Source organism: Arthrobacter sp. Y3221114, from assembly GCF_059092625.1.
This window is the reverse complement of sequence record NZ_JBNHHW010000006.1, coordinates 173,014-259,216: the sequence shown is the minus strand read 5'-3', so window position 1 is coordinate 259,216 and position 86,203 is coordinate 173,014. Positions and strand designations below refer to the sequence as shown.

The following is an 86,203-nucleotide window of genomic DNA, read 5'->3' as shown; positions in this document are numbered from 1 at the left end:
TTTTTTGTTAGAGAGGGGGGGTTGGGCCGGGGTGTTTTTTTTACCGAAAACACCATTGTATTTTACCCTGTGTGCCGCCGGCCGCAACCGGCCGGGGAATGGGGGGGGGGGGGGGGGGGGGGGCGGTCGGCACCCGGGCGGTCGGCCCGGGCGCCGAGGTCCGCCAGCAGAGCGTCCAGCTGGTCGTCGGTGGCCCAGCCGTTCAGGCCGATGGTGCCGTCGGCCGCGACCCGGATTTCGATCCGGTCCGGTTGGGCCGCGATGTCCTCCAGCAGGTCGCGGTAGCGGCCGGTCAGCGCGGTCAGGCCCTGGTTGGTGGAACCGATCCATGGCCGGTGCAGTTCCGGCTGGTCCCGCAGGTACGGTCCGTCGGCCAGCAGGTCGGTGGCAGCCAGCAGGCCGGCGATGTCTTCGCGGTCCGTGGCCCAACGCCGCAGGTCACGGTGCAGGTAGCCCGTGAATGTCATCACGGACAGGCCGGCCGCTTGGAAGGCGCGCGCGACGACGGCGCTGGCCGCCGCCTGTTCGAAGGGTTCGCCTCCCAGCAGGGTCAGGCCCTCGGCCCCCGCAGCCACCGCCTGGTCGACGAGGCCGGCGGCGAATTGCCCGGTCGGGACGAGCTCGGCGCCGCGGGCGGCCCAGAGGTGGGGATTGAAGCACCCGGGGCACCGGATGGAACAGCCTTGCAGCCAGAGCGCGGCGCGCCGGCCCGGTCCCTCGGCCTCGGTCGCCGGGAGGAACCGCGCGTGCCTTATGAGTCCGGCATCGGCCGGCGCCGGAGCGGAGCCGTTGTTGATGCGCGGCTCCAGGACCGGGCCGCCCGGCTGCCGGGGCGCTCCGGGGCTACCGCTCTGCTGACTCATTGTGGACGTAGTCGCTGGTGGTGACGGCGGTGCGGTTAAAGTCCTCGGTGTAGGAACTGGAGACGCTCTCGGCCTCCAGGAGATCCTCCAAAACCGTGATGTAGTCCAGGCACTCGGCGCCGAAGATGTTGCGCGTCTCGGCCGATACCGCGCCGTCGGGCCTGACCGTGACTATCAGTTGTTGCTGGTCCATAGCTTCTCCTTCGAGGAGTCGGGTGTTGTCTAGAAGTCCACGGTGCGGCCGCCGCGTGCCGGGTGCCCGGAGGCTGCGGCGGGCACGGCACCGGCGGTTTGCGCCGGACCGACCGGCTGTTCGGAGGCGGCGTCCAGATCCTCGCTGTCGGTGGCACCGACGGCCCGCAAGGCAGCCCACTGCCGGATGGCGCCGACTTCCTCGGCCTGCGTGATGGCCAACGGAATCATGTTGGAGACGGCCCGCTGCAGGTCGTCCAGGCGGATTGGGCGGTCTTCGGCGTAGGCGTCGAACAGTGCGGCGACGACAGCCTGTTCGATTTCTGCGCCGGAATAGTTTTCCGAGGCAGCGGTGAGGAGCTCGACGGCGGCCGGATCGTTGGCGACGGCGCCCAGCTGGTTGGCGGCAGTGCACTTGCCGGCCATCTGGATCTGCCAAATTGCCCGGCGTTCGGCGTCGCTGGGCAGATCGACGAAAAAGATCTCGTCGAAACGGCCCTTGCGCATGAACTCCGGGGGCAGCCGCTCGATGTTGTTGGCGGTGGCGACCACAAAGATCGGATGGCGCTTCTCCTGCATCCAGGTGAGGAACGAGGCGAAGACGCGTGCGGAGGTTCCCGAATCCCCCTCGCCGCTGGTGCCGGAAAAACCCTTCTCGATTTCGTCGATCCACAGGATCGCCGGCGAGATGGCCTCGGCGGTGGCGATGGCGTTGCGCATGTTCTGTTCGCTGGATCCGACCAGGCCGGAGAAGACGCGGCCGATGTCCATCCGCAGCAACGGCAGCCCCCAGGCCGACGCCATCGCCTTGGCCGTCAGGGACTTGCCGCAGCCGGGCACGCCGGTGATCAGCACGCCCTTGGGTGCGGGCAGGCCAAAGTCGGCAGCGGCGTCCAGCCAGGACCCCTGGCGCTTGGCCAGCCACCGCTTAAGGTTGTTCAGCCCGCCCACTTCGTCCAGGCTGATATTCACGTCCACATAGTCCAGCAGTCCGGATTTGCGGATGGTCTGGCGCTTCTCGTCCAGCACCACATGGACGTCGTGCGCGGTCAGTTCGCCGTCGTCGACCATGGCGCGCGCGAAGGCGTTCTCGGCTTCGGCCATGGTCAGGCCGAGTGCCGCCTGGACCATGTTCTCCTGGTCGGCTTCGCTCAGCGTGACCTTGATCCGTCCGCCGTCGGAATTCTGGCTGATCATGTGCGCCAGCATGGCCTTGATCTCGTCATGGCTGGGCAGCGGAAAGTCGACCAGCGTGACGGCCTTGTCCAGCTCGGGCGGAATGCGCAGCACCGGGGCGACGATGATCAGCACCCGTCCGGTGCTGCCTTGCCGGAAGGCGGCAGAGACCTCGCGGACTTTCCGGACCACCTCGGGGTCCGCCGGGCGCTGGTCGGTGCCGAAGTAGGCGTGCAGGTCGAAGAAGATGAAGACGCCGGGATCGTGCGCGCCGAGCACCCGGTCCAGGGCGCGTGCCGGGGCCGTGGTGTTGGACTGCTGGCCGTCGCTGGGGGAGAGGAGCCCGCTGCTGGCGTTCCACGTCCAGACGGGGCGCGGCGTGCGCAGGGCGGCGGCGCACTTGAGCACCTCGGCGTGCACGCGTGCTTCTTCATGGCTTTCGACGTACAGGACGGGGATGCGGGCCTTGAACGCTTGGTCAAGCGTTTCAGCAAAAGACATGGGTCTCTCCCCTTAAGGAACAGAATCGGGATCTGGCTCTACTTTAGGCATAGTTGGAGGCCCCTGAGCGCTTTGGCCGCAGGTTCGTTGCGGTCCTCAGCGGCCGACGTCCAAACTCCAGCGGCCCCCGCTGGTGTCCACCAGGAAATACGTCACCGGGTACGGCTGCCAGGAGAACCTCGTGGTGCTGCTGCCGATCTTGTTGACCACCAGGTTCCGACGTGACTCCTGCCAGGTGTAGACGGCGATGTTGGCCTCACCGGTGTAGGTGAATTCGGCCAGTACCTCGTCGCCTTCATAGCGCACCAGGGCAGGGCCGGAGCCGGCGACCGTACCGTCTTCCGGTTCGGCGTAGGCGACCGGGCGGACCTCGAGCTGCCAGTCGCCGTCCGCCTCGACATGCAGCTTGAATTCTTCCCGCGCGGTGGCCAGGAGCCCTGCTGAGGGTTCGTTCCGGTCGCCGGAGTTGAAGAGGAAGTGGACCGGCCAGTCGGGGTTCTCCGGGTCGTCCACCGCCACGCTGGCGTCGGTGCCGCTGTCGATGACGATTTCGAACGGACCGTCGTAGCCCGCCGGCCGCTGGTAGCCGATGACCGCGTTGCGGGAACCTGCATAGCTGCCGGGACCGCCGGCTTCCGTCACGGTTCCCTCCTCGGCCGCCGTCGGAGCCGTGCCGGTCGCTGCCCCGACGCCGGGTGCCGGATCCGCACCGGTCCCTGCCGCGGGTTCGGCCGCCGGACCGGGGTCGGCACCCGTGGCCGCCGCGGCGGTGAAAAGGTGCGGCAGCAGCCGGGGGACGGCGAAGCCGAGGGCACCGCACAGAACCAGGAGACCCAGCAGCCAGACCGCGAGCGAAAAACGGCCGATCCGCAGTGCCGCGTCCTCACTCATCGGTGCCGACATGTTGTGCTGTTCTCCTTTGCGTGTCCCCATGAGGTTACCCACACCGCGGATCCGCTTCACACTCGGTGGCGGGCAAAAGCCCGACGCTAGACTTGGACCATCCCCGAATCCATTCTTCCTTGGAGATTTGTGTGAGCCTGAAGCAGCTTGACCGTGTTCCCATCCGCCGCGCGTTGATCTCGGTGTACGACAAGACCGGGCTGGAGGAGTTGGCGCAGGGCCTGCACGCCGCCGGGGTCGGCATCGTGTCCACCGGCTCGACGGCGAAGAAGATTGCCGCAGCGGGCGTTCCGGTCACCGAGGTCTCCGAGGTCACCGGCTTCCCCGAATGCCTGGACGGCCGGGTCAAGACCCTGCACCCGCGCGTGCACGCCGGCATCCTGGCCGACCGCCGGCTGGACGACCACGTCCGGCAGCTCCAGGAGCTCGACGTCGAGCCGTTCGACCTGGTGGTGGTCAACCTCTACCCGTTCGTGCAGACCGTGAAGTCCGGTGCCAGCCAGGACGACGTCGTCGAACAGATCGACATTGGCGGACCCTCGATGGCGCGGGCCGCCGCGAAGAACCACCCGTCCGTGGCGGTCGTGGTGGATCCCGCCAAGTACGGGGACGTGGTGGAGGCGGCTAACTCCGGCGGATTCGACCTGAAGACCCGCCGCCGGCTGGCGTCCTTGGCCTTCGCCCACACCGCCGCTTATGACACCGCCGTGGCCAAATGGACCGCCGAGCAGTTCGGCGACGACGCCGAGGCCGTCGAGGCCGCGCCGGCGTTCCCGCCGTACGCCGGCCTGGCACTGGAGCGCTCCGAGTCGCTGCGCTACGGCGAGAACCCGCACCAGGCCGCCGCGCTGTATGCGGAAACCGGCGCCGAGCCGGGCATCGCGCAGGCCGAGCAGTTGCACGGCAAGGCCATGAGCTTCAACAACTACGTCGACGCCGACGCCGCCGTGCGCGCGGCCTTCGACTTCGCCGAGCCAGCCGTCGCGGTGGTCAAGCACGCGAATCCCTGCGGCATCGCCGTCGCGTCCCCGGGCGCTGCGGATCCGATCGCGGATGCGCATGCGAAGGCCCATGCAACCGACCCCGTGTCCGCGTTCGGCGGCGTCATCGCCGCGAACCGAACGGTGACCGCCGGCATGGCCGACACCGTCAAGGACATCTTCACCGAGGTAGTCGTCGCGCCGGGCTTCGAGCCGGAGGCCGTCGAGATCCTGTCGAAGAAGAAGAACATCCGGCTGCTGGTCCTGCCCGACGGCTTTGCCCGGGACACGGTCGAGTACAAGCAGGTCTCCGGCGGCATGCTGCTGCAGGCCTCGGACCGGATTGACGCCGACGGCGACGACCCTGCCAACTGGACGCTGGCCGCCGGCGAGGCCGCCGACGAGGCGACACTGGCGGATCTGGCCTTCGCTTGGCGTGCTGTGCGGGCGGCGAAGTCCAACGCCATCCTGGTCGCGGCCAACCGCGCTGCGGTGGGCATCGGCATGGGCCAGGTCAACCGGCTGGATTCCTGCCGCCTGGCCGTCGAGCGGGCCAATACGCTCGGCGTGGCGGTCGACGGCGGGGCCGACGCGGCCGGGGGAGCGGCCAATGTGCAGGGCGCCGGGGCGCCCGAGCGCGCCCGCGGCGCCGTGGCGGCATCGGACGCGTTCTTCCCGTTCGCCGACGGCCTGCAGATCCTTATCGAAGCCGGCGTGCGCGCGGTAGTACAGCCCGGCGGTTCGGTCCGGGACGAAGAAGTAGTGGCAGCGGCCGACGCCGCCGGCATCACCATGTACTTCACCGGGGCGCGCCACTTCTTCCACTGACAGCTCCTCACGCTGGGCGCGGAGGCGCCTCAACGGCGAAATCCTTGCCGGCCGGGTGCCGGGCACGCAGGTTCAAGGGGACCGGTGTGCCCGGCACCGTCGGTTAAAGGGGACAGCGATGCTGGCGATGCAGGTTACCCCGGCTGCGGAAACGGCCGATATCTGGCTGGGCGTGGTGATCGTTGCGGTCATCGTGGCCGGTGCAGTGGCGTACTTTGTAGCGTCCCGGCTCCGCAAGACCCGGTCCTATGAAGCCGCCGAACGGCATGCTGCGGCCCGCGAAGCCGAGGCGGCCCGGCCCGGCGGAGGCCTGAAGGACACGCACCTGGAACAGGGCAACGCGGCCCATCGCTCGCAGGTTTTCGGCCCGGGTACCGGCCTCTAGGTCGCGCCAACCAATGCAGCGCGGGCGTCTTCAACCGGCGCCCTGCGGCCCTCCTCGGGTAAATTGGAGGAGTTGAGTAACCAAAGAGACCCACTTTTGCAGGGAGACGCCTCACCCATGGCCAAGATTATCTATACCCACACCGACGAAGCGCCGATGCTGGCCACCTATTCGTTCTTGCCGATCGTTGAGGCCTACGCCTCCACGGCCGGTGTGGAAGTGGAGACCCGCGACATCTCGCTCGCTGGCCGTATTATCGCCGTCTTCGGCGACTACCTCACCCCTGAGCAGCGCATCGGCGACGCCTTGGCCGAGCTGGGCGAACTGGCCAAGCAGCCGGAAGCCAACATCATCAAGCTGCCGAACATCAGCGCCTCCGTACCGCAGCTGAAGGCTGCCATCAAGGAGCTGCAGGGCCACGGCTACGCACTGCCGGACTACCCGGACGATCCGTCCTCCGACGAGGAGAAGGACATCCGCGCCCGCTATGACAAGATCAAGGGCTCCGCGGTCAACCCGGTGCTGCGCGAGGGCAACTCGGACCGCCGCGCGCCCCTGTCGGTGAAGAACTACGCGCGCCAGAACCCGCACAGCATGGGCGCCTGGACCGCCGACTCCAAGACGAACGTGGCCACCATGAGCGCCGACGACTTCCGCTCCAACGAGAAGTCGGTGGTCATGCCGGCCGACGACAAGATCAAGCTCCAGCTGGTGGCCGAGGACGGTACCGTCACGGTCCTGAAGGACGCCTTCCCGGTGCAGGCCGGCGAGGTCATCGACGGCACCGTCATGCGCGCCGCCGCCCTGGACGAATTCCTGGCCGCCCAGGTGGCACGCGCCAAGGAAGAAGGCGTGCTCTTCTCCGCGCACCTGAAGGCCACCATGATGAAGGTCTCCGACCCGATCATCTTCGGCCACGTGGTCAAGGCCTACTTCTCCGAGCTGTTCGCTGCCTACGGCGACAAGCTGGCCGCTGCCGGCCTGAGCCCGAACAACGGACTGGCCGCCATCCTGAACGGACTGGCGGCGCTGGACGCCGAAGACCGCAAGGGAGTCCAGGAGCTGATCGACAAGGGCCTGGACGAGGGCCCGGCCATCGCCATGGTGGACTCCGACAAGGGCATCACCAACCTCCACGTCCCCTCCGACGTGATCGTGGACGCCTCGATGCCGGCCATGATCCGCACCTCCGGCCACATGTGGGGACCGGACGGCCAGGAAGCGGACACGCTGGCAGTGCTGCCGGACAGCTCCTATGCCGGGATCTACCAGGTGGTCATCGACGACTGCCGCGCCAACGGCGCCTACGACCCGACCACCATGGGCACCGTCCCCAACGTCGGCCTGATGGCCCAGGCGGCGGAAGAATACGGCAGCCACGACAAGACGTTCGAGATCCAGACCGCCGGCACCGTGCAGGTGGTGGACGGGGCCGGCAGCGTGCTGATCGAGCACCAGGTGTTCCCGAACGATATCTGGCGCGCCTGCCAGACCAAGGACCTGCCGATCCGCGACTGGGTGAAACTGGCCGTGACCCGCGCCCGCGCCAGCCAGACCCCGGCCGTGTTCTGGCTGGACGGAACCCGCGCCCACGACGCCAACCTGATCGCCAAGGTGAACGAGTACCTCAAGGACCACGACACCGAAGGCCTGCAGATCGAGATCATGGCCCCGGAGAAGGCCACCGCCTTCACACTGGAGCGCCTCCGCAAGGGCGAGGACACCATCTCGGTGACCGGCAACGTGCTCCGCGACTACCTGACGGACCTGTTCCCGATCCTGGAGCTCGGCACCAGCGCCAAGATGCTCTCGATCGTCCCGCTGATCAACGGCGGCGGCCTGTTCGAGACCGGTGCCGGCGGCTCCGCTCCGAAGCACGTCCAGCAGCTGCTGGCCGAGAACCACCTGCGCTGGGATTCCCTCGGCGAGTTCCTGGCCCTGGCCGTGTCCTTCGAGCACCTGGCCACCAGCACGGGCAACGCCCGCGCGCAGATCCTGGCCGACACGCTGGACGCCGCCACGGGCACGTTCCTGCTGGAAAACAAGTCGCCCAAGCGCAAGGCAGGCGAGTTGGACAACCGCGGCAGCCACTTCTATCTGGCCCTGTACTGGGCGCAGGAACTGGCCAACCAGCGCGAGGACGCCCAGCTTGCTGCGGCCTTCTCCGGCGTCGCCTCCGAGCTGGCCAAGAACGAAGACGCCATCGTGGGCGAGCTCAACGCCGTGCAGGGGTCCCCGGTCGACCTGGGTGGTTACTACCGGCCGGACGCAGCCAAGGCCGCCGAGGTCATGCGCCCCTCGGCCACGCTGAACCGCGTGGTGGCCACCCTGACCGAAGAGAAGTAGGCAGCGCCGGGCACCCGTCCGGCAGCAGCCACGCCCGGTTATGACGGCGACGGCGGCCGGCGCACCTCCTGCGGGAAGGTGCGCCGGCCGCCGTCGTGCTGTCCGGGCCAGTCCGCTGCTGTCCCGGTCAGTCCGTCACGGGCACTGCCCGGTCGGCGGCATAGCTGACGCCCAGCTGGGCGCGGACCCCGTCGAACAGCCGCATGGTGTCCACGGTGTCCGCCCACGGCATGGTGGGACTCTGCTGCAGGCCGGACTGGACGCAGCGGGTGACTTCGCGCAGCTCGAAGACGTAGCCGTGGCCGATTTTGGGATACGTTTCCACCCGGAGCTCGCCCAGATGCGGTGCGACCGCCAACTCGGTGGGATGGTGCAGCGGCGCGTTGCTCCTCAGCCAGCCGCCGGTGCAGGCCACGGTGGCCGTGCGCGGTGACGCGGCCTGCAGGGAACACGCCAGCTGCGCCTGGGCGCCCGAGCCATAGCTGAGCGTCATGGCGTTCTGGGCGTCCACGCCATCGTCGTTGACGAAGCCAGTGGCCGAGACCGTCTGCGGGAAGCCCAGCGCCCCGAGCGCCCAGGTCAGGGGATAGACGGCCAGATCCAACAGGGCACCACCGCCGGCTGCCGGATTCCAAAGCCGGGCGGCCGGATCGTAGAGGGCCGGGAATCCCACGTCAGCCTGCACCCAGCGGACCTCGCCGAGCTCGCCGGACGCGAGAATCTCCCACGCACGGTTGATGATTGGCAAAAAGCGCGTCCAGACCGCCTCCATCAGGAACAGCCCCCGCGCGGCCGCCAGTTCCGTCAGCTCCAGGGCTTCCCGGGCGTTGATGGTCAGGGATTTTTCGCACAGCACATGCTTGCCGGCCCGCAGCGCCCGTCCCGCGATCTCGTAGTGCTGGCCGTGCGGGGTGGCCACGTAGACCACGTCCACGTCCGGATCGGCGAAAAGCTGGTCGTAGCCCTTGCCGGCATCGCCGTCGAAATAGGCGGTGGCGAAGCCGAAACGCCGCTGGAAGGCCACCGCATTGGCCTGGTTGCGGGAACTGACCGCCTGCAGCACGGCATCCTCCAGCCGGGCGATGTCCTCGGTCACGCGGGTGGCGACGGCCCCGGTGGAAACCACGCCCCAGCGCAGCGTCCGCCCGGTGGCTTCGAGCGGATCCGGCGCGCCGGGCCGGGCGCAGGGCGGGGTCACGATCCACGGTAGTTGAGCCATGGCTCCATCTTGGCCGCCGGCGGCTGGAACGTCCATGGGAACCGATTGTCCTTTGTCTCATCCCTCCCGCATGGGTCCGGCGGCCCTACCGGTGCGGACCTATCAATGGTACAAAGTAAGCAGGCTCAGTAATTTCGCCACAACGAGGAGGAGCCCGCACCATGGATACAGGCATGATCGTCGGAATCATCATCGCAATAGTTGTACTCCTGATCATCATCGGAGTCATCGTCTTCTTTGCGCAGAAGCGGAACACCAAGCGGAAGTTCGAGAAGCAGGAAGAGAACCGCAGGGAGGCAGCGGAGTTGCGGCAAGGAGCGCAGGTGTCCTCGGTGGAGGCGCGGGAGCGCCAGGCGGACGCCACCCAGGCTCAGGCCGAGGCCCAGCGGGCGGACGTCGAAGCCGAGCGGGCCAAGATCGAAGCCGACCGCCTTCGCCAGGCTGCCGACCGGCGGCAGGCCGACGCGCAGGGAATCCAGCAGGAGAGCGAAGAGCAGCTGCGCCGCGCCGATGACCTGGACCCGGACGTCAACACCAAGGACCGGGACTCCCGGAAGGACCGCAAGCACGACGGCGGTGCCCACCGCGGCGACTCCGTCCCCGACCGCGGTTCGGACACTGCTTCGTACGGCGACGAGGGCGGCCGGCATGCCGATGACGCCCGGAATGACGGCGCACGGACTGCCGACGAAACCCGCCGCGGCGAGGGCGGCAGCCACAACATCTAAACGGACTACAACAGCGGCGGCGCCTGCTTCCCACTGGGAAGCAGGCGCCGCTGTTGTAGGGGAGCCGGGTCAGCCCTTAACCGAACCGCTCATGAGGCCGCCGACGAAGTACTTGCCCAGGATGATGTAGACCAGCAGCGTGGGCAGCGAGGCGATCAGTGCGCCGGCCATCGACGCGGCGTAATCGGTCAGCTGTCCGCCGGCAAGGAAGCTCAGCGCGATGGTGACCGGGCCGTTGGAGCCGGAGGAGAAGAACGCCGCGAAGAGGTAGTCGTTCCATGCCGACGTGAACTGCCAGATGAGCACCACCACGAAGCCCGGGGCGGAGACCGGCAGGATCACCGAGGCGTAGGTGCGCAGCAGGCCGGCTCCGTCCATGCGTGCCGCTTCGATCAGCTCGGCCGGCACGGATTCGTAGTAGTTGCGGAAGATCAGCGTGCAGATGGGCAGGCCGTAGACGATGTGCAGGACCAGCAGCGAGGGGATGCCGTTGGGCACCTCGAGACCCTGCATCAGCTGGGTCAGCGGGATCATCACGGCCTGGTACGGGATGAACATCCCGAACAGGATGAGGGTGAAGACCACGTTGGCGTAGGGGAAGCGCCAGCGGGAGAGCACGAACCCGTTCATCGATCCGAGCAGGGCGGAGATGATCGAGGCCGGGATCACCATAGCGAAGGTGCGGCCCAGCGCCGGGCCCAGGGTGTCCCACGCCTTGGCCCAACCGGCGGTTTCCCACGTCGTCGGGAAGAGCCACGCGGTGGAGGGATCGGCGTCGGTGGGGCCCTTGAAGCTGGTAATGAACAGCACGTAGGCCGGAATCAGCACCACGATCAGGAACACCAACAGGATGGCGTACTTGAGCGTGCGGTTCATCTTCTGCCGGCCGGTGCGGGGAGCAGCGGGCCGAGGTCGGGCAACCTCGACGGGCGGCGGCACGGTTGCAGTGGCCATCAGCGCTTCTCCTGCCGTGAGGTGTAGACGAGGTACGGGACGACCACCAGCGCGACCAGCACCAGCATGATGGTGCCGATGGCCGCCGAGTCGGCGTAGTCACTGCCGATGTACTTGACCCACATCATGGTCGCCGGGACCTGGATGTCGTAGGTATTGGCGTCGGGAACGATCGCCCGGATCAGGTCGAACAGCTTCAAGGACATGTGGCCGATGATGATGACCGCCGAGAGCATCACCGGGCTCAGCTGCGGAAAGATCACGTGACGGTAGAGCTTCCATTCGCTGCAGCCGTCGATCCGCGCGGCTTCACGCAGTTCTTCCGGGATGCCGCGGAATCCGGCCAGGAACAGGGCCATCACGTAGCCGGAGAGCTGCCAGATGGCCGGCACGGCGATGGCGGCAATGCCCCAGTTGGGATCGGACCACCAGCTGTTCTGCAGGAAGCCGAGCCCCACGCTGTCCAGCAGCCGGTTCAGGCCGGTGGCACGATCGCCGCCGGGCTCGTTGGTCTGCAGGCTCGAGAGCAGCCAGCGCCAGACCACGCCCGAGGCGATGAAGGACACCGCCATCGGGAAGAGGTAGACCGAGCGGAACAGCCCCTCGCCGGCGCCGGGCCGCTCCAGTATCCAGGCCCAGAGGAAGCCGAAGATCAGCGTGCCGGCCAGGAACACCACCGTCAGCAGGAGCAGGTTGCGCAGTGCGTGCTGGAAATCTGCGTCCCCGAACAACCGGAGGTAGTTCTCCACGCCGACGAATTCGGACGACGGTCGGGCCGTGTGCTGGTTGGTCATCGAGATGCGGACGTTTTCCGCGATCAACGCATAGACGAAGACTGCCAGCAGGATGAGGGTAGGGGCGATCAGGGCCAGCCCCGGTCCCCAGGTCTTCACTTTCTTGAACATGGACTTCTCCTAGTGCCGCCGTGCACGCCGGTATGACATGGAAAGGCGGGCGCGGTGGTGGTGCCGCGCCCGCCCTTCCGGGGCGTCCTGGCTTACTGCATGAACTTCTCGGCGATGGACGCCAAGGATTCCTGCAGGGCAGCCACGTCCTGCGGGCCGCCGAACTTGCTGACGGCGGTGCTCAGTTCGTTCAGCCAGGCCACCGGGACGGCGGCACCGTGGGCCAGCGAGGACACGATGGTGTCGGACGAGAAGTCCTCGATGGCGCTCTGCTGGTATTCGCCGAACTCGTCGGACGGCACGTCGGTGCGGGCCGGGATGGAACCCTTCGCCGCGTTGAATGCCTGCTGGCCCTCAACGCTGGAGATGGTGGTCAGCCAGGCCTCGGAACCGGCCGGGTTGGGAGCACCCTTGGGCAGCGTGAACGAATCGGCCAGGAAGTCGAAGATGCCGTCGGTGCCCGGGGTGGGGAAGTAGACGTAGTCCTCACCGGGCTTCTTGCCGTCCTGCGCGAACTTGGCTTCCGCCCAGTCGCCCATCACGTTGTAGGCTGCGGCGCCGTCCTCCACCAGCTGGGTGGCCGGACCCCAGTCGCTGAGGGTGTCCCGGTCGGAGTTGGTGTAGCTGAGGGTCTTCTTGTAGTTCTCGATGGCTTCGGTCACGTCGGGGCCGGACCAGTCGGTGGTGCCGTCCCAGAGCCCGTTGTAGCCCTCGGCGCCGAGGGTAGCGAGCAGGATGTTCTCGAACAGCTGTACCTGTGTCCAGGTGCCGGCCACGGCCAGCGGGGTCTTCCCCGTCTCCTTGATCTTGTCCATGTCCGCAAACCAGGCGTCGAGATCGGCCGGCGGACTGTTCGGATCCAGGCCGGCTTCCTCCAGCACGTCCACGTTGGCCCACACCACGTTGGCCCGATGGATATTCGACGGGACGGAGTAGATCTTGCCCTCGACGGTCAGCCGGTCCAGCAGGTCCTGGGGGAACGCCTCGTTGAGCTGCGCGTCCTCGTAGAAGGAGGTGAGGTCCTCGAGCTGGTCGGCGGCGATGTAGTCCTGCAGCTCGGCTCCGGCATGCGCCTGGAACGAGTCCGGCGGATTGCCCGACTTCAGGTTGGCCGCCAGCACGCTCTTGGCCTGGCTGCCGGCGCCGCCGGCGACGGCTAGGTTGTCGAACTTCAGCTCCGGATACTGCTCCGTGAAGATCTCCACCAGCGCATCCAGCCCGACCTTCTCGGAACCGTCCGCCCACCAGGTGAAGACTCCTACCGACCCCGACGCTTCCTCAGGGTTGGCTTCGTCCACCGCGCTTCCGCCGCCGCACGCGGACAGGAGCAATCCCGCGGCCGCAACGCCGGCGAGCAAAGATTTGCGTCGCATAAACGCCTCCATCAATCAGCAGTCATGGCCACGGGGTCGGCAAGACCCGCACACGGATGTGTGGCTTAGTACGGAAGTTAACTCCGTCACACCGCTTGTCGTCAAGAGTTGAACACAAAGACGCTCCCCGGAGCAGCCCCGGCGGTGCTCAGGCGACGGGAAGCTCGGCCTGTTGAAGCACCAGCGTCGCGGCGCCCAAGGCCTCCGCTCGACTGCCCAAGGTGGACATCGCCAGGTCCGTGGATTCGCCCACGACCGGCACCGCATGGCGCAGCAGCCCGCGACGTACCGGGTCCAGAAGGATGCCGCCGAGGCCCGTCAGCGGGCCGCCCACCACGATGACTTCGGGATTGAGCAGGTTGCAGACGTTGGCGAGGGCGCGACCCACCGCAAGGCCGGCATCATCGATCACGCGCAAGACGGCCGGGTCACCCTCCAGGGCGATCCGGACGATGTCCTCGGTTCCGATCGGCTCGCCACGGCCGCGGCTGAGCAGGTCGATTATGGTGAAGGTGGAGGCGACCGTCTCCAGGCACCCCCGGTTGCCGCAGCGGCAGATGATGCCATGCTCGGCGACCGTGGCATGGCCGACCTCGCCCGTGACGCCTACATGGCCGTAATGGAGTTTGCCGTTGAGGACCAGGCCGGCCCCGATGCCGGATCCGATCTTCAGGAAGACCAGGTTCTGCGCGTGCTGGTAGGGGCCCCAGCTCACTTGCGCCAGCGCGCCCAAATTCGCGTCGTTGTCCACGAAGACGTCGGTGCCGAACCTTTCCTGCAGCCGGGCCAGCAGATTGATGCCCACCCATTCGGGCAGGATGGCACCGTGGATCACGGTGCCGGTCCGCCGGTCGATCGGGCCGGGTATGCCGGCGCCCACGCCGATTACGGCCCGGGGGAGGACCGAGTTTTCATCCAACAACCGCTGCGCCAGCCGGGCGGCGGTGTCGATGCCCTGCTCGGCCCCGTGGCCGAGCGGCAATTCGACGGCACCTTCGGCGAGCACCTGGTGGTCGAGGCTGACGAGTACCACGTGCACGTGCCGGCGGCCGAAATCCACTCCGACGGCAACGGCGCCTCGGCCGTTGATCATGACCGACAGGGCGCGGCGGCCGGAACTCGTGGTCGGCGCGGTGGTGACCAGTCTGTCGTCGGCCATGGCCTTGACGATGTTGGAGACCGTGGCGGTGGACAGCCCCGTCTGCCGGGACAGCTCGGCCTGCGTGAGCGGGCCGCGGGACATCAGCGCCTGCAGGACCCTCTGGCTGTTCCGCCGCCGCAAGGCGCTCTGGGACCCCGGCCGGTTCTGGGCACCGCGCGGCACAGGGCGCTGCGGGGCCTCGAGGGTGGACGGCGGATCGGCAGGCATATACAAAAGCGTGCGGCAGCGCCGAGTTGTAGTCAAGAAGTTAACGCAAACTCTCGCAAATGCGACACCCGGGGTGGGCGAGAGTGCACGGAACCGTGCCGGCGTCGCGAGCGTAGACAGGGCGCAACGCGGCCGGGATCGGCTGCGCCGCGGCCGCGGCACCCGCTGCGGCCGGCTACGCCTCGGCTGCGTCGTCGATCGCGTCGCGGTGCAAGGCGGCGAGTTCCACGTAGCGGGCGGCGTTGTCCAGCACCGACTGGTACTCGTCCTCGCTCAGCTCGCGGCGGACCTTGGCGGGGACACCGGCGACGAGCGAACGCGGGGGAATGCGCGTGCCCTCGAGGACGACGGCGCCGGCTGCCACCAGCGAACCTTCACCGACCACCGCACCGTTCATGATCGTGGCGCTCATGCCGATCAGGCAGTTGTCCTCGACCGTGCACCCGTGAATCACGGCGGCGTGGCCGACGCTGACGCCGGCACCGACGGTGCAGGGGAAGCCCGGGTCTGCGTGCAGGACCACGTTGTCCTGCAGGTTGCTGCGCTCACCGACGCGGATGGGAGCGGTGTCGCCGCGGACGCTGACGCCGTAGAAGGCACTGGAGTCGGCCGCCAGCGCGACGTCCCCGCTGAGCGTCGCCGTGGGGGCGACGAAGGCGGACGGATCGACGGCCGGCAGCATGCCGGAGATGGTGATGATGTGGGCCATCCCATCAGCCTAGCCACACCGGACGTGCTGCAGGAGTTTCGTGACGGACGTGCAGCAGTGGATCCTGCCGGTCACGGTTTGGTCAGGATGAAGAACTGGTAGTGCCGGCCGAACTCGGGCCGCTCCCACGTGGTGAAACCGGAAATCAGGCCGTGCTCGGCGAAGAGCCTGTGGACGGTTGCGTCGCTGCGGCGGCTGTAGAAGCGGTGCGGTTCGAAGTCGTCGTCGGCAACGATGCCCTCCTCGTCGTCGCCGGACCAGAGCCCGACCGCCAGCGGAGCGCCTGAGACGAGCACACGCATGGTCTCGGCGAGAACATCCGGCAGGTCCTGGTCTGGTATGTGCAGCAGCGTGCTCATGGTCCAGCCGGCCGAAAACGTTCCCCCGGCAAACGGCAACTCCCGGGCCGAACCGACCACCGCCTCCAGGTGTTTCGCCCGGGCCAGCCGGACGTTTTCCTCGGAGAGATCGACGCCGGTGTAATGGATGCCCGCGGCCTTGAAGGCGAGCCCGTCCGTGCCGGTGCCGCAGCCGATCTCCAACACGCTGTGCCGCCGGGCGGCGACCAAGGAGGCAATAAATTCCTGCCGGGCTGCGTCCCTGTGGGGATCCGTCCGGCGACGGTCGCGGTCGGGCGCCTGCCGGTCGTAAAACGACTTCAGCTCAGGCTCATGGTTGCCCATCCGACGAGAGTACGCCTTGAGCCGGGCGGGGCACAGGGGGGCACTCCGCCGTCGCGACGGACGACGGGCCGGGCGTGCGGCGCAGCCGAGCGGCGCCGGCGAGGGGAAGGCGGGCCGGGACTGGTTGAAGGCGACGTCCGACGAGCCGACGACGGCGGCCGACGAGTTGAAGACGACGGTCGACGATTGGACGACGGGCGTCCGACTAGTTGAAGACGACGGTGCGGGTGCCGTCGAGCAGCACGCGGTGTTCGGCGTGCCACTGCACAGCGCGGGCCAGAGTGCGCGCCTCCCCATCACGACCCAGCGCCACGAACTGCTCGGCGGTGTGGGCGTGGCGGACCGGAATGACTTCCTGGTCGATGATCGGGCCCTCATCCAGGTCCCCGGTGACGTAGTGCGCCGTGGCGCCGATCAGCTTCACGCCGCGGGCATGCGCCTGGTGGTACGGCCTGGCGCCCTTGAAGCTGGGCAGGAACGAGTGGTGGATGTTGATGGCCTTGCCGGCCAGTTCGGTGCAGAGTTCGTTGCTGAGCACCTGCATGTAGCGGGCCAGTACCACCAGTTCCACGTCGTGCTGCGCGGCCAGGTCCAGCAGGGCTCGTTCGGCCTGCGGTTTGGTGTCCGGGGTGACGGGGATGTGGTGGAAGGGGATGCCGTAGAACGCCGCAAGGTCGGCCAGGTCCTGGTGGTTGGAGACGATGGCGGGGATCTCGACCGGCAGCGTGCCCGAGCGCTGCAGGAACAGCAGGTGGTTCAGGCAGTGCGCCGACTTGGAGGCCATCAGCAGGGTGCGCATCTTCACGCCGTCGCGGCGCAGTTTCCAGTCCATGCCGAACTCCTCCGCGACCGGCTGCAACCGGTCGTGGAGTTCGGTGTAGGACTGGTCGGTGGCCACGGCCACCCGCATGAAGAACCGGCCCGACTGCGGGCTCCCGTACTGCTGCGAGTCGGTGATGTTTCCGCCGGCCCCGGCCAGCGCGCCGGCGACGGCATGCACGATGCCGGGGCGGTCCGGGCAGGAGAGAATCAGGGTGTAGGCGGTGGCGGCGGGAGCTTCAGTCACGAGTCCTAGGGTACCGGCTGGGGTTCGGCTTCTGCGGCAAGGTACTTGACCGCGGCCACGGCGGCCGCCCGGCCGGCGCGGGTGGCCCCGACCGTGGACGCGGATGCGCCGTAGCCGACCAGGAACAGGCGCGGCTCCTTCACGACCGAGACGCCGTCCTCACCCATCATGATCCCGCCGCCCGGTTCACGCAGCCGCAACGGCACCAGGTGGTCCAGCGATGGCCGGAATCCGGTGGCCCAGAGGATGACATCCACGTCTTCGGCCGAGCCGTCAACGAATTCGACGCCGTGCTCCGTGATGCCGGCCAGCTTTCCGCGCGAGACGAGCACGCCGTCGTCGATGCCCTTCCGGTACGTCTCGGTCAGCGGCAGCCCGGTGGCGGCGACCACGCTGAGGGTCGGCAGGCCCGCGCGGGTGCGCTCGCTGACCCGGCGCTCCACGTCGACGCCCCATTCCATGTCGAACGGGGCCGAGGTGAAGTCGGGGTCGCGGCGTGTGGACCAGACCGTGTCCGCGCCGGCCGCATCCAACTGGAGCAGGAACTGCAGCGCTGACGTCCCGCCGCCGACCACCAGGACCCTCTGCCCGCGGAATTCGTCGGCGGACCAGAAGTCCCGGGTGTGCAACTGGCGGCCGCGGAAGGTCTCCCGGCCGGGGTAGTGCGGCCAGTGCGGCTTGTCCCAGGTGCCGGTGCCGCTGATGACGGTCCGGGCCAGCCACTCGCCGCCGGTGTCGCTGCGCACCCGCAGGAAGGCACCGTCGTCGTCCACCGAAATTACGCGCACGGGGCGGTGCACCGGGAGGTGGAACCGCTGCTCGTAGGCACCGTAATAACGGCGGACGACGGCGGAGGACGGCTCCCGCGGGTCCGGAACCCCGAGCGGCAGGCCGGGAAGGTCGTGCAGGCCGTGCGCGGCGTCGAAGGTCAGCGAGGGCCAGCGGTGGCGCCAGGCGCCGCCCGGGCCGTCGTTGGCGTCGAGGACCACGAAGTCCCGGTCGGGGACCAGTCCGCGGCGGGCCAGCTGGTAGGCGGCGCTCAGCCCGGCCTGGCCTGCGCCGATCACCACCGCCTGCAGCGGCCGTTGCCCGGTGCCTATTGCCTGGTCCGTCACGATGAGCTCCTCCGATTGTTGACGCTTCAACATCTATCCGGTGCAACGATGGCCGGGAGCCGGGTATTCCGCTGCCTGCCGCGGGGAGAGGGTTGCGGGCCGGCAGGAGCGTGGGGCGGGGCCGGCGAGAAGGTGTGGCCTGCCGGTGAGAGCATGGGGCGGGCGGAAGTCGTGGCAACCGGCGGGAGCGCGGCGGGACGGCGGAGAGTCTGACGGACCGGCGAAAGCGTGTGGCGGGCCGGCGGGAGAGTATCGCGTGCCGGATCCACCCGAATGCCGCGGAGGCGTTTTCTGCGGATCACGATGGGTCTAGGGTGGCAGCAGCGACGACGGAAGGTCCGGGCCATGACGCATCTGGAACGGGAGAAAACCCTGCGTGGTGCCGGGCGCGTGCTGCTCGCAGCCGCCCTCTTGGCGGGCCTGGCCGGCTGCACCGGCGAGAGCGGCGGGGAGCCAGCCGGGACCGGCGACGCGGAGCCGGCCGCGACCGGCGGTGAGACCACGCCGGCGCAGGGCGGCGAGGTAGGACAGCCCGGGGGAGCGCAGCCTACAGGCGGCATTCCTCAGATCGTGGAGAACGTGCAGCTGTCCGTGGTGACGGTTTTTACCGACAACGGCCTGGGCAGCGGCGTGGTCTATTCCGAAGACGGGCTGATTTTGACCAATGAACATGTGGTCGGCGAGAGCACCAACGTGGAGGTTGGCTTCGCCGACGGGCAACGCAGCCCCGGGGAGGTTCTGGCGACGGATCCTGTGTCCGACCTGGCGTTGGTGCGGACCGAGCGCGACGGGCTCCCGGCCGCCGAATTCAACACCTCGCTGCCGACGATCGGCGAACTTGCCGTGGTGATAGGTTCGCCGCTGGGCTTCGAGAATACTGCCACCGCGGGCATCATCTCCGGCCTGCACCGTTCCATCCCGGGCTCCGCCTCGTCGAGCCTGGCGCTGGTGGACCTGATCCAGACCGACGCGCCGATCAGCCCCGGCAACTCGGGCGGCGCCGTCGTCAATGCGCGGAGCCAGGTGGTGGGCATAAGCGAGGCCTACATCCCGCCGGAGGCTGGCGGGGTGTCGCTCGGTTTCGCCATCCCCGCCGCCACTGCCCGGGAAGTTGCCGAGGAACTGCTGGAAGACGGAACCGCCGACCACGCTTTTATGGGTCTGACTCCCGCCAGCATCACGGCGGCGATCGCCGAGCAGCTTGGAGTGCCCCAGGCGGAGGGTGTCCTGGCGCTGTCCGTGGGCGACGGCGGCCCGGCCGACGAGGCGGGAATCCGCGCCGGCGATGTGCTGCTGAGCGTGGACGGCGAGGCGCTGGCGGCGGCCGAGGACCTGCTGGCCGCCGTCCGCCAGCATAATCCGGGCGATACGGTCAGCGTGGAAGTGCGGCGCGACGGCGAAACCCGGACCGTGCAGGTCGCGCTCTCGGACCGGCCGGTGGGGTGACCGGCTGCTAGTATTGGCTCGCCGCGACTGGCGTTAGGTGGGACACCACCAGGAAGTGGCAGCAGGACCGGGGACCGTTGGTTACCGCTCCTGCATGTACCGACCACGGTTCGCACGCCTGGGACGTGAGGTCACCTTCGGGCCGGAGTGTGTCCGGGGCAGGTCATGCGCCATGCGTGCGGGTGCCTGCAGCCGGTAATCTGGCCTGTAGCAGTGAGATAAGCCCCACCACCCAGGAGATTCTCCCTTGACTTCTACGCCCTCCGTGACCGATCTGCCGTTGTCCCAGGTGGATCCTGAAATCGCCGCCGTGATCGACGCCGAACTCGGCCGCCAGCGCGACACCCTCGAAATGATCGCCTCAGAGAACTTCGCGCCGCGTTCGGTGCTTGAAGTCCAGGGCTCGGTCCTGACCAACAAATACGCCGAGGGGTACCCGGGACGCCGCTACTACGGCGGCTGCGAGCACGTAGACGTCGCCGAAAACCTGGCCATCGAGCGGGCCAAGTCGCTTTTCGGCGCGGAATTCGCCAACGTGCAGCCGCACGCCGGCGCCCAGGCCAACGCGGCCGCCCTCTCCGCACTGATCCAGCCGGGCGACAAGATGATGGGCCTGTCCCTGGCGCACGGCGGCCACCTCACGCACGGGATGAAGCTGAACTTCTCCGGCAAGCTCTATCAGGTCGCCGCCTACGAGGTCGACCCGAAGACCTTCCGGGTGGACATGGACAAGGTCCGCGAGCAGGCGCTGGCCGAGCGCCCGAACGTGCTGGTGGCCGGCTGGTCCGCGTACCCCCGCCAGCTGGACTTCGAAGCGTTCCGTTCCATCGCCGACGAGGTCGGGGCCTACCTCTGGACCGACATGGCACACTTCGCCGGGCTGGTTGCCGCCGGCCTGCATCCGAACCCGGTGCCGCACTCGGACATTGTCACCTCCACGGTCCACAAGACCCTCTCCGGCCCTCGCTCCGGCGTGATCCTGGGCAAGGAAGCCTTCGCCAAGAAGGTCAACTCGGCCGTGTTCCCGGGCCAGCAGGGCGGGCCGCTGATGCATGTGGTTGCTGCCAAGGCCGTGGCCTTCAAGATTGCCGCCGGCGAGGAATTCAAGCAGCGCCAGGAGCGCGTGCTCGAAGGTGCCCGGATCCTGGCCGAGCGTTTGGCCGCCGCCGATGTGGCCGAGGCCGGCGTGTCCGTGCTGACCGGCGGCACCGATGTCCACCTGGTCTTGGTGGACCTGCGCAATTCCGAGCTGGACGGCAAGCAGGCCGAAGACCTGCTCCACGAGGCGGGTATCACAGTCAACCGCAACGCCGTGCCGTTCGACCCGCGCCCGCCGATGGTCACGTCAGGGCTGCGCATCGGCACTCCGGCGCTGGCCACCCGCGGTTTCGGGGCTGCCGAATTCACCGAGGTCGCAGACATCATCGCCACCGCGCTCAAGGGCGGCGCCGATACTGCCGCCTTGCGGGCCCGCGTGAAGAAGCTCGCCGACGACTTCCCGCTCTACCCCGGCCACGAGGAGTGGTGACATGACCCTCAACTCGACCCCGCCGGCCGCCCGCGTTTTGGACGGCACGGCCACCGCGGCGCAGATCAAGACCGAGCTCACGGAACGGGTATCGGCGCTCAAGGCCAGGGGCATCGTGCCCGGCCTGGGTACCGTGCTGGTCGGTGAGGACCCGGGCAGTAAATGGTATGTCGGCGGCAAGCACAAAGACTGCGCCGAAGTGGGCATCGAGTCGATCCGGCGTGACCTGCCTGATTCCGTCTCGCAGGAGGAACTCGAAGCGGTCCTCGACGAGCTCAACTCCGACCCAACCTGCACCGGTTACATTGTGCAGCTGCCGCTGCCCAAGCACATCGACACCAACCGCATCCTGGAGAAGATCGACCCGGCCAAGGACGCCGACGGCCTGCATCCGATGAACCTGGGCCGGCTGGTGCTCAACGTGGGCGAGCCGCTGGACTCGCCGCTGCCCTGCACCCCGCACGGCTGTGTGGAGCTGCTGCTGCGCCACGACATCGAGCTAGCGGGCAAACGCGTGCTCGTCGTCGGCCGTGGCGTCACCGTAGGGCGGCCCCTGGGCCTGCTGCTGACCCGCAAGGAGATCAACGCCACCGTGACCCTCGCCCACACCGGGACGTTGGACCTCGCAGCGGAACTGCGCGAGGCCGACGTCGTGATTGCCGCCGCGGGGATGCCGCACATGATTAAGGCCTCCGACCTCAAGCCGGGCGCCGTCGTGCTGGACGTTGGCGTCAGCCGCGTCGAGGACGAGGACGGCAAGGCCCGGGTGACCGGCGACGTGGAGCCCGAGGCCCGCAACGTGGCCAGCTGGCTCTCGCCCAATCCCGGCGGCGTCGGTCCGATGACGCGTGCCATGCTGCTGGCCAACGTCGTGGGAGCCGCCGAGCGCCAAGCCGGCTGAACCATGTGCTGAGCGTCAAGAGGGCGGTGTCCGGATCCCGGAGGCCGCCCTCTTGTCGTTTCCGGCCTCCTTGCTTGGTTCTGGCTGGCCTCGTCCTGAGGCCAACATGGCCGGCCACCGAAACCGAACCGGCGGCAACTTTGGCGACAATCGACCGGCGGAAAGTTGCAGCGACACGCCGACGTTCGCTGCAGCTTTTCTCCACTCGATACACCTGTGAATAACTTCCGCCCGGAAATGGGCCGGCTGTAGATAATGTCCGGATGGACCCAGCGCCTCGATCCGGACCCGAACAGCGCCTGCCACGGCTGAGGCCGCTCCCGCCACACCTGCAGGCCTCCGCCCTCACGATCGAGGACGGCGTGAGATCGGGGCTGAGCAAGAGCCAGTTGCGTCATCACCGCTTCATCCGGATAAGCCGAGGCATCTGCGCCGTCCAACCGGCAGGCCTCGACCTCGCAGCCCGAGTGCGGCCGTTCACGCGGGTCAGCGATTCCAGCGCTGCCTCACATGACACCGCGGCACGCCTGTGGGGATTTCCCGACCCTGCAGCCCCCGGCTTCGATCGGCGGTTTCATATCTCGCGCCCGAGCGCCGGCGCACGGATGCAACGCCCCGGCGTGGTGGGTCACCGATCCCGACTCGTTCCGGATGAAGTGGTCTACGTGGATGGGCTATGCGTCACGACGCGCACGCGGACATGGCTGGACTTGGCGGAGGCCCTCGATCTGGATGACTTGGTGGTGATAGCCGACTACCTCCTCCGCATTCCGCGGCCGGAGTTCGAAGGGCGCTTGGCCCCATTCACCACCCGGGAGGAACTTCAGGCCATGCTGAGCCGCCATCCGGGAAAGCGGGGGCTGCGCAAGGCTCGTGCTGCCTTGACCTTGGCCAGGGTCGGAGCGGACTCTCCGCCCGAAACCAGGCTGCGGCTCGCCATGCTGAGCGCGGGATTGCCGGAACCCGAGGTGAACAAGCCGATCAGGGACGACGACGGCGCCATGCTGCACAGCCCCGACCTGTCCCTGCCTGAATACCGGATCGCCATTGAATACGAGGGCGAAGGCCACGGTGAGGCACAGCAAATCGCGCGAGACATTGAGCGGGCGGAACGGGCCCGGTCAGCAGACTGGGACGAAGTCCGGATCTCCAGACGGCACATGGCCAACGGCGCAGAGCGTGCGATCGAAAAAATCACCGCGGCACTGCAGCAACGTGGATGGTCCGGGGAGCAGGCTGCCTGAGCTCACAACAAAGACGAACACGACCGAGGCGGGTGTCCTGCCGGAATTGCTCCGGCAGGACACCCGCCTCGGTATTGAGTCAGCTGGCGTTACTCCAGCACAGCATGGCTGGCTTAGACGCCGACCTTGACCGCGTCATCGGTGGAGACACCGCGGCGCTTATCGAAGATGGTGGCGCCGACTTCCTGCTCGGCCTGGTTGTTGATCGACAGATCGATCCCCGGGCGGTCGCGCAGGATCAGCACGGCGACGATGGAGATGATCGTCATGCCGAACAGGTACGCCGAGACGGAGCTGCTGGTGCCGGTGGAATTGATCAGTGCCTGGGCGATGGTCGGAGCGAACGCGCCGCCCAGAATCGCGCCCAGTGCGTAGGCAATCGAGACACCCGAGTAGCGCACCGAGGCCGGGAAGATCTCGCTGTACCAGGCCGCCTGCGGACCATAGCTCAGGCCCAGGCCGACGCTGAAGATTGCCAACGCGAAGTACAGCATCCCCAGCGAGCCGGTGTCGATCAGCCAGAACAGCGGGAAGACCGTCAGCAGCTGGGCGCCGAAACCAATCAGGTAGGTGCGCTTGCGGCCGATCTTGTCGGCAAGGATGCCGGCCAGGGCGGTGAAGATGAACCACATGGCCGAGGCGAACGTGATGGCCAGCAGCACGTCGGTGCGCTCCATGCCCACGGCGTCGCTGGTGGCGTAGCTGGGGATGAACCCGCCGGTCGCCATGTAGCCGGCGGCGTTGTTGCCGGCGAAGACCAGTGCGGCCAGGATGACCAGCAGCCAGTGCTTGCGGAACAGCTCGACGATGGGGACCTTCTGCTGCTGTTTCTTGTCGGCGATTTCCTTGAACACCGGGGACTCGTCCACCGAGCGGCGAACCATGTAGCCGACGGCGATCAACACGACGCTGAGCAGGAACGGAACGCGCCAGCCCCATTCAAGGAAGGCCTCGCCGGGGGAGATCACGCCGGTCATCAGAGTCATGACGCCCGAAGCGAGCAGCATGCCCAGCGGAACACCCAGCTGGGGGAAGGAACCTGCGCGGCCGCGGCGGTCACGCGGGGCGTGCTCCACGGCCATCAGGACGGCTCCGCCCCATTCACCGCCGGCGGAGATGCCCTGCAGGATGCGCAGCGAGAGCAGCAGCACCGGGGCCAGGATTCCGGCCGTCTCATAGGTGGGCAGGACGCCGATCAGGGTCGTCGCTGCGCCCATCATCATCAGCGTGATGACCAGCATGGCGCGGCGGCCGAGCTTGTCGCCGTAGTGGCCGGCCAGGAAGGCGCCCAGCGGCCGGAACAGGAAGCTGATGCCAACGGAGGCGAAGGCAAGGAGCAGCCCGATGGATTCGCCGGCCGGCTCGAAGAACAGGTGCGCGAAGACCAGGCCCGCGGCCGTGGCGTAGATGAAGAAGTCGTACCACTCGATGGTGGTGCCGATGATGGTGGCAAACGCGACGCGACGCTGGTTCGCGGCGGACGATTGCCCGGAAACTGTAGTGCTCATAGTTGTCCTCTTGGGTCGGTCACGTCGAGGAGGCCGGCGTGACCAGATGGGTGGAGCTAAGGCGGGCGGGAACGACGAGGCCGGGTTGTGCGGTCCGGGTCGTATGGTTCCGCCACCGGGTCTGCTCAGCAGGCCCGGCGATGCCCGCCGGTTGGGATCAGCCACCGTTCGGGGCAGAACGTTGAACGTGAAAACCATTGTGACACGGCTCGCAATCGTCGGTAAACTTCAGATAACCAACGAACTTCTTTGATTGGACTGAAGTATTGTGGTCGACTACACCCTGCGCCAGCTGCAACTCTTCGCGGCCCTCCCGGACCATCCGACGTTAAGCTCGGCAGCCGCCAGCCTGAACATTTCGGAATCCGCGCTCTCGCAGGCCATCACGGCCCTGGAGCGGGCCGCCGGGGAACAGCTCTGCGTCCGGCGAAAGGCGCGCGGCCTCCAACTGACACCGTCGGGTCAGTTCTTCGCGCAACGGGCGCGACTGCTGCTGCGCGATGCGGAAGCGCTGATCAACGACCTGTCAGGCGCAGCCGGCGAGCTCAAGGGACCCGTGCGCTTGGGGTGCTTCGCGAGCTTCGCCAGCACCGTCCTGCCCTCCGTGCTCGACCGGCTGCCGGAACAGTACCCCGGCATCAGCGTGGACGTCACGGTCGGGTCCCATAACGAACTGTTGCCTGCACTGGACGCCGGGTTGCTGGATTTGGCCATGGTCTACGACATGGAACTGCCGGCCGGGTACAGCCAGCGCGCCATCTACAAGACCGAGCTGCAGGCGGTGCTGCCGCCGGAGCATCCCCTGGCCGCCCAGCCGACAGTGGACCTGGCCGATCTCGCCAGCGAACCCCTCATCATGTATGAGTCGAGTCCGAGCACGGCCAACACGTATCGCGTCTTCGCCGACCGCGGCCTGCGCCCGCACATCGTCGCGTCCATGCCGCAGGTTGTGCTGGTGCAGGCACTGGTCGGCCGGGGAATCGGCTACGCGCTGCTGATGTCGCGGCCCGACGCCCCGGCCGTGACCGTCGAAGGCCGGCCGGTCGCCGTGCGGCCGCTGTCACCGCCCGCTTCGCAGACCACGATGTGTGCGATCTGGCCGGACACCATGGTGCTCAGTCCCAGGGCCGAGGCGGTGCTGGGCCACGCGGTGCAGGCGCTGGGCAGCGGCGGAGCCACCTGACCCGCCGCTGCCTGCCGGACCGGCCGTACAGCTAGAGTGCGGCCGGCTGCAGCTTGGAGTAGGCCTTGAGGTCGAAGCCGGGGTCGGCGGCTTGTTCGGGGGTGAGGGTGGCGCCGGCGGCGAGGAGGCGGCGGGCGGCCATGTGGTCGGCGGGCTGGTTGACGGATTCGACGGCGGCGAGGGTGCCGTTGCGGAAGCAGAAGACGGAGAACTTTTCGTCGGCGGGGTCGCCGCGGAGCACGACGTCGTCGCCGGGAGCAACCAGGCCGGCGATCTGCAGGCGCAGCGGCCCCTGGTTAGACCAGAACCAGGGTAGATCCGCGTAGCCGCCGGGCCCGGCGCCGAGGATGGCGCGGGCGGCGTGCCGGGCCTGGTCGGTGGCGTTCTGCACGGATTCGAGCCGGGTGCGGGCGCCGGCGTGGGCGTTGGGGAAGGACGCGCAATCGCCGATGGCGTAGATGTCCGGGTCGGAGGTGCACAGGGTGGCGTCCACGCTGATGCCGTTGTCCACCTCGAGTCCGGCGGACGAAGCTAGTTCGGTGCGCGGAACGACGCCGACACCAACCAGGACCAGGTCGGCCGGGTAGCGCCCGCCCGTGGTGCTGGCCGCCGCGGTGACGTGCCCGTCGTCGTCGCCGTCGAAGGAGGCGATGCCTTCGCCCAGGCGCAGGTCCACGCCGAGGCGCCGGTGGGCGGCGGCAAAGAACGCGCTCATCGTGGGGGTCAGGGCACGGCCCATGGGACGGTCGGCGTACTCGAGGACGGTGACGTCCAACCCGCGGGCGCGCGCGGCGGCGGCGAACTCCAGGCCGATGAATCCGGCACCGATGACGACGACGGAGCCCGCCGCATCGAGGCGGGCCTGCAGTGCCTCGGCTTCGGCGAGGGTGCGCAGGCCGTGGATGCCTGCCAGGCCGGCCCCGGGCACGCTCAGTTCCCTGTTGGCGGCCCCGGTGGCCAGCACCAGCTTCGTATATGACAGGGTGGCGCCGTCATCGAGGGTGACGGTCTTGGCCGCCCGGTCGATCGAGGTGGCGCGTACGCCCAGGCGGGAGTCGACGTCGTGCGTGGTGAAGAATTTCTCCGGGCGCAGCGGGAGCGAGACCGGGGTCTTCCCGGCGGCCAGGTAGTCCTTGGACAGCGGGGGCCGCTGGTAGGGGTGGTGCCGCTCGTCGCCGAGCAGGGTGATGGCACCGGTGTAGCCTTCCTTACGCAGCGAATCCACCAGCTGGATGCCGGCCTGGCCGTTGCCAACAATGACGATGTTTTCCGGGCTGTTCATGGAGTGCCTTTCGGTACGGGACGTGCAGCCGGGCGCAAACGGCTCGGTTAAACCTGCTCGTCGGGGAGGTCGACTTCGAGTTCGTCGAAGTGGTCGCCGGCGGTGAGTTGGCAGCCCAGGCGGCTGCGGCCTGCGTCGCGGGGAGACGCGGTGGATTCGAGCATTTCTTCTTCGGCGGAGCCGAGCCCGGCGGCCGGAATTCGCCGTGGCGGCTTCGGTCAGCATTGCTTGCGGTTCGCTCAGACCGGCCGCCGGCCGCACCCCACTGACGTGGCTGGGGCGGCCGCCGCCTGCGGGACGCTCAGATTTGGTCGTCGGGGACGTCGACTTCGATCTGCTCGAGGCCGTCGCCGACCGTGATCTGGCAGCCGAGCCGGCTGCGCGTGTCGTCGCGGGGGCCTGCGGTGCAGTCGAGCATTTCGTCTTCGTCGTCGCCGATCTCTGGCAGGCCGTCGAGGTATTCGGGGCGGACGTAGACGTGGCAGGTGGCGCACATGGCCTGGCCGCCGCATTCGCCGACGATGCCGGCGACGCCGTTGGTGACGGCGGCGCGCATCAGGGAGGTGCCGGGGTCGACGTCGAGCACGTCCACGTTGCCGTCGGAGTGGTGGAAGCTGATCTTTGCCATGGGGAATCGTCCTTGCTGTAGGCGTTGGTTTGGGGGAGTCGCGGGAGGGGCGCCGGGCGGGCCTTTATCCCCAGAGCACCGGGAATTTGGTCATGCCGCGGAAGACCCAGCCGGCGTCGACCGGAGGGTTGTCCGGATCCAGGCGGAGGTTGGGCAGTTCGCGGAAAACCTGAGGCATGGCGATCTGCGCCACCGAAGCGCGTGCTACCCAGGCGCCGGCGCAGAAGTGGTTGCCGCCGCCGAAAGCCAGGTGCGGTTTCTTCTCCCGGTTGATGTTGAAGGATTCGGGGTCCTCGAACACCGCCGGGTCACGGTTGGCTGCGCCGACGACGATGCCCAGCCGGGCGCCGGCCGGCAGCTGCATGCCCTCCACGACGGTGTCACGGGTGACTTCCCGCGGGTACATGCCGATGGGTGCCACCCAGCGCACGGATTCCTCGAAGGCGCGCGCGTACAGGGAATCGTCCGCCAGCACCTGGGCCAACTGGTCCGGATTGGCCAGCAGCGCCCACACGGTGGTGCCCAGGACGTCGCGCGGTTCGTTCAGGCCGCCGCCGATGGTCATCTTCATGTTCGCCCGGATGGCCTCGAGCGGGATCGGCATGGAGGTGAGGCCGGACAGCAGGCTGGAATCCGGATTCTTGCGCAGGTAGGGCAAAATCTCATCGATCGCGTCGTCGACCTCGTTGTACGACTTTTCCGACTTGCTCCAGACATCCGGGTCGTCGGCGTAGTTGCCGGTGCCGTCGATCATCGTCTGCGACCAACGCTGCAGGTCTTCCTGCGTGGCATTGTGGAAACCCATGATCAGCCGCAGGTTTTCCGCAGCGTAGGGAGCGGCGTACTCCCAGACGAAGTCGGCGCCCGGGCCCGCCGCCTTCAGGTGCGCCAGGTACTTGTCGCTGTTGGCCTTGAAAATGGCGTTCCAGTGCTCCTTGATGGCTTTGGGCCGCAGCACATTGCCGTAGGATTTCCGGTCCACGTCGTGCTCCGGGTCGTCCTTGCGCAGCATCGAGTGGCCCATGGCCCGCTTCATGAGCGAATTGGTCTCATCGGCGGAAAAACGCTCCTGGTCCTGCTCGATCACGTGGCAGGCCTGGTAGCTGGTGACCATGTACCGGTTGACCGCGGGAACCCAGTGCACCGGTGCTTCGGCACGCAGCTGTTGATAGATCGGATACGGGTTCCGATAGAGATCCGGGATGGTGACCCAATCCGCGGTGGGAACCGGGCGGGCTTCGGTAGCGGCGGTCATACTCGCTCTCCTCGTCGTGGGTGGTCCGGGGACGGTGTCCCGGATCCTTGCCGGCGGCTTCGCACCCTTACCGGGCGTGAGGTTTGTCTCCTCAAAGTGTGACAGCAGACATATCCGCCGGTAAAGTTCATAATTAGTGGAAATATCCCCCGAAAAACTTTGATTCAGTGTCACACGGCAGGAGGGGCTAATGGTCCGGTACACGCTGCGGCAATTGGGCTACTTCGTAGCAGTGGCCGACGCCGGCACCATCGCGGCCGCCGCCGACGAGCTCCATGTCTCGCAGACTGCAGTGGCTGCGGCCGTGAAGGAACTGGAACGGATCTTTGGCACTCAGCTGACGGTCCGCCGCAAGGCCCACGGCGTCAGCCTCACGCCGGCAGGCCGGCAACTGCATGCCCGTGCGGCGGCCTTCCTGCGCGAAGCCGAGGAGCTGGAGCTAAGCACCAGCAGCGGCGGGGGAGAGCTGGCCGGTCCGCTGGTGGTGGGCTGCTACCTGACCCTGGCGCCGACCGTCCTGCCCGAGCTGTTGGAGCGCTTTGCCGCCGAGCACCCGAAGGTGCAGCTGGACTTCGTCGAAGGAACCCAGGATGCCGTGCAGGACAAGCTGTTCGCCGGCGAGCTGGACCTGGCCATCGTCTACGACATGGATCTGCGGCCCGGGCTGGAGTCGGTGCAGCTCGACGCCATGCATGCCTACGCGCTGTTGCCGGCCGGCCATCGGTTGGCCGGCCGGGAAGCCGTAAGCCTGGCCGAGTTAGCCGAGGAGCCGATGATCCTGCTTGATGCCCCGCCGAGCAGCCATCACACGATGTCGGTGTTCCGCGATGCTTCCGTGGTGCCGAGAATCCGGTACCGCACCACCGACTTCGAACTGACCCGCTCGCTCGTCGGGCGCGGCATCGGCTACTCGGTTCTGGTGCAGCGCCCGTCCGGCGATGCCACGTATGAGGGCCGGAGCTTCACCGCGTTGCCGATCGAACCGGCAGTCCGCCCCGTCGGCGTGAAGATCGTCTGGCCCGAAGGGATCAGGCTGACCGACCGGGCTGCCGAGATGGTCCGGTATGCGGTCGAGGCTCATGCGCCCCGCAATGGTGAGTCCGGCCGCTGAATGCACCCCGCACCGCCGCCGCTCAACGGGCGGCGGCTCATGCGGCTCCGCCGGCCAGCGGCTCCCTCGACGGCGGCCACCCCGGCACCCGTCGACAGCGGCCCGACCGGCCGTAATTTCCGCAGCTATGGACACCAAGTGCTGCTTCCAGCCGGGACACGGAATAGGAGACCCCGATTGGCTTTCCTCAATCGCTGATGTGATCTAGGCTATAGCAGTGCCTCAAACATCCCTTTCACACCGGTTGCCTCAGCAAACGTCCGCAGCCGTCATCTCCGCCCGGAACGTCGTGAAGACCTACGGCGATTTCAACGCCGTTGACGGCATCTCCTTCGAAGTCCCGGCGGGGGAGTCGTTCGGGCTGCTCGGCCCCAACGGTGCGGGCAAGTCCACGACCATGCGGATGATCGGCGGCGTCTCGCAGCGGACGTCCGGCGATCTGAGCATCATGGGCCTGGACCCAGACCGACACGGGCCGGAGGTGCGGGCCCATCTGGGCGTCGTGCCGCAGCAGGACAACCTCGACGAGGAACTGAAGGTCCGCGACAACCTGATCGTCTACGGCCGCTACTTCGGCCTGCCGTACTCCTACCTGCGGCCCAAGGCGGACGAGCTGCTGGAGTTCGCGCAGCTGACGGACAAGGCCAAGGCGAAGGTCGACGCCCTTTCGGGCGGTATGAAACGGCGGCTCACCATCGCCCGTTCGCTGATGAACGACCCGAAGGTGCTGCTGCTCGACGAGCCCACCACCGGGCTCGATCCGCAAGCGCGCCACATCCTGTGGGACCGCCTCTTCCGGCTCAAGGAAGCGGGGGTGACCCTGATCCTGACCACCCACTACATGGACGAGGCCGAGCAGCTGTGCGACCGCCTGATCGTGGTGGACAAGGGCAAGATCATGGCGGAAGGGTCACCGGCCGCCCTGATCCGCGAACATTCCACCCGCGAGGTCCTGGAGCTTCGGTTCGGTTCCGAGCGGAATACCACCGTGGCGCCGGAGCTGGCCGGCATCGGGGAGCGGCTTGAAACGCTGCCGGACCGTGTCCTGGTCTATGCCGACGACGGCGAGGCGGCGCTCGAGCAGGTGTCCAACCGCGGCCTGCGCCCGATCACGTCCCTGGTACGGCGCTCCAGCCTGGAGGACGTCTTCCTCCGGTTGACCGGCAGGAGCCTCATTGACTGAGCAACAGCCCACGCAGGTGCCGGGCGGGCAGGACAAGGAGATCGCCGCGCGCCCGGCCGAAGTACCACCGGCGCGCGCGGCCAAAGAGTCCGGGGGAGCCGGAGCCGCTCCAGCCCCCGCGCCGGACGCAGCGGCCCCCGCGGGCGCGGTCGATACGCGCGCCCCGGAGCAGTTGTCGCTGCGCGAAGTCGATGCCCTGACACGGCCCGTCACCGGCCTGCGCTCGCCGCTGACCCCGCTGCAGTCGGCCGAACGCGCCCGGAGCTTCGGCTCGGTCTATTTTCTGGAGCATTGGCTGCGGCAGTTGCGCGGCTACGGCTGGACGGTGCTGATGACGGCGGTAGGCACGCCGCTGGTTTACCTGTTTGCCATGGGTGTCGGGCTCGCCACGTTGGTGGACGCCAACACCAACGCCTCGCTCGACGCCGGAAACGGCCAGTCCGTGCCGTACCTGGTCTTCGTGGCGCCTGCCCTCCTGGCGACCGCCGCGATCATGGTGGCCAGCGAAGAGAACACGTACTCGGTGATGTCGGGGTTCCGATGGCGCAAGACGTACTACGGCCCCAACGCCTCGCCGCTGCAGAGCCACCAGCTGGTTAACGGGCACTCGATGGGCGTGCTGGCCAGACTGCTGCTGACCACCGGGTTGTATTTCCTCTGCCTGGTCATCTTCGGCGCGGTGACCGAGGCCACCGCCGGGCTGATGGTCATCACGGCGGCCCTGGGCGGGATGGCCTTCGGACTGCCGCTGATGGCGTACTCGGCCAGCATCGAAGAAGACCGCGGTCAATTCGCGCTGGTGCAGCGGTTCATCGTGATGCCGCTGTTCCTCTTCTCCGGCACGTTCTTCCCGCTGGAGGCCATGCCGCTGCTGGTCCGCTGGATCGGCTGGATCTCGCCCCTGTGGCATTCGACGGAACTGGGCAGGGTGCTCAGCTACGGCTATGTTGAACCGGCCTGGCTGACCGTGCTGCATGTCGCCTACCTGGCCGCCCTCTGCGCGGCCGGCTGGCTCCTCGCGCGCCGAATCTATATCAGGAGGCTGGGCAAATGAGCCAGCACGTTCTCCCGCATGCGCCGCGGCTCGAGCCGACGCGCCGCCCGTTAGGCTCCCTCTATGCCGGCAACGTCCGCGCGGTCTTCGCACGCGGCGTCAAAGCCATTTGGGGAACCAACTGGGCGATCATGGTCAGTGGCTTCGTCGAGCCGGTCCTCTACCTGGTGGCGATGGGCATCGGCTTGGGCTCGCTGATCGGCACCATCAGCGGCCCCGGCGGAACCGAAATCGGTTATGCGAACTACATTGCGCCGGCGCTGCTGGCCGTCTCGGCGATGAACGGCGCGGTGTATGACTCCACTTGGAACGTCTTTTTCAAACTGAACTTCGCCAAGCTCTACGAAGGCATGTTGTACACGTCCCTGGGACCGCTGGACGTGGCGCTCGGCGAAATCCTGCTGGCGCTGATGCGGGGAGCGCTCTACGCCACCGGCTTCACCGCGGTGATGGGCGCCATGGGGCTGATCACCTCGCCCTGGGCGCTGCTGATGATCCCCGCAGCCGTGGTGGTCGCCTTCGGCTTCGCAGCGTTCGGCATGGCGATCACCAGCTACATGAAAACGTTCCAGCAGATGGACTGGATCAACTTCATCATGCTGCCGATGTTCCTGTTCTCCGCGACTTTCTACCCGCTCAGCGTCTACCCGGAGCCGATCCAGTGGCTGATCCAGGCCTTTCCGCTCTGGCACGGCGTGGAACTGCTGCGCCAGCTCAGCGTCGGCGCCTTCACCGCCGCCACGTGGATCCACGTCCTGTACTTCCTGGTCATGATCGTGCTCGGGCTGATCTTGACCACCGGCAGGCTGCGCAAGCTCTTCCTGAACTGATCGCGGACCGACGTGTGCCGGGCCGGGGGCGCGCCTGCCGGGGTTGCCACGCGCTGATGTGGCGTCAATGATGGAACGACCGTCCAAGGCCTTGAACCTACGAAGGAGCTGGCACATGATCGGCAAGTGGCAGGCACTGGTGATCGATTGTCCGGACAGCGACGCCCTGGCCACTTTCTACGAGGAGCTGCTGGGCATGATCCGGGTCCAACAGGACGACGACGGCTGGATCAGCATCGGGGACGCCCCGGACCGGCCGGCCATCGCCTTCCAACAGGTCCACGATTACGAACCACCCCAGTGGCCGGGCCAGGAACATCCCCAGCAGATGCATGTGGACGTCAGGGTCAGGGATTTGGACATCGCCGAGGGGCTGGTGCTCCAGCTTGGAGCCACCAGCATGGACTCGGGCAGCGAGACCTTCAGGGTGTACCTGGACCCGGCCGGCCACCCCTTCTGCCTGGTGCAGTGGTAGCGCGCTGAGCCGTGGGCGGACACGGCGCGCGGGAGCGCATGGATTTGAGAGAATAGGCCCATGCGATCAATTGGTCCCGAGTCTACTTCCGTTTCGTCCGCCGCCCGCCAGCTGCCCTTCAAGGCCGGCAACATCAGCCTGGCCGTGCTGGTGCTTGTCTTCCTGGTCGCGGTGATCTTTGCCGCCAATGAGAACGACGTCATCGGCTGGATCGTCGTCGCCGTATCGCTGGCATGGCTGGCCCTGGCCGCCTTCGTGGTGTTCAGCGTCCGCGGTGCCACGCGCAAGGCGAAGGAGAAGCTGGCCAATGTGCAGGCCGACTACGCCGGGCGGGTCAACCCCGCGCCGGGCGGCGGAACCGCCGTCGTCGAGGAAGAAATTTCCAGGGCGAATGCCGTGCGGGACGAAAAGCTGGACCACAGCTTCAAGATCATCCAGGTGCAGGCCAAAGTGATCCGCGACTACCGCGGCAAAGACGAGGGCATGGTCGACCGGGCGCTGGAGACGGTAGAGATCACCGCCCACAACGGCCGCGGCATGATCCGCAAGGAAGACGGCGGCGAAACCGTCAGCGGCACAGTTGTTGGCTGAACTGAAGGGTTGGGTAAGGTAGTCGGGTGACTTTGGCAACCGTTTCCACCGCACCGACCACCTCCCGCGACGCAGCAGGCGGACTGATCCAGGCAGGCAAGACCCTGCGCATCGCCAGCGTCAACGTCAACGGCATCCGCGCCGCCTACAAGCGCGGCATGGCCGAGTGGCTGGCGGTCCGGGACGTGGACATCCTGTGCCTGCAGGAGGTGCGGGCGCCGGACGCCGTCGTACGCGAGCTGCTGGGCAGCGACTGGCACATCCTCCATGCCGAAGCGGAGGCCAAGGGGCGCGCCGGTGTTGCCATCGCTTCCCGTGTTGAGCCGACGGCCACCCGCAGCCACATAGGCGATGAATACTTTCTCTCCGCCGGCCGCTGGGTGGAGGCCGACTTTGCGGTGGACGGCGCCGACGGCGAAAAGACCCTGACCGTGGTGAGCGCCTACGTCCATTCAGGCGAGGTGGATACCCCCAAGCAAGTGGACAAGTACCGTTTCCTGGATGCCATGTGCCGCCGGCTGCCGCAGTTGAGGGCCGAGCGGGACTACGCGCTGGTCGTCGGCGACCTGAACGTGGGCCATACCGAGCTGGACATCAAGAACTGGAAGGGCAACGTCAAGCGCGCCGGCTTCCTGCCCGAGGAACGGGCCTACTTCGACCGCTTCTTTGGCGAGGAGATCGGTTGGCGCGATGTGCACCGGTCACTGGCCGGGGACGTCAGCGGGCCCTACACGTGGTGGTCCTGGCGCGGCCAGGCCTTCGACAACGACTCCGGCTGGCGAATCGATTATCAGGTGGCCACCCCGTCGCTGGCCGATTTGGCGACGGCCGCCGCGGTCGATCGTGCCGCCACCTACGACGCCCGATTCTCCGACCACGCACCGCTGGTCGTCGACTACCAGTTCTAGGAAGCATCCCGATGAGCACAGGAACCACAGAACCCACCGACACCGCCGTGCGGGCCGCCGGGCAGGCGGGCCGGCCGCAGGCCGAGCGTCCCAGGCTTCTCTCCGGCATGCAGCCGTCCGCCGACTCGCTGCACCTGGGCAACTATCTGGGTGCACTCGTCAATTGGGTCAAGCTGCAGGACGAATACGAAGCGTTCTACTTCATTCCCGACCTGCACGCCATCACGGTGGACTACGATCCGAAGGATCTGGCCCAGCGCACCAGGGTCACCTGCGCGCAGTACATCGCCGGCGGCATCGACGTGGACCGGACCGCACTCTTCGTCCAGTCCCATGTGCCGGAGCACGCCGAGCTGGCCTGGGTCCTGAACTGCGTGACCGGTTTCGGCGAGGCATCCCGGATGACCCAGTTCAAGGACAAGACGCAGAAGAATGGTACCGACGCCGCGACCGTGGGGCTGTTCGCCTATCCGGTGCTGATGGCCGCGGACATTCTGCTGTACCGCCCCTACGGCGTGCCCGTGGGCGAGGACCAGCGCCAGCACCTGGAGTTGGCGCGGAACCTGGCCCAGCGGTTCAACCACCGGTTCGGCGAAACCTTCGTGGTTCCCGAAGCCGTGATCCCCAAGGAGGGGGCCAAGATCTACGATCTTCAGCACCCCACCGCGAAAATGTCCAAGTCGGCCGAGTCGACCGCGGGCCTGATCAACATTCTCGACAACCCGAAGCAGGCTGCCAAGAAGATCAAGTCGGCGGTCACCGACGACGGTATGGAGATCCGCTTCGACCGGGAGGCCAAGCCGGGCATTTCCAATCTGCTCACCATCTACTCCACGCTCACGGGCAAGACCGTCGCGCAGCTGGAGCAGGAGTACCAGGGCAAGATGTACGGGCATCTGAAGGTCGATCTGGCCGAGGTGGTCGTCGAGACGCTCGCCCCGGTCCAGGCGCGCGCCCAGGAGTTGCTGGACGATCCGGCCGAACTGGACCGGCTGCTGGCCCGCGGAGCCCACAGGGCCCGTTCAATCGCATCGGCTACACTCGCTGATGTGTACTCCAAGGTAGGTTTTTTGTCCGCCGGAGGCGGACGCTAGCCATGCGCCAGCAGCACCAGGACAGCATCGCCCGTGTGCACCACGACGGCGATGCCGTCCAGGCTGCCCTGACGGCGGTCGGTTGCGTCGGCGTGGTCATCGGGGTGCCGGAGCCCATGGCCAGTGAGCTGGAGAGCTGGCGGGCGTCGTTCGGTGACCCGTTGGCCTCGGTGATACCGCCGCACATCACCCTGGTCACCACTACTCCGGTGATTGACTGGGACGAAGCCGTGAATCACGTCCGGGCCGTGGCCCGTTCGCAGTCCCCGTTCACCCTCTCCCTGCGCGGCACGGGCAGTTTCCGCCCGGTTTCGCCCGTGGTCTACCTGAGCATCGACGAGGGGTTTGACGAGTGCGTCGAGCTGCACCGGAAACTCCAGGCCGGGCCGCTGGAACGCGAACTCAAGTTCGGCTTCCACCCGCACGTGACCGTGGCCCACGACGTCAGCGAAGCCAGCATGGACTCGGCCGAAAGCAAGCTCGCGGATTATGACGCCGCATTCCGGGTCAGTAGCATGGGGCTCTACGAGCACGACGAGACCGGCGTGTGGATACTACGGGAAGAGTTGACCTTTGGCGCCGGACGCGCGGGAGCAGACTGAGGCAGCGCCGGATCCGCTGGAACGGCAGCAACTGTTACTAGCCGCGCTGAGACAGCGCCGGGAGGCAGGGCGTGCCAAGCGCGAAGAAGGCACCCTGAAAAGCCTGATGGCCGCGGCCCAGTACAGGCTCGCGAAGATCAACTCCTGGCGCCTGATGCGGGTCATAAATCTCTACGCCCTGAGGCATGGGCCGTTGCTGGCGGCCGGTTGTGCCTACAAAATGTTCTTCTCCGTAGCTGCGATGCTGGTGGCAGGTTTTTCCATCCTCGGCTTGGTGGCCGCCGGCAGCCGCGACCTGCAGATGGCCATAGTTCGGGTGGTAAACGATTTCATCCCGGGACTGATTGACACTGGCACCGGGTCCGAGGGCCTGGCCTCACCCCAAGAGCTCTTCTCCCAGGGCCAGGCTTTCGGCGTCAGCCTCATCATCTCCACCGCCGTCATGATCTGGACCTCGTTGGGCTGGATAGCCGGCCTGCGCACGGGGATGCGGGGCATCTTTGACCTGCCGCCGCTGGACACGAACATCGTCTTGGTCAAGCTCAAGGACAGCGGCACGCTGCTGATCGTGGCCGTGGCCTTGATCGTGACAACGCTCGTCGCGGCCATAGCCAATACCGCGCTGGACCTGATCGTGGAATTGCTCCGTATCGAAGGCGATCTCGTGGTTCCGCTGACCCGGATCGCCGGCATCGTGGTCATGCTGTTGCTGGATACGGCGGTTGCCGTGGTCCTTTTCCGCGTGGCGTCAGGGATCCGGATGCCACGCTTGGTGATGCTCCAGTCCGCCTTGCTCGCCGGTGTCGGCAGTACCGTGCTCAGGTACTTCTCTTCGACACTCGTGGGCAACGTGGGCAGCAACCCGCTGCTGGCTCCCTTCGCCGTCATCCTGGGCCTGTTCGTGTGGTTCTACCTGCTCAGCCAGGTCTACCTGGTCGCCACCGCCTGGGGAGCGGTCGGTAAGGCCGACGCGCTGGCCAGGCAGGCGGCAGGAGGAGGCCGATCGCTGCGGCAGCGGGCATGGAGCCTGCGCCGGCGGAGGAACCTGCAGGAACCTTAAACGCCAAGTGGCGCCGACTCCCGGAGGGGAATCGGCGCCACCTGGCCGGCAGTCCCGAAAGGACCGCCCGGGTTGGCTAGACGGAGCGCTGCAGGATGGCCTGGCGGACCTCGGTGATCGCCTTGGTCACCTGGATGCCGCGGGGGCAGGCCTCGGTGCAGTTGAAGGTAGTGCGGCAGCGCCACACGCCTTCCTTGTCATTGAGGACCTCCAGGCGCATGTCGCCGGCATCATCGCGCGAGTCGAAGATGAAGCGGTGCGCGTTCACGATCGCTGCCGGTCCGAAGTACTGGCCGTCGGTCCAGAACACCGGGCAGGAGGAGGTGCAGGCGGCGCAGAGGATGCACTTGGTGGTGTCGTCGAACCGTTCCCGGTCCTCCTGCGACTGCAGCCGCTCGCGGGTCGGCGCGTGGCCGTTGTTGATCAGGAACGGCATGATCTCGCGGTAGGACTGGAAGAACGGCTCCATGTCCACGATCAGGTCCTTCTCCACCGGCAGGCCCTTGATCGGCTCCACCGTGATGGGCTTGGCCGTGTCCAGGTCCTTCAGCAGGGTCTTGCAGGCCAGGCGGTTGCGGCCGTTGATGCGCATCGCATCGGAGCCACAGACGCCGTGGGCGCAGGACCGGCGGAAGGATACGGAACCGTCATGCTCCCACTTGACCTTGTGCAGGGCATCCAGCACACGGTCCGTGCCGTACATGGTGAGCTTGAACTCGTCCCAGCGGGCCTCCTCGGAGACTTCCGGATCGTAGCGGCGAACCTTCAGCGTGATGTCGAAGCTGGGGATTTCGCCGCCGCCGCCGACCCCGGGAGCCAGCTCGACCTTGGACGGTCCTTCGGGAATTTCGGTCGCGGTGCTCATTAGTACTTCCTCACCATCGGTTCGTAGCGCGTGAATACTACGGGTTTGGTATCCATGCGGATGCCGGCCGTCTGATCGGTCACGGCGTCGACGTCCAGGTAGCACATCGAGTGCTTCATGAAGTTCTCGTCGTCGCGGTCCGGGTAGTCCTCGCGGAAGTGTCCGCCGCGGGACTCCGTGCGGTGCAGGGCCGCCACGGTCATCACCTGGGCCATGTCCAGCAGGAAGCCGAGTTCCACGGCCTCCAGCAGGTCCAGGTTGAAGCGCTTGCCCTTGTCTTGGACGCTGATGTTCTTGTAGCGCTCGCGCAGCGAAGCGATCACGTTCAGTGCCTCGGTCAGGGACTTCTCGTCGCGGAACACCTGCACGTTGGCGTCCATGATGTCCTGCAGTTCCTTGCGGATCTGGGCGACCCGCTCGGTACCGGTGCCTCCGCGCACCGTCTCGAGCAGCTCCATCGTGTACAGCTCCGGGTTCTCCGGCAGCTCGACGAAGTCCGCAGTCTTGGCGTACTCGGCGGCGTTGATGCCGGAGCGCTTGCCGAAGACGTTGATGTCCAGCAGGGAGTTGGTCCCCAGCCGGTTGGAGCCGTGGACGGAGACGCAGGCTACCTCGCCCGCGGCGTACAGGCCCGGCACAACGGTGTCGTTGTCCTGCAGCACCTCGGCCTTGATGTTGGTGGGGATGCCACCCATGGCGTAGTGGGCGGTGGGGAACACGGGCACCGGCTCGGTGTAGGGCTCGACGCCGAGGTAGGTGCGCGCAAACTCCGTGATGTCCGGCAGCTTCGCGTCAATGTGCGCCGGCTCCAGGTGGGTCAGGTCCAGCAGCACGTAGTCCTTGTTCGGACCGCAGCCGCGGCCTTCACGGACCTCAAGGGCCATGGAGCGGGCCACAATGTCGCGGGGCGCCAGGTCCTTGATGGTGGGGGCGTAGCGTTCCATGAAGCGCTCACCGTCGGCGTTGCGGAGGATTCCGCCTTCGCCGCGGGCGGCCTCGGAGAGCAGGATGCCCAGCCCGGCCAGGCCGGTCGGGTGGAACTGGACGAACTCCATGTCTTCCAGCGGGAGGCCGCGGCGGAACGCGATGCCCATGCCGTCGCCGGTGAGCGTGTGCGCGTTGGAGGTGGTCTTGAAGACCTTGCCCACGCCGCCCGAGGCGAAGATGACGGACTTCGCCTGGAAGACGTGGAGCTCACCGGAGGCCAGGTCATAGCTGACGACGCCGGCGACGCGCTTCTGCTTGTAGGGGGTGCCGTCGGCGCGGGTGGCGTCTTCCTCGACCAGCAGCAGGTCCAGCACGTAGTACTCGTTGTAGAACTCGACGTTGTGCTTGACGCAGTTTTGGTAGAGGGTCTGCAGGATCATGTGTCCGGTGCGGTCCGCGGCGTAGCAGGCGCGGCGAACCGGGGCCTTGCCGTGGTCGCGGGTGTGCCCGCCGAAGCGGCGCTGGTCGATCTTGCCCTCGGGCGTCCGGTTGAACGGCAGGCCCATCTTTTCCAGGTCCAGCACCGCGTCGATGGCTTCCTTGGCCATCACCTCGGCGGCATCCTGGTCAACCAGGTAGTCGCCGCCCTTGATCGTGTCAAAGGTGTGCCATTCCCAGTTGTCCTCTTCGACGTTCGCCAACGCGGCGCACATGCCGCCCTGGGCCGCGCCGGTGTGGGAACGGGTGGGGTACAGCTTGGTCAGTACTGCGGTGTGCGCGCGCTGGCCTGATTCGATCGCGGCGCGCATACCGGCGCCACCGGCACCGACAATGACGACGTCGTACTTATGGACCTGCATACTGGATGCTCTTTCTGTTGAAACTGGGATTTCTTCGCCGCGTGGGGTTCACGACGGGGCAACGGCGCCGCGGTCTGTCGCGGGGACGGTTAGGGTGCCGGGCAGAACGACGGCAGCAGCTCGGCGGTGGCGTTGGCCGGGCACGGATCGAAGGTGAAGATCACCAAGGTGCCGAGCACGATGATGACGGCAGAGGCTACGTACAGGACCATCTTGAACCAGAAGCGGGTGCTGTCCTTTTCCGCGTAGTCCTCGATGATGGTGCGCACGCCGTTGGTGCCGTGCAGCATGGCCAGCCACAGCATGGCCAGGTCCCAGATCTGCCAGAACGGATCGGCCCACTTGCCGGCCACGAAGCCGAAGTTGATGGCGTGGACGCCTTCGCCCACCATCAGGTTGACGAAGAGGTGGCCAAAGACAAGCACGACCAGAATGAGGCCGGAGAGCCGCATGAACAGCCATGCGTACAGTTCGAAGTTGCCCTTGCGGCCCTTGTTGCGCAGGTATTCGGGAGCGATGCGGGCGCTGCGGGGAGCCTGGATTTCAGAGTTGACCGACATGAGTTAGTGACCCCCGGTGAAAGCGAGCGTGAGGTGGCGGATGAGGAACGGAACCATGACGACGACCCACAGGCCGACGACGCCCCACAGAAGCTTGGCCTGGTACTTGGGGCCCTTCTTCCAGAAGTCGATGAGGATGACGCGAAGGCCGTTAAAGGCGTGGTAGACGATGGCCGCTACCAGGCCGGCTTCCAAGATGGCCATGATCGGGTTCTTGTACGTTGCCATGACGGCGTCATAGGCGCCGGGCGATACCCGGACCAGTGCGGTATCCAGCACGTGTACCAAGAGAAAGAAAAAGATTGCGACGCCCGTGATGCGGTGTCCTACCCAAGACCACATGCCTTCACGGCCGCGGTATAAGGTCCCAGCTGGTGTCTTCGACACTGAATTACCCTCCCTGCATCGCAGAGGCGCAGCGTGGCTTCCACGCAAGAGTTGACGCCGGTGCGAGAGCGCTCTATAGCTCAAGACTAATCTAGGCTTCGCTGAGGGCTTATTCAATTTAGCTACAGCGGGGTGTGACCTTTTTAACAGCCCGGGCACATCGGTCGCCGCGGGGCTGATTGCGCGGGCCCGCGGCCACACAGGTTGCTGGACCGCGACCCGGCGGCGGATTTCGGTGTTTCGGCACCGGCAAACGACGCCCGGCGGCAAAAATCGACCCGCGGGATGAAGGCGGCACCCACGTTGCTGGATTACCGTGGAGAGGGTGAACACTCAAGCAGCAGGCCGGGGCGCGGCCGACGATGATGCAGTGCTGGATCGTTTTTATGCGGTGATTCCGGCGGGCGGGACCGGGACGCGGTTGTGGCCGTTGTCCCGGGCGGCGGCGCCGAAGTTTTTGCACGACCTGACCGGTTCCGGGTCCACACTGATTCGCGCCACCTACGCCCGCCTGGAGCCGTTGTGCCAGGGGCGGACCCTGGTAGTGACCGGCAAGTTGCACCGGCATGCGGTGTGCGCACAGTTGCCCGAGCTGCAGGATGCGAACCTGGTGCTGGAACCGGAGCCGAAGGACTCGGCGGCGGCGATCGGGCTGGCCGCGGCGATCCTGTACCGGCGGGATCCGCGGATCATCATGGGTTCCTTCGCCGCGGACCAGGTGATCACCCCGGTGGAGGACTTCCAGCAGGTGGTTCGCGAGGCGGTGCACACCGCTGCCGAGGGCTACATCGTCACGATCGGGATCACGCCGACCCATCCGGCCACCGGCTTCGGGTACATCCGCTCTGCCGGGGCGCTGCAAATCCCGGGCGCGCCGACCGCGCAGGCGGTGGCCGAGTTCGTGGAGAAACCCGACGAGCAGGTGGCCCGCGGCTACCTGGAGACGGGGGAGTATTCCTGGAACGCCGGCATGTTCGTGGCCCCGGTGGACCTGCTGCTGAAGCACCTTGAGACCAACGAACCCGAACTCTTTGCCGGACTGACCGAGATCGCCGAGGCCTGGGACACCCCGGCCCGCGGCGCGGTGATGCGCAGGATCTGGCCGGACCTGCCCAAGACGGCGATCGACTACGCGGTCGCCGAACCCGCGGCGGCCGCCGGGGACGTGGCGATGATCCCCGGTTCCTTCGCCTGGGACGACGTGGGCGACTTCGCCGCCATCGGACGGCTGAACACCGCCAGCGAAACCTCCGGGCTCACGGTGCTCGGCGAAGGGGCGAGGGTCTTCGCGGAGTCGGCCACCGGCGTCGTGGTCTCCGACACCAAACGGGTGATCGCGCTGATCGGCATCGACGACGTCGTCGTGGTCGACACCCCGGACGCGCTGCTGGTGACCACCAAGGAACACGCGCAGAAGGTGAAGTCCACCGTGGAACAGCTCAGGGCCAGCGGCGACACCGACGTCCTCTGAGGCGCGCCGCACCCGGCGGGCCGCCGGCGGAAGCGCGACACCGACGTCCTCTGAGGCGCGCCGCACCCGGCGGGCCGCCGGCGGAAGCCCTGTGCAGCGCCACCGGCGTCGACCGTCCTCGATGGGCCGGCGCTCAAGTCGATAGAGTGCAGGTGTGCAGAAGATTTCAGAAACACCGCTGGCCAACCTCAATATCGGCGTCTGGGCATCGCCACTGCTGGACGAACTACGGCGGTTCCGGCAGGACCTGCACCAGCATCCCGAGCTGTCGCACAAGGAATTCCTCACCACCCGGAAGCTGGCGGAGCGTCTGACGGCCGCAGGACTGGAACCCCAGCTGCTGGACGGCACCGGGCTGTTCGTCGACATCGGGGAGGGTCCGCTGGCCATCGGCCTGCGCGCCGACATCGACGCCTTGCCGATCATGGAAGAAACCGGCCTCGACTACGCTTCGGTCAATACCGGCATCAGCCACGCCTGCGGACACGACATCCACACCACGGTGATGCTCGGCGTCGCGCTGGTCCTGCGCAAACTGGATCTGGAAGGCGAACTGTCCGCCCGCGTGCGGGTCATCTTCCAGCCGGCCGAGGAAACCATGCCCGGCGGCGCGCTGGCCGTCATCGAGCAGGGCGTGCTGGAAGGGCTGCCGCGGATCCTGGCCCTGCACTGCGATCCGCGGATCGACGTCGGACTGGTCGGCACCCGGATCGGAGCCATCACCTCCGCCTCGGACACCATACGTATTGAACTGCGCGGGCGCGGCGGGCACACTTCGCGCCCACACCTGACGGAGGACCTGGTGTTCGCGCTGGCCGAGATCGCCGTCAGCGTCCCGGCGGTCATCAACCGGCGGATCGATGTCCGCAGCGCCGTCTCACTCGTGTGGGGGCAAATCCAGGCGGGCGCCGCCCCCAATGCCATCCCGGCTGTCGGTTACATGGCCGGAACCATGCGCTGCCTGGACGGGGAAGCCTGGCAGGCCGCCGGTGAGCTGGTGGACGAGGTGGTCAACCAGGTGGCCGCACCGTTCGGCGTGGACGTCAAGCTCGAGCACATCCGCGGCGTGCCTCCTGTCATTAACACCGAACGGGAAACCACGCTGCTCGAAGCGGCGGCCCGGAGCGAGTTGGGGGAGGACGCGGTGACCCTGACACCGCAGTCGATGGGCGGGGAAGACTTCGCCTGGATGACCCAGGAAGTGCCCGGCGCCATGATGCGGCTGGGCACCCGGACCCCGGGCGGGGAAACCTTCGACCTGCACCGCGGCGACTACGTTCCGGACGAGCACGCCATCGGCGTGGGCGTGCGCGTCATGGCCAAGGCGGCCCTGCTGGCCGCCCGGCGTCACCGGGACACGGCAGCGGTTGCTACCGAAAAGTAACAACTTTTCAACAATCTCCGCGCGCGTGTCGCGGATGCTTCGCCGGTGGGGCGCGCGGGAACTACTGTAGGGTCATCAACTGTGCACCTGCAGGACAGGTGCTGTGCCACGCGGAGTACAAGTCAACGCCGCACTTCCTGTGAAGCGACCATTGAACTGTGGCGGGGCAGACATTCTTTTATGGAGGAACATTGAAGACTTCACTGCGCAAGATTAAGCGCGGCACCGGCCTCTCCGCCGCGGTGCTGGGCGCGTCCGCACTCGTTCTGGCCGGTTGCGGCGCTCCGCCGGCCCAAGAGGGCGGCGCCAGCGGCAGCCCGGCAGCGGAAGGCACCGACTACCTGGGCTGCATCGTCTCCGACTCCGGTGGATTCGACGACCGTTCGTTCAACCAGTCGAGCTACGAAGGCCTGAAGATGGCCGAAGAAGAGCTGGGCATCAAGATCCGCGAGGCCGAGTCCCAGGCCGAGACCGATTTCGGTCCCAACGTGGATGCCATGGTGCAGGCCAACTGCGACATGGTCCTCACAGTCGGCTTCCTGCTGGGCGACGTGACCAAGGAAGCAGCGGCGGCCAATCCCGAGACCAATTTCGCGATCGTCGACTACAACGACCCGGAATTCAGCGACAACGTCAAGCCGATCATCTACGACACGGCGCAGGCGGCGTTCCTGGCCGGCTACGTTGCGGCCGCAACCAGCGAGACCGGCAAGGTGGCCACCTACGGCGGCATGAACATCCCCACCGTCACCATCTTCATGGACGGCTTCGCCGACGGCGTGGACTACTACAACGAGCAGAAGGACGCCAACGTCGAACTGCTGGGCTGGAACAAGGAAGCCCAGAACGGCACGTTCGTCGGCAACTTCGAGGATCAGGGCAAGGGCAAGACCAACACCCTGAACTTCATCAACGAGGGCGCCGACATCATCATGCCGGTGGCGGGCCCGGTGGGCCTGGGCACGTTGGACGCCGTGCTCGAAGCCAACGCCGACGGCAAGGACGCCAAGGTTGTTTGGGTCGACTCCGACGGCTACGAGACCGCCGGCAAGGCTGAGGAATTCATCCTCACCTCGGTGATGAAGCTGATGGGCAACGCGGTCGAGGAAGTCGTCAGGACCGACGCCGAGGGCAACTTCGACAGCACCCCCTACGTCGGAACCTTGGAGAACGGCGGCGTCGCACTGGCCCCGTTCCACGACCTCGACGCAGCGGTTTCCGATGAGACCAAGGCGGAACTGGAAACCATCAAGGAGTCGATCATCTCGGGCGAGATCAAGGTCGAATCCAAGGCCAGCCCGCAGCAGTAAGCACGCAGCGGACCGCCGCTCTCCGTACCGCACGCCGGTGCCGAGGGTGGCGGTTCGCGCTGTAAGCGGCCGAACCGGTTTAGGCTAGGCACAGCGTCCGGGCAGCAACACCGCCCGTCACCGCGCCGCTGGATGAGGACCGTCGTACCTACGGACAAAGAACAGGTGGGTTGGGGTTTGAAACTCGAGCTCAAGGGAATCACCAAGCGATTCGGCTCCCTGATCGCCAACGACCACATTGACCTGGCGGTGCAGCCGGGACAGGTGCACAGCCTGCTGGGTGAAAACGGCGCCGGGAAATCGACGCTCATGAACGTCCTCTACGGGCTCTATGAGCCGACCGAAGGACAGATCCTGGTCGACGACAAGCCCGTCACGTTCGACGGCCCCGGGGACGCCATGGCGGCCGGCATCGGCATGGTGCACCAGCACTTCATGCTCGTTCCGGTGTTCACCGTGGCAGAGAACGTGGCGCTGGGCAATGAAGCGACCAGGGCCGGCGGCCAACTCAACCTGGATGAGACCCGGGCCCGGATCAGGGAGATCTCCGACCAGTACGGCTTCGAAGTGGATCCCGATGCGGTGGTCGAGGACCTGCCGGTGGGGGTGCAGCAGCGCGTCGAGATCATCAAGGCCTTGGTCCGTGACGCCGAAGTGCTGATCCTGGACGAGCCGACCGCCGTCCTGACGCCCAAGGAAACGGATGAGCTGCTGGGCATCATGAGCCAGCTCAAGGCCGACGGCAAGGCCATCGTCTTCATCTCGCACAAGCTGCGCGAAGTCAAGGCAGTTTCCGACATCATCACCGTCATCCGCCGGGGCAAGGTCATCGGCGACGCACCGCCCTCGGCCTCCACGACCGAATTGGCCGAAATGATGGTGGGCCGCGCCGTCAGCCTGACACTGGACAAGGAACCGGCCCGGCCGGGTGAGGAAACATTCACCGTCGAGAACCTCACGGTGCGTTCGGCGACGGGCCAGCGCGTGGTGGACGGCATTAGTTTCGCGATCGCGCGCGGCGAGATCCTTGCGGTGGCCGGCGTCCAGGGCAACGGGCAGACCGAACTGACCGAGGCGATCCTGGGGCTGCAGGACCATGTGTCCGGCTCTATCAGGCTCGAAGGCCGCGAACTGGTGGGGCGCAAGGTCAAGGACATCATCGAGGCCGGCGTCGGCTTCGTGCCGGAGGACCGCAGCGTCGAGGGCCTGGTGGGGACATTCTCCGTGGCCGAAAACCTCATCCTCAACCGCTACGACCAGCCGCCCTTCGCCCGCGGCCTGGCCATGAAGCCCGCCTTGGTCGCCCAGAATGCCGAGCAATACATCGCGGAGTTCGACGTCCGCACCCAGTCTGCGGCGGCGGCGGCCGGTACGCTCTCCGGCGGGAACCAGCAAAAGGTGGTCATGGCCCGGGAGCTGTCGAGGCCGTTGAAGCTCTTCATCGCTTCGCAGCCGACCCGCGGCGTGGACGTAGGCTCCATCGAATTCCTGCACAAGCGGATCGTCGCCGAGCGCGACGTCGGCACGCCGGTGATGATCGTTTCCACCGAACTGGACGAGGTGCTGGAACTTGCCGACCGGATTGCCGTGCTCTACCAGGGCCGGCTGATGGGCATCGTCCCCGCCGGTACCTCGCGCGGCGAGCTGGGCCTGATGATGGCCGGCATGAGCGCCGAGGAAGCGCAGGCACACCGGACGGACGCCGAGGTACAGCAGACAGACGCCGAAGGAGGCGAGGAATGAGCGCGGACGAGTCCCGCAAGCACGGGAAGCGGTCGAAACACGCGGGCAAGCCCGCGGCGGAGGGCGACGAGCAGCGGCTCGAGGCGGCTGCCGCCCTCGGCGACGGCACCCAGGCGCCGCCGGCCGTCCTGCCCACGGGGGAGAACCTGCACCCCGAATTGCGGGCGCATCAGACCATCATGCAGCGGATCGTCTCCGGCAACGCGCTGGTGGCTGTCCTCGCCATTGTGCTGTCCCTGATCGCCGGCGGCATCCTGATCGCGTTAACGAACGAGGAAGTGGCCCGGACCTCCAGCTACTTCTTCGCCCGGCCGCAGGACATGCTGGCTGCCGGCTGGACGGCCGCCGCCAACGCCTACGCCGCGCTGTTCCAGGGCTCAATCTTCAATTTCGAGGGCTCCACGTTCGCCCGGATGATCTACCCGCTGACCCAGACGCTGACCGTGGCAACGCCGCTCATCTGCGCGGGCCTGGGCGTGGCGCTGGCGTTCCGCGCGGGACTGTTCAACATCGGCGCGCAAGGCCAGATCATCATCGGTGCCACCCTGGCCGCCTGGGTCGGCTTCAGCTGGCACCTTCCGGTGGGCCTGCACCTGCTCCTGGTCATCATCGCCGGCATCATCGGCGGCGCATTATGGGGCGGCCTCGTCGGCCTGCTGAAGGCCAAGACCGGTGCCCACGAAGTGATCCTGTCGATCATGCTCAACTACGTGGCCATCAACCTGGTGCTGTACCTGCTGACCATGCCCGCGTTCCAGCGTCCGGGCTCAACCAACCCGATCAGCCCCCAGCTTGATGCCACGGCCATGTATCCGCCGCTCTTCGGCGACACCTTCCGGCTGCACTGGGGCTTCGTGGTAGCCATTCTGGCCACCGTTTTTTGCTGGTGGCTACTCAATCGCTCCACCATTGGCTTCGAGCTGCGGGCCGTGGGCTCCAACCCGCACGCTGCCCGCACCGCAGGCATCAGCGTCACCAAGGGCTACGTCGTGGTGATGGTGCTGGCGGGCGCACTCGCCGGCCTGGCCGGCGTCGCGCAGGTGGCCGGCACCGAACGCGTGCTGACCGCGGGCGTCGCGGCCAGTTTCGGGTTCGACGCCATCACCGTGGCACTGCTGGGACGTTCGACGCCGTGGGGCACGTTTGCGGCCGGCCTGCTGTTTGGCGCCTTCCGCGCCGGCGGCGTGACCATGCAGACCAACACCGGCACCGGCATCGACATTGTCCTGGTGGTCCAGTCCATGATCGTGCTGTTCATCGCGGCTCCGCCGCTCGTGCGCGCGATCTTCCGGCTCCCCGAGCCGGGGAAACTGACGGCAAAACCCCGTAAGACCGCAAGCGCCGGAGGTGCAGCATGAGCACGGCTAGCGTCACCGCCCCGCAGCAAAGCCCCACCGCTGCGGACACCGTGCGGAACTGGAAGACGCCGGCCATCCTGGCCGTCCTGGCCTTCGCGTCCATCCTGGTTTTCGCGATCGGGGCACCGGACAACTCGGTGACCTTCCGGCTGTCGGATCCCAACGACCCGGTGGTGCTGCCCTCGGTCGTGCTCTCGGCGGTCGTCACCGGCTGGGTCACAGCCGTCCTGATGCTGGCCGGCGCCGTCTGGTCGTTCATGCTGGTCCGGTCCGGGCGGAAGGTCCCCGGCTGGCTGGTGGCCGTCTTTGCCGTACTGTTCGTGGTTGGGTTCCTGACCTGGGTGGTGGGCAGCGCCCGGACCCCCAACGTGGCCCTCTACGGCCTGCTGGCCGGGTCGGTCACGCTGGCCGTGCCGCTGATCTTCGGTTCCCTCTCCGGCGTGCTGTGCGAACGCTCCGGCGTCGTCAACATTGCCATCGAAGGGCAGCTGCTGTTCGGTGCCTTCTCCGCCGCGGTCGCCGGATCGCTCTCCGGCAACGCGTTTATCGGCCTGGCCGCCGCGGCCGTCGGCGGCGTGCTGGTCTCGGCGGTACTGGCGGTGTTCAGCATCAAGTACATCGTCAACCAGGTGATCGTCGGGGTGGTGCTCAACGTGCTGGTTTCCGGTCTGACCGGTTTCCTGTTCTCCACCGTCCTCTCGGCCGATTCGGCCACCTGGAACTCTCCGCCGCGGCTGCCGATCATCAGCATTCCGGTGCTGTCCGACATCCCGATCATCGGCCCCATCCTGTTCGAGCAGTCGGTGGTCGGCTACCTGATGTACGTCGCGGTGGCCGTGATCTACTTCGGCCTGTTCCACACCAAGTGGGGCCTGCGCACCCGTGCCGTCGGCGAACACCCCAAGGCGGCGGACACCCTGGGCGTGAAGGTCAACCGGATGCGGTTCATGAACGTGCTGCTGGCCGGCGTCGTCGCCGGTTTCGGCGGCGCCTTCTTCACCCTGGTCCTTGTTTCCAGCTTCGGCCGCGACATGACCGCCGGGCAGGGCTACATCGCCCTGGCGGCGCTGATCTTCGGCCGCTGGAACCCGCTGTACGCGTTCTTCGCGGCGCTGCTCTTCGGCTTCGCGACGAACCTCCAGTACGTGCTCAGCGCCCTGGGTTCCACGGTGCCGAACCAGTTCCTGGCCATGCTGCCCTATGTCGTGACCATCTTCGCCGTCGCCGGCCTGGTGGGCCGCGCCCGACCCCCGGCCGCCAGCGGTGTGCCGTACATCAAGGGCTGACCGTGGAACCAACGACGGCCCGCCCCGTGGACTGGCACGCCCTCCAGCAGGCCGCGGAGGCCGCCATGCGGCTGGCCTACGTACCGTATTCGGGCTTCCCGGTCGGTGCCGCCGCACTCACCGATGACGGCCGGATTGTCTCCGGCTGCAACGTGGAAAACGCCTCCTACGGCCTAACCTTGTGCGCCGAATGTTCGCTGGTGAGCCAGCTGAACATGACGGGCGGGGGGAAACTGGCCGCGTTCAGCTGTGTGGACGGGGAGGGCAACGCCCTGATGCCGTGCGGCCGGTGCCGTCAGCTGTTGTACGAGTTCCGCGCGCCCGGCATGCTGCTGATGACGCCGGCCGGCCTCAAGACCATGGACGAGGTGCTGCCGGACGCCTTCGGCCCGCAGCACCTGGCCTGACGGCGGAACGCAACACGTAAGGAGCAGGACATGACCGAAACATTCGACGCCGTCGACATCATCCGGACCAAGCGGGACAGGGGAACGCTCAGCCCGGAGCAGATCGCCTGGACCATCGACGCTTACACCCGGGGGGCCATCGCCGACGAGCAAATGTCCGCGCTGAACATGGCCATCCTGCTCAACGGCATGGACCGGGAGGAGATCGCGCACTGGACGACGGCGATGATTGCCTCCGGCGAGCGGATGGACTTCTCCTCGCTCGGCAAGGCGACCGCGGACAAGCACTCCACCGGCGGCGTGGGGGACAAGATCACCCTCCCGCTGGCCCCGCTGGTGGCCGTCTTCGGTGTGGCGGTGCCGCAGCTGTCCGGCCGCGGCCTGGGCCACACCGGCGGCACCCTGGACAAGCTCGAGTCGATCCCGGGCTGGCGGGCCCTGCTCAGCAATGACGAGATGATGAGCCAGCTGGCCGACGTCGGCGCCGTCATCTGCGCGGCCGGGGCAGGTCTGGCTCCTGCGGACAAGAAACTCTACGCGCTGCGCGATGTAACCGGCACAGTGGAGGCGATCCCGCTGATTGCCTCCTCGATCATGAGCAAGAAGATTGCCGAAGGCACCGGCTCGCTGGTGCTGGACGTGAAGGTCGGCAGCGGGGCCTTCATGAAGGACGAGCGCAACGCCCGGGAACTGGCCGAAACCATGGTGGCCCTGGGCCAGGACGCGGGCGTGAACACGGTGGCGCTGCTGACCGATATGAGCACACCGCTCGGGCTGACCGCCGGCAACGCCATAGAGGTCGAAGAATCGGTGGAGGTGCTGGCCGGCGGCGGCCCCGAGGATGTCGTGGAGCTGACGGTGAAGCTGGCCGAGGAAATGCTGCAGGCGGCCGGCGTGAGGGACGCCGACCCTGCGGCCGCGCTGCGGGACGGCCGCGCCATGGACGTCTGGAAATCCATGATCCGCGCTCAGGGCGGGGATCCCGACGCCAAGCTGCCGGTGGCCAGGGAATCGGAAGTCGTCTACGCCGAGGCCGACGGCGTGTTGATGCAGCTGGACGCCCTGGCCGTCGGCGTCGCCGCCTGGCGGCTGGGAGCCGGACGAGCACGCAAGGAAGACGCCGTGCAGGCCGGGGCCGGCGTGCGGATGCACGCCAAGCCCGGGGCGGTGGTCCGCGCAGGCGAGCCGCTGATGACGCTGTTGACCGATACCCCCGAAAGGTTCGACCGCGCCAGGGAGGCGCTGCGCGACGCCGTCGTCATTGCGCCGGAGGGGAGCCGGCCGACCCGGCGGCTGATCATCGACCGGGTGGCCTGACGCACGGAAGACCCCAGCTGTAAACAACTGGGGCAGCACGGATATATATCCACCGGATCAACCTCTTCCCGCCGTTCCTCCGGCCCCGCTACGATAATGTGGTGCGGCCGGAGCGGGGGAGGCCCCGGCGCACCGCGGGGTCTGCGGTGTCGACCGATGGGTGCCCGGTCAGGGATCTACCCGATAGCGGCACAAAACGCGGCATGGCATCGTTGGACTAGATATCCAGCGGACAGGAACACTTCGTGCAGACTTTCATGGACGCGCTCAGCGTCTTCATCATCGACGCGGCAGCGCAATGGTGGATTTACCCACTGCTCTTGGCTCTCTGCCTGATCGACGGGATCTTCCCGCCGGTGCCCAGCGAATCGGTGGTCGTGGCCTTGGCAGCCATCGCGGTATCCGCGGGGGCTCCGAATGTTTGGCTGGTGGCCGTAGTCGCTGCCGCGGGCGCGATAGCGGGGGACAACATCGCGTATCTGATCGGGCGCCGCATCGGTGCAGACCGTTTCCGCTGGATGCAGCGCCCCCGGGTTGCCGCAGCCTTCGCCTGGGCCCGCCGGGAATTGGACCGGCGCGGAGCCCTGCTGATCCTGAGCGCACGCTACATTCCGGTAGGCCGCGTGGCCGTCAACATGACCGCCGGCGCAACCGGATACAACCACCGCAAGTTCGTCCTGTTTTCCGTGGTCGCCGGCATCTCCTGGTCCTTGTACTCGGTAGGCATCGGGGCACTGGCCGGGCGCTGGTTCCATGACAACACCCTCCTGGCCGCGGGACTGGCGATCGTGCTGGCGCTGCTGCTGGGCCTGGCGCTGGACCACGGCATGAAACTGGCCAATCGCCGCCGTGCGGCGCGGCTGCGCGCCGCCGCCCCGGCCGCGTACGGCGTTGCGGAGCCGGCAACCGAAGCCGGGCCGACGGCGGCAGGTGACGGCGGCGCTGCAGCCGCCGAGAGCCCGGAGGCGGCAGTGGCTGCAGGCCGCGATCCCGCCGACCAGCTGCCGCCAACGGGTTCGCGGGCGGTCCGCTTCGAACCGTACGTCCCCCTGACCGTGTCCTCCCGCAACCATTCCACCGCGGGCCTCGACGACTGACCCTGGCGGCGGCATCCGCGCCGGCCGTCGGGGTGCTCGCGTAAGGTGGTGCCTGTGACTGAGCCTGAATACTCCGAAGACACCGCAGCCGACCTGGACATCGACATCCGCAGCCTGCCGAAGGTTTCGCTGCACGACCACCTGGACGGCGGACTGCGTACCGCCACGATCATTGAACTGGCCGCTGCCGAGGGCCACGAGCTGCCCTCCACCGACCCGGTAGCGCTCGGGGAATGGTTCCGGGAGTCGGCGGATTCGGGCTCGCTGGTGCGCTACCTGGAAACCTTTGACCACACCGTCGCCGTGATGCAGACCACGGAAGGCCTGTTCCGCGTGGCCCAGGAATTCGTGGAGGACCTGGCCGACGACGGCGTGGTCTACGGCGAGGTCCGGTGGGCGCCGGAACAGCACCTGTCCAAGGGCCTGACCTTGGATGAGGCGGTGGAAGCCGTCCAGGCAGGCCTCGAAGCCGGCGTGACCGCCGTGGAAGCCAGTGGCCGCCCCATCCAGGTGGGCCAGCTGATCACCGCAATGCGGCATGCCGACCGCTCGCAGGAGATCGCTGAACTTGCCGTCCGCCACCGTGACCGGGGCGTCGTCGGATTCGACATTGCCGGAGCCGAGGACGGCTTCCCGCCCTCACGCTTCAAGGACGCCTTCACCTACCTGGCCGAACAGCAGTTCCCGGTCACTGTCCACGCCGGCGAGGCAGCCGGAGTGGACAGCATCGTGGATGCGCTGGTCAGCGGACGTGCGCTGCGGCTGGGCCACGGCGTGCGGATCGCCGAGGACATCCAGGTGGACTTCGGCCCCGACGGCGAGGACGGCGACGAGGTTGGCATGGTTACCCTGGGCCGGGTCGCCTCGTGGGTCCGCGACCGCGGCATCCCGCTCGAGTGCAGCCCCTCATCCAACCTGCAGACCGGTGCGATCGCCGTCTTCGGCGAAGGCATCCACTCACACCCGTTCGACCTGCTCTACCAGACCGGGTTCAAGGTCACGATCAACACCGACAACCGCCTGATGAGCGGCGTGACGCTCTCCGACGAATACGAGTTGCTGGTGGAGACCTTCGACTACGACCTCGATGACCTGCTGGAGATCACGCTCAATGCCGCCGAAGCCGCCTTCCTGCCGCTGGAAGAGCGTGAGGCGCTCATCGAGTTCATCGGCGAGGCCTTCAACAGCCAGCCGGGCTGACGTCGCCATGCCCCACGCCGGACACTCCTTCGAACCGGGGCCGCTCCCGGGCGCCGCAACGGCGCAGCCCGGGCGAGGCCGGGCCGTTGCCAGGCTGCTGGAAGTCGTGGCACAACTGCGCGAGCACTGCTTGTGGACGGCCGCGCTGACCCACGAGTCGCTGGTCGAGTACCTGGTGGAGGAAGCCCACGAACTGGCCGAAGCCATCGAAACCGGCCACACCGGCCGGGCCGATGTGGCCGAACTCAAGGGCGAACTGGCCGATGTGCTCTACCAGGTGGTGCTGCATTCCCGTTTGCAGGAAGAACGGGGACACTTCGATTTCGACGCCGTGGCCGCCGAACTGACAGCCAAACTCATCCGGCGGAACCGGCATGTCTTCCGGCCGGACGGGTCGCTGCAGGAGAAGTTTCCGGACACCGTCGCAGAGATCGTGGCCGGTTACGACGCGGTCAAGGCGGCGGAGAAACCGGAGCGGACCACGCCGTTCGACGGCCTGCCGCACTCGCTGCCGGCCCTGACGTTGGCGGCGAAATCCCTGGACCGCGCTTGCCGGGCCGGCAGCCCGTCGGCGGCCGTCCTAAACCAGGACGGCGCGGCCGGGCGCACCGCGGCCGACGGTGCAGCCCGGGCGGAGGGCGACGTCGGCGAGGAACTGTTCGCCGTCGTTCGCCGCGCAGTTGAAACCGGAGTGGATCCCGAGCAGGCGCTGCGGACCGCCGTCCGCAGATTCCAGCAGCGCGTAACGGAAGAAAACCGCAGCGGATGATCTCGATTAGTCTTAAGCCGGACCTTGCAGCCGGCCTCGGCCTCGCCTGCAGACATTCCATCTTTTCGTTCCAACGAACAGGAGCTACTCCATGGCGCTGATCGATGCCATCCACGCGCGCGAAATCCTTGATTCCCGCGGCAACCCCACCGTTGAAGTTGAGGTGCTGCTGTCTGACGGCTCGATGGGCCGGGCCGCGGTTCCGTCCGGGGCCTCCACCGGGGCGTTCGAGGCGGTGGAACGCCGCGACGGCGAGAAGGACCGCTACCTGGGCAAGGGCGTGGGCCAGGCCGTGGCCGCCGTGGTGGACACCATCCAGCCGGCGCTGGCGGGCCTCGACGCCACCGACCAGCGGCTGATCGACCAGACCATGCTGGACCTGGATGGCACCTCCAACAAGTCCGACCTCGGCGCCAACGCCATCCTCGGCGTTTCGCTGGCCGTGGCCTCGGCCGCCGCAGAATCCGCCAACCTTCCGCTGTACAAGTACCTGGGCGGCCCGAACGCCCACGTGCTGCCGGTCCCGCTGATGAATATCCTCAACGGCGGCTCGCACGCCGATTCCGACGTGGACATCCAGGAGTTCATGGTGGTGCCGCTGGGCGCCGCCACGTTCTCCGAGGGGCTGCGCTGGGGCGTGGAGGTCTACCACAGCCTCAAGGCCGTGCTGAAGGAGAAGGGCCTCTCCACCGGCCTGGGCGACGAGGGCGGCTTCGCCCCGAACCTGCCCAGCAACCGGGCGGCGCTGGATTTGATCACCGAGGCGATCACCCGTGCCGGCTACACCCCGGGCAAGGACATTGCCTTGGCCCTGGACGTGGCGTCCTCCGAGTTCTACCAGGACGGCGCCTACCTGTTCGAAGGCAAGTCCCTGACGGCGGCGGAGATGAGCGCCTACTACGCCCAGCTGGTGGCCGACTTCCCGCTGGTCTCCATCGAGGATCCGCTGGACGAATCCGACTGGGAGGGCTGGGCCGCCCTGACGGCCGAGTTGGGCGACAAGGTGCAGCTGGTGGGCGACGACCTGTTCGTCACCAACCCCGAGCGGCTGCAGCAGGGCATCGATGCCAAGACCGCCAACTCCCTGTTGGTCAAGGTGAACCAGATCGGTTCGCTGACCGAAACACTGGAGGCCGTGGCCCTGGCCCAGCGCAACGGCTACACCACGATCACCTCGCACCGCTCCGGCGAAACCGAGGACACCACCATCGCCGACATCGCCGTGGCCACCAACGCCGGCCAGATCAAGACCGGCGCCCCGGCGCGCTCGGAGCGCGTGGCCAAGTACAACCAGCTGCTGCGCATCGAAGAGGAGCTCGACGACGCGGCCCGCTACGCCGGTCGCGGAGCCTTCCCGCGTTTCACGGCGTAGTTCGGCCCGACCCTCGGTAATGTCTTAAACGGGGCCCGGCGGCACAGCCGATGCCGGGCCCCGCACGACTTCCACGGTGAGGAGCCTGAATGTCCACCCGACGCCCCAACATGCCGCGGGCCCGCCGCCCGTCCGGCAGTGGGCCTGCTTCGGGCGGCGTGGACGGGAAGGACACCGACGCTCGGGAACCGGAGACCGGACAGGTGATTCGCGCCGACTTCGGCCGGACGCCGTCCGGCCCGGCTCCCCAGCCGGATGCCCGCACCCGCCGCGCGCCGGACGCAGGCCACGCGCGAAAGCCGAAGCCGCCGGCGAAACCCAAGCCCTCGCCGTCCGAAGTCCGCGCGGCGGAACGCCGCCAGCTGTCCGAGGCCATCAGGCAGCCTGCCGCACCGGACGCTGACCCAAAGCCCCGGCCACCGGCCAGGGAAACCCCGGCCGACGTCGTGCCGGTCCCGGCCAAAGCGTTCTCCGGCCGCCTGCTGGCGCTGGCCGTGGTGCTGGTATCCATCACCGTACTGCTGGCACCTTCGGTGCGCATTTTCATTGAACAGCGGGCGGAACTCTCCGCGCTGCAGGCGGACATCGCCGCCAAGAAAGACTCCAACGAACAGCTGACCAAGGAACTGGCCCGCTGGGACGATCCTGCCTACATCAAGCAGCAGGCCCGGGATCGCATATTCTATGTAATGCCGGGGGAGAAGCGGTACATGGTCACCGGCGCGGAAGGACTGCGCGAGTCCAACAAACATGCCTCCGCCACCGCACCCGAAGACCTGCCGTGGGTCGACGCCCTGTGGAACTCGGTGACCCGCGCGGCAACAGACCCGCCCGCAGCGGACTGACCTCCCGGCAGAGCCTGCCGGATTACACGGCCCTGCCCCACGGGCCGCAGCACCAGGAAAGGACTGAGCCGTGAACGACGCTCAGCGCACCCCCACGCCCGACGATCTCGACACCCTGAGCCGCCAGCTCGGCAGGCCGGTGCGCGATGTCGTGGAAATCGGTGCACGGTGCGTGTGCGGAAACCCGCTGGTCGCCACGACGGCGCCGCGGCTCGGGAACGGAATCCCCTTCCCGACCACGTACTACCTGACCCACCCGGTCATCACGTCCGCGGTATCCCGGCTGGAAGCGGCAGGGGTCATGACGGAGATGACCGAACGGCTGGAGGGGGATCCGGAATTGGCCGCCGCCTACCGCCGCGCCCACGAGGAGTACCTGGCGGCCCGCGACGAGGTCGGCCGCCGGGCCGGTATCGGCGACGTGCCCGAGATCGCGGGAGTCTCCGCCGGCGGAATGCCCACGCGGGTCAAATGCCTGCACGTCCTGGTGGGTCATTCGCTGGCCGCGGGTCCGGGCGTGAACCCGCTGGGCGACGAAGCGCTTGAGCGGATCGCGGAATGGTGGACCGCGGACCGCTGCTACTGCTCCGGTGCCTGGGATGTTGACGGCACCGCTCCGGCCCGGGACCTGAGCCGCCACACCCGGACCCAGGGGCTGACGGTTGAAGAGCTGGCCGCGAAGAAGGCCCGGCGCGCCGGCGGCAAGGATGCGGCGGACGACGACGGCGCCGGAACCGCCAGCGGTTCCGCGTCCGGCCACGCCGGCGGAGGGAAGTCCTAGTGGCGCGCGTCGGAGCCATCGACTGCGGGACCAACTCGATCCGCCTGCTGATTGCCGATGTCGGGGACGGCGGGCTCACCGACGTGGTCCGCGAGATGAAGGTCGTGCGGCTCGGGCAGGGCGTCGACGCTACCGGGGCGCTGGCGCCGGAAGCGTTGGACCGGACCTTCGCGGCGGCGGAGGAATATGCCGGCCAGCTGCGCAGCCAGGGTGCCGAGACCCTGCGGTTTGTCGCCACCTCAGCCACCCGCGACGCCGCCAACCGCCAGGTCTTCGTCGACGGCATCCGCGAGCGCCTCGGGGTGGAACCGGAAGTGATCAGCGGCCGGGAAGAGGCCGAGCTGTCCTTCACCGGGGCGGCCAGCGTCCTGGCGCCGGAAGCGGGGGAGAAGGTACTGGTGGTGGACCTGGGCGGTGGCAGCACGGAGTTCGTGCTGGGAACCGCCGACGGGGTGCTGGCCGCGCTCAGCACCGACATGGGCTGCGTCCGGTTTACCGAGCGGCACCTGCTCTCGGACCCGCCAACCGCCGCGGAGATTGCCCACGCCGTGGCGGACGCCGAGGAACATCTGGCACGGGTGCTCGCCGAGGTGCCGCTGGCCGACGTCAACCGCCTGGTCGGAGTCGCGGGTTCCGTCACCACCGTTACCGCCCACGCCTTGCAACTGGCCCGGTATCGTCCGGAAGCCATCCACGGTGCGCACCTGGACGGTGCCCGGTTGGATTCAGCCTGCACCTCCCTCCTGGAGATGACGCGGCAACAGCGGGCTGCCTTGCCCTACATGCATCCGGGACGGGTGGATGTCATTGGCGCCGGCGCCCTCATCTGGCGGACCGTTTCCCGGCAACTGGCCGCACTGACCGGTGGCCGCGTGAACGGCGCGACCGCCAGCGAACACGATATTCTTGACGGAATCGCCCTGAGTGCGGCCACCCGGCTGCCGCACTGAGCTTCCCGGGTTCGGGGACCAAACCGCTTTGCCAACCGAAGGGACATCCATGCGCCAGCGCGACAGTGAACGGCCGGCCAGACGCGCGGCCGCGTCGAGGGCCTTCACGCTGGGTTCGGCGATTGCGGTACTCGCCTCGCTGGTGCTCGCCGGCCCGGTCCAGGCAGACGACACCCGCGGCAAGGAATACTGGCTGGACGCCTACGGGATCCGGGCCGCCTGGGACGAGTCGCAGGGCGAAGGCGTCAAGGTAGCAGTGATCGACAGCGGCGTAGACGCAACGCACCCCGACCTCAAGGGGGCCGTGGTCGGCGGTACGGACGTCTCCGGCTCCGGAGACCCCGACGGCCAGCGCGGCATCGGGCAAACACCTGAGCACGGCACCCTGGTTGCCACCCTGCTGGCCGGACGCGGGCATGCACCCGAAAAAGACAAGAAGGACGACAAAAAGAAAAACGACAAAGAGTCCAAGTCCGAGTCGAAGCACAAGGACGAGGGGATCGGCGCCGGCACGGACGGCGTGATCGGGGTGGCGCCGAAGGCACAGATCCTCACGGCCTCAACGTGGCTCGGGACACCCAACCCCTCGGGCATCGGCGTCGACGAGCAGATCCCCGCGGCCGTCCGCTGGGCCGTGGACAATGGCGCACAGGTCATCAACATGTCGCTGACCAGCTCCAGCACCTCCTGGCCGGAGAGCTGGGACGCGGCGTTCCTCTACGCCGAACAGCATGACGTGGTGGTCGTGGCCGCCGCCGGCAACCGCGCCGGCGGCACCGAACAGTCCGGCGCCCCGGCCACCATCCCCGGCGTGCTGACCGTAGCCGGATTGAACCGCGATGGCGAGGCGAGCCAGGAGGCCTCGGCCCAGAGCATCGTCATCGGTGTTGCGGCCCCGGCCGAGAACCTCGTCGGCGGACTGCCCGGCGGCCTCTATGCCGACTGGTCCGGCACGTCGGGAGCCACGCCGCTGGTCTCGGGCGTGGCCGCGTTGATCCGCTCCAAGTACCCGGACATGAGCGCGGCCCAGGTCATCAACCGCATCATCAGCACGGCCAAGGAAGCCGGTGTTCCGGGCCATGATCCGATCTACGGCTACGGCGTACTCGACGCGGAGGCTGCACTGAACGCCGACGTGCCGGAGGTCGCCGCCAACCCGCTCGGCTCCATCGCGCAATGGATTACGGTGCACCGCCGCGGTGAAGTCGCCGCGCCCCAGTCACAGGCTCCGGTGCAGTCCAAGGCCGAGGCGCCGGATATTCCGGAACCGACTACGCCCGTGGCGGTTCCCCCGCGCAGCGAAAACTCCGTGCTGCCGGCCATCCTCGTGTTTTCGTTCGGCGGGCTGATCGCCGCCGTCCTGGTGCTGGGCGCGGTCCAGACCATGCGGGCGCGCAAGGCGGTGCAGCAGGGCACGGCCGCGGTCGAGGAAGCGGACACGGACTTCATGCCGCCGATTCGGGAAGAGATCCGGAAGCCAGCCAAGCGCTGATTTCGCGGGGTCTGGGCGGCCATCACGGGTGCGGTCCACTTCGTGAAAATTTTCACAAAAGCCGCTATACTGGGGGCATGGCACTCACTCCTCCTCTGTCCGATCGTCCGCGCGTCCTGGTGGTCGGCGGCGGTTACGTTGGTCTTTACGTCGCGCTGAAGCTCCAGAAGAAGGTTAAGGGGCACGGCGGCATCGTTACCTTGGTGGATCCGCTGCCCTACATGACGTACCAGCCGTTCCTGCCCGAGGTGGCTTCCGGCAGCATCGAAGCCCGCCATGCCGTGGTCAACCACCGGCAGCACCTGCAGGACACCGAACTCATCACCGGCAAGGTGACTTCGATCGATCATGCGGCGAAGAAGGCCGTGGTCACTCCCGCCGTCGGCGACGCCTTCGAACTGGACTACCGCGACGTCGTCGTTGCCGCCGGTGCCGTGACCCGCACCTTCCCGATCCCCGGGCTGGCCGAGGCAGGGATCGGTTTGAAGACCATTGAAGAAGCCGTGGAACTGCGCAACAAGGTGCTCGAGCGGATCGAAACCGGTTCGTTGCTCCCCGAGGGGCCGGAGCGGACGCGCGCGCTGACCTTCGTCGGCGTCGGCGGAGGCTTCGCCGGCATCGAGGCCATGACCGAAATCGAGGACCTGGCCCGCTCCGCCGTCAAGAAGAACGGGCGGCTGCGCCAGGAAGAGCTGCGCTTCGTGCTGGTCGAGGCGATGGGCCGGATCATGCCCGAGGTCACCGAAGACCAGGCCAAGTGGGTCGTGGAGCACATGCGCTCGCGCGGCATCGAGGTCATGCTCAACACCTCGCTCGCCAAGGCAGAGGGCGGCGTGCTGGAGCTGATCAACATGCCGGACAAGACTCCCGCCGAAACCTTCGAGGCCGATACGCTGCTGTGGACCGCCGGCGTGCAGGCGAACCCGGTGGCCCGCAACTTCGGCTTCCCGCAGGACGAGCGCGGCCGGATCAAGGCCAACGCAACGCTCCAGATCGTCGACGAGAACGGCCCGATCGAGGGTGCCTGGACCGCCGGCGACGTCGCCGCCGTGCCGGACCTGACCGGCGGCGGCGTGGGTGGCTTCTGCGTCCCCAACGCCCAGCACGCCATCCGCCAGGCGAAGCGTCTTGCCAAGAACATCTACGCCGCCCGCTGGGGCGTGGGCACCGTCACCGAGTACAAGCACAAGAACCTCGGCGCCGTCGCCGGCTTCGGCCTCAATAAGGGCGTTGCCAAGATTATGGGCATCAAGCTCAAGGGCTGGCCGGCATGGATGGCCCACCGCGGCTACCACGGACTGGCCATGCCGACGGTGGAGCGCAAGATCCGCGTGATCTCGAACTGGTTCTGGACAATTTTCCTGGGCCGCGACACCACGCGCCTTGCCGACCTGCAGACCCCGTACCGCCAGTTCCGCGAGGCGGCCGCCCCCAAGCCTCGGCCGCAGGCTGCCGACGCTCCCAAACCGGCAGGGGATGCCAAGGGCACCGGGGCGGACAAGGAACTCGCCTCCACCGGCCGCTAGGCGCAACTCAGCAGCAGGCCCGGGTACCGCATCGGCGGTGCCCGGGCCTTACTGCATTCCAGGGGAGATTCCTCTGGAGTCCGGGGAGATTTACCTGGAGGGGCCGCCTAGAATGCTGCGGTGAGAATCAGGACAGAACAACGGGAAGACCGGCCCGCAGTCCTCCGGTTGGTGGCACGCGCCTTCGCCACCGACGACGGCGGTGAGCCGGTGGAAGCCCGACTGCTGGCCGAGCTGTACGACTGCGACGGCTTCCTGCCCGAGTTCTCGCTCGTCGCGGAGGAAGAGGGCGCCGTCGTCGGCCATGTCATCAGCACCCGCGGCTGGATTGGCGACGAGCCCGCGCTGGGACTGGGGCCCATCGCCGTGGACCCGGACCGTCAGCGTTCGGGTATCGGGGCTGCCCTGCTGGACGAAACACGGCGTCGCGCCGAGGACGCCGGGGAGAGCGTGATCCTGCTGCTGGGGAGCACCGGCTACTATCCGCGGTTTGGTTATCGGCCGGCCGGCGAAGTCGGCATCGGTGCCCCGGATCCAAGCTGGGGCGCCAACTTCATGGCCCTTCCACTGGCCGGCCGCCCGCTGCCCGCCGGTGTTTTCCGCTACGCCGAACCCTTCGGGCGGCTGTGAACCGGCGCAGGCCCATCAAGTACCCTAGATAGGTGCAGGAGTGTCCAGCCCCCGTAGTCCAATGGCAGAGACAACCGACTTAAAATCGGTCCAGTGTGGGTTCGAGTCCCACCGGGGGTACGGATTGAATGTGACGAGCGTTACAAGGATGTAACCCAAAACGCTTATTTTCACCAACAAATTGGACTAGTTTTCTCTGTAATCAGGAATACCTGGTGATCGCATCAAAGGTTCGCGGACCTTTCGATCGAGGAGAAAACATACATGACTGCAACACGCAACGCAGTGCTTTTCGGCACCGGCGGCAATTCCGCACGCGCGGGACGGGTGGCCGCGCTCGGATTGGGGATCGCTTTGTTTGCCTCGGCGTGCGGCGGGGGGACGACCACGCCCTCGGAGACCGGCGGGGGAGCAGGGACCTCGGCACCGGCGGGCGCATCCGGTTTGGTGTGTCCCGAAGCAGGAGAGGGCGGGGGCCCCACCGCAGGCGCGACGGGCGACCCGTCCGCTGTTCCGGAGACCAAGGGCTCCACCGACACCCCGCTGAAGATCGGCACGCTGCTGCCGGCCACCGGCTCGCTGGCCTTTTTGGGCCCGCCGGAAGTTGCAGGCGTCAAGCTGGCCGTTGACCGGATCAACGAGGCCGGCGGCGTACTGGGCAAAGACGTGGAAACCATCCAGCGTGACTCCGGTGATACCACCACCGACATCGCGACCCAGTCCGTGACCGAACTGCTGAGCGAGGACGTCAGTGCCATCGTAGGAGCAGCGTCCTCGGGCGTATCCAAGACCGTGATCAACCAGATCACCGGCGCAGGGGTGGTGCAGATCTCCCCGGCGAACACATCGCCCGATTTCACCACCTGGGATGACAACAACCTGTACTGGCGCACCGCCCCTTCGGACGTGCTCCAGGGCCGCACGCTGGGCAGCTACATGGTGTCCTGTGGCGCCCAGACGCTGGGCATGATCGTGTTGAATGACGCCTACGGCACCGGCCTGGCGGACAACGTCAAGCAGGCCTTTGAAGGCGCCGGCGGCCAGGTTGTGGCCACCGAAATGTTCAACGAGGGCGACTCCCAGTTCAGCTCGCAGGTGGACGCCGTCGTCAACGCCAAGCCCGACGCCATCGCGCTGATCACCTTTGACCAGATCAAGTCGATCGCGCCGCTGCTGCTGTCCAAGGGGGTCACCCCCGACCAGATGTTCCTGGTGGACGGCAACACCTCGGACCTGAGCGCGGACCTCGACCCGGGCGCCATGGTGGGTGCCCAGGGCACGATCCCCGGAACGTTCGCCAAGGAAGACTTCCAGGCGGCGTTGGCGGAAATGGACGACAACCTCAATTCCTACTCCTACGCAGGTGAGTCCTACGACGCGGTGAACCTCGTGGCCTTGGCAGCCGAAGCCGCCGGAAGCACCAAGGGCGAGGACATCGCCAAGGAAATGCAGGGCGTGTCCGCGGACGGTGAGAAGTGCTTCGACTTCGCCGGCTGTGTCACGCTGCTGCGCAACGGTGAGGATATCGATTACGACGGCATCTCCGGCCCGATCTCGTTCGACGAGAACGGTGACCCGACCGAGGCCTACATCGGCATCTACGAGTACGACGACACCAACGTACCCCAGCCGAAGCGCGAGGAGTTCGGCCAGCTGTAAGGCCGCTCCAGCACCACTGGTAAACACAGCAGAGGGTCCCGGCCGCCGGCCGGGACCCTCTGTCGTGCTACCGGTGGATGGGGGAGGGTGGGAGGCATGGACAGGGCCGCCTGGCATTGAACGGGGCCCAGGGGGGCCGCACGCGGCGGGAGTGCCTGCCTGTGGGGAGTGCTCATACGACGGCGGCGTGCCTCTGGGAGTGGTCGAACGACAGCGGCGTGCCTGTGGAGTGCCCAAGCGGCGGCAACACTTGTGGGAGTGCTTGAACGACGACGGCGCCCGCCCCGGAGGACGAGCGCCGCCGTCGAGGTGGCTGGCTGCGGGTGGACTCAGGCGGTGTCCGCGAGGGTGCCGAGGTAGAGCTGGATGACCTTCGGATCCTTCAGCAGCTCGCGGCCGGTACCGGTGTAGGCGTCCTTGCCCTGGTCCAGGACGTAACCGCGGTCGCAGATCTGCAGGCAGCGGCGCGCGTTCTGTTCCACCATGATGACCGAGACACCGGCCCGGTTGATTTCGTGCACCCGCAGGAACGTCTCGTCCTGCTTGACCGGCGAGAGGCCGGCGGAGGGCTCGTCCAGGAGCAGCACCGCCGGATCCATCATCAGGGCCCGTCCCATTGCCACCATCTGGCGTTCACCGCCGGAGAGCGAGCCGGCCCGCTGCGCGCGCCGCTTGGCCAGATCCGGGAAGATGCCCGCCACGAAATCGAAGCGCTTCCTGAAGTCCTTGGGCCGCTGGAACATGCCCATTTCCATGTTTTCTTCGATGGTCAGCGTCGAGAAGACGTTGTTGTTCTGGGGAACGAACCCGATGCCGCGGCTGACGAGCTTGTTTGCCTTCAGCCCGGTCAGGTCCTGGCCGCGGACCACGACGGTGCCGGAGTGGACCTTGACCAGGCCGAACATCGCCTTGAGCAGGGTCGATTTGCCGGCACCGTTGGGGCCGATGATGCCAATCAGTTCGCCCTGGCGGGCTTCGATGCTGCAGCCGTTAAGGATATTGACGCCGGGCAGGTAGCCGGCCACCAACTCCGTCACGGTGACCACCGGTTCCCCCGGTGCCACGGCTGCCGGGGTCGATTCTATGCGGCGCGCATTCATGGCTGGTCCTTCCTTCTCGGGCTTCGGTGGGTGTCGTCAACTTCGTCTGCGCTGGAATCACGCTCGCTGATGTGGTGGCCCAGGACGCCCTCGCTGGCCGTTCCCACCACCGACTCCGCGTCCTGCGCCAACTCTTCCTCCAGCGCCTCGACGCCTTCGGCGTCGCCCAGGTCGACGTCGTGGTGGGCGCCCAGATAGGCGTCGATCACTGCCTGATCCTTCATGACGATGGCAGGCGGACCTTCTGCCACGATCCTCCCTTCGGCCATGACGACCACCCAGTCGGCGATGTGGCGGACCATTTGCATGTCGTGTTCGACGAACAACACGGTCATGCCCTCGGCCTTCAGGTTTTTGACATGCTCCAGCAGCGACTGCGTCAGCGCGGGGTTGACGCCGGCCATCGGCTCATCGAGCATGACCAGCTTGGGCCGGACCATCAGGGCGCGCGCCATTTCCAGCAGTTTGCGCTGGCCGCCGGAGAGCGATGCCGCGTAGTCGTCCCGTTTAGAGTCCAGTTTGAATTTGGTCAGCAGGACGTCGGCCTGCTCGGTGATTTCCCGTTCCTTGGGCCCCCAGATGTTCTTGAAGAGGGCCTTGAACAGGTTCTCGCCGGACTGGCCGGTGGCACCCAGGCGCATGTTCTCCATGACGGAGAGCTTTCCCATGACCTTGGTCAGCTGGAACGTCCGCACCATGCCCATGCGCGCCACCTTGTAGGACGGCACGCCGGCGAGCGAATGCCCCTCGAAGGACCACTCGCCGCTCTGGGGGACGTCGAAGCCGGTAAGCAAATTGAACAGCGTGGTCTTGCCCGCCCCGTTCGGTCCGATCAGCGCCGTGATTTGGTGCCGTGGGATCTCGAGATATTCCACGTCCACGGCGTTGACGCCGCCGAACTGCCGGGTGACGTTTTTGGCGACGAGGATGGGATCCCGTTTCCGGCAGCCCGGGCCCGGCTCGTCGGCGGCAATGGGGCGGGTGTCCGTCATGTAATCGTTGTCCAGCTGGTCCGCCTGATCCGGGGCAGCTGTGGCGGACCCGGTCGTGGCGCGGTCTTGTTCGCTCATGTGAATGCCAGTTCTTTCTTGTTGCCCAGCACGCCTTGGGGCCTGAAGATCATCAGCAGCATCAAGGCGATGCCGACCAGGATGTAGCGGAGCTGTCCGGCCTGTGTGGTTGTCAGGAAGGTGATGTAGTCCGCCTCGATGGCACCGTAGAGCAGTCCCTGGGTCAGCGAGAGGACTACCCAGAAGATCATGGCGCCGATAACAGGGCCGAGGACGGTGGCCATGCCGCCCAGCAGCACGCAGGTCCAGAGGAAGAACGTCAGCTCCGTCTGGTAGTTGGCCGGTTGCACCGCTCCGCGGGGGAGGGTGAAGACCATGCCGGCCATGGTTCCGAACAGGCCGCCGATGATGAGGGCCTGCATCTTGTACGAGTACACGTTCTTGCCCAGGGACCGCACCGCGTTCTCGTCCTCGCGAATGCCTTTCAAAATCCGGCCCCAGGGGCTGCGCATCAGCAGGAACACCAGCAGGCAGCAGATTATCACCAGGCCCCAGCCGACCACGCGGATCCAGAGGCCGCGCTCATTCAGGCTCACCAGGCCGAAATTGTAGACGCCCTGCGGGAACGGGTTCAGGGCGAAGAACCCGCCTTCGAAGGCAGCCAAACCGTTGGCCGAACCGGTGATGTCCGTCAGGTCGTTGGTGGTGACCACGTACCGGATGATCTCCGCGGCAGCGATCGTGACGATGGCCAGATAATCCGCCCGGAGGCGCAGTGTGGGGATGCCCAGCAGCAGCGCAAAGATCACCGAGCCGATCAGGGCTATCAAGACGCCGACAAAGAACGGCACGCCCCACTCGAGCGTGGGAATGGCGAAGCCATAGGCGCCGATAGCCATGAAACCGGCTTGGCCAAAGTTCAGCAGGCCGGAATAGCCGAAGTGGACGGCCAGGCCGAGTGCAGCCAGAGCGTAGGCGGCCGTAGTCGGGCTGATGATTTCGCCCAGTGCGTTCGTGAATATGTTCAGGAAATCCATGGTGTTGCCTCCTAACCCACGCGCTCTCGACGGCCCAGGATGCCCTGTGGCCGGAACAGCAGGACGACGATCATGATCAGCAGGGCCCCGACGTACTTCAGGTCTGCTTCCAGCCAGAGCGTCGACAGTTCGACGAACAGGCCGACGATGACCGAACCGACCAGGGCGCCGAACACGGTGCCCAGGCCGCCGAGGATGACGCCGGCAAAGACGAGCAGCAGGATCTGCTGCCCCATGTTGAAGGTGACGCCGGGGCGGTAATAGGCCCAGAGGATGCCACCCAGCGCGGCCAGCACCCCGCCGACCGTCCAGACGATGCGGATTACGCCGTCAACATCGATGCCGGAGGCTGCCGCCAGCGCGGGATTATCGGCGACGGCCCTGGTCGCCTTGCCCAACCGGGTCTTCAGCAGCAGCATGGCAATCAGGATGATCACGATCAGGCTGACAACCAGGGAGAGCAGCGTATTGCGGCTGATCGAAATGTTGCCTAATTCCAGAATCGGGCTTCTTGCCTGCGGCAGCTGCTGCGTGGCGCCGCCGAAGTTGAACTGGATGACATAGCGGGCAGCCAAGGCCAGGCCGATGCTGATGATCATCATGGGGATCAGCCCGGTACCCCGATGACGCAACGGCTTCCACAGCCAGGCGTCCTGGGCCCAGCCGAACGCACCGCCCAGGACAATGGCCAACAGCATCGCCAGCCACACCGGAATGCCGAGAAGCGCGAAGCCGAACATCAGCACTGCGCCGGCGGTGACCATCTCGCCGTGGGCGAAGTTGGTCAGGCCGGTCGTGCCGTAGATGAGGGACAACCCCACCGAGGCCAGGGCCAGCAGCAGGCCGAAACTCAGGCCCGCAATGAGACGCTCTACGAAGATCTCGCCGAAACCGGCGCCTTGGAGCACAATGCCTTCCCCGAGCGGGAAGATGGCCGCGGCGTTGGACGTGTTGGTGAAGGTGACTTCCCGCGGATTGGGCGTGCCTTCGGCCAGCTCCACTCCCTCCGGAAAGGTGGAGACGTCCACTTCGACTTGATAGGTTCCCCGGACCGGAACACCGATCGACCAGGACCCGTTTTCGCCGGTGATTGCTTCGCCGCTGAATCCTTCGCCCGTGGCCGTGATCCGCACTCCCACGACGGGGCCGTCGGCATTGCGCAGGACGCCGCTGATCGTGTCGCGGAACGGCTCCGCCGGCGCGGTCGTCGTCGTACCAGGGGACGGCTCAGGTGAGGTGGTCGAAGCCAGTGAGGGGGGAGCGGACAAGAGGATCCCCGTGATGATCGCCAGTAAGGCGAGTAGTGTCCCCAATGGCCGAACAAGCTTCGGCATCGCGATCAAGATATGAACCTCCACAGTGGGGGGTGTGTCCGCCGGATCACCGGCAGGCGCTGACAGCGTCTGTGACGGAAATCACCGACGTGTCGTTTATGTTACCTGCGTCACGGGTGGCGGGAGGGTGCGTTCTGTCGCGATCAGGTAACAACTGTGAAGCCGTTGTTTAGCGTGGGTGAAACGTATCGGCTCCAGGGAGCAGCCGGTCTACCGGATGCCGGCCGAGCCGAGCGGGAGCGGCCGGATTCGCCGGGGTAGCTACAGGAAGCGGCGGAGAACTACAGGTAGAGCCCCGTGCCGCTGTCCGCTTCCTCGGGCTGGGAGACGGCGTGGACGTCGCGCTCGCGGAGGAGTGTGTAGTCGGCGGCGTTGACTTCGACTTCCGCCCGGTCTTCGGGGTCGAAGAGCACCCGGTCGCCGACCGCCACCTGGCGCACGTGCGGGCCCGCGGCGACTACCTCTGCCCACGCCAGGCGCTTGCCCATGACGGCGGTGGCCGGAATGACGATTCCCGAGGACGAACGGCGCTCGCTGCTGTCCTGGTCCGGGGCCACGAGGATGCGGTCATGGAGCATCCGCAGGGGCAGTGTGGCCCGGGCGGAGGAGCGGGGCGGGTTGGAAGGACTGCGGGAAGTCACTGGAGCATTCTACCCGGGGCAGGCGCAGCGGGCCGCCGGGAGGTCGGCGGCGCGGCCCGATAAGGGTTCACCGGCCCGTCATGGAATTTTCTGCCGTGTCGTTCGTTGGGATTGGTAGTCTAAGCATTAGCTCGCCCCCTGACGATGGAGGACAACAAGATGGCAATCGGAGGAAATCCGGTTTTCAACAACCCGAAGGCGTTCCGCGGTTCGCCCGCGGGACCTGCCGGAGCCGGCTCTGCCGTGCTGGCCGGCCAGACCCAGCTTTCCAGCCAGCAGTTGCAGGATCTGTACAACCAGCCGTCGGCGGGCCCTGCCCAGACCGGCCGGATGACCTATGACGACGTCATCCTCAAAACACTGGCCTGCCTGTCCCTGGTGGTCGTGGGCGGTGCCATCGGTTGGATGTTCCCGATCCTGCTGATTCCGGGCATGATCGCCGGCCTGGTCCTCGGCCTGGTCAACGCCTTTAAGCGGGAGCCGTCCAAGGGCCTCATCCTGGCCTACGCCGCCGCCGAAGGCCTGTTCGTCGGCGCCCTGTCCATGGTCATCGACGCGATGTACCCAGGGGTGGCCCCGCAGGCCGTGCTGGGCACCGTGTGCGTCTTCGCCGTCACGCTGGCCCTGTTCAAGAGCGGCAAGGTCCGCGCCACGCCCAAGGCCATGCGCTTCTTCATGATCGCGCTGATCGGCTACGCGCTCTTCTCCCTGGTGAACCTGGGCCTGATGTGGTTCGGCGTGCTGGACAACCAGTGGGGCATGCGCGGCGCGGAGATCAATATCATGGGCATCGGCATCCCGCTGGGCGTGCTCATCGGTTTGCTGGCCATCGGCCTGGCCGCGTTCTCCCTGATCGTTGACTTCACCTCGGTCGAACAGGGTGTAAAGCAGGGCGTGGACCGCAAGTACTCGTGGACGGCCGCCTTCGGCCTGACCGTGACGCTGGTCTGGCTCTACGTGGAGATCCTGCGCCTGCTCGCCATCCTCCGCGGCGACGAGTAATCCGCCGTATTTCTACCCACCGACCCCGGCCCGGAGCCGGGGTCGGCTGTTTTAAGCGGCGGCCCGGTACGGTGGATGCATGACGGGCCAGCGCAGCCGGGCAGCGACCGGCGAGCAGTATGAACTGCGGCGCGCCGGATCGCGGGCCGTGGTCACCGAACTGGCGGGCTGCCTCCGGCTCTTCGAAAAACAGGGCGTGCAGTTGACCGAAACGTTCGACGATGACCGGATCCCGCCCTCGGCCTCGGGCATCCTGCTGGCTCCCTGGCCCAATCGGGTGGACGGAGGACGGTGGGAGCTCGACGGCGCCGTCCAGCAACTGGACATCACGGAACCGGGCCGCGGCCATGCCATCCACGGGCTGCTGCGCAATACCGGCTACCGGCTGATCGACCGCAGCGGGTCCGCACTCGTGCTGCAGGCGGAGATCTTCCCCCAGCACGGCTACCCCTTCCGGCTCAGCCATGTCGCCGAGTACTCCCTGGACCAGGCCGGCGACCTGACGGTCCGGCAGGAACTGCTGAACCTGTCCGCAACGGCGGCCCCGGTAGCGCTGGGCGCTCATCCCTTCATCCGGCTGGGAGACGAACCCGCCGACCGGCTGACCCTGACCGTGCCGGCGGCGCGGTTCTTTCCGGCGGACCGGCACACCAAGATTCCGACGGCGGATGCCCCGGTCAACGACCAGACCGACCTGCGCAGTGGAGCCTTGGTGGCGGACCTGGACATCGACCGCGGCTATGCCGGACTGTCTGCCGGATCCGGCGGGCGCGTGGTGACCACACTCGCCTCGGAGGGCGGTTCGGTGGTCGGGCTGTGGCAGGAAGAACCCTTCCGCTACGTCCATGTCTTTGTGACCACAAAATATCCGGGCCGCGACCGCGCCGTAGCGGTGGAACCCATGACGGCGCCCGCCAACAGCCTCAATACCGGCCTGGGGCTTCAATGGCTGGAATCCGGTGCAACGTTCGGCGGAAGCTGGGGCATTACGGCGCAGCTTCACTGAACGCACGACTGGGTCGCAATATGAAACTATTGGGTGTATGAACCGGTCCTTCCCCGAAAACCGTCCGCTGCCGGCCGGACGCTTGGCCGGAGCCGACGGTCAACACCACGTCCGAGAGGACGTGCCCTATGCGCTGCGGATCAGTGCGGCTTGGGCGTGGCGGGTGGGCCTGATCCTGGTCGTCGGCGGACTGCTGGTCTGGCTGCTCAGTTTCGTCTCGCTGCTGATCATCCCGCTGATGGTCGCGGCGTTGATAGCCGCCTTGATTTCCCCCGTTGTCCGGTTCCTGCGCAAGGCCAAGGTTCCCAAGAGCCTGGCGGTGGTCATCACCATCCTGGGCTTCCTGGGGCTGATTGGCGGGGCTCTCTCCCTGGTCGGCCGGCAGCTCTACATCGGCTTCAGCGAGTTGTGGGACCAGGTGCTGCAAGGCATCGGCCAGGTCCAGGGTTGGTTGACCAACGGACCGCTCCGCCTGACCAACGAACAACTCAACGACTACCTGAACGAAGGCCTGGACCAGCTGCAGAACAACAGCAGCGCGATCTTCTCCAGCGCCCTCAGCGTCGGGTCCACCGCCGGACACCTGGTCACCGGCCTGCTGCTGACCATCTTCGCGCTGATTTTCTTCCTGTACGACGGTGACCGGATCTGGCGTTTCATGGTCGGGCTGCTGCCCAAGAAGGCGCGGGCGGCAGGCAATGGTGCCGGCCGCAAGGGATGGACCTCCATGGTCCACTACATCCGGGTCCAGATGTTCGTTGCCTTCGTTGACGCCGTCGGCATCGGCGCCGGCGCGGCCATCATCGGCGTGCCGCTGGCACTGCCGCTCGGCGTGCTGGTATTCCTTGGCTCCTTCGTCCCGATCGTTGGCGCCCTGCTCACCGGGTTCGTCGCCGTCCTCTTGGCCCTGGTGGCCAACGGATGGGTCAATGCGCTGATCATGCTCGCCATCGTGCTGGGTGTGCAGCAGTTGGAGGGCCACGTGCTCCAGCCGCTGATTATGGGCAAGGCGGTCTCGTTGCATCCGTTGGCCGTCGTGCTGGCCGTCGCCGGCGGCTCCATGGTCGCGGGAATCGCCGGTGCGCTCTTCGCCGTCCCCTTGCTCGCGATACTCAATGCGTTCGTAAAGTACATTGCCGCCCGCGGATGGGAAACGGATCCGGCCTTGGGCGCGCCGCCACCGGTGGAAGAGCCATACCGGGCGCCGGAACCGGCGTTGGCTTCGCCGGGTCCCGGAAATCCGCCCGAACCCTCAGACCGGGGACCCTCCCGCCGACGCCGCGCCCTGCCGCACAGAAAAGAGACCGACAAGTGACAGTCACCGCCCAGCTTCCCGTCACGCTCGACGACATCCAGGCCGCCCGGATAACCCTTGACGGCATCATCGCCAAGACGCCGATCGAACAATCCCGCGCACTGGGGCGGATGGTCGGCTCCGACGTGTTTTTCAAATGCGAGAACCTGCAGCGGGCCGGGTCATTCAAAGTCCGCGGGGCGTACGTGCGGATGGCCGGGCTGTCCGATGAGGAGAAGGCACGCGGCGTCGTGGCTGCCTCAGCCGGAAACCACGCGCAGGGCGTCGCGGTGGCTGCGGCCCGCCTGGGCATCAAGGCCCGTATCTTCATGCCGCTCGGCGTCGCCTTGCCGAAGCTCGCGGCCACCCGTGGCCATGGCGCCGAAGTGGTGCTGCACGGCCACAACGTGGACGAAGCCCTCGCCGAGGCCCAGCGCTATGCGGACGAAACCGGCGCGGTCTTCGTGCATCCCTTCGACAACCCGGACATCATCGCCGGCCAAGGCACCCTGGGGCTCGAGATCCTGGAGCAGGTCCCCAACGTCGAGACCATCGTCATGGGCGTCGGCGGCGGCGGACTGCTGGCCGGGGTCGCCACGGCGGTCAAAGCCAGGGCCAAGGAGCTGGGCCGCGAGATCAAGGTGATCGGCGTGCAGGCGGAGAACGCGGCAGCATACCCTCCCTCCCTCGCCGCCGATGCGCTGGTGCCGCTGCAGAAGGTCTCCACCATGGCCGACGGTATCGCCGTCGGCCGCCCCGGGCAGCTGCCGTTCTCCATCATCCGGGAACTGGTCGACGACGTGGTCACGGTCAGCGAAGACGCCCTGGCCCGCGCCCTGATCTTCCTGGTCGAGCGGTCCAAGCTGGTGGTCGAACCGGCCGGCGCCGTCGGCGTCGCTGCGCTCATGGAAGGTGTCATCCCGGATCCGGGCACCACGGCGGTGATTCTCTCCGGCGGAAACATAGATCCCATGTTGATGCTGAAAGTGATCCAGCGGGGGCTGTATGCCTCCGGCCGTTTCATGTCCGTGCGGATCATGCTCGACGATCGTCCCGGTTCGCTGGCCACGATTTCGCGGATCATCGCCGAATCGGATGCCAATGTCACCCGCGTGGACCATACCCGCATCGGCGGGTCCATCAGCATGGGTGACGTTGCCATCACCATCGACATCGAGACAAAGGGCCACGAGCACTGCGAACTGGTGCTCGGCAGCCTCCGCGCCGCGGGCTTCCAGCCCGTCGTCGTCCACTGACCGTGGCGGCCGGAATCCGTGGACTGCGCCCCGCCCCGGCGCTGGCCGGAGCCGGGGCATTCGCGGCACTGCTCTGGGTCGTCTTCCTGGTCAACATCCTTGCCGGCGGGTACTTCAGCCTGCTGCTGGGCATCGCCCCACGGCGGCTCGAGGGGCTCGACGGCGTGGTGTTCGCGCCGCTGCTGCACGCCGATACCAGCCATCTGTTGAGCAACACTGTCCCGCTGCTGGTGCTCGCGTTCCTGACGCTGCTGGAAGGGATCCGGCGGTTTTCCGTGGTGCTCGCCTGCAGCTGGCTGGCCTCGGGGCTGGGGGTATGGCTGACCGGTGCGGGCCTGACAATCGGCGCCTCGGGCCTGGTCTTCGGGCTGTTGGCCTACCTGTTGGTGCGCGGCTTCTACAATCACAGCTGGCGCCAGATCCTGCTGGCCGTGGTCATCTTTCTTTTCTACGGCTCGGTTTTGTGGGGCGTCCTGCCGACGGCGCTGCCCGGGATCTCCTGGCAGGCGCACCTTTTCGGGGCAGCCGGGGGAGTCGCCGCGGCGGTGCTGCTGCGCCGCCGCAGGCGGGGCCTGGGCTGAAACCGTTCCCCAGCGATCGGAAGCGCCCCACGCCTGCTGCCGCCTACGCGAAAGGGCGGGCTTTCGCAGGAGCCCGCCCTTTGTGATGGGGTGCGTGATCAGCCGGCGTAGGGCTTGGCCGAAATGATCTCCACGGTGATCTGCTTTCCGTTAGGCGCAGCGTAGGTGGTGGTTTCTCCCGCACGCAAGCCGTGGATGGCCGCGCCGAGCGGGGACTTTTCGCTGTACACGTCCAGGTCGGAATCGCCGGCCACCTCGCGGCTGCCCAGCAGGAAGCGCTCGGTGTCGCCGGCGATCTTCGCTTCGATGACCATGCCCGGCTCTACGATTCCGTCGTCAGCGGGTGCTTCGCCCACGTGGGCGTTGCGCAGCAACTCGGTGAGCTGACGGATCCGTGCTTCGGCCTTGCCCTGTTCTTCCTTGGCGGCGTGGTATCCGCCGTTTTCCTTGAGATCCCCCTCGGAGCGGGCCTGTTCGATGCGGTCGACAATCTCTGCCCGGCCGGGGCCCGAAAGGTGATCCAGTTCAGCCTTCAGGCGGTCGTAGGCTTCCTGAGTGAGCCAGGCGACGGGTGCGCTGGAAGTGGACACGTAGTTCTCCTTAGTTGCTGCCGGTGCCGCTGGGCGCGGGCCGGCACGGTGGCTCTTTGCACAAAAGGCCGCCAAGTTGGCGGCCACTCCATGCAAAGACCCCGCCATGAAGGTGAATCATTCGTTCTGGGAGTTCCCAGTTCACCGGAGGCGGGGCGGAATGTATTTGCTCAATTGTAGTCAGCCCCCGCCGGTTTTCCCAATAACACGGTGGCAAAAGATGCGCCGCACCCCGGAAAGCGAGACCGCGGGCGGCGCCCACCGGGGGCGTCAGCCGCTGGCGTCGGCGGCCCAGCAACTGTCCACGCCGCCGGAGACAGCCAAGGATTCTGTCCTTAGCTGAACGCGGTGTGCCGTGGTCTCGGCCGTATCCCCCTCGGCGGCGGGCCCGATCGTGGCGACCTTCCAGCCGACGACGGCGTAGTTCTCGCTCAGGGCCTGTACGGCGCAGTGGACCGTAGCCTCGGGGTTCTTGGTGACTTGGAAGTCCACGGTGATGTGGCCGGCGTCGGCCACCGAAAAGCCAACGTCCTTGCTCTCAACCTGCGGCCCGTCCTGGCCCAGGGCGAAGAAACCGGCGCCGATGACTGCCACGCCCAGGGCCCCGCCGGCCAGTGCCAGCTTGCTGCGGCGGGACAGCGTCCGCCGCGGCGTGCCGTAACGTTCGGAAACCGTTAAGCTGGGGGGAGTCTGAGGAGTTCGGGGGCCGGAGGTGCTCACGCCCTCAAGTTTAGCTTCCCACCCACCCACGCAAGATTTTCCAGGAGCAGCCACGTGAGCTTCGATGCAGCCAAGCCGGCGCAGAGTGAGGGACTGCGCCTGCTGGCGGTCCACGCCCATCCGGACGACGAATCCAGCAAGGGCGCCGCGTCCATGGCGCGTTATGCCGCCGAAGGCGTCCAGGTGCTCGTCGCGACCTGCACCGGCGGTGAACGCGGCGACATCCTCAACGCGGAGGCCGCCTCCGATCCGCAGGCGCACCGGGACCTGGCCGGAATGCGGCGGGTGGAGATGGCCCGGGCTGCAGCGGAGCTGGGCGTACAGCATCGCTGGTTGGGGTTCGCGGATTCGGGCCTTCCGGAGGGGGATCCGCTGCCGCCGCTGCCGTTCGGCAGCTTCGCCACCCTGCCTCTGGAACGGGCGGCGGCTCCGCTGGTTAAGCTGGTCCGCGAGTTCCGTCCGCATGTGGTGATCAGCTACGACGAGAACGGCGGCTACCCGCACCCGGACCACATCATGGCCCACAAGGTGGCGGTGGAGGCGTACCACGCTGCCGGTGACCCGGAGCGCTACCCGGACGCGGGCAGTCCCTGGGAGCCGCTCAAGCTTTACTATGACCGTGCCTTCAACCCGGAACGGTTCCGCGCACTGCACTACGCCCTGGAGGAAGCCGGCCTGCAGTCGCCCTACGCCGCACGCCTCGCGGCATGGCTGGAGGCCGACGCTGAGGGGCACCAGCCGCCCATGCCCAACCACCGGACCACTACGCAGATCGACTGCGGCGACTTCTTCCGCCACCGCGACCGCGCGCTGCTGTCGCACCGCACCCAAGTGGAGCCCACCGGGTTCTTCTTCGCGGTTTCGGAGGAAATGCAGCGGACCGTCTGGCCGTGGGAGGATTTCTCGCTGATCCACGCCCGGGTGGAGACCAGCGTGCCCGAAACGGATTTTTTCGCGGGCATAAGATAGACCTTGCAGCCAACCCGCGCCGGAGCTGAAGTTTTCCGGGACGCAGCGAGAAAGAGATTGAAACTTGCCCCTGATCCAGATCCTTGCCGCCGTCACCGCCGGTGCCGGCGAACCCACTCTCCGGCCCGGCCTGGACGCTGACCAGGTTTCGCCCGGGCCCTGGGGCTTCTTCTTCACCTTTGCCCTTGCGGCCGTGGTGGTTTTCCTGATCTGGGACATGTCCCGGCGCATCCGGCGGGTGCGCTACCGCTCCCAGGTGGAGGAGAGCGGAGGCCACGATGCGCGGGAGGCCGGCCCCAAAGCGTCCGGGCAGGCAGGCGGGGGCACGCGCGGGCACACGGACGGCGGCGGCACCGAAACGGGCAGCACGAACGAACACAGCGGCGGCTCGGGCCGCCCGGACCGCCGGGAGTGACCATGGCCGGCAGACTGCGCTCAGAGGCTTCGGCCTACTTGCGGCAGCATGCCGGGAACCCGGTGGACTGGTGGCCGTTCGGTGACCAGGCCTTTGAACAGGCACGTCTGCGCGACGTGCCTGTTTTCGTTTCGGTCGGCTACGCGGCGTGCCACTGGTGCCATGTGATGGCCGGTGAATCCTTCGAGGACGAGGCCACGGCCCGCTACCTGAACGAGCACTTCGTTCCGGTTAAAGTGGACCGGGAGGAACGTCCGGACGTGGACAACGTCTACATGGCGGCCACGCAGCTGATGACCGGCCAGGGCGGCTGGCCGATGAGCGTCTTCGCCCTGCCCGACGGCCGGGCCTTCTATGCCGGCACCTACTTCCCACCGCGGCCGCTGCCGGGCCAGCCATCCTTCCGCCAGGTGCTTCAGGCGGTCCATGAAGCCTGGGAGCAGCGCCGCGGCGCCGTTGAAACCACTGCCGCCTCGCTGGCCCAGGCCCTCGCGCAGGCCGGGGAAGCCAACCGTGAACTCCTCGGGGACCTCACCCCGGCGCCCGACGACGGCGCGGCGGACCAGTCCCACGATTTGGGGCCGGGACCGGTGCAGGTGTCCGCCAGCGGCTGGGGTGCGGGCCGCCCGGTCCTCGAACAGGCCGTCGAGGTCCTGGCGCGCCAGGAGGACACCGTCTTCGGCGGGTTTGGCGCGGCCCCCAAATTTCCGCCGTCGGCCGTACTGCACTTCCTGCTCCGGCATGCTGCGGCCTCGCGGTCCGACACTGCGGGGCAGGCCGCCGGATTATCTTCCCGCACGTTGTCCGCCATGGCCGGCTCCGCGTTGTACGACCAGGTGGAGGGCGGCTTTGCCCGCTACGCGGTGGATCGAAAGTGGTCCGTGCCGCACTTCGAAAAAATGCTCTACGACAATGTCCAGTTGCTGCGCGTGTATGCCCAATGGGCCTTCCAGTCTTCGGTCGAGGCCGAGCGGAACCTGGGGCGGGCGGTCACGGCCGGTACGGCGGACTGGATGGTGGACCGGCTGCGGTTGGCGCACGGCGGGTTGGCGTCCTCGCTCGACGCCGACACCGTCGTCGACGGCATCCACCATGAAGGCGCAACCTACCTGTGGTCGCCGGCAGAGCTGCAGGAGGCGCTCGGCGACGACGACGGCGGCTGGGTCGCGTCCGTGATGGGTGTGGGCGAGCGGGGGAACGTCAGCGCCACCGGGTCGACGTTGCACCCGGGACGGGTGCTGGGGCCGGACGAGCGGCAGCGCTGGGAAGGGTTGCGTCCGGTACTGCTGGCGGCACGCAAGAAACGGCCGCAGCCCGAGCGGGATGAAAAAGTTGTTGCCGGTTGGAACGGGCTGGCCGTGGCCGGGCTGGCCGAAGCCGGAGAGCTGCTCGAGCGGCCCGACCTGACCGCCGCCGCCGTGGCCGTGGCGGACTACCTGCTGGCCGTGCATCTGGACGGCTCCGGCCGGCTTGCCCGGGTTTCCCACAACGGTTCTGCCCAGCACTTCGAAGGTTTGCTGGAGGACTATGCCGGCTGTGCGGAAGGACTGTTCTCGCTGTATGCGGCCACCGGGGAGCCCCGCTGGTTTGCCACCGCGGAAGCGCTGGTGCTGCGCGCGGAGGAGGTGTTCCTGGGCGAGGGTCAACTTAACGACCAGGCGGCCCCTGCCGCCCAGGTGGCTGCCGCCGCCGGATCCGTTCCGCCCGCGGATCCGCTGGAGAGCGCCACCCCCAGCGGCACCAGCCTGTTTGCCGGCGCGTTGGCCACCTATGCGGCCTACAGCGGCTCCGCCCGTCACCGGGATCTGGCCGGCCGGCTGCTCGGCTATCTGGAGCGGATTGCCGTGCGGGCACCGCGTGCTGCCGGGTGGGGCCTCGCAACTGCGCAGGCACTGGCGTCCGGGCCGGTGGAGCTGGCAGTCACGGGGGCACCGGGTGCAGCCGCCGCACTCATAGCCGCGGCGCGCGCAACCGGCAGCCCGGGCATGGTCATCGCCCGTTCCGGACAGGCGCGGCCGCCGGAGGGGGCGGCCCCGCTGCTGGCCGACAAGCCAGCCCCGGCGGAAGGTGCGCTCGCTTACGTGTGCCGCGGAATGGTCTGCCGCCGGCCGGTGGCGACCGTCAATGGCCTGCTGGCCGAGCTCGGCGCGGGAGCAGGCTGAGCCCGGAACAGTTCCGAAAGCCCTTTGCGACCGTCAACCGGAGCGGCCCAGCACCGCGATGACGATGGCGATGTAATGGCAGACGAAAGCCACCACGGTGAAGGCATGGAACAACTCGTGGAAGCCGAACCAGGTGACAGAGAAATTCGGCCGCTTGATCCCGTAGACCACCGCACCGCCAATGTAGAGAACGCCTCCCGCGCAGATCAGGACCGAAGCGGGGACGCTGGCAGCGAAGAAGTCGGGCAGGTAGAACAGCGCTGCCAGCCCGAGGGCGCAATAGATCGGGACATAGAGCCAGCGCGGGGCATGGGGCCACAACACCCGGAACCCGACGCCGGCGATGGCTCCGGCCCAGATCAGCCACAGCAACAGCGTGGCCTTCGCCGGTTCCAACAGTGACCAGGCCAGCGGCGTGTACGTTCCGGCGATGACCAGCATGATGTTGGTGTGGTCCAGGCGCTTGAGCACCAGCTTGACGTTGGGGCTCCAGTTGCCGCGGTGATAGACGGCGCTGACGCCGAAGAGCAGCAAGCCCGTGACCGCGTAGACCGCGCAGGCCCATTTGGCCGCTGCGGTGGGTGCCAGAGCCACGAGGACAATTCCGGCTGCCAGGGCCAGCGGGGTGGCCCCCGCATGCAGCCAGCCACGGAACCTCGGCTTGATATTGAGTGCGTCGGCGACCTGCTCCACGGTCCGTTCGATGGGGCCGTCCGTCGCCTCCCGGCGAGCAGGGGAATCGTCGTAACCGCCCCGGGAGCCCGATGGCCCGGTGGCGGCGCCGTGTTCACTCATGCGGATATTCTAGCGGCCGGGGCGGCCGTGGTTACCGGTCGGTAACAAGGTGTGGCGCGGAACCGACCGAACGGGGGGATAGAATTCTAAGTCGTGAACGGGCGATCAGGAAGGCGGGGTGCTGTGTCTCTTCCCGGCGTCCTGTACCGCCTATATGAGCGGCGCCTGCAGCGCTCGCTGGCGCCTGACCGGATCCCGGGCCACATCGGCGTGGTGGTTGACGGCAATCGGCGCTGGGCCAAACTGGCCGGGGCGCCCACGCGGGAAGGGCACCAGGCGGGGGCCGACAAGATCCTGGAGTTCCTGGGCTGGTGCGGCGACCTGGGCATCAAGGTGGTCACGCTCTACATGTTGTCCACGGACAACATGGGCCGTTCGGAAGACGAATTGCGCGAACTGTTGGGTGTCATTGGCAATACGTTGGACCGGTTGGGCGAGGGCAAGAACGTGCGCGTCCATCCCGTCGGGGCGCTGGAGACGCTCCCGGCCGACCTCGCCGCCAAACTCAGCGCTCTGGGGGAGCAGACCGCGTGTGTCAACGGCGTCCACGTGAACGTGGCCGTGGGTTACGGCGGCCGACGGGAAATCGTAGACGCGGTCAAGGGCCTGCTCCGCCATGCCGACGCCGAAGGCAAGAGCCTGGCCGACGTTGCCGGTGCGCTGGGCGTGGAGGACATCTCCCGCTACCTGTACACCAGCGGCCAGCCGGACCCGGACCTGGTCATCAGGACCTCCGGCGAACAGCGGCTCTCCGGCTTCCTGATGTGGCAAAGCGCCTACAGCGAATACTACTTCTGCGAGGCCCTGTGGCCGGATTTCCGGCGTCTGGACTTCCTGCGCGCCCTGCGCGACTACGCCAGCCGGCAGCGCCGTTTCGGCGCCTGAGCAGGGCCGCGGAGCGGGCGGCTCACCGACATCGTTCCCGTTCGCGCAGAATTCATTGAAACGATTTCTCCCGGGCTCTTGTCTTAGTGAATTACATCCGCGTAATTTTGGACTATCAGTCAGCAAAACCGCAGATTGATCGGGAGGCCACCAGTTTGATGCGCACAGCGAAAGCCGCATCGGGGGAGGCCGGTTCCGGCCTGGTGGCCCTACCGTCCACGCCCCGCTTCAATCAGTCGGAGCCGTCGCGCTCCGGACGGGAGCAAGCATGACCGCCACCAAGAATCCGCACCCTGCCGCCACGACCGGACCCGGGAAGCAGCCCGCCGCTGCCACCTCGTCCGGTCGTTCTGTTTCCGCCGGGGAACCGGAGACAGCGCGGGCGTCGTTTGTCCTGGACACCTCTGTGCTGCTGTCCGATCCCCGGGCGCTGCTGCGCTTCGCCGAGCACGAGGTCATCCTGCCGGTGGTGGTGATCACGGAGCTGGAAGGCAAGCGGCACGACCCGGAGCTTGGCTATTTCGCCCGCCAGGCGCTGCGCCTGCTGGATGACCTGCGCGTGCAGCACGGGGGCCTGAACCAGGCCATACCGCTGGGTGCGGAGGGCGGCACGCTGCGGGTGGAGCTCAACCACATTTCGCCCGAAGTGCTGCCGGCCGGATTCCGCGGCGGCGGCAACGACAGCAGGATTTTGGCCGTGGCCAAGAACCTGGCCGTCGAGGGCCGCAACGTCACCGTGGTCTCCAAGGACCTGCCCATGCGGGTGAAAGCGTCTGCGCTGGGGCTGCGTGCGGACGAGTACCGCAACGAACTGGTCAAGGACTCCGGCTGGACCGGCGTGGCCGAGCTGGATGTGGCCGACGACGACGTGAACGCGCTGTATGGACACGAGCCGGTGTTCATCCCGGAAGCGGCGGAGCTGCCCGCCAACACCGGCCTGGTGCTGCTCTCCAACCGCGGATCGGCGCTCGGCCGGGTGGGAGCCGACAAACAGGTCCGCCTGGTCAAGGGCGACCGTGACGTGTTCGGTTTGCACGGCCGTTCCGCGGAGCAGCGGCTGGCCATCGACCTGCTGATGGACCCGGAGGTCGGAATAGTCTCCCTCGGCGGACGGGCCGGTACCGGCAAGTCCGCCCTGGCGCTGTGTGCCGGGCTGGAAGCGGTGCTGGAGCGGCGCGAGCACCGGAAGGTGGTGGTGTTCCGGCCGCTGTACGCCGTCGGCGGCCAGGAGCTCGGGTACCTGCCGGGCTCCGAATCGGAAAAGATGAATCCGTGGGCGCAGGCGGTGTTCGACACGCTCGGCGCCCTGGTCTCGAACGAAGTGGTCGAGGAAGTCATGGACCGCGGCATGCTTGAGGTGCTGCCGCTGACCCACATCCGCGGCCGCTCGCTTCACGATTCGTTCGTGGTGGTGGATGAAGCGCAGTCCCTGGAGAAGAACGTGCTGCTGACGGTGATGAGCCGGATCGGCCAGAACTCCAAGATTGTCCTCACCCACGATGTGGCACAGCGTGACAATCTGCGCGTCGGACGCCACGACGGCATCGCCGCCGTCGTGGAAACGCTCAAGGGGCACCCGCTCTTCGGCCACGTGACGCTGACACGGTCGGAGCGCTCGCCCATTGCGGCCCTGGTCACGGAGCTGCTGGAGGGAGCCGAGATCTAGCCGGCGGCATCCGCGGCCTGTTGGAGGGAAGCGGGCTGCCGCAGCGCGGCCCGCTTCCCGCCGGTTACGGCCGGTCAATTGCCGCCGTTACAGCACCTGGGCCACCGCTGGGGGAGCCTGGTCAGGCGCGGTCGAGACTACTTCCGGAAGGAAAGGCGATGACGATCCTGGTGCCGGCACCCGGGGCCGATTCAACCTGCAGCGTACCGCCGGCTTCCCTGACGGTGTCGCGCATGATCCGGAGGCCGAGGTGGTCGGCCCGCCTGGCCGCGTCAGGAGTAAAGCCGACGCCGTCGTCGACCACCTCCATCACCACAGCAGTGCTGGATTGCCTCAACGAAACTCTGACCAGACGGGCGGACGCATGCTTGGATGCATTGGTGACGGCTTCACGCGCTGCGCGGTAGAGCAGCTCGGGGGAGGCGAGAGCGGTGGGCTCCGGGAAGTCAATGTCCAATTGCCAGTCGGCTCCGCGTTGGCGGACCAGAACACCCAATCCGTCGAGCGCAGCCGGCAAGCCCTCAGCCGACAGGTCCGGCGGATACAGCGTCAGCGTGATCCGGCGCAAGTTACGGATACTGCCCTGCACAACATTTTTGGCCAGCGCATGAAAGGTGCTGTCCGAAGCAGTCTGTTGCTGTTCGCGTGATTCCAGACTGTAGGCCAGCCCGGCCAGCTCTTGGATGACGCCGTCATGAAGGGTCTGGGCCAGACGTTGGCGTTCTTGTTCGGATGCCGCCATTGATCGTTGCAGCAGTCCTCGCCGGATTTCACCATCTTTCCGCATACGGCGCGCCATTCGGATTGCCGGTTCAAGCTGGAGCATCTGCAGCACGGCCAACGCGATCAAGATGACAGGCAGGATGCCCAGCATCTCATCCTGCATGCGGTTGATTTCATCCGGCGGATAAGACAGCTCGAAGATGTAGTCATGTCCGTTGCCGGCCTGTGCACGCACATAAACGTTGACCAGCTGAGTCTGGCCCGTCTCGAAGATATTGTCGTCGTCCGCTGGATCTTCCACGAGGCTGACAGGTGCATCCCCCTGCAGCTGGACCAGGAGATGAGCCGGCAGGTCGAACTGCCGCCCGATGAGCTCATCGACGTCCGAATACACAATCGTGCCGTCGAAGTCCCAAACCTTGACCCGCAAAATGTGGCCGTCGTCAATCATCGGGTCCACTTCGCTGTCCAACTCGGCCAAGGCCTGCGGAATGCCCGCAATCACCGCATCCGTGACGTCCTGGGCGAATTCGTGGTCGACCATTTGTTCCGTGTGTTCGGCGGTGTGGAGGAGTGCCTGGTCGGCAGCCAGCGAGCGGGCAACCATGATCACGGGCACCGTGACGATGATCAGTGCCGCAAGCCCGGACAGCGCGAAGCGGCGCAGGGCCGCCTGCATTTCCGAGGGCTTCCGGCGGCGGGGCTCGGAGGGTGATTCAGCGAGGATGCTGCGCCGGACCCGCGCGGCGAACTCAACGACCATACCCGCCGCCCAGCAGTTCCAGCCGCTGGGCGGTGGCGACGGCTTCCAGCTGCGAATGTGCGCCGAGCTTGGCAAGAATCGACTTCACGTATCCCCGACAGGTGTGCTGGGAAATGCCCAGCCTCCGGGAATTCGTTCGCACATCGTGGCCTGCTGCCATGAGAGCCAGTACCTGATGCTCGCGTTTCGTCAGCGCCGGTCTGTCCGCTGCCTGGGCCGGCGGAGCGGTCGCACATCGGGTGAGCGCGGACGGATGGACAGCCATGCTGCCGCTCCTGGCGTGCCGGATCGTTTCGAGCAGTGTCGACAGGGAGCCGTCTTTGGGCAGGAAACCGGAAAGACCCGATGCGGCGGCGCGCGCGAGTACATTCAGCGACGGGTTACCGGTCAACAAGATGATCCGCGTCTCCGGGGCAGCCTGCAGGATCTGCTCCGCGGCGCTGAGTCCATCACCGTCGGGCAAATGGTAATCCATGATCACCACGTCGGGCCGGGACCGGCGGCACAGGGCAACCGCCTCCGTCACGCCGGCGGCGCTGCCCACGTTGACCAGATCCGATTCCCGATTCAGGGCATCAGACAGCAACTCCGCGAAAGTCGTGTGGTCATCTACGACGGCGATGCGTAGTTTGTGCTCCCCCAAAGAGCTCATTCTCCAGTTCCCCAACTCAAGACACGAAGGACTTGACCCCACCTCGAGTATGCACGGTACGCACCTGGAAGTACACACCGGGCCGGCGGGGTCCCCCGCTCTCAGCTGGCCGTCAGCGCCTTGCGTAAGAAAGAGCTGACGATGTCTCCCGCCGCAATATAGCGGGGTTCCGCGTTAACATCAGCCATGAATTGTTCTTTCCGGTGCCTCGCTGCGGGCGGGTCCAGCCGTTCGTTGAGCACCAGCAGCGCCGCCAGGACTTCCGACAGGCCGGACTGCGCGTCGGCGGTGGCCTTCAGCAGCCGCACATAGATCTCCTGAAGGGCCGGGCCGGGTGCACAACCGAGGTCGCGGCCGAACAACCGCCGGCATCGTTCGTAGGCCTGCAACCCGTCCGCATGCCGTCCGCCCAGCTCCAGGCCCCGGATCAGGACTGTCCACGCCGCTTCATTCAGCGGAGAAGCAGCAACGCAGCGCTGCGCCCAGAGCACGGCGTCATCGGGCCGCCGCAAGGCCAGCGCGGCCTCCGCAGCCAGCTGTTGGGCGTGCTGCACCATTTCCGCATGGCTCGACCGGGCATCTTCCGCCCAATCGGGAGTCAATTCGTGGCCCAGCAGCGGTTCAGTGGCGAGCGACAGCGCCTCGGCCAGCAGAGGGTACGCCCTCCACGGTTCGGCAAACTCGGCGGCCCGCACCAGGGCTTGGAACCGGTGCAGGTCGACGTCGACCATGTCCCGGTCGATCATGTAACCACCGTTGGCGGTGCGCAGCGGTCCTGACTTTGCGCAGCCCGGCTGCAGGTTGCGCCGCAGGATGCTGACATAGCTCTCCAAGGTGGCCAGTGCTTCGCCCGGAGCCCGGCCGCCCCACAACATGTGCACCAGCCGGTCCTTCGACATGGGCGAACCTACGTGCAGTAACAAGATTTCCAGCACCTGGCGCGGCTTTGGGCCGCCCAGCTTGTCGGCGGTCAACAAGTCCCCGCCGCGACGGATCCTCAAGTTTCCGATCATTTGCACAGCCACGGGCATGGCCCGTCCACTCAATTGCTCCACGATTCCCCCTCGTAGCACGCACCCTCCCCATTGAGTGCACCACCATCGTGCGTTGACTACGTGCCGGCGGGACAGCCTCGCGTGGGGGAGCCAACATCCCCAATTTGAGGGGGCGGGAACAGCACTCGGTTTTTTCCAAGGATGAATGGAGACTCTGGACTCGTGATCCCGAG

Annotated in this window: 80 protein-coding genes and 1 tRNA gene; 49 read left to right on the top strand and 32 right to left on the bottom strand. The window is 67.2% G+C overall.

Annotation, left to right across the window (positions count from 1 at the left end; all coding sequences use genetic code 11):
- Nucleotides 1-62 precede the first annotated feature (62 nt).
- The 4 genes from AC5RV3_RS14520 to AC5RV3_RS14505 all read right to left on the bottom strand — a co-directional run bounded on the left by AC5RV3_RS14520 (nucleotide 63) and on the right by AC5RV3_RS14505 (nucleotide 3,635).
- Nucleotides 63-863, bottom strand: a complete 801-nt coding sequence (locus tag AC5RV3_RS14520) for a 4Fe-4S single cluster domain-containing protein (protein ID WP_494122743.1) — start codon at nucleotides 861-863, stop codon at nucleotides 63-65.
- Entirely contained in the window at nucleotides 844-1,056 is a 213-nt protein-coding gene (locus AC5RV3_RS14515) for a DUF2997 domain-containing protein (RefSeq protein WP_493978867.1), read from the bottom strand. Before AC5RV3_RS14515 ends, AC5RV3_RS14520 begins: the two co-directional genes overlap by 20 nt.
- 29 nt (nucleotides 1,057-1,085) lie before the next feature.
- Nucleotides 1,086-2,732 carry an AAA family ATPase gene (locus AC5RV3_RS14510; RefSeq protein WP_494122742.1) on the bottom strand — a complete coding sequence of 549 codons (1,647 nt, stop codon included), beginning with the start codon at nucleotides 2,730-2,732 and terminating at the stop codon, nucleotides 1,086-1,088.
- A gap of 96 nt (nucleotides 2,733-2,828) precedes the next feature.
- The gene (locus tag AC5RV3_RS14505; protein ID WP_494122741.1) at nucleotides 2,829-3,635 is read right to left on the bottom strand and encodes a hypothetical protein; all 807 of its coding nucleotides are present in this window, start codon (nucleotides 3,633-3,635) and stop codon (nucleotides 2,829-2,831) included.
- Between the two features lie 131 nt (nucleotides 3,636-3,766).
- On the opposite strand from AC5RV3_RS14505, the gene purH reads away from it, so the two are divergent.
- The 3 genes from purH to AC5RV3_RS14490 all read left to right on the top strand — a co-directional run bounded on the left by purH (nucleotide 3,767) and on the right by AC5RV3_RS14490 (nucleotide 8,174).
- Nucleotides 3,767-5,443 (top strand): bifunctional phosphoribosylaminoimidazolecarboxamide formyltransferase/IMP cyclohydrolase, encoded by a 1,677-nt coding sequence (gene purH / locus AC5RV3_RS14500; RefSeq protein WP_494122740.1) that lies wholly within the window; start codon nucleotides 3,767-3,769, stop codon nucleotides 5,441-5,443.
- A 118-nt stretch (nucleotides 5,444-5,561) separates the two neighbouring features.
- Entirely contained in the window at nucleotides 5,562-5,828 is a 267-nt protein-coding gene (locus tag AC5RV3_RS14495; RefSeq protein ID WP_494122739.1) for a hypothetical protein, read from the top strand.
- A gap of 117 nt (nucleotides 5,829-5,945) precedes the next feature.
- Nucleotides 5,946-8,174, top strand: coding sequence for an NADP-dependent isocitrate dehydrogenase (locus AC5RV3_RS14490; protein WP_494122738.1), 2,229 nt, complete (start codon nucleotides 5,946-5,948; stop codon nucleotides 8,172-8,174).
- Nucleotides 8,175-8,301: 127 nt separating this feature from the next.
- Here AC5RV3_RS14490 and AC5RV3_RS14485 read toward each other — a convergent pair whose 3' ends face one another.
- Nucleotides 8,302-9,393, bottom strand: a complete 1,092-nt coding sequence (locus tag AC5RV3_RS14485; RefSeq protein ID WP_494122737.1) for a Gfo/Idh/MocA family protein — start codon at nucleotides 9,391-9,393, stop codon at nucleotides 8,302-8,304.
- Between the two features lie 161 nt (nucleotides 9,394-9,554).
- On the opposite strand from AC5RV3_RS14485, the gene AC5RV3_RS14480 reads away from it, so the two are divergent.
- On the top strand, nucleotides 9,555-10,121 hold the full coding sequence (locus AC5RV3_RS14480; protein WP_494122736.1) for a hypothetical protein: 567 nt from the start codon (nucleotides 9,555-9,557) through the stop codon (nucleotides 10,119-10,121).
- Between the two features lie 69 nt (nucleotides 10,122-10,190).
- Here the strand turns inward: AC5RV3_RS14480 and AC5RV3_RS14475 are convergent, their stop codons facing one another.
- The 8 genes from AC5RV3_RS14475 to AC5RV3_RS14440 all read right to left on the bottom strand — a co-directional run bounded on the left by AC5RV3_RS14475 (nucleotide 10,191) and on the right by AC5RV3_RS14440 (nucleotide 18,295).
- Nucleotides 10,191-11,075: a carbohydrate ABC transporter permease gene (locus tag AC5RV3_RS14475; protein WP_494122735.1), complete on the bottom strand. Its 885-nt coding sequence runs from the start codon at nucleotides 11,073-11,075 to the stop codon at nucleotides 10,191-10,193.
- The gene (locus AC5RV3_RS14470) at nucleotides 11,075-11,980 is read right to left on the bottom strand and encodes a carbohydrate ABC transporter permease (RefSeq protein ID WP_493987862.1); all 906 of its coding nucleotides are present in this window, start codon (nucleotides 11,978-11,980) and stop codon (nucleotides 11,075-11,077) included. Before AC5RV3_RS14470 ends, AC5RV3_RS14475 begins: the two co-directional genes overlap by 1 nt.
- Before the next feature lie 92 nt (nucleotides 11,981-12,072).
- On the bottom strand, nucleotides 12,073-13,353 hold the full coding sequence (locus tag AC5RV3_RS14465; RefSeq protein WP_494113144.1) for an ABC transporter substrate-binding protein: 1,281 nt from the start codon (nucleotides 13,351-13,353) through the stop codon (nucleotides 12,073-12,075).
- Between the two features lie 148 nt (nucleotides 13,354-13,501).
- Complete coding sequence (locus AC5RV3_RS14460) at nucleotides 13,502-14,722, bottom strand: ROK family transcriptional regulator (RefSeq protein WP_494122734.1); 1,221 nt, start codon at nucleotides 14,720-14,722, stop codon at nucleotides 13,502-13,504.
- Between the two features lie 175 nt (nucleotides 14,723-14,897).
- Nucleotides 14,898-15,431, bottom strand: a complete 534-nt coding sequence (locus tag AC5RV3_RS14455) for a gamma carbonic anhydrase family protein (RefSeq protein WP_494122733.1) — start codon at nucleotides 15,429-15,431, stop codon at nucleotides 14,898-14,900.
- A gap of 71 nt (nucleotides 15,432-15,502) precedes the next feature.
- Complete coding sequence (locus tag AC5RV3_RS14450) at nucleotides 15,503-16,114, bottom strand: class I SAM-dependent methyltransferase (RefSeq protein WP_494122732.1); 612 nt, start codon at nucleotides 16,112-16,114, stop codon at nucleotides 15,503-15,505.
- A gap of 205 nt (nucleotides 16,115-16,319) precedes the next feature.
- Complete coding sequence (purU, locus tag AC5RV3_RS14445; protein ID WP_494122731.1) at nucleotides 16,320-17,180, bottom strand: formyltetrahydrofolate deformylase; 861 nt, start codon at nucleotides 17,178-17,180, stop codon at nucleotides 16,320-16,322.
- A gap of 5 nt (nucleotides 17,181-17,185) precedes the next feature.
- Complete coding sequence (locus tag AC5RV3_RS14440) at nucleotides 17,186-18,295, bottom strand: FAD-dependent oxidoreductase (protein WP_494122730.1); 1,110 nt, start codon at nucleotides 18,293-18,295, stop codon at nucleotides 17,186-17,188.
- Nucleotides 18,296-18,640: 345 nt separating this feature from the next.
- On the opposite strand from AC5RV3_RS14440, the gene AC5RV3_RS14435 reads away from it, so the two are divergent.
- The 4 genes from AC5RV3_RS14435 to AC5RV3_RS14420 all read left to right on the top strand — a co-directional run bounded on the left by AC5RV3_RS14435 (nucleotide 18,641) and on the right by AC5RV3_RS14420 (nucleotide 23,414).
- Entirely contained in the window at nucleotides 18,641-19,741 is a 1,101-nt protein-coding gene (locus tag AC5RV3_RS14435; RefSeq protein ID WP_494122729.1) for a S1C family serine protease, read from the top strand.
- Between the two features lie 247 nt (nucleotides 19,742-19,988).
- Nucleotides 19,989-21,269 carry a serine hydroxymethyltransferase gene (gene glyA, locus AC5RV3_RS14430; protein WP_494122728.1) on the top strand — a complete coding sequence of 427 codons (1,281 nt, stop codon included), beginning with the start codon at nucleotides 19,989-19,991 and terminating at the stop codon, nucleotides 21,267-21,269.
- Between the two features lies 1 nt (nucleotide 21,270).
- Nucleotides 21,271-22,170 (top strand): bifunctional methylenetetrahydrofolate dehydrogenase/methenyltetrahydrofolate cyclohydrolase, encoded by a 900-nt coding sequence (locus AC5RV3_RS14425; protein WP_494122727.1) that lies wholly within the window; start codon nucleotides 21,271-21,273, stop codon nucleotides 22,168-22,170.
- Between the two features lie 623 nt (nucleotides 22,171-22,793).
- Nucleotides 22,794-23,414 carry a putative endonuclease domain-containing protein gene (locus tag AC5RV3_RS14420; RefSeq protein WP_494122726.1) on the top strand — a complete coding sequence of 207 codons (621 nt, stop codon included), beginning with the start codon at nucleotides 22,794-22,796 and terminating at the stop codon, nucleotides 23,412-23,414.
- Nucleotides 23,415-23,527: 113 nt separating this feature from the next.
- Here the strand turns inward: AC5RV3_RS14420 and AC5RV3_RS14415 are convergent, their stop codons facing one another.
- Nucleotides 23,528-24,922: an MFS transporter gene (locus AC5RV3_RS14415; protein ID WP_494122725.1), complete on the bottom strand. Its 1,395-nt coding sequence runs from the start codon at nucleotides 24,920-24,922 to the stop codon at nucleotides 23,528-23,530.
- 268 nt (nucleotides 24,923-25,190) lie between these two features.
- On the opposite strand from AC5RV3_RS14415, the gene AC5RV3_RS14410 reads away from it, so the two are divergent.
- The gene (locus AC5RV3_RS14410) at nucleotides 25,191-26,105 is read left to right on the top strand and encodes a LysR family transcriptional regulator (protein WP_494122724.1); all 915 of its coding nucleotides are present in this window, start codon (nucleotides 25,191-25,193) and stop codon (nucleotides 26,103-26,105) included.
- A 31-nt stretch (nucleotides 26,106-26,136) separates the two neighbouring features.
- On the opposite strand, the gene AC5RV3_RS14405 is transcribed toward AC5RV3_RS14410, so the two are convergent.
- The 3 genes from AC5RV3_RS14405 to AC5RV3_RS14395 all read right to left on the bottom strand — a co-directional run bounded on the left by AC5RV3_RS14405 (nucleotide 26,137) and on the right by AC5RV3_RS14395 (nucleotide 29,270).
- A complete protein-coding gene (locus tag AC5RV3_RS14405) occupies nucleotides 26,137-27,387 on the bottom strand; it encodes an NAD(P)/FAD-dependent oxidoreductase (protein ID WP_494122723.1) in 1,251 nt (416 codons plus the stop codon).
- A gap of 301 nt (nucleotides 27,388-27,688) precedes the next feature.
- Nucleotides 27,689-28,015, bottom strand: coding sequence for a 2Fe-2S iron-sulfur cluster-binding protein (locus AC5RV3_RS14400; RefSeq protein ID WP_494122722.1), 327 nt, complete (start codon nucleotides 28,013-28,015; stop codon nucleotides 27,689-27,691).
- Nucleotides 28,016-28,079: 64 nt separating this feature from the next.
- Nucleotides 28,080-29,270: a cytochrome P450 gene (locus AC5RV3_RS14395; protein WP_494122721.1), complete on the bottom strand. Its 1,191-nt coding sequence runs from the start codon at nucleotides 29,268-29,270 to the stop codon at nucleotides 28,080-28,082.
- 190 nt (nucleotides 29,271-29,460) lie between these two features.
- Here AC5RV3_RS14395 and AC5RV3_RS14390 point away from each other — a divergent pair, with 190 nt between their 5' ends.
- The 10 genes from AC5RV3_RS14390 to AC5RV3_RS14345 all read left to right on the top strand — a co-directional run bounded on the left by AC5RV3_RS14390 (nucleotide 29,461) and on the right by AC5RV3_RS14345 (nucleotide 38,178).
- Nucleotides 29,461-30,381, top strand: coding sequence for a LysR substrate-binding domain-containing protein (locus AC5RV3_RS14390; RefSeq protein WP_494122720.1), 921 nt, complete (start codon nucleotides 29,461-29,463; stop codon nucleotides 30,379-30,381).
- 217 nt (nucleotides 30,382-30,598) lie between these two features.
- Complete coding sequence (locus AC5RV3_RS14385; protein ID WP_494113127.1) at nucleotides 30,599-31,564, top strand: ABC transporter ATP-binding protein; 966 nt, start codon at nucleotides 30,599-30,601, stop codon at nucleotides 31,562-31,564.
- Nucleotides 31,557-32,618, top strand: coding sequence for an ABC transporter permease (locus AC5RV3_RS14380; RefSeq protein ID WP_494122719.1), 1,062 nt, complete (start codon nucleotides 31,557-31,559; stop codon nucleotides 32,616-32,618). Before AC5RV3_RS14385 ends, AC5RV3_RS14380 begins: the two co-directional genes overlap by 8 nt.
- Entirely contained in the window at nucleotides 32,615-33,448 is an 834-nt protein-coding gene (locus tag AC5RV3_RS14375) for an ABC transporter permease (protein ID WP_494122718.1), read from the top strand. The genes AC5RV3_RS14380 and AC5RV3_RS14375 overlap by 4 nt, the downstream gene beginning before the upstream one ends.
- 115 nt (nucleotides 33,449-33,563) lie before the next feature.
- Entirely contained in the window at nucleotides 33,564-33,923 is a 360-nt protein-coding gene (locus tag AC5RV3_RS14370) for a VOC family protein (protein WP_494113124.1), read from the top strand.
- Nucleotides 33,924-33,983: 60 nt separating this feature from the next.
- A complete protein-coding gene (locus AC5RV3_RS14365) occupies nucleotides 33,984-34,514 on the top strand; it encodes a hypothetical protein (RefSeq protein ID WP_494122717.1) in 531 nt (176 codons plus the stop codon).
- Nucleotides 34,515-34,597: 83 nt separating this feature from the next.
- Nucleotides 34,598-35,422 (top strand): exodeoxyribonuclease III, encoded by an 825-nt coding sequence (locus AC5RV3_RS14360; protein ID WP_493988238.1) that lies wholly within the window; start codon nucleotides 34,598-34,600, stop codon nucleotides 35,420-35,422.
- Between the two features lie 11 nt (nucleotides 35,423-35,433).
- On the top strand, nucleotides 35,434-36,516 hold the full coding sequence (gene trpS / locus AC5RV3_RS14355; protein WP_494122716.1) for a tryptophan--tRNA ligase: 1,083 nt from the start codon (nucleotides 35,434-35,436) through the stop codon (nucleotides 36,514-36,516).
- Nucleotides 36,517-36,518: 2 nt separating this feature from the next.
- Nucleotides 36,519-37,118 (top strand): 2'-5' RNA ligase family protein, encoded by a 600-nt coding sequence (locus tag AC5RV3_RS14350; RefSeq protein WP_494122715.1) that lies wholly within the window; start codon nucleotides 36,519-36,521, stop codon nucleotides 37,116-37,118.
- Nucleotides 37,090-38,178 (top strand): YihY/virulence factor BrkB family protein, encoded by a 1,089-nt coding sequence (locus tag AC5RV3_RS14345; RefSeq protein WP_494122714.1) that lies wholly within the window; start codon nucleotides 37,090-37,092, stop codon nucleotides 38,176-38,178. The genes AC5RV3_RS14350 and AC5RV3_RS14345 overlap by 29 nt, the downstream gene beginning before the upstream one ends.
- 76 nt (nucleotides 38,179-38,254) lie before the next feature.
- Here AC5RV3_RS14345 and AC5RV3_RS14340 read toward each other — a convergent pair whose 3' ends face one another.
- From AC5RV3_RS14340 to sdhC, 4 genes are all read right to left on the bottom strand, one after another.
- Entirely contained in the window at nucleotides 38,255-39,043 is a 789-nt protein-coding gene (locus AC5RV3_RS14340; RefSeq protein ID WP_493987887.1) for a succinate dehydrogenase iron-sulfur subunit, read from the bottom strand.
- Nucleotides 39,043-40,830: a succinate dehydrogenase flavoprotein subunit gene (sdhA, locus tag AC5RV3_RS14335; protein ID WP_493978599.1), complete on the bottom strand. Its 1,788-nt coding sequence runs from the start codon at nucleotides 40,828-40,830 to the stop codon at nucleotides 39,043-39,045. Before sdhA ends, AC5RV3_RS14340 begins: the two co-directional genes overlap by 1 nt.
- 89 nt (nucleotides 40,831-40,919) lie before the next feature.
- The gene (locus tag AC5RV3_RS14330) at nucleotides 40,920-41,390 is read right to left on the bottom strand and encodes a succinate dehydrogenase hydrophobic membrane anchor subunit (RefSeq protein ID WP_494113119.1); all 471 of its coding nucleotides are present in this window, start codon (nucleotides 41,388-41,390) and stop codon (nucleotides 40,920-40,922) included.
- A gap of 3 nt (nucleotides 41,391-41,393) precedes the next feature.
- Complete coding sequence (gene sdhC / locus AC5RV3_RS14325; RefSeq protein ID WP_493987889.1) at nucleotides 41,394-41,777, bottom strand: succinate dehydrogenase, cytochrome b556 subunit; 384 nt, start codon at nucleotides 41,775-41,777, stop codon at nucleotides 41,394-41,396.
- Between the two features lie 325 nt (nucleotides 41,778-42,102).
- On the opposite strand from sdhC, the gene AC5RV3_RS14320 reads away from it, so the two are divergent.
- The 20 genes from AC5RV3_RS14320 (at nucleotide 42,103) to AC5RV3_RS14225 (ending at nucleotide 64,374) form a co-directional block, all read left to right on the top strand.
- Nucleotides 42,103-43,248: a mannose-1-phosphate guanylyltransferase gene (locus tag AC5RV3_RS14320; RefSeq protein WP_494122713.1), complete on the top strand. Its 1,146-nt coding sequence runs from the start codon at nucleotides 42,103-42,105 to the stop codon at nucleotides 43,246-43,248.
- 154 nt (nucleotides 43,249-43,402) lie between these two features.
- Nucleotides 43,403-44,632: an amidohydrolase gene (locus AC5RV3_RS14315; RefSeq protein ID WP_494108108.1), complete on the top strand. Its 1,230-nt coding sequence runs from the start codon at nucleotides 43,403-43,405 to the stop codon at nucleotides 44,630-44,632.
- A gap of 191 nt (nucleotides 44,633-44,823) precedes the next feature.
- Nucleotides 44,824-45,942: a BMP family lipoprotein gene (locus AC5RV3_RS14310; RefSeq protein ID WP_494122712.1), complete on the top strand. Its 1,119-nt coding sequence runs from the start codon at nucleotides 44,824-44,826 to the stop codon at nucleotides 45,940-45,942.
- Nucleotides 45,943-46,119: 177 nt separating this feature from the next.
- Complete coding sequence (locus tag AC5RV3_RS14305; RefSeq protein ID WP_494122711.1) at nucleotides 46,120-47,685, top strand: ABC transporter ATP-binding protein; 1,566 nt, start codon at nucleotides 46,120-46,122, stop codon at nucleotides 47,683-47,685.
- The gene (locus tag AC5RV3_RS14300) at nucleotides 47,682-49,043 is read left to right on the top strand and encodes an ABC transporter permease (protein ID WP_494122710.1); all 1,362 of its coding nucleotides are present in this window, start codon (nucleotides 47,682-47,684) and stop codon (nucleotides 49,041-49,043) included. Before AC5RV3_RS14305 ends, AC5RV3_RS14300 begins: the two co-directional genes overlap by 4 nt.
- Nucleotides 49,040-50,329, top strand: coding sequence for an ABC transporter permease (locus tag AC5RV3_RS14295; RefSeq protein ID WP_494122709.1), 1,290 nt, complete (start codon nucleotides 49,040-49,042; stop codon nucleotides 50,327-50,329). Before AC5RV3_RS14300 ends, AC5RV3_RS14295 begins: the two co-directional genes overlap by 4 nt.
- Before the next feature lie 2 nt (nucleotides 50,330-50,331).
- A complete protein-coding gene (locus AC5RV3_RS14290) occupies nucleotides 50,332-50,736 on the top strand; it encodes a cytidine deaminase (protein WP_494122708.1) in 405 nt (134 codons plus the stop codon).
- A gap of 30 nt (nucleotides 50,737-50,766) precedes the next feature.
- Entirely contained in the window at nucleotides 50,767-52,053 is a 1,287-nt protein-coding gene (locus AC5RV3_RS14285) for a thymidine phosphorylase (RefSeq protein WP_494122707.1), read from the top strand.
- 245 nt (nucleotides 52,054-52,298) lie between these two features.
- On the top strand, nucleotides 52,299-53,150 hold the full coding sequence (locus AC5RV3_RS14280; protein WP_494122706.1) for a DedA family protein: 852 nt from the start codon (nucleotides 52,299-52,301) through the stop codon (nucleotides 53,148-53,150).
- A gap of 54 nt (nucleotides 53,151-53,204) precedes the next feature.
- Nucleotides 53,205-54,350, top strand: a complete 1,146-nt coding sequence (locus tag AC5RV3_RS14275) for an adenosine deaminase (protein WP_494122705.1) — start codon at nucleotides 53,205-53,207, stop codon at nucleotides 54,348-54,350.
- 7 nt (nucleotides 54,351-54,357) lie between these two features.
- The gene (locus AC5RV3_RS14270) at nucleotides 54,358-55,119 is read left to right on the top strand and encodes a MazG nucleotide pyrophosphohydrolase domain-containing protein (RefSeq protein WP_494122704.1); all 762 of its coding nucleotides are present in this window, start codon (nucleotides 54,358-54,360) and stop codon (nucleotides 55,117-55,119) included.
- Nucleotides 55,120-55,210: 91 nt separating this feature from the next.
- Entirely contained in the window at nucleotides 55,211-56,491 is a 1,281-nt protein-coding gene (eno, locus tag AC5RV3_RS14265) for a phosphopyruvate hydratase (RefSeq protein WP_494113286.1), read from the top strand.
- Nucleotides 56,492-56,580: 89 nt separating this feature from the next.
- Entirely contained in the window at nucleotides 56,581-57,336 is a 756-nt protein-coding gene (locus tag AC5RV3_RS14260; RefSeq protein ID WP_494122703.1) for an FtsB family cell division protein, read from the top strand.
- A gap of 70 nt (nucleotides 57,337-57,406) precedes the next feature.
- Nucleotides 57,407-58,117, top strand: coding sequence for a DUF501 domain-containing protein (locus tag AC5RV3_RS14255; RefSeq protein WP_494122702.1), 711 nt, complete (start codon nucleotides 57,407-57,409; stop codon nucleotides 58,115-58,117).
- Nucleotides 58,117-59,067, top strand: coding sequence for a Ppx/GppA phosphatase family protein (locus tag AC5RV3_RS14250; RefSeq protein ID WP_494122701.1), 951 nt, complete (start codon nucleotides 58,117-58,119; stop codon nucleotides 59,065-59,067). Before AC5RV3_RS14255 ends, AC5RV3_RS14250 begins: the two co-directional genes overlap by 1 nt.
- A 49-nt stretch (nucleotides 59,068-59,116) precedes the next feature.
- The gene (locus AC5RV3_RS14245; RefSeq protein ID WP_494122700.1) at nucleotides 59,117-60,559 is read left to right on the top strand and encodes a S8 family serine peptidase; all 1,443 of its coding nucleotides are present in this window, start codon (nucleotides 59,117-59,119) and stop codon (nucleotides 60,557-60,559) included.
- A 77-nt stretch (nucleotides 60,560-60,636) separates the two neighbouring features.
- Nucleotides 60,637-62,085: an NAD(P)/FAD-dependent oxidoreductase gene (locus tag AC5RV3_RS14240; RefSeq protein ID WP_494122699.1), complete on the top strand. Its 1,449-nt coding sequence runs from the start codon at nucleotides 60,637-60,639 to the stop codon at nucleotides 62,083-62,085.
- A gap of 120 nt (nucleotides 62,086-62,205) precedes the next feature.
- Nucleotides 62,206-62,715, top strand: a complete 510-nt coding sequence (locus AC5RV3_RS14235; protein WP_494113280.1) for a GNAT family N-acetyltransferase — start codon at nucleotides 62,206-62,208, stop codon at nucleotides 62,713-62,715.
- A 47-nt stretch (nucleotides 62,716-62,762) separates the two neighbouring features.
- A tRNA-Leu gene (locus AC5RV3_RS14230) sits at nucleotides 62,763-62,835 on the top strand.
- A 144-nt stretch (nucleotides 62,836-62,979) separates the two neighbouring features.
- Nucleotides 62,980-64,374 (top strand): ABC transporter substrate-binding protein, encoded by a 1,395-nt coding sequence (locus AC5RV3_RS14225; protein ID WP_494113279.1) that lies wholly within the window; start codon nucleotides 62,980-62,982, stop codon nucleotides 64,372-64,374.
- A 329-nt stretch (nucleotides 64,375-64,703) separates the two neighbouring features.
- On the opposite strand, the gene AC5RV3_RS14220 is transcribed toward AC5RV3_RS14225, so the two are convergent.
- The 5 genes from AC5RV3_RS14220 to AC5RV3_RS14200 form a co-directional block, all read right to left on the bottom strand.
- On the bottom strand, nucleotides 64,704-65,474 hold the full coding sequence (locus AC5RV3_RS14220; protein WP_494122698.1) for an ABC transporter ATP-binding protein: 771 nt from the start codon (nucleotides 65,472-65,474) through the stop codon (nucleotides 64,704-64,706).
- Nucleotides 65,471-66,466, bottom strand: a complete 996-nt coding sequence (locus tag AC5RV3_RS14215) for an ABC transporter ATP-binding protein (protein WP_494122749.1) — start codon at nucleotides 66,464-66,466, stop codon at nucleotides 65,471-65,473. The genes AC5RV3_RS14220 and AC5RV3_RS14215 overlap by 4 nt, the downstream gene beginning before the upstream one ends.
- 74 nt (nucleotides 66,467-66,540) lie before the next feature.
- Nucleotides 66,541-67,521 (bottom strand): branched-chain amino acid ABC transporter permease, encoded by a 981-nt coding sequence (locus AC5RV3_RS14210; RefSeq protein ID WP_494113278.1) that lies wholly within the window; start codon nucleotides 67,519-67,521, stop codon nucleotides 66,541-66,543.
- An 11-nt stretch (nucleotides 67,522-67,532) separates the two neighbouring features.
- A complete protein-coding gene (locus tag AC5RV3_RS14205) occupies nucleotides 67,533-68,855 on the bottom strand; it encodes a branched-chain amino acid ABC transporter permease (protein ID WP_494122697.1) in 1,323 nt (440 codons plus the stop codon).
- A 281-nt stretch (nucleotides 68,856-69,136) separates the two neighbouring features.
- A complete protein-coding gene (locus AC5RV3_RS14200) occupies nucleotides 69,137-69,433 on the bottom strand; it encodes a GroES family chaperonin (RefSeq protein WP_493978707.1) in 297 nt (98 codons plus the stop codon).
- A 222-nt stretch (nucleotides 69,434-69,655) separates the two neighbouring features.
- On the opposite strand from AC5RV3_RS14200, the gene AC5RV3_RS14195 reads away from it, so the two are divergent.
- From AC5RV3_RS14195 to AC5RV3_RS14175, 5 genes are all read left to right on the top strand, one after another.
- Nucleotides 69,656-70,498: a Bax inhibitor-1/YccA family protein gene (locus AC5RV3_RS14195; protein WP_494122696.1), complete on the top strand. Its 843-nt coding sequence runs from the start codon at nucleotides 69,656-69,658 to the stop codon at nucleotides 70,496-70,498.
- Between the two features lie 79 nt (nucleotides 70,499-70,577).
- Nucleotides 70,578-71,504, top strand: coding sequence for an aldose 1-epimerase family protein (locus AC5RV3_RS14190; RefSeq protein ID WP_494122695.1), 927 nt, complete (start codon nucleotides 70,578-70,580; stop codon nucleotides 71,502-71,504).
- Nucleotides 71,505-71,541: 37 nt separating this feature from the next.
- On the top strand, nucleotides 71,542-72,819 hold the full coding sequence (locus AC5RV3_RS14185) for an AI-2E family transporter (RefSeq protein WP_494122694.1): 1,278 nt from the start codon (nucleotides 71,542-71,544) through the stop codon (nucleotides 72,817-72,819).
- Nucleotides 72,816-74,054, top strand: a complete 1,239-nt coding sequence (gene ilvA / locus AC5RV3_RS14180) for a threonine ammonia-lyase (protein ID WP_494113273.1) — start codon at nucleotides 72,816-72,818, stop codon at nucleotides 74,052-74,054. The genes AC5RV3_RS14185 and ilvA overlap by 4 nt, the downstream gene beginning before the upstream one ends.
- A 2-nt stretch (nucleotides 74,055-74,056) precedes the next feature.
- Nucleotides 74,057-74,635, top strand: coding sequence for a rhomboid family intramembrane serine protease (locus tag AC5RV3_RS14175; RefSeq protein WP_494122693.1), 579 nt, complete (start codon nucleotides 74,057-74,059; stop codon nucleotides 74,633-74,635).
- A gap of 98 nt (nucleotides 74,636-74,733) precedes the next feature.
- Here AC5RV3_RS14175 and greA read toward each other — a convergent pair whose 3' ends face one another.
- Nucleotides 74,734-75,225, bottom strand: coding sequence for a transcription elongation factor GreA (gene greA, locus AC5RV3_RS14170; RefSeq protein ID WP_494113271.1), 492 nt, complete (start codon nucleotides 75,223-75,225; stop codon nucleotides 74,734-74,736).
- A 270-nt stretch (nucleotides 75,226-75,495) separates the two neighbouring features.
- On the bottom strand, nucleotides 75,496-75,945 hold the full coding sequence (locus AC5RV3_RS14165; RefSeq protein WP_494122692.1) for a DUF4307 domain-containing protein: 450 nt from the start codon (nucleotides 75,943-75,945) through the stop codon (nucleotides 75,496-75,498).
- Between the two features lie 54 nt (nucleotides 75,946-75,999).
- Here AC5RV3_RS14165 and mca point away from each other — a divergent pair, with 54 nt between their 5' ends.
- The 3 genes from mca (at nucleotide 76,000) to AC5RV3_RS14150 (ending at nucleotide 79,491) form a co-directional block, all read left to right on the top strand.
- Nucleotides 76,000-76,914: a mycothiol conjugate amidase Mca gene (gene mca, locus AC5RV3_RS14160; protein ID WP_494122691.1), complete on the top strand. Its 915-nt coding sequence runs from the start codon at nucleotides 76,000-76,002 to the stop codon at nucleotides 76,912-76,914.
- 64 nt (nucleotides 76,915-76,978) lie between these two features.
- Entirely contained in the window at nucleotides 76,979-77,329 is a 351-nt protein-coding gene (locus AC5RV3_RS14155; protein WP_494122690.1) for a hypothetical protein, read from the top strand.
- A 2-nt stretch (nucleotides 77,330-77,331) separates the two neighbouring features.
- The gene (locus tag AC5RV3_RS14150; RefSeq protein WP_494122689.1) at nucleotides 77,332-79,491 is read left to right on the top strand and encodes a thioredoxin domain-containing protein; all 2,160 of its coding nucleotides are present in this window, start codon (nucleotides 77,332-77,334) and stop codon (nucleotides 79,489-79,491) included.
- Between the two features lie 33 nt (nucleotides 79,492-79,524).
- On the opposite strand, the gene trhA is transcribed toward AC5RV3_RS14150, so the two are convergent.
- Entirely contained in the window at nucleotides 79,525-80,286 is a 762-nt protein-coding gene (gene trhA / locus AC5RV3_RS14145; RefSeq protein ID WP_494122688.1) for a PAQR family membrane homeostasis protein TrhA, read from the bottom strand.
- A 123-nt stretch (nucleotides 80,287-80,409) separates the two neighbouring features.
- On the opposite strand from trhA, the gene AC5RV3_RS14140 reads away from it, so the two are divergent.
- Both AC5RV3_RS14140 and phoH2 read left to right on the top strand, forming a co-directional pair.
- Nucleotides 80,410-81,171 carry an isoprenyl transferase gene (locus AC5RV3_RS14140; RefSeq protein WP_494113265.1) on the top strand — a complete coding sequence of 254 codons (762 nt, stop codon included), beginning with the start codon at nucleotides 80,410-80,412 and terminating at the stop codon, nucleotides 81,169-81,171.
- A gap of 268 nt (nucleotides 81,172-81,439) precedes the next feature.
- Entirely contained in the window at nucleotides 81,440-82,837 is a 1,398-nt protein-coding gene (gene phoH2 / locus AC5RV3_RS14135; protein ID WP_494122687.1) for an RNA 5'-3' helicase PhoH2, read from the top strand.
- A gap of 121 nt (nucleotides 82,838-82,958) precedes the next feature.
- On the opposite strand, the gene AC5RV3_RS14130 is transcribed toward phoH2, so the two are convergent.
- The 3 genes from AC5RV3_RS14130 to AC5RV3_RS14120 all read right to left on the bottom strand — a co-directional run bounded on the left by AC5RV3_RS14130 (nucleotide 82,959) and on the right by AC5RV3_RS14120 (nucleotide 85,976).
- The gene (locus AC5RV3_RS14130) at nucleotides 82,959-84,323 is read right to left on the bottom strand and encodes a sensor histidine kinase (protein ID WP_494122686.1); all 1,365 of its coding nucleotides are present in this window, start codon (nucleotides 84,321-84,323) and stop codon (nucleotides 82,959-82,961) included.
- Nucleotides 84,313-84,975 (bottom strand): response regulator transcription factor, encoded by a 663-nt coding sequence (locus tag AC5RV3_RS14125; protein WP_494122685.1) that lies wholly within the window; start codon nucleotides 84,973-84,975, stop codon nucleotides 84,313-84,315. Before AC5RV3_RS14125 ends, AC5RV3_RS14130 begins: the two co-directional genes overlap by 11 nt.
- A gap of 101 nt (nucleotides 84,976-85,076) precedes the next feature.
- A complete protein-coding gene (locus AC5RV3_RS14120) occupies nucleotides 85,077-85,976 on the bottom strand; it encodes an AfsR/SARP family transcriptional regulator (RefSeq protein WP_494122684.1) in 900 nt (299 codons plus the stop codon).
- Nucleotides 85,977-86,203 lie beyond the last annotated feature (227 nt).

Excerpts from the sequence above, each read along its gene's own strand:
- AC5RV3_RS14520 (WP_494122743.1), bottom strand. The coding sequence starts at position 863 with ATGAGTCAGCAGAGCGGTAGCCCCGGAGCGCCCCGGCAGCCGGGCGGC.
- AC5RV3_RS14515 (WP_493978867.1), bottom strand. The coding sequence starts at position 1,056 with ATGGACCAGCAACAACTGATAGTCACGGTCAGGCCCGACGGCGCGGTA.
- AC5RV3_RS14510 (WP_494122742.1), bottom strand. The coding sequence starts at position 2,732 with ATGTCTTTTGCTGAAACGCTTGACCAAGCGTTCAAGGCCCGCATCCCC.
- AC5RV3_RS14505 (WP_494122741.1), bottom strand. The coding sequence starts at position 3,635 with ATGTCGGCACCGATGAGTGAGGACGCGGCACTGCGGATCGGCCGTTTT.
- AC5RV3_RS14495 (WP_494122739.1), top strand. The coding sequence starts at position 5,562 with ATGCTGGCGATGCAGGTTACCCCGGCTGCGGAAACGGCCGATATCTGG.
- AC5RV3_RS14490 (WP_494122738.1), top strand. The coding sequence starts at position 5,946 with ATGGCCAAGATTATCTATACCCACACCGACGAAGCGCCGATGCTGGCC.
- AC5RV3_RS14485 (WP_494122737.1), bottom strand. The coding sequence starts at position 9,393 with ATGGCTCAACTACCGTGGATCGTGACCCCGCCCTGCGCCCGGCCCGGC.
- AC5RV3_RS14480 (WP_494122736.1), top strand. The coding sequence starts at position 9,555 with ATGGATACAGGCATGATCGTCGGAATCATCATCGCAATAGTTGTACTC.
- AC5RV3_RS14475 (WP_494122735.1), bottom strand. The coding sequence starts at position 11,075 with ATGGCCACTGCAACCGTGCCGCCGCCCGTCGAGGTTGCCCGACCTCGG.
- AC5RV3_RS14470 (WP_493987862.1), bottom strand. The coding sequence starts at position 11,980 with ATGTTCAAGAAAGTGAAGACCTGGGGACCGGGGCTGGCCCTGATCGCC.
- AC5RV3_RS14465 (WP_494113144.1), bottom strand. The coding sequence starts at position 13,353 with ATGCGACGCAAATCTTTGCTCGCCGGCGTTGCGGCCGCGGGATTGCTC.
- AC5RV3_RS14460 (WP_494122734.1), bottom strand. The coding sequence starts at position 14,722 with ATGCCTGCCGATCCGCCGTCCACCCTCGAGGCCCCGCAGCGCCCTGTG.
- AC5RV3_RS14455 (WP_494122733.1), bottom strand. The coding sequence starts at position 15,431 with ATGGCCCACATCATCACCATCTCCGGCATGCTGCCGGCCGTCGATCCG.
- AC5RV3_RS14450 (WP_494122732.1), bottom strand. The coding sequence starts at position 16,114 with ATGGGCAACCATGAGCCTGAGCTGAAGTCGTTTTACGACCGGCAGGCG.
- AC5RV3_RS14435 (WP_494122729.1), top strand. The coding sequence starts at position 18,641 with ATGACGCATCTGGAACGGGAGAAAACCCTGCGTGGTGCCGGGCGCGTG.
- AC5RV3_RS14425 (WP_494122727.1), top strand. The coding sequence starts at position 21,271 with ATGACCCTCAACTCGACCCCGCCGGCCGCCCGCGTTTTGGACGGCACG.
- AC5RV3_RS14415 (WP_494122725.1), bottom strand. The coding sequence starts at position 24,922 with ATGAGCACTACAGTTTCCGGGCAATCGTCCGCCGCGAACCAGCGTCGC.
- AC5RV3_RS14405 (WP_494122723.1), bottom strand. The coding sequence starts at position 27,387 with ATGAACAGCCCGGAAAACATCGTCATTGTTGGCAACGGCCAGGCCGGC.
- AC5RV3_RS14400 (WP_494122722.1), bottom strand. The coding sequence starts at position 28,015 with ATGGCAAAGATCAGCTTCCACCACTCCGACGGCAACGTGGACGTGCTC.
- AC5RV3_RS14395 (WP_494122721.1), bottom strand. The coding sequence starts at position 29,270 with ATGACCGCCGCTACCGAAGCCCGCCCGGTTCCCACCGCGGATTGGGTC.
- AC5RV3_RS14390 (WP_494122720.1), top strand. The coding sequence starts at position 29,461 with ATGGTCCGGTACACGCTGCGGCAATTGGGCTACTTCGTAGCAGTGGCC.
- AC5RV3_RS14375 (WP_494122718.1), top strand. The coding sequence starts at position 32,615 with ATGAGCCAGCACGTTCTCCCGCATGCGCCGCGGCTCGAGCCGACGCGC.
- AC5RV3_RS14370 (WP_494113124.1), top strand. The coding sequence starts at position 33,564 with ATGATCGGCAAGTGGCAGGCACTGGTGATCGATTGTCCGGACAGCGAC.
- AC5RV3_RS14365 (WP_494122717.1), top strand. The coding sequence starts at position 33,984 with ATGCGATCAATTGGTCCCGAGTCTACTTCCGTTTCGTCCGCCGCCCGC.
- trpS (WP_494122716.1), top strand. The coding sequence starts at position 35,434 with ATGAGCACAGGAACCACAGAACCCACCGACACCGCCGTGCGGGCCGCC.
- AC5RV3_RS14350 (WP_494122715.1), top strand. The coding sequence starts at position 36,519 with ATGCGCCAGCAGCACCAGGACAGCATCGCCCGTGTGCACCACGACGGC.
- AC5RV3_RS14340 (WP_493987887.1), bottom strand. The coding sequence starts at position 39,043 with ATGAGCACCGCGACCGAAATTCCCGAAGGACCGTCCAAGGTCGAGCTG.
- sdhA (WP_493978599.1), bottom strand. The coding sequence starts at position 40,830 with ATGCAGGTCCATAAGTACGACGTCGTCATTGTCGGTGCCGGTGGCGCC.
- AC5RV3_RS14330 (WP_494113119.1), bottom strand. The coding sequence starts at position 41,390 with ATGTCGGTCAACTCTGAAATCCAGGCTCCCCGCAGCGCCCGCATCGCT.
- AC5RV3_RS14300 (WP_494122710.1), top strand. The coding sequence starts at position 47,682 with ATGAGCGCGGACGAGTCCCGCAAGCACGGGAAGCGGTCGAAACACGCG.
- AC5RV3_RS14295 (WP_494122709.1), top strand. The coding sequence starts at position 49,040 with ATGAGCACGGCTAGCGTCACCGCCCCGCAGCAAAGCCCCACCGCTGCG.
- AC5RV3_RS14285 (WP_494122707.1), top strand. The coding sequence starts at position 50,767 with ATGACCGAAACATTCGACGCCGTCGACATCATCCGGACCAAGCGGGAC.
- AC5RV3_RS14270 (WP_494122704.1), top strand. The coding sequence starts at position 54,358 with ATGCCCCACGCCGGACACTCCTTCGAACCGGGGCCGCTCCCGGGCGCC.
- eno (WP_494113286.1), top strand. The coding sequence starts at position 55,211 with ATGGCGCTGATCGATGCCATCCACGCGCGCGAAATCCTTGATTCCCGC.
- AC5RV3_RS14260 (WP_494122703.1), top strand. The coding sequence starts at position 56,581 with ATGTCCACCCGACGCCCCAACATGCCGCGGGCCCGCCGCCCGTCCGGC.
- AC5RV3_RS14245 (WP_494122700.1), top strand. The coding sequence starts at position 59,117 with ATGCGCCAGCGCGACAGTGAACGGCCGGCCAGACGCGCGGCCGCGTCG.
- AC5RV3_RS14240 (WP_494122699.1), top strand. The coding sequence starts at position 60,637 with ATGGCACTCACTCCTCCTCTGTCCGATCGTCCGCGCGTCCTGGTGGTC.
- AC5RV3_RS14225 (WP_494113279.1), top strand. The coding sequence starts at position 62,980 with ATGACTGCAACACGCAACGCAGTGCTTTTCGGCACCGGCGGCAATTCC.
- AC5RV3_RS14220 (WP_494122698.1), bottom strand. The coding sequence starts at position 65,474 with ATGAATGCGCGCCGCATAGAATCGACCCCGGCAGCCGTGGCACCGGGG.
- AC5RV3_RS14215 (WP_494122749.1), bottom strand. The coding sequence starts at position 66,466 with ATGACGGACACCCGCCCCATTGCCGCCGACGAGCCGGGCCCGGGCTGC.
- AC5RV3_RS14210 (WP_494113278.1), bottom strand. The coding sequence starts at position 67,521 with ATGGATTTCCTGAACATATTCACGAACGCACTGGGCGAAATCATCAGC.
- AC5RV3_RS14205 (WP_494122697.1), bottom strand. The coding sequence starts at position 68,855 with ATGCCGAAGCTTGTTCGGCCATTGGGGACACTACTCGCCTTACTGGCG.
- AC5RV3_RS14200 (WP_493978707.1), bottom strand. The coding sequence starts at position 69,433 with ATGCTCCATGACCGCATCCTCGTGGCCCCGGACCAGGACAGCAGCGAG.
- AC5RV3_RS14195 (WP_494122696.1), top strand. The coding sequence starts at position 69,656 with ATGGCAATCGGAGGAAATCCGGTTTTCAACAACCCGAAGGCGTTCCGC.
- AC5RV3_RS14190 (WP_494122695.1), top strand. The coding sequence starts at position 70,578 with ATGACGGGCCAGCGCAGCCGGGCAGCGACCGGCGAGCAGTATGAACTG.
- AC5RV3_RS14185 (WP_494122694.1), top strand. The coding sequence starts at position 71,542 with ATGAACCGGTCCTTCCCCGAAAACCGTCCGCTGCCGGCCGGACGCTTG.
- AC5RV3_RS14150 (WP_494122689.1), top strand. The coding sequence starts at position 77,332 with ATGGCCGGCAGACTGCGCTCAGAGGCTTCGGCCTACTTGCGGCAGCAT.
- trhA (WP_494122688.1), bottom strand. The coding sequence starts at position 80,286 with ATGAGTGAACACGGCGCCGCCACCGGGCCATCGGGCTCCCGGGGCGGT.
- phoH2 (WP_494122687.1), top strand. The coding sequence starts at position 81,440 with ATGACCGCCACCAAGAATCCGCACCCTGCCGCCACGACCGGACCCGGG.
- AC5RV3_RS14130 (WP_494122686.1), bottom strand. The coding sequence starts at position 84,323 with ATGGTCGTTGAGTTCGCCGCGCGGGTCCGGCGCAGCATCCTCGCTGAA.
- AC5RV3_RS14125 (WP_494122685.1), bottom strand. The coding sequence starts at position 84,975 with ATGAGCTCTTTGGGGGAGCACAAACTACGCATCGCCGTCGTAGATGAC.